The organism is Streptomyces sp. PsTaAH-124 (genome assembly GCF_000373685.1).
GTDB classification, from domain to species: Bacteria; Actinomycetota; Actinomycetes; order Streptomycetales; family Streptomycetaceae; genus Streptomyces; species Streptomyces andamanensis.
Genome location: NZ_KB892209.1, coordinates 1 through 114019, shown reverse-complemented (window position 1 = coordinate 114019; position 114019 = coordinate 1). Strand labels below are relative to the sequence as shown.

Genomic DNA, 114019 nt, shown 5'->3' with positions numbered 1-114019 from the left:
GGGTGTCCCACTCCGGTGCCGGGGGTTCCGGCGAACCAGGAATCGTACGGCTGTGAGCTGGTCACCAGATGGAAATGGCCCGGTGTGAGCCGCTGTGTCCCTCCCGGACCGGCCGAGGCCACGGTTCCGTGGCCGGCCGTCAGCATCGTCAGGTGGTAGAGCTCGTCGTCGCACCGGCGGATCATCCGCTCGGTCCGCCTGACCCGGATCGAGGGGAACGCCGTCCGCAGGACGGCCACGGGGCCGAGCCGCGCCTGCCGCACGGTCGCGCTGAAGGTGGTGACATGGTCACTGGTCATCTCGGCGGCCCGGGTCCGCCCCATCACCTCCCGCCAGTGCTCGAAGCACTCGACCCCGTCCAGGACGTCGCTCCCGGCCGTCTCGGGTGTCACCGGCATCTCGTTCTCCCATCGCCTCGCCCCTGCTCCCGGCGGCCGCGAGGAAAGAAGTAGTTCACAGGTGAACAAGCGTATCGGCTCGAATCCGCGGGTCCCGTGGCGCGAGAGGTGGCCGTATCGGCTCCGGTGTGGACGCGATGGCAACAAGAGTCGACTCTGTGTCAACTCGGCGGAGCGGCTCCTTGGCATGCTTCCCCGTGCGGCCGCCGGTCCCGTACGGCTCGGGCCGTCGGGGGTCCACCTGTACGGGGGACAGGTGGACCCCCGGCCGGAATCGCGGTGAACGGCCCCGTACCGGCCGGACGGCGCACTCCCGGCTGCGGGCCCTCCCGGGCCGTGTCAGGGTGTCGTCGGCGGCGACGCGGCGACAGGGAAGGGACGGCCGGGCATGGGTGACCTCTTTCTCGTCCGGCACGGGGAGACCGAGTGGTCGCGCTCCGGGCGGCACACCGGCCGTACGGACGTCCCGCTCACCGAGCACGGGCGGGAGGAGGCGCGGCGGCTGGTGCCGCTGATCCGGTCGCACCGCATCGGTGCCGCGTTCGTCAGCCCGCTCCAGCGGGCCCGGGAGACGGCCGAGCTGATCGGGGTGCCGGACGCCCGCGTCGACGCGGACCTGCGGGAGTGGGACTACGGGGGCTACGAAGGGGTGACGACGCCCGAGATCCAGCGGACCCGGCCCGGCTGGTTCCTGTTCACGGACGGGGTCGCGCCGGGGCCGCCGGAACACCCCGGCGAGACGGTGGAGCAGGTCGGCGAGCGCGCCGACCGGATGCTGGCCAAGGTGGACGCCGCGTTCGCGAACACCGAGGGCGTCGTGCTGCTCGTCGCGCACGGGCACTTCCTGCGGGTGCTGACGGCCCGGCGGCTGGGTCTGCCCCCGGCGTCGGGCGCGCTGTTCCAGCTCGCCACCGGCACGGTGTGCCGGCTGGGCACCGAGCACGACCGGCCGGTGGTCGCGGGCTGGAACATCCGGCCGCCCGCACCGGCCGGATCATCGCACTGACGGTCCGTTCGGAAGGCCACGGCGCGTTGTCAGACCCGGGCCGTAGCCTTCTGAACGGGCCGGGGACTCCTTCCCGGCCCGCTCGTCCATGCCGGGGCCCCGGGGAGGGAGCACGCCGTGACACGACCGCCGACCGCCGCGCAGCGCCGGGTCGTCGACGCCGCCGATCCGGTGACCGGGCGGCTGCGGGGCACCGAGGCGCAGCTCGCGGCCCTGGTGGCCCGCGGGCTGGCCTTCCGGCACCCGCGCCCGCCGCACGACCATTTCCTGACCCCGGCGGGCCACCGGATACGCGAGGCGGGGCCCGCACCGGCGGTCCCCGCTCCCCCACCGGCGGCCCCCGGTCCCCCGGCGGACGTCCCGCCGTCCGCCGGTGTGTTCGCCGCCCGGGTCGGCGGCGAGGAGGACCAGGAAGCGGCGGGGGCGGCGGAGGTGTACGACGGGGCCGCGCGGGCGCGTGAGGTGCACAGCGCCTGGCAGGGGCTGCTGGAGCTGCGCCGGATGACCAACCCGGACGGCGCGGCGGAGCGGCCGTGCGGCTGGGAGCGCGCGCATCTGGTGCGGGCCGCCGCGCTGGCCCTGGAGGCGGCCGGGCTCCGTCCGGCGGGGGCGGCGGCGGACGGCTACCGGGTGCGGGCGACCCCGCAGCCCGAGGCGGTCGCGGTGTACGCGCCGGACGCGGAATTGCTGGCGGCCTGCGCGGCGGCGCTGGAACGGGCGGGCTGGCAGCCCGGCGTGTGCACGGAGCCGCGGACCCGGGTGCGCTACCTGCTGGCCTCCCCGCGCCGGGCGTGAGGGGCGTGCCAGGATCGGGGCGGTCGGAGGAGGACAGACGTCACAGGCGTGACGTACGAGAAGGGGATGCAGTGAGCAAGCCGTTTTCCGTCCCGGTGACCGTCCGGGGATACGAGACCGATGTGCAGGGACACCTCAACCAGGCCGTGTACCTCAACTACGCGGAGCACGCCCGCTGGTCGCTGCTCCAGGCGGCCGGCATCAGCCAGAGCGACCTGATCGCCACGGGCGTGGGACCGGTGGCGCTGGAGACGACCATCGGCTTCCGGCGGGAGCTGCTCGCCGGTGACGAGGCCGTGGTGAGCTGTGTGTTCGAGTGGGGCGAGGGCAAGACGTTCCGGATACACCAGACCGTCCGCAAGGCCGACGGCACGGTGGCCGCGGAGATCACCGCGGTCGGCGGGCTGCTGGACCTGACGGCACGCAGACTGGTGGCCGCTCCCCGGGACCGGTTCCGGGACCTCGCGAAGGATCCGGCGCTGCTGGGCCTGTGAGCCCGTCGCGCGGCGCCGCGCCGTGGGGGTGCGGCACCGGGCGGTGCCGTACCCCCGCGGGCGGGTGCGGTCAGTGCGTGGGGGCCGGCTGGGCGGCCTCCGCGATCTCCGTGCCGCTCTCCATCGGATGGGTGACGTCCTCCGCGTCCTGGCCCTTGCCGATGTGGTTGAAGAGCAGGTTCAGCGCGACGGCCACGACGCAGCCGGTGGAGATGCCCGAGTCCAGGACGATCCGGGCGGTCTCGGGGAAGGCGTGGTAGAACTCCGGCGCGGTGATCGGGATGATGCCGGCGGCGAGCGAGACGGCGACGATCAGGACGTTGTTGTCCTTGTCCAGGCCCGCCCTGACCAGCGTCTGGATACCGCTGGCGGCCACCGAGCCGAACAGCACCACGCCCGCGCCGCCCAGCACCGGCCGCGGTACGACGGCGATGAGGGAGGCGGCGGCCGGGCACAGGCCCATCAGCACCAGGAAGCCGCCGCCCGCGGCGACCACGTAGCGGCTGCGGATGCGGGTCATCGCGACCAGGCCGATGTTCTGGGCGAAGGCGCTGCACATGAAGCCGTTGAACAGGGGGCTGAGGGCCGAGCCGAGGGTGTCGGCGCGCAGGCCCGCCGCGATGGTCCGCTCGTCCGCCGGGCGTTCGACGATCTCGCCGAGGGCGAGCATGTCGGCGGTGGACTCGGTCATGCAGACCACCATGACGACGCACATCGACAGGATCGCGGCGACCTGGAACTGCGGGGCGCCGAAGTGGAAGGGCGTCGGGAAGCCGACCACGTCGGCGTCGGCGACCGGGCCGAAGTCCGTGGCGCCGAAGGGGATGGCGACCAGGGTGCCCAGGACCAGGCCGATCAGGACGGCGATCTGCTTGACGAAGCCGCGGGTGAAGCGGCGCAGCAGCAGGACCAGCAGGAGGGTGATGCCGGCCAGGGTCAGATTGGTGACCGAGCCGTAGTCGTGCGCGGCCGGGTTCGGGCCCTGGGCCCAGCCGAAGGCGACCGGCAGCAGGGAGACACCGATGAGGGTGATCACGCTGCCGGTGACGACCGGCGGGAAGAAGCGGATGGCCTTGCAGAACAGCGGGGCGCAGAGGAAGCCGAGGAGTCCGGCGACGATGACCGCGCCGAAGATGACGGGCAGCGCGTCGGACTTGTCCTTGGTGGAGGCGACGATCGCGGTCATCGGGGCGACACCGGCGAAGGTGACGCCGTTGACGAAGGGCAGCCGGGCGCCGATCTTCCAGATGCCGAGCGTCTGGAGGAAGGTGGCGAGGCCCGCGGTGAACAGGCACGCGCCGGTGAGGAAGGTGAGGTCACGGGCGCTCAGGCCGATGGCCGCGCCGACGATCAGGGGCGGGGCGACGACCCCCGCGTACATGGCGGCCACGTGCTGGAGGCCGCTGGTCGCCATCTTCAGGGCGGGGAGCTTCTCGTCGACGGGGTGGACGGGGGACTTGGCTGGCGCGGCCGGCGCGTCGGCGGTCGGTGCGGGCACGGCGGTTCCTCCGGTCGGTTGTCACGTCGGCTTTGACGTGGGTATCAAGGAGGTGATGCGTGGGCGTGGGGGGCCTCCCGCACGAGCGGGACCGGGAGCTCACGAGCGGGACCGAGAGCTGGGGAGGGAGCGGCCGGCGGACGGGCCGCTCCGGGTGACGGTGACCGTCCCGGGGCGCGCGTGTGCACGTGCGCCCCGGGGGCGGCCGCCGCGGACCCCGCTCGGGTCCGCGGCCACCGGCCGGGAGCCGTCCCTCCTGGCCGGAGTTCTTCGTCCGGCGGGTCCGCTTCGTGGTGTGCGGCCGGCCGGGGTCGGGTCAGTGCTGTGCGGCGATCCGCGCCAGGCGGCGGGCCTCTTCGCGGGTGGCGTGCGCGATGGCGTCCTCGTCGGCGTGCAGCAGGCGGCCGTTCTCGACGATCTGCCGGCCGTTGACGAAGGAGGCGGTGACCGGGGCGGCGGCGCCGAAGACCAGGGCGGTCACGGGGTCCGCGATGGAGGCGTGGGCCAGGGTGTCCAGCTTCCACAGCACGAGGTCGGCGAGCTTGCCGGCCTCCAGGGAGCCGGTCTGCGCGGCCCGGCCCAGCACCTGGGCGCCGCCGTAGGTGCCCAGGCGCAGCGCCTGCCGGGCGTTCAGGGCCGCCTCGCGGTGCGCGCCGAGACGGTTGATCAGCAGGGCGTTGCGCAGCTCGGTGTGGAGTTCGCCGGACTCGTTGGAGGCGGTGCCGTCGACGCCGAGGCCGACCGGGACGCCCGCGGCGAGCATGTCGGGGACCCGGGCGATGCCGGCCGCGAGGCGGGCGTTGGAGGACGGGCAGTGCGCCACACCGGTCTTCGTGCGGCCGAAGGCGGCGATGTCGGAGTCGGTCATGTGGACGCAGTGCGCCATCCACACGTCCTCGCCGAGCCAGCCCGTCGACTCGAAGTAGTCGGTGGGGCCCATGCCGAACAGCTCGTGGCAGAACTTCTCCTCCTCCACGGTCTCCGAGCCGTGGGTGTGCAGGCGCACGCCGAGCCGCCGGGCGAGTTCGGCGCCCTGGCGCATCAGTTCGGTGGAGACGGAGAAGGGCGAGCAGGGGGCGACGGCCACCTGGGTCATGGCGTCGAAGGAGGCGTCGTGGTGCTTCTTGACGGTCTCCTCGGTGGCGGCGAGGGCGCCCTCCAGCGTCTCCACGGCGAAGTCGGGCGGCAGGCCGCCGTCCTTCTCGCTGCGGTCCATCGAACCGCGGGCCAGCGTGAACCGGACGCCCATCTCGGAGGCGGCCCGGATGATCGCGCCGGACAGGTCGCCGGAGCCCTGCGGGAAGACGTAGTGGTGGTCCATGGCGGTGGTGACGCCGCCGCGGGCCATCATGGCGAGCGACCCCTGCGCCGCCGCGTACACCATCTCCTCGTCGATGCGGGCCCAGGTGGGGTAGAGCGCGACGAGCCAGTTGAACAGGTTGTGGTCGGTGGCCAGGCCCCGGGTGATCCACTGGTAGAAGTGGTGGTGGGTGTTGACCAGGCCGGGGGTGACGAGGTGGCCGCCGGCGTCGATGCGCCGCGCCACGTCCGTCAGGCCCGCGGGGGCCGGTCCGGCGCCGACGGACTCGATCCTGTTCCCGGCGATGACGAGGTGTCCGGAGGCGTACTCGGTGTCGTTCGCGTCGACGGTCGCGATGGCGGCGTTCTCGATGACGATGCGCGGGGCTGCCGATGGTGCCATGGCGCTTTCCTTGTCTTTCAGTGGCGGCCCGTGGGCGGGGATGGCCCACGGGGAGGGCACGGCAGGACCCTAGGAGGATTTGAGTGCCGGGGCCGTGCGGCTCCGGGTGCCGAGATGGTGGAAGAAGAGGTTGAGCAGGACGGCGACGAGTGCGCCGGCGCTGATCCCGGAGCCCAGGACGGTCTGCGCCCAGGCCGGGAACTCGGCGTAGAAGGTGGGCGCGGCCAGCGGGATGATGCCGGCGCCCAGGGCGACGGCGACCAGGATGATGTTGGAGCTGTCGTCGAGTCCGGCCTCGGAGAGCGTACGGATGCCGCTGACCGCGATGGAGCCGAACAGGACGATGCCCGCGCCGCCCAGCACCGGCATGGGCACCAGGGACACCACCGCGCCGAGCACGGGGAAGGCGCCGAGGACGAGCAGGGCGGCGCCGGCGGTGGCGACGACGTAGCGGCTGCGCACCCGGGTCAGCGAGACGACGCCGACGTTCTGGGCGAAGGCCGAGGTGGGGAAGCCGCCGAAGACGGGGCCGAGCAGGGTGGCGATGCCGTCGGTGCGCAGTCCGCGGGTGATGGTGCGGGCGTCGGCGCGGCGGTCGCAGATCTCGCCGAGGGCGAGCATCCCGGCGCTGGACTCGGTCATCAGCACCAGCATCACGATGCACAGGGAGAGGATCGCGGCGGGCTCGAAGACGGGGGCGCCGAAGGCGAAGGGGGTGGGCAGCGCGGCGACGGGTGCGGAGCGGATGCCGCTGAAGTCGGCCATCCCGAAGGGCATGGCGGCCAGCGTGCCGATCAACAGGCCGAAGAGCAGGGCGACTTGCTTGACGAAGCCGCGGCCGAAGCGCTGGATCAGCAGGATGACGACCAGGGTGAAGGCGGCCAGCGCGAGGTTCCTCATGGCGCCGAAGTCGGCGGCGGTCTTGTCGCCGCCCTGGGCCCAGCCGACCGGTACGGGCATCAGGGTGACCCCGATGAGGGTGATCACCACACCGGTGACGAGCGGCGGGAAGTAGCGCAGCAGGCGTCCGAAGAACGGTCCGACGGCCAGGCAGAAGACACCGGCGACCATCACCGCGCCGTAGATGGCGGGGAGTTGGCGGCCCGGGGAGTTGGTCTCGGCGATCGCGAGGATGGGGGCGATGCCCGCGGAGGAGGCGGCGTTGACGAAGGGCAGGCGGTTGCCGACGAGGCCCTTGACGCCGATGGTCTGGAGAATGGTGGCCACACCGGCGATGAGCAGGGAGGCGGCGATCAGCCGGGTGCGGGCCGCGATGTCGAGCCCGCAGGCCTGGCCGATGATGAGCGGAGGAGTGACAACGCCCGCGTACATCGCGGCGATGTGCTGGAGCGCGGCGGGGACGAGCCGCGAGGGGTGGAGCTTCTCGTCCACCGGGTGCACGGACGTGACGGCGTCCTCGGTGTGCACCGGCGGGGTGGAACAGGAGCCTTTCGCCGGCTCCGTTGCAGGCTGTGCCATGGTGTTCCCTCCGGTGTGGCGTGCCGCCGGCCCGGTGGGGCCGGGCCGGCGGCGCGCGTCCCGCGTCAGAGGTTGGTCATGTCGACCGGGATGAGTTGCTCGGCTCCGTCGCGCAGGATGGTGGCCTCGATCAGGCCGTAGGGGCGGTCGGCGGCGTAGTACACGGCGCCGTCCTTGGCCTCGTTGTCGATCCCGAACGGCGAGAGGTCCGAACGGAAGTGGTGCTTGTTGGGCATCGAGAAGCGGATCTCGTCGACCTCGTCACGGGAGTTCAGCACCCGTACGCCCATCTCGAACAGGGTCTGCTGGAGGGAGTACGAGTAGGTCTCGGCGAACGCCTGGAGGGCGTGCTTGCGCACCCCGCCGTAGGAGCGGTCCCAGTCCGGGGCGTGCGAGTCGACGCCGTCCCAGTTGTGCCGCCACCAGGTGGCGACGGTGGTGGCGAGGATGCGGTCGTGGTCCTCGGGCAGGGTGGTGTACTTGTCCTTCAGGAAGCCGAAGAACTCGGAGTTGGTCGAGTTCAGGACGGTGAGGTCCTTGAACCCGGAGAGCACCTGGATGCCGTGGCCGTCGTAGGTGATCTGCGCGACGCGGGTCTCCTGGCCCTTGCGGACGAAGGAGTGGGCGATCTCGTCGGCGCCGACGAAGCGGGCGCCGCCCTTGGAGGTCTCGATCCGCTCCCAGGAGTACTCCTCGATGCGGATGCGGGCCCGGTGGATGGGCTCGTTGTCGTCCACGAAGTGGCGGGCGAGCTTGACGCCGAGGTCCTCGGCGCTCTGGATCCCGTGCTCCTTGGCGAAGGCGAACACCGTGTTCTTGGTGGTGTCGGTCGGCAGGACGTTCGCGTTGGAACCGCTGCGGTGGACCTCCTCCATGTCGCCGGAGAGGGCGACGGAGACGTTCAGGTCCTTGATGTGGTGCGTGTCGCCGTCCCGCGTGATCTTGACGACGCGGTTCTCTGCCTTGCCGTACTGGTTCTGTCCCAGGACGAAACGGGTCATGTGTCGGTCAGCTCCCTCGGTAAACGGAGTAGCCGAACGGGTTGAGCAGCAGCGGAACGTGGTAGTGCTCCCCGGGCACCACCGCGAAGGCGATGGTCACCTCGGGGAAGAACACCGGCCGGCCGTTCTCGCTGTCCCGGAGCGCGGGGGCGTCCTGCTGGGCCGCGGCTTGTTTCTTGGCGAAGTACGTCTCGGTGTCGAAGCCGAGCCGCACGTGTGTGGTCCCCTCCGGCAGGGCCGGCAGGTCCTTGCACCGCCCGTCCGCGTCGGTCGCGGAACCGCCGAGCGTCTGCCAGTCGGCGTCCCGGCCCGAGCGGGCGGAGAGCTGGACGGCGACGCCCCCGGCGGGGCGGCCGACGCTGGTGTCCAGGATGTGGGTGGACACGGAGGCGGTGGTCTCGGTGCTCATGGTTTCCTCTTCGGGCGTCTTCGAGCAGGTGCTCAGGCGTCTTCGAGCAGGCGCGCGAGCCGGATGCGGTTGATCTTCCCCAGCTCGGTGCGGACGATCTCCCGTTCCTGCTCCGGCGCGTTGCCGATCCGCTCCTTCACCGCGTCCCGCATCTGCTCACCGGTCCGGCCGGTGGCGCAGATGAGGAACACATGGCCGAACTTCTCCTGGTAGGCCAGGTTCAGTTCGAGCATCTCCTCCTTGAGGGCCTCGGAGGCGCCGGCCATACCGCTCTGTTCGCGGGCCGAGGTCGGGTCGCCGGGCTTGGGGCGGCCGATCGGCGGATGGCCGGACATGGCCTGTGCGAGGTCCGCCGCCGTCAGCTCGGCCATGGCGGCGTCACTGGCGGTGTACAGGTCCTCGGCACTGGCGTGGGGGCGGGCGGCGAGCAGCCGCTCGGCCCATGCCGTGGAGGCGCACGCCTCCAGGAGCGCGGCACGGGCCGCGGCATCCGGGAGAGTGTTGAAGCGGGCGAGGCCCGACGGCGTGGAAGTCGTAGTCACGGGAGCCTCCGTGGCCGCGAACGGCCTGTGTGCTGAACGGGCTGCGGATAGCTAACGCTCTCCGAAACACTGCGTCAACAGTTTGTTGAAAATTCCGCGCAAAGCCCGGAGCGGCTCCCCTGCACTCCTCCCGGTCGGGGCGGCTCAGCCCTCCTTGTCCCGGTTGAGGTAGTTGTAGACGGTGAAGCGGCTGACCCCGAGCGCGCTCGCCACGGTCTCCACCCCGTGCCGCACGGAGAAGGCGCCGCGCGCCTCCAGGACCCGTACGACCTCCTGCTTGGACCTGCGGTCCAGGTCGGCGAGCGGCATGCCCTCGCGGCGCTCCATGGCGGCCAGGATGTGGTCGAGGGAGTCGGCCAGCTGGGGCAGGCGCACACCGACGGCGTCCACCCCCTCCCAGGCGAGCACGACGTCGTCGGGTCCGGCCTGCTCCGGCGGGAGCAGCTCGCCGCCGATCGCGTCGATCAGCGGTTTCACGGCCGCGATGAACGGCTCCTGCCCGGTCACCTATCGCCCTCCCCGATCACGTTGACCTGGAGCGAGATCCGGGTGGCGCCCGCCGCCAGGCTCCTGCGCAGCAGGGTGTCCACGGCGCTCAGCACGGCGTCGGCGCCGCCTTCCGCGGTGTTGCCGAAAGGGCCGACGTCCACGGCGTCCAGCGCGGCGCCCTCCACGACCTCGCGGGCCACCACCGCGTGCGCGGGGGCCTGGTCCAGGTCGAAGGGTTCGGTCGTGAACTCCACTCTCAATCGCACGCGCTCAACCTAACGCGCAAGGCCGGTTTCCGGGCGGGTCCGGGCGATCCGGGGACCGTCCGCCGCCGGCGCCCTCTTGACAAGCCGCGACACCCGACGGCAGTCTTCCATTAAGCAGAAACGAACTTCCGTCATACGGAATAACGACACGGAAGGGAGCGCGGCCCCGATGGGATTCGCAGACCAGCGCTTCAACGTCAACCTGTCGATCCTCTTCACGGAACTCCCGCTCCTGGAGCGCCCCGCGGCCGCCGCCGCGGCCGGCTTCACCGCGGTCGAGCTGTGGTGGCCCTGGATCGACACCCCCACCCCCGAGCAGTCCGAGCTGGACGCCCTCAGGAAGGCGATCGAGGACGCGGGCGTCCGGCTCACCGGCCTGAACTTCTACGCGGGCAGGCTCCCCGGCCCCGACCGCGGCGCCCTGTCGGTGCCCGGCGAGGAGTCGGAGCGGTTCCGCGCCAACATCGACGTGGCCGTGGAATTCGCCCGCTCGCTCGGCTGCACGGCGCTCAACGCGCTGTACGGCAACCGGGTCGAGGGCGTGGACCCGGCCGAGCAGGACGCGCTCGCCCTGGAGAACCTGGTCCTGGCGGCCCGCGCCGCCGACCGGATCGGCGCGATCGTCCTGATCGAGGCGCTGAACAAGCCCGAGTCGCCGCTGTGCCCGCTGGTGAGCGCGCCCGCCGCCGTCGAGGTCGTGGACCGGGTGAACGCCGCGACCGGCCTGGGCAACGCCCGCTTCCTGATGGATCTGTACCACCTGTCGATGAACGGCGAGGACCTGCCCGCGGTGATCGACCGGTACGCCGCGAAGACCGGGCATGTGCAGATCGCCGACAACCCCGGGCGCGGCGCCCCCGGCACCGGTTCGCTGCCCCTGGAGGACCTGCTCGACCGGCTCGCCAAGGCCGGATACGACGGGTGGGTCGGCCTGGAGTACAAGCCCGGCGACCGGCCGAGCGCCGAGGCCTTCGACTGGCTGCCCGCCGGCGCCCGCGCGGCCCGCTGACCCTCCACAACACCAGAGCTTTTCAGAGAGGCACCCCCGTCATGAGCACTCTTCCCAAGGTTTCCTGGATCGGCCTCGGCATCATGGGCTCCCCCATGTCCGAGAACCTGATCAAGGCGGGCTACCAGGTCACCGGCTTCACCCTGGAGCAGGAGAAGCTGGATCGGCTGACCGCCGCCGGCGGCACCGCGGCCGGTTCGATCGCCGAGGCGGTCGCGGACGCCGACGTGATCATCACGATGGTGCCCGCCTCCCCGCAGGTCGAGGCCATCGCCTACGGCCCGGACGGCATCCTGGAGAACGCGCGCTCCGGCGCGCTCCTGATCGACATGTCCTCGATCACCCCGCAGACCTCGATCGACCTGGCGAAGGCCGCGCAGGACAAGGGCATCCGCGTGCTGGACGCCCCCGTCTCCGGCGGCGAGGCGGGCGCGATCGAGGCGGTGCTGTCCATCATGGTCGGCGGCGGTCAGGCCGACTTCGACGAGGCCAAGCCGCTCTTCGACGCCCTGGGCCGGACCATCGTGCTGTGCGGTCCGCACGGCTCGGGCCAGACCGTGAAGGCGGCCAACCAGCTGATCGTCGCGGTGAACATCCAGGCGTGCGCCGAGGCCGTGGTCTTCCTGGAGAAGTCCGGCGTGGACCTCGCGGCGGCCCTGGACGTGCTGAACGGCGGCCTGGCCGGCTCCACCGTGCTGACCCGCAAGAAGGACAACTTCCTCGACCGGGACTTCAAGCCGGGCTTCCGCATCGACCTGCACCACAAGGACATGGGCATCGTCACCGACGCCGCCCGCAGCGTCGGTGCCGCCCTGCCGGTCGGCGCCGTGGTCGCCCAGCTGGTCGCCTCGCTGCGCGCCCAGGGCGACGGCGGCCTGGACCACTCGGCCCTGCTGCGGGCCGTGGAGCGCCTGTCCGGCGCCCGGGTCTGACCGGCGCCCCCGCAGGCCGGTCCCACAGCTCCGGGGGGCGCCGCCGCCGACATCTGTCCTGTCGCGCCCAGGCGGCGGCGTCCACCGGTCAGCCTCCGGCAGCAGCCCCGCGGGCGGGAATTCAACAAACTGTTGACGTCCCGAACGCCCAAATCTAGGCTCCACGAAGCGGAAACAAGTTTCCGCTGCCCCTCGCATGGAAGGTCCACGATGTCGCAGCGCGTGCTCACGACCGAGTCCGGCGCCCCGGTCGCCGACAACCAGAACTCCGCCTCCGCCGGCATCGGCGGCCCGCTCCTCCTCCAGGACCAGCACCTTCTGGAGAAGCTGGCGCGCTTCAACCGCGAGCGCATCCCGGAGCGCGTGGTGCACGCCCGCGGCTCGGGCGCCTACGGCCACTTCGAGGTGACCGACGACGTCACCGGGTTCACCCACGCCGCCTTCCTGGACACGATCGGCAAGCGCACCGAGGTGTTCGCGCGCTTCTCCACGGTGGCCGACAGCCTCGGCGGCGCGGACGCGGTGCGCGACCCGCGCGGCTTCGCGCTGAAGTTCTACACCGAGGAGGGCAACTACGACCTCGTCGGCAACAACACCCCGGTGTTCTTCATCAAGGACCCGATCAAGTTCCCCGACTTCATCCACTCGCAGAAGCGCGACCCGTTCACCGGCCGCCAGGAGCCGGACAACGTCTGGGACTTCTGGGCGCACGCCCCCGAGGCCACACACCAGGTGACCTGGCTGATGGGCGACCGCGGCATCCCGGCGTCGTACCGCCACATGAACGGCTACGGCTCGCACACCTACCAGTGGACGAACGCCGAGGGCGAGGCGTTCTTCGTCAAGTACCACTTCAAGACGGACCAGGGCATCCGCAGCCTGACCGCCGAGCAGGCCCAGGAACTCGCCGGCAAGGACGGCAGCTCCCACCAGACCGACCTGCTCCAGGCCATCGAGCGCGGGGTGCACCCGTCCTGGACGCTGTACGTCCAGCTCATGCCCGCGGCCCAGGCGGACGGCTACCGCTTCAACCCGTTCGACCTGACCAAGGTGTGGCCGCACCGGGACTACCCGCTCCAGCGGGTGGGCCGCCTGGTCCTGGACCGCAACCCGGACAACGTGTTCGCCGAGGTCGAGCAGGCCGCGTTCTCCCCGAACAACTTCGTGCCCGGCATCGGCCCGTCCCCGGACAAGATGCTCCAGGGCCGGCTGTTCGCCTACGCCGACGCGCACCGCTACCGCCTGGGCGTCAACCACACCCAGCTCGCGGTGAACGCTCCCAGGGCCGTGCCCGGCGGCGCCGCCAACTACGGCCGGGACGGTCTGATGGCGGCCAACTCCCAGGGCCGGCACGCCAAGAACTACGAGCCGAACTCCTACGACGGCCCGGTGGAGACCGGCCGGCCGCTCGCGGCGCCGCTGGCCGTCAGCGGCCACACCGGCACCCACGAGGCACCGGCGCACACCAAGGACGACGACTTCGTGCAGGCGGGCGAGCTGTACCGGCTGATGTCCGAGGCCGAGAAGGAGCGCCTGGTCGCGAACATCGCGGGCGGTCTCTCGCAGGTCTCCCGCCAGGACGTCGTCGAGAAGAACCTCGCGCACTTCCACGCCGCCGACCCCGAGTACGGCAAGCGCGTGGAGGCGGCGGTCCGCGCCCTGCGCGAGGACTGACCCACCAGCCGCGTCCGGCCGCCCGACGGGGAGGTCGGGAGCCGGACGCGTACGCCCCGCGCGGGCGCCGGGCGACCCGGATGAGGGGTGGCCGCCCGGCGCCCCGCGGTCAGGGCGAGGACCGCGGCGGAATCCCCGTGGCCCGGCTTCCAGCGAAGCCGGGGACCCACGGGAGATGCGAGCCAGTGCGGTGGTGAAGGCACCGGACCCGTCTTCTCGACCAGAGGGAAGCGCTTCCGGAGCCGTCGCGCCCGCCGCGGTCCCAGCCCCTCCCCCCTCCCCTTCTTTTCTTTCTCTTCTCTCTCCTGTTTCTCCTGCCCCATATGTTCCGCCCCGCGCCCGCGCGAGGCGGTCCCGACTCCGTCCGGCGGCGCGAATGTCCTGTCGCGCCCAGTCTCGCGCCGCCGGGCGGGTTCCACCGCCGGAGAGCTCGCCGGGCCGGGCGGTTGCCGGATGCGGACGGTCCCGCATCCGGCGCCGCCCGGCCCGGCGTCGTCCGTCCCGGGTTCCCGGGGTGCGGACCGGGGTCCCGGGGTGCGGACCGGCCCGTCCGGCGGGAGCCTGGGGGCATGGCACACCCCACGCAGCATCCGCACATCGTGGTGCACTCCCCCGCGCTGGACGGCTCCCGCCGGGTCACCGAGGACGACGTGACCCTCGGGCTCGCCTCCCACCTGGACGACGTCATCGAGATCCTCCGGCTGGCGGACCTGGACCGCATCGAGGTCGAGGAGAGCGACCTCATCGAGTGGCAGGGCGGCGGCCCCGACGACTGGCCCGGCATGGCAGAGCACCCGGAGGACTGACCCGGCGCGTACGGCAGGGGGCGTAGGCCGACTACGTCATGCTCAAATCAAGCTCTGAACCGGTCCCGGACAGGCTTCGGGCACCCCCCGACCGGGGCACTCACTCAGGAGACGGGGCCCGCCGACACGGGGGCGGCGGGCCCCCGATCCCGTTGTCCGGCGCCCGATTTCACGGTGAACGTGTGGACAACGTATGTTGATCGAGCAGGGTGATCTCCGATTCGTCTCCATAGTGTGACTAATATGCACGCGTCGTAGCACGGATCAGAAATGACCGGCCGTCAGGCCGGCCCTCGTCAAGGAGCATCGCCCTGCGCACGCGCGCGTCACGGCGGACGAGCTCGAAGTCCCTCTCCCTGCGGACCGCTCTGCTCATCCTCGCCTTCGTCCCAGGTGTCGCCCTGGCCGCCCTCTGGGCGGTCACCAGCGGCCAGACCTTCTTCGACTTCCAGCGCCAGGCGGCCCAGGGACGGCTGGCGGAGAAAGCCGGCCAACCCTCCAACGCCGTGTACTACAACCTCCAGGAGGAGCGGCGGCTCAGCGCCGAGCGGCTGGCCGGACAGACCGGCGCCGCCGAGGCGCTCACCCGGCAACGGCACTCGACCGACGGCGCGGTGGCGACCTTCCTGTCGCTCTCCGACGACTCGGCCGTGGGCGACGCCCCCGCCGAGGTGCGGGACGCCGTCGCCGACGCCCGGCAGGCGATCGGGAAGCTGTCCGCGCAGCGGTCCCTCGTCGACGACGGCGACGCCGACCAGCAGGAGGCGGTGTACCGCTACTACACGGACCTGATCTCCGTGGACCTCAAGCTGTTCACGGCGCTGAGCCATGTCGACAACGGCCGGATCACCACCGCCTCGCAGCCGCTCGTCGACCTCTTCTGGACCAAGGAGATGGTCTCCCGCTCCGACGCACTGCTGGCCCGCGGCTGGAGCCGGGGCAGGCTGAGCGCCAAGGACTACCAGCAGGTGCAACAGGCCGTCCTGGACCAGTCGTTCCTCCAGAACGCGAAGCTCACCCCCTATCTGCCCGCCGACCTGGTGGCGGTCTGGCAGAAGATGACCTCCGGGGCCGCCTGGCAGAGCAAGACCCGCGTCGAGCAGACCCTGCTGCACCCCGCGGCGCCCGACGCGTCGGGGAACGTCCGCCTGCCCGCCGACCGGCAGAAGCCCTGGCGGCTCGCGATGGACGCCCTCAAGCCCCAGCTCGAAGGGGTCATCGAGGAGCGCACCGACCAGGTCGTCGCCGAGGGCAAGGACAGCGTGCTCTCCCTGCTGCGCCGCCTGGTGCTGACCTCGCTGATCGGCCTGGCCGCCGTGGTCGCGGTCATCCTCACCACCTGGCGCCTGACCCGCAGCCTGCGGCTGCGCATCCGCCGCCTCCAGGAACAGGCCGAGGCGCTGGAGAAGGCGCTCCCCGAGGTCGTGGAACGGCTGGGCCGGGGCGAGGAGATCGACGTCGAGACCGAGGCACGGGCCATCCGGCCGCAGGCCGAGGACGGCGCGGCCGACGAGCTGACCCGGCTCGGGCAGGCGCTCAACCTCGCGCGCACCAGCGCCCTCCAGGCCGCGGTCAACCAGGCCGACCAGCACCGGGGCTTCGAGCGGCTGCTCCAGCGCATCGCCCGCCGCACCCAGCAGCTCATCGGGCAGCAGCTGAAGAAGCTGGACGAGATGGAGCGCCGGCACGAGGACTCCGAGGTGCTGGACGGCCTCTTCGACCTGGACCACCTCACCGCCCGGCTGCGGCGCTACGAGGAGAACCTCGTCATCCTCTCCGGCGGTACGCCGCACCGGCGCTGGCGCAAGCCGGTCGCCCTGCTCGACGTGATGCGCTCGGCCCAGGGCGAGGTGCAGGACTACCAGCGGGTCGTCCTCGATCTCGACGGCAGCCCGTGGCTGGCGGCCCGCGCGGTGGGACCCGTCTCGCACGTGCTGGCGGAACTGATCGAGAACGCCCTCGCCTTCTCCCGTCCGCCGAGCCCCGTCGAGGTACGGGCGGCGACGGTCAGCCGCGGCCTCGCCATCGAGGTCGAGGACCGCGGCCTGGGCATGGACGAGGAGCAACTGGCCGAGGCCAACGCCCTGATGCTCCGGCCGCCCCGGCTCGACATCCTGGCCCACGCCGAGGACATCCGGCTCGGCCTGCACGTGGTCGCCCGGCTCGCGGCGCAGTACGGCCTCGGCGTGGAGTTCCGCGCCTCCGCCTACGGCGGCACCCGCGTCGTCGTCCTGGTCCCGGGCGAGCTGACCGTCGCCGAACCGGCGCCGCGCGGCCCGGTGGGCGTACCCGCCTCGGAGCCGGTGCCCGCGGCGACGGCGACGGCGACGGCCGGACCCCAGGACCCGCTGCCCTCGCGGCGCCAGGGCCACGCCCTGGCCGCCGTCACCCCGCTCGTCCCGCACACCGCGGCGGCGCCCGCACCGGGCGAGCCGGCCGAGCCGCCGTACGCCGCTCCCGGCCGGAACGACGACGCCTACGCCGGTGCCGGTACCGCCCACGGCCGGGACGACGTCCACACCGGTCCGGGCGGGGAAGCCCCGTACCCCGGCGCGGAGCAGCCCTCCACCGGGCCCTCCGACCTCTTCACCCCGCCTGACGCGCCCTTCCCCGGCGCCCCGGACCACGCGCGGCACGAGATCCCGGCCCCGCTCCCGGCACCGCTCCCGGCACCGGACGGCGGTCACGTCGGTTACGGGCAGGCGGCGCACCTGCCCGCGGGCGGGTACGGCGACCCGGGCGCGTACGGCGACACGCATGCCTACGGCGCTCCGGGTGGGTACGGCGACCAGAGCCGGTACGCCGACCCGGCTCCGTACCCGCAGGGAGCGAACCCGTACCCCGTGCCGGGGCAGCCAGCGCACACCACGCCGCCCGCGCCGCCCGAGGAGCCGGGATACCCGGTGCGGTACGTGACGCCGCTGCCCTCCCACACGGGCACCAGCGCGCCGCTGCCGCCGCTCCCCGGTGCCGAGCCGCCGCTGCCGCGCCGCGTGCGGCAGGCCAGCCTGGTCGACGAACTCCGGCTGGACCCCGGCGCCCAGAACGACGCGGCACAGCCGCCGCGCTGGCAGGACGACCCGATGCTCCGGCCCGTACCGCGCCGTGCCGGAGCCACGATCGGCGCCTTCCAGCGCCGCTCGCGCGCGGCGCGGGCGAACGCCGAGCCGCCGGCCCCCGCGCCCGGCACGCCCGGCCACCCCACGAGAGATGAGGACGGATCATGACACGTACCACCGCAACCCACCAGGACCTCGACTGGCTGCTCGACGGCCTGGTCGACTCGGTCGCCGAGACCAGGAACGCGGTCCTGCTCTCCGACGACGGCCTGGTCGTCAGCCACTCGCGGAGCATCGGCCGGTCGGACGCGGAGCGGCTGGCCGCCATCTGCACCGGCCAGCAGAGCCTGGCCCGCGGCGTCGGCCAGCTCTTCCGCGGCGGTGCGGTGCACCAGGTGATCGTCGAACTGTCCGACCTGTGGCTGTTCATCATCTCGGCCGGACAGGGCACGCACCTGGCGGTGGTCGCCTCCCAGGACGTCGACGCCGAGGTGATGTCCCTGGCCATGCACAACCTCGTCCAGCAGGTCGGGCAGAAGCTGGGGACGGCGGTCCGCGGGGAGTTCGACGCCTTCGGGACCGGACCGCGCCCGTGAACACGCACTGGGAGCACGAGGACACGGGGGACGACGCCGAGGAGAGCATGGTGCGCCCCTACACCATCACCCGCGGCCGGACCGCTCCCGAACGCGACGACCTGACCCTGATCACGGTGCTCACCACGCTGGACGAACCCCTCGACGCACGGGGCGCCCCGCTGCGTCCGGGCAGGCTCCAGCCGGAGCACCGGCTCATCCTGGCCCGCTGCCGCCGCCCCGTCGCCGTGGCGGAGGTCGCCGCCGGGCTCGACCTGCCCGTGTCGGTGACCAAGATCCTGGTGGGCGATCTGATCAGCCAGGGCCTGCTGGGCGCCCGCGCACCGATCTCGGTGGCGTGGGCGGCGGGCGGCGCAGACCGGCGGCTGCTGGCCGCCGTCCGTGACGGACTTCGGAGACTGTAGAACACCATGAGCAACAGACAGGCGGACCCCGCCGCCGTCAAGATCCTTGTCGCCGGCGGGTTCGGCGTCGGCAAGACCACCCTGGTGGGCGCGGTCAGCGAGGTCACTCCGCTGCGCACCGAGGAGTACATGACGCAGGCCAGCGTCGGCGTCGACGACCTCGCGGGCATCCGCGAGAAGGAGACGACGACCGTCGCCCTGGACTTCGGGCGCATCACGATCAGCGACGAGGTGGTCGTCTACCTCTTCGGCACCCCGGGCCAGGAACGCTTCTGGTTCATGTGGAACGACCTCGTCAACGGCGCCCTCGGCGGTGTCGTCATCGCGGACACCCGGCGCCTGGAGACCAGCTTCGCCTCGATCGACTTCTTCGAGAGCCGGGGCATCCCGTTCGTGGTCGCCATCAACTGCTTCCACGGCCACAACACCCGTACGGCCGAGGAGATCAGGACGGCGCTCGACCTCGATCCGCAGGTCCCGCTGCTGATCGGCGACGTCAGGCAGCGCGAGTTCGCCAAGGAGACGCTGCTCGCGCTGGTCGACCACCTGATGAGCCTGCCGGTCCCGGCCGGCTGAACCGCCCCTCCCGTACCTTCTGTTCCCCCTTCCTTCTCCTTTCTTCTCTTCTTTCTTCTCTTTTCTTCTCTCTTCCTCGTTCTGGAGACACCCGAGATGACGACACCCCTGCACGTACTGATCCACGGTGGTGGCATCGGCGGACTCACTCTGGCCACGGCGCTGGCCCGGCGCGGTCACACCGTGGAGGTGGTCGAGGCCCGGCACGAACTGGACGCACTCGGGGTCGGCATCATCCAGCCGTCCAACGCGCTGCACGCCATGGACGAGATCGGGGTGCTCGACGACTGCCTGCGGGCCGGCTTCGAGTGGGAGGTGCTCACCATCGCCGACCCGACGGGCGCCACCCTGGCCGAGATACCGCAGCCGCGCATGGGCGACACCCCGTCCAACAACGGCATCCCGCGCCCGGCGCTGGCCCGGGTGCTCGGCGCCGCGGCGACGGCGGCCGGGGCCACGATCCGCTTCTCGGCCACCATCACCGAACTCACCGATGACGGCGCGGGCGTGGACGTCACCCTCTCGGACGGCTCGTCGGGCCGCTGGGACCTGGTGGTCGGCTTCGACGGCATCGGCTCGCCGCTGCGCTCCCGGCTCTACGGCGACCGGTACACCCCGCAGTACACCGGGTTCGCCAACTGGCGCGTGACCGTGCCGCGGCTGCCCGAGGTGCGGGGTGTGGTGATGGGGGTCGCCGGGCAGGAGGCGAAGGCGCTGCTCACCCCGATCACGGACGAACTGATGTACCTGGGCGCGGTGTTCGCCGAGGCCGAGGACTTCCGGCCGGACCCGGAGCGCGCCCTGGAGCAGTTGCGGGAGCGGCTGGCCGCCTTCTCGGGCCCCGTGGCCCAGGCGCTCGCCTCGGTCACCGACCCCGCCGGTGTGGTCTACTCCCGCATCTCCCAGGTGACGGTCGAGGATCCGTGGCACGTGGGCCGCGTCGTGCTGGCCGGTGACGCGGCGCACGCGAGCACCCCGCACCTGGCCCAGGGCGCGGCCATGGCGGTCGAGGACGCGGTGGTGCTGGCCCACGCGCTGGACGCGCAGGCCGATGTGCCCGGCGCGCTCAAGGCATGGGAGGAGCGGCGCCGGCCCCGGGCCATGTGGGTGCAGGCGCTCTCGCGCGCGGTGCTCAAGCAGGAGATGGGCGGCGCGACGACGCCCGAGGAGGACGAGCTGCTGGAGGTGGGCATCCCGGGCGCCGCGCACGTCCTGGTCAAGCCCTACTGACCGCCCGGCCGGGTACGGCCGACGGCCCGCCGCCCCGCACGGGGGCGGCGGGCCGTCGCCGTCTCACGGACCCTTCGGCACCGCCCGGACGTCGCCCGGCTCGACGGCCGTGCTCAGACCTTCAGCGGCTCGACGCCGTGCTCAGACCTTCAGCGGCTTGAGGGCCGTGGGCGCGTGCTGCGGCTCGGTGGCCAGTTCCTCGAACTCCACGACGTTGCTGATGTCGTTGGTGCCCGACATGGAGATGTTGGTGACGCGCTCCAGGATCGCCTCGACGACGACCGGCACCCGGTGCTCGGCGGCGAGCTTCTTGGCCTCCTCGAAGGCGGCGCCCAGTTCGTTCGGGTCGGTGACCCGGATCGCCTTGCAGCCCAGGCCCTCGGCGACCCGGACGTGGTCGACGCCGTAGACGCCCAGCTCGGGCGCGTTGATGTTCTCGAACTCCAGCTTGACCTGGAAGTCGATGTCGAACGCCCGCTGCGCCTGCCGGATCAGGCCCAGGTAGGAGTTGTTCACCAGGACGTGGATGTAGGGGATCCTGTGCTGCGCGCCCACGGCCAGTTCCTCCAGCATGAACTGGAAGTCGTAGTCGCCGGAGAGGGCCACGACCGGGGACTCCGGGTCGGCCTTGGCGACGCCGAGGGCGGCCGGGACGGTCCAGCCGAGCGGTCCGGCCTGACCGCAGTTGATCCAGTGCCGCGGCCGGTAGACGTGCAGCATCTGGGCACCGGCGATCTGGGAGAGGCCGATGGTGGAGACGTAGCGCGTCTCCGGGCCGAAGGCCTTGTTCATCTCCTCGTAGACGCGCTGCGGCTTGATCGGGATGTCGTCGAAGTGCGTACGGCGCTGGAGGGTGGCCTTGCGCTCCTGCGCGGCGGCGGCCCAGGCGGAGCGGTCGGGCAGCTTCCCGGCCGCCTTCAGCTCCCGGGCCACCTCGACGAACAGCTTCAGCGCGGCCTTGGCGTCGGAGGCGATGCCGTAGTCCGGGGCGAAGATCTTGCCGATCTGGGTCGGTTCGACGTCGACGTGGACGAAGGTGCGCCCGGCGGTGTAGACGTCGAGCTTGCCGGTGTGGCGGTTGGCCCAGCGGTTGCCGATGCCGAGGACGAAGTCGGACTCCAGGAAGGTCGCGTTGCCGTAGCGGTGCGAGGTCTGGAGGCCGACCATACCGGCGTTCAGCTCGTGGTCGTCGGGGAGGATGCCCCAGCCCATCAGGGTCGGCACGACCGGGGTGCCGGTCAGCTCGGCGAACTCGACCAGGAGGTCGGTGGCGTCGGCGTTGATGATTCCGCCGCCGGCCACGATCAGCGGCCGCTCGGCGGCGGTCAGCATGCCGATCGCCTTCTCGATCTGGGCGCGGCTGGCGGCCGGCTTGTAGACGGGCAGCGGCTCGTAGGTGTCCGGGTCGAACTCGATCTCGGTGAGCTGGACGTCGATCGGCAGGTCGATGAGGACCGGGCCGGGGCGGCCGGAGCGCATCAGGTGGAAGGCCTGCTGGAAGACGCCGGGGACCTGGGCGGCCTCCAGGACGGTGACGGCCATCTTGGTCACCGGCTTGGCGATGGAGGCGATGTCGACGGCCTGGAAGTCCTCCTTGTGGATCACGGCGGTCGGGGCCTGGCCCGTGATGCACAGGATCGGGATGGAGTCACCGATGGCCGAGTAGAGGCCGGTGATCATGTCGGTGCCGGCCGGTCCCGAGGTGCCGATGCAGACGCCGATGTTGCCCGGGTGGGTGCGGGTGTAGCCCTCGGCCATGTGCGAGGCGCCCTCCACATGGCGGGCGAGGGTGTGGCCGATGCCTCCGGAGGCCTTGAGCGCCGCGTAGAAGGGGTTGATCGCCGCGCCCGGCACACCGAACGCGTCCGTGACGCCCTCGCGCTTGAGGATCTCAACTGCCGCGCGGGCAGCGGTCATTCGAGCCATCGAGTACTCCTGCTTCGGCTGTCTTCTGCTGTCTCGGCTGCCGGATTCGCACTCCGTCGCGCCCCGCGGTGAGCTTCTTCCGTACTTCCGTATAGCGGAAAGTAGTTTCTACGATCTGGAAGCAATGTAAGCGGGCGCCCGAGGGGCGTCAAGGGAGGAGGCGGCGGACCGGCCGCGGCAGGGCAGGCGTGAGCGCCCGCCGGGCGGCTGCCCGGCGGGACGCGGAAGGAGACTCAGGGGAAGGGGCGGAGGGCCGGAGAGGGGCGGGCGGGAGGTGAGCGAAGGGCACAGGGCAGGGCGGTGCGGTGTATGCGGGGCAGGCCGGGGCAACGGTCGCCACGCGCCCGGCCTGCCCGCTCTCCCGCCCCCACACGGCGGGATCCACGGTCGGGCCCGGAGGGTTCCGGGTGTCAGGAAACTTTCCTAACAGAAGAGGGATACTGAAACCGGACCCGCCCCGTCAAGGGATACGACCGGATGCCCGCGGGATCCGCCGGGACCGTTGACAGGCGCGCGCCACAGGGCGTACCTATTCCGTCGGCGGCCTGGCGCGGACGTTCCGAACCCGACGCGCTCACCCGTCCGCACCCGTGCGGACAGCGGTGCCCCGGCCGTCCGCGGTCCCATGCCGCTTTCCTTGCCTGTTGCTGCACGCGCACGTCCCGCGACGCACCCCCACACCGCGCCGCACCGGACCCCGGCCTGCCGCAAGTCGCCCAGGCGCTGCTCACCTCTGTTGTCCGGGGGCCCCTCGCCCCTCCTCAAGGAGATCAGCATGACGCCTACCCCACCCCTGAGGCCGCCCGTGCGCCCCGGCCGCCGTGCCCGGCGCACCGCCGTCGCGGCCGGCACGAGCATGGCGCTGGCCCTGCTCGGCCTGACCGCCGCCGCCGGCGCCCCCGCCGCGCAGGCCGAACCGTCCGCAGCGTCCGCCGCCGTGCCCGCGACGTTCACCGCGAGCGGTGTCCCCAAGCTCGACCACGTCGTGGTGGTCATGGAGGAGAACAAGTTCTACGAGGACGTGATCGGCAGCTCCCAGGCGCCGTACATCAACTCCCTCGCCAAGCAGGGGGCTTCGTTCTCCGACTTCCACGGCGTCGTCCACCCCAGCCAGGGCAACTACGTGGCGCTCTTCTCGGGTTCCACGCACGGCATCAAGGACGACGACTGCCCGCACGACTACTCCTCCGACAACCTCGGCAACCAACTCCTCACCCACGGCAAGACGTTCGTGGGCTACTCCGAGGACCTGCCGTCCGACGGGTCGAAGGACTGCGGTGACGACGGCGACAGCGGCTACGCGCGCAAGCACAACGGCTGGGTCGACTTCAAGAACGTCCCGGCCTCCTCCAACCTGCGCATGAGCCGCTTCCCCTCGGACTACAGCAAGCTGCCCGACGTCTCGTTCGTGACGCCGAACCTCACCGACGACATGCACGACGGCACCGTGCGCGAGGGCGACGACTGGCTGCGCAAGAACCTGGACGGGTACGTCCAGTGGGCCAAGACGCACAACAGCGCGCTGGTGCTGACCTGGGACGAGGACGACAGCGACGACGACGTCAACCACATCCCGACGCTGGTGGTCGGCGCCCACGTCAAGCAGGGCTACAAGGGCAAGAGCCGCGGCGACCTCTACTCGCTGCTGCGCACCCTGGAGGACATGCACGGGCTGCCCGCGCTGGGCGAGGCGGCCTCGCGTCAGCCGCTCACCGACCTCTGGGACGACGGCGGCAGCACCCCGCCCGGCTCCTCGGACGACCTGGCGCTGAACCGGCCCACCAAGACCTCCTCCACCGAGAGCACCTCCTACTCCGGCGCCAAGGCGGTGGACGGCGACCCGGCCACCCGCTGGGCCAGCAAGGAGGGTTCGGACCCGCAGTGGATCCAGGTCGACCTGGGCGCGGACACCGACATCAACCGGGTGAAGCTCACCTGGGAGGACGCCTACGCCAAGGCGTACACGGTGCAGACCTCGAAGGACGGCTCCTCCTGGTCGACGGTGTACTCCACGACCAGCGGCGACGGCGGCACCGACGACCTCACGGTCAGCGGGAAGGGCCGGTACGTGCGCGTGAACGGCACCAAGCGCGGTACGTCGTACGGGTATTCGCTGTACGGCTTCGAGGTGTACGGCAAGGCGGGCTCCGCCACCACGCCGCCGGTGGAGTCCGGGGCCGACCTGACCGACCCGGCCAAGAAGGAGATCGCGATGGAGCTGGTCTCCAGCGCGGAGAACTCCTCCCTGGACTGGAAGGCCCAGTACACCTACATCGAGGACATCGACGACGGCCGCGGCTACACCGGGGGCATCGTCGGCTTCTGCTCGGGCACCGGCGACATGCTCGACCTGGTCGAGCACTACACCGACCTGAAGCCGGACAACGCCCTGGCGAAGTACCTGCCCGCGCTGCGCAAGGTCAACGGCAGCGACTCGCACTCCGGTCTGGGCTCGGCGTTCGTCTCGGCCTGGCACACCGCGGCCAAGGACGCCGTGTTCCGGCAGGCGCAGGACGACGAGCGCGACCGGGTCTACTTCGACCCGGCCGTCCAGCAGGCCAAGGCCGACGGGCTCCAGGCGCTGGGGCAGTTCGCGTACTACGACGCGATCGTGATGCACGGTCCCGGCGACGACGCCACCAGCTTCGGCGGCATCCGGGCGACCGCGCTGCGGCACGCCAAGCCGCCGTCCCAGGGCGGTGACGAGACGGCGTACCTGAACGCGTTCCTGGACGCGCGGGTGGCCGCGATGAAGACCGAGGAGGCGCACAGCGACACCAGCAGGGTCGACACCGAGCAGCGTGTCTTCCTCAAGGCCGGCAACCTCCGGCTGAACCCGCCGCTGAAGTGGAAGGTCTACGGCGACCCGTACGAGATCGACGGCTGACCCGACCGCACGCCCCGGGCCCGCCGGCCGCCGCGCCGGCGGGCCCCTGTCCGGGCGACACCCCCCACGACGGGACAGGCACGAGAGGACACGTCAGCCATGTACATCTCATCGAGCCGGGCGACCGCGACCCCCCGGTCCCCCGGAACCGGCACCGAAACCGACCCGGCCACCACCACCGCCACCGGCGCCGCAGGTCCGGAAGGACCGGCCGGTCCTGCCGGTCCGGGAGCACCGGCGGAACCGGGTGCCCCGCCGAAGGCCACGGCCCGGACCCGTGCCACCGCCCGGGTCTCCCCCAATGTGCTCGCGCTCGGCTCGGTCAGCCTGGTCACCGACATCTCCTCCGAGATGATCACCGCGGTGCTGCCCATGTACGTCATCTTCACCCTGGGCCTCAGCCCCCTCCAGTTCGGCGCGCTCAACGGCATGTACGTCGGGGTGACCGCGCTGGTGCGGGTGGCCGGCGGGCACGCGGCCGACCGCTGGCAGCGCCGCAAACTGGTCGCGGGCGGCGGCTACGCGCTCTCCGCGGTGTGCAAACTGGGCCTGCTGGCGGCGGGTTCCTCGGTGCCGGTGCTCGGTGCCGTGATCGCCGCCGACCGCACCGGCAAGGGGCTGCGCACCGGGCCGCGCGACGCGCTGATCTCGCTGAGCAGCACCCCGCAGACCCTGGGCCGCTCCTTCGGCGTGCACCGGGCGCTGGACACCGTGGGTGCCTTCCTCGGTCCGCTGGTGGCCTTCGCGCTGCTGCTGGCCACGCCCGGTCGCTACGACACCGTGTTCGTGGTGAGCTTCGGCATCGCCGCGCTCGGTGTGCTGATGCTGGTCCTGCTGGTCCGCGAGCGGCGCACCCCGGCACCGGCCGGAGGGCCCGCCGAACGGGCGGGCCTGCGCGATGTGCTGGCCCTGCTGCGCCACCGCGCCTATCTGCGGGTGGGCCTGGCCGCGGTGCTCCTGTCCGCGGTGGTCATCGGCGACTCGTTCGTCTATCTGCTCCTCCAGGAGCGGCTGGGCGTGCCCGAGCAGTACTTCCCGCTGCTGCCGCTCGGCACGGCGGGCGGCTATCTGCTGCTCGCCGTGCCGATGGGGCGGCTGGCCGACCGGGTGGGACGGCTGCGGGTGTTCGCGGCCGGCCATGGCGCGCTGCTGGCGGGCTGTCTGCTGCTGTTCCTGCCGTGGGGCGGGATCGCGCCGATCGTCGCGGTGCTGGCCCTGCACGGCGTGTTCTACGCCTCGACGGACGGGGTGCTGATGGCCGCGGTCGGCCCGATGGTGCCGGAGCGGCTGCGCGCGGGCGGCCTGTCCCTGATCCAGACCGCCCAGTCGGTGGCCGCGCTGGCCGCCTCGGTGCTGTTCGGGGCCTGCTGGTCGCTGTGGGGGCTGCGCACCGCGCTGGCCGCCGCGCTGGTCGCGCTGGCCGTGGCGAGCGCGCTCGCGGTGTGGATCCTGCCCTGGCGCACCGAGCGGCGAGGTCTCGACGGAACGGCCGGGACGGACAGCGCGGACAGCGCGGCCGGGAACGCCGAGGACACCGGCACGGGCACCGGTACCGAGGCCGTGGCCGGAGCCGTGGCCGGGGACCGGGAGAACAGCGAGGGGAACGCCGAGTGAGCGGCAGGGCAAGGCTGTTGGCGGTCGTCGCGGCCGTCCTGCTGGTGGTGGGCGCCAGCACCGGATATGTGTGGCACGTACGCGGCGGCACGAAGGCGGACACCGGGAGCGGGACGGTCCGGCTGGACGCGCGGGGGCGGATCCTGTTCCGCGACACCGCCCCGGGGTCCGGGTTCGGCAAGGTGGCGACCGTACCGCTGGACCGGCCCGGTGCCGCCCGCACGGTCGGCGGCACCCGCTGCGACCGGGTCTACGCGGCCCGGGGCACCGGGGTGTGCCTCCAGCGCACCGGCCCGGTGCCGGGCACCTATGTCACGGTGCTGGACCGCGAGCTGAACCGGGTCCGCCGGGTGCGCACCGAGGGCTTCCCCAACCGGGCCCGGGTCTCCGGGGACGGCCGGATGCTGTCGTGGACGATGTTCGTGCGCGGCGACTCCTATCTGCGCGACGACTTCTCCACCCGCACCGGCATCCTGGACACCCGGACCGGCAAGCTGACCGGGAACATCGAGCGGATCCCGCTCACCCTGGACGGCCGCCCCTACGAGGCCGCCGACGTCAACTACTGGGGCGTGACGTTCGCGTCCGACGACAACACCTTCTACGCCACGGTACGCACCGCGGGCCGCACCTATCTGGTCCGCGGCGACTACCGCGCGTGGACGGCCCGCACCCTGCGGCAGAACGCCGAGTGCCCGTCGCTGTCGCCGGACGGGACGCGTCTGGTGTTCAAGAAGCGGGTCGGCGCGGGCGGGCGGCCGTGGCGGCTGTACTCGCTGGACCTGGCCACCATGCGGGAGACACCGCTGGCCGAGGCGCGCAGCGTGGACGACCAGGCGGCCTGGCTGGACGGGCACACGGTGATGTACGGGCTGCCCCGCCACGGCGGCGGCTGGGACGTGTGGTCCGTCCCGGCCGACGGGAGCGGGGCGCCGCGGCTGCTCATCCGTGACGCGAGTTCTCCGGCGGTGCTGCCGCGATGACGGCGCCGGTCGCGGTGGTGGTGGCGGCACCGCCGTGGCCGGCGCGCAGTTCGACCTTGCGCACCTTGCCGGACACCGTCATCGGGAAGGAGTCCAGGACACTCAGCCGGCTGGGCACCTTGTAGTGCGCGAGCCGGCCCCGGCAGAAGGACCGCACCTCCTCCAGGGTCGGCGGGTCGGCCGCGTCGAGCGGGATCACACAGGCGAGGACCTCCTCGCCGTACTCCTCGTGCGGTACGCCGACGACCTGGACGTCGCGGATCTTGGGGTGGCCGTACAGGAACTCCTCGATCTCGCGCGGGTAGATGTTCTCGCCGCCGCGGATGATCATGTCCTTGATGCGGCCGACGATCTCCACATAGCCGTCCTCGCGCATCACGGCGAGATCGCCGGTGTGCATCCAGCGGCCGGGGTCGACGACCTCGTCGGTGCGCACCGGGTCCTCCCAGTAGCCGAGCATCACGCTGTAGCCGCGCGTGCACAGTTCGCCCGCCGTGCCGCGCGGCACGGTGGCCCCGGACGGGTCGACGACCTTGACCTCCAGGTGCGGCAGCACCCGGCCGACGGTGGCGGTGCGGTGTTCGAGGTCGTCGTCGGCGCGGGTCTGGAGGGAAACCGGGGAGGTCTCGGTCATGCCGTAGCAGATGGACACCTCGGCCATGTGCATCTCGGCGACCACGCGCTTCATCACCTCCACCGGGCAGGGGGAGCCCGCCATGATGCCGGTGCGCAGGGTGGACAGGTCGAAGGAGGCGAAGCCGGGGAGGTTCAGCTCGGCGATGAACATGGTCGGGACGCCGTAGAGCGAGGTGCAGCGCTCGCGCTGGACCGCCTCCAGGGTGGCCTCGGCGTCGAAGGACGGGGCGGGGACGACGATGCACGCGCCGTGCGAGGTGGCCGCCAGGTTGCCCATCACCATGCCGAAGCAGTGGTAGAAGGGCACCGGGACGCAGATCCGGTCCTGCTCGGTGTAGTCGACCAGCTCCCCCACGAAATAACCGTTGTTGAGGATGTTGTGGTGGGAGAGGGTGGCGCCCTTGGGGAAGCCGGTGGTGCCCGAGGTGTACTGGATGTTGATGGGGTCGTCGCAGGACAACTCCTCGGCGCGCTCCTGGAGTTCCTCCGTGTGCTCGGGCGTACCGCGGGCGATCAGCTCGTCCCAGGTGGGGTCGCCGATGTAGACGGTCCGGGTCAGCCGGGGGCAGGCGCCGCGCACTTCCTCGACCATCGCCCGGTAGTCGCTGCTCTTGTACCGCAGCGAGGCGAAGAGCAGGGAGATGCCCGCCTGCTTCAGGACGTACTCGACCTCGTGGGTGCGGTAGGCCGGGTTGATGTTGACCATGACGGCGCCGACCCGGGCGGTGGCGTACTGGACGAGCATCCACTCGGCGCAGTTGACGGCCCAGATGCCCACCCGGTCGCCCTTGGCGACGCCGGTGGCCAGCAGCGCGAGCGCCAGCCGGTCGACGTCGGCGGCGAACTCGGCGTAGGTCCAGCGCCGCCCGGAGGGGACGTCGACCAGGGCCTCCCTCCCGGGCCAGGCGGCGACGGCCCGGTCCAGGTTCTCGCCGATGGTGTCGCCGAGCAGGGCCGTGCCGCCGGTCCCGTGGCTGTACGACAGTGCGGAAGTCACCGGAAGTCCTCCTCGCGGTACTCGTGGTCGGAGCCCTCGGCCGTGGCCTCGCGCAGCTCGATCCGGCGGATCTTGCCGGAGACCGTCTTGGGCAGGTCCCCGAACTCCAGGCGGCGCAGCCGCTTGTAGGGGGCGAGGACCTTGCGGGAGTGCTCGAAGAGCACCTTGGCGGTGTCCGGGCCCGGCTCCCAGCCCCCGGCCAGCACCACGTACGCCTTGGGCACGGCCAGGCGCACCGCGTCGGGGGCGGGCACCACGGCCGCCTCCGCCACCGCCTCGTGCTCCAGCAGGGCGCTCTCCAGCTCGAACGGGCTGATCTTGTAGTCGGACGCCTTGAACACGTCGTCGGAGCGGCCGATGTAGGTCAGATAGCCGTCCGCGTCGCGGGAGGCGACGTCCCCGGTGCGGTAGTAGCCGCCGGCCATGGACGCGGCGGTGAGGTCGGCGTCGCCGTGGTAGCCGGCCATCAGGCCGACCGGGCGGGCGGACAGGTCGAGCGCGATCTCGCCCTCGGCGGCGCCCGGTGCCCCGGAGACCGGGTCGAGCAGTTCGACGCGGAAGCCGGGGCTGGGCCGTCCCATGGAGCCCGTCTTCAGCACCTGGCCGGGGCTGTTGGAGACCTGCACGGCCGTCTCGGTCTGCCCGAACCCGTCCCGGACGGTGACGCCCCAGGCCCGCCTGACCTGCTCGATGACCTCCGGGTTGAGCGGTTCACCGGCCGCGGCGACCTCGCGCGGCGGGGTGGCGAGACGGCCCAGGTCGGCCTGGATCAGCATGCGCCACACGGTCGGCGGGGCGCAGAAGGTGGTGACGCCGACGCGGTCCATCTCGGACATCAGCCGGCCCGCGTCGAAGCGCGTGTAGTTGTGGATGAAGACGGTCGCCTCGGCGTTCCACGGCGCGAACAGGTTGGACCAGGCGTGCTTGGCCCAGCCGGGCGAGGAGATGTTCAGATGCACGTCGCCGGGTTTCAGGCCGATCCAGTACATGGTCGCCAGATGCCCGATCGGGTACGAGGTGTGGGTGTGCTCGACCAGCTTGGGGCGGGCGGTGGTGCCCGAGGTGAAGTAGAGCATCAGCGGGTCGTCGGCGAGGGTCGGGCCGTCCGGCAGGAAACCGGCCGGTGACGTGTACGCGTCCTCGTACGGCTCCCAGCCCTCCTCGGGCAGCCCGCCGACCGCGATCCGGGTGTAGGCGCCGGGCACCTCGGCGAACTTGGCGGTGTCCTCGGCGCGCGCGATCACATGCCGGACCCGGCCGCGCTCGACGCGGTCGCGCAGGTCGGCGGGGCCGAGCAGCGGGGTGGCCGGGATGACGACCGCGCGCAGCTTCATCGCGGCGAGCGCGGTCTCCCACAGCTCGGCCTGGTTGCCCAGCATCACCAGGATCCGGTCCTCGGCGCCCACGCCCCGCGCGCGCAGCCGGTTCGCGACCCGGTCGGAGCGCTCGGACAGCTCGGCGAAGGAGAGCCGGACCTCGGTGCCGTCCTCCTCGGCGATGTGCAGGGCGGTGCGGTCGTTGCCCTCGGCGATGACGTCGAACCAGTCCAGCGCCCAGTTGAACTGCTGGGGCCGGGGCCACTCGAAACCGGCGCAGGCCGTGGTGTAGTCCTCTCGGTGCGCCAGCAGGAAGTCCCGTGCCCCGCGGAAGGTCTCCGTCGCCGTCGTCATCTGTCCTCCATGTGCGGTCCAGCATCCGGACCATTGCCGTGCGGCTCGGCTCCATCGTGTAATCCGTGATGCAGGTCTCACTACCCCCGAACGGGGGTGTGGTGGGCGCGGGACCGTGACGAAGGGGCGAGCGGGTGACGGCGGACGGGTCCGGGGCGGCGGAGATCCGGGGTGCGCTGGTACGGCTGCGGCATGCGACGGGCCTTCCGGTCGCCTTCGGCGGCCTGGTCGAGCCGGGTCGGCCACGGGTGCGCATCAGCGAGCTGACGGGGACCTCGACGCTCGCGCTGAGCGCGCTCGCGGTGGTCTCGGGCAACGGTCTCGGCGGGCGGGCGGTGGCGCTGGCCCGCCCGTGCGCGGTGACGGACTACTCGCTGTCCCGGCAGATCAGCCACGAGTACGACGGGCCGGTGGCCACCGAGGGCCTGCGGTCGATCCTGGCGGTGCCGGTGGTGGTACGGCGCCGGGTGCGGGGCGTGCTGTACGGCGCCCTGCGCACGGCCCACCCGCTGGGCGACCGCACGCTGAGCGCGGCGGTGGCGGCGGCCCGGGACGTGGAACAGGCGCTGGTGGTGCGCGAGGAGGCGCAGGGGCTGCTGGCCGCCGCCGCGCCGGAGCCGGGGGCCGGGTCCGGGACCGGGGAGAGCGGGGCCGTCTGGGAGCAGGTCCGCGAGGCCCACGCGGCGCTGCGCGCGCTGGCCCCGCGGATCGGCGACCCCGCCCTGCGCGCCGAACTGCTGGCGGCGTGCGGGCTGCTGACCGTGGCGGAGGAGCCGGGGTCCCGGGTGCGGCTGGCGCCCCGGGAGGTCGACGTGCTCGCCTGTGTCGCCGCCGGTGCGACCAACGCGGGCGCCGCCGCCCGGCTGGGCCTGGGCGCCGAGACGGTGAAGGGCTATCTCCGCTCGGCCATGCGCAAACTGGGCGCGCACACCCGTGGCGAGGCGGTCGCCGCGGCCCGCCGGGCGGGGGTGCTGCCGTAGCCCGGGGGCGCCGCCACGGGCGCGGAGCCGTGCCCCGCGGGCGCCGCGGCGGGCGGGGAGCGGTGACCCGTGAGCGCCGCGGCGGGCGGAAATGCGCGGCACCGGGAGTACCGTCGGCCAGATGGTCGCGGTACGGTCGGGGGACCGTGCGGAGGGCGAGCGTATTCCCTCGGCACGGCCCCGAATTACGCCGTGCCGCCGCCGCTGTTATTTCCCTCACCACCCCGGGAGTCCGGAATTCACCGGCTCGATGCCTAGAATTTGGCCCGGACACGACACGAGGGGAGCGGTGACCGTGCGACGGGACTCCAGGGATCCTGCGGGCTGCCGCTCCGACCTGGTCATCGGCCGGGCCGAACCGTCCGCCGCCGCCCGTGAGCAGCTCGGACGCGGCGGGAGTGTGCTGCTGCACGGACCGGCCGGAATAGGAAAGTCGACGGTGCTGCGGGCATTGGCGGCGGAATACTCGGCGGCGGCCCGCACCGTTCTGCGCTGCTCCGCCACCGAGTCCGAATCCCATCTGCCGTTCCTGGCCCTCGCCGATCTCTTTGGTCTGGTCCTTCCGGAGGTGGCCGGGGAACTGCCCGCGGCCCAGCGCACCGCACTGGAGTCGGCGCTCACCGGACGCGGCGAGTCCACCCTCCAGCGCGACGGGCTCGCGCTGCGCCTGGCGGTGCTCTCCACCCTGCGCGCGCTCGCCGCGCGCGGCCCGGTCCTGATCGTCGCCGACGACCTCCAGTGGCTGGACCCGGCCAGCGCGGAACTCCTCGGGTTCGCCGCCCGCCGGCTGGGCGGCACCCCCGTACGCATGCTGTGCGCGGTGCGCACCGAGGACCAGGACTACGCCCGCCAGCTGCGCGCCTGCCCGCCCGACACCCTCTCCGTGCGGCTGGGCCCGCTCTCCCGTGCCCAGGTCTCCGCGCTGCTCGACCACCGCGGCTACACCGGGCTGCCCCGCTCCACGGTCCGCGAGATCCACCGCACCAGCGGCGGCAACCCGCTGTTCGCGCTGGAGCTGGGCCGGGCGCTCGCCGAGAGCCCCGCCTCGCCCCGGCCCGGCGAACCGCTGCCGGTGCCGACCTCGCTGCGCGCCCTGGTGCTCAGCCGGCTGGAGATGCTGTCCGAGGAGGCCCGCCGCACCCTTCTGGTGGCCAGCGCGGGCGCCCGGCCCACCCCGGCGCTGCTGCACGCGGCCGGCCGGGAGAACGCCGAGGCCGAGTGCGCCCAGGCCGCCGGGCTCGGGCTGCTGGCCACCGAACCGGAGGGCCCCGCCGTCCGGTTCGCGCATCCGCTGATCTCCGCCGCGCTGTACGCCGAGGCGCCCGCCCGGGAGCGGCGGGCCGTGCACGCGGCGCTGTCCACCGCGGCCTCCGACCCGATCGAACGCGCCCGCCATCTGGCCCTGGCCACCACCGGCACCGACCCGGACGTGGCCGCCCGGCTGGCCGAGGCCGCCGCGCTGGCCCGCGACCGCGGCGCCCCCTCGGTGGCCGCCTCGCTCGGGCTGCTCGCCGCCCGGCACACCCCAGCCGACGGTGAACCGGGCCCCGACGAAAGGCGGTTGGGGGCCGCCGAGGACGCCATCACGGCCGGTGAGGTGGACCTCGCCCGGGACATCGCCCGGGAGGTGCTGACCCGGGCCGCCGTGCCCGCCCAGCGGGTGCGGGCCTGGATGGTGGTGGTCGAGGCCGCCGGGCAGGCCCTCGGGGACGTGGACGCGGTCTTCCCGCAGGCGCTCGCCGACGCCGGTGACGACCCCGGGCTGCTCGCCCAGGTCCACTACCAGCTCGCCTGGCGGGCCCTGGTCGTCGAGGGCGACTTCGCCGAAGCCCGCCAGGAGGCCGCGCACGCCGCCGAACTGGCCGCGCGCGGCCGGGACCGACGCACCGAGCTGATGGCGCTGGCCTTCCAGGCGTCCACCGAGACCCTGATGGGCCATCCCGACGCCGCGGAGACCATCGCCCGCGCCACCCAGGAGCCCCAGGACCCCTACGTGGCCTGCCACCACAACGGCGTCGGCTCGGCCCGCTACCGCTGGCTGCTGATGAGCGACCGGCTCACCGAGGCGCGGGCCACCATCACCGCGCTGCTCGGCGAGGTGCGGCGGCGCGGCATGGTGGAGAGCGAGGTGCACTACCTGCGGCTGCTCGCCGAGACCGAACTGCGCGCCGGGCACTGCGGGCGCGCCCTCGACCTGGCCCGCGAGAGCCTGCGGCTGGCCCGGGACACCGGGATCGGCGAGGGCGCCTCCGCCATGCTGGCCTGCTTCGCCGAGGCGTCCGGCGGGGACACCGAACGGGCGCTGGGCCTGGCCCGGGACGCGGTCAGGCTCGCCGAGGAGGACGGCGACCAGATGTACCTCTCGCGCGCGCTGGCGGCCCTCGGCTACGCCCAGTTCGTCGCGGGCGACGCGCGGGCGTGCGCGGCGACGCTGCGCCGGGTGCGGGAGCTGGAGCAGGGTCTCGGCATCACCGATCCGGCCCGGGGCCGCTGGCACGGCGACCTGGCGGAGGCGCTGGTGCTGGCCGGCGAACCGGCCGCGGCCCAGCAGGTCATCGACACGGCCCGCGCCCACGCGCTGCGGCTGGGCCGCGAGAGCGTGCTCGCCGTGCTGGACCGGGCGGAGGCGCTGGTCCGCGCGGCCCACGGCGAGACCGAGGCGGCCGTGGCCCGGCTGACGTCCGCGCAGGACCGGCTGGCCAAGCTGGGCAACGGTCTGGAGGAGGCGCGGGCCGCCTTCGCGCTCGCCGGGCTGCACACCGTCCCGCGCGCGCCCGGTGCCGCCCGCGCGCCGGGCGCCGCGGCCCCGGGCCCCGCCGCGTACGACGAGGCGGCGCGCCTGTTCCGGCGCTGCCGGGCCCGGCCGTGGCTGCGCCGGGTGGACGCCGCCGCCTTGGCCCGTCCGGCCCGGCCGGAGCCCGAGGCGGTGCCGCCGGTGCTGGACGGACTGGCCTCGATGGAGCGTCAGGTCGCCTCCCTCGTCATGGAGGGCGCGACCAACCGGGAGATCGCCGGGCGGCTGTTCATCAGCGTCAAGACGGTGGAGGCGACCCTGACCCGGGTCTACCGCAAGCTCGGCATCCGTTCGCGCGTCGACATCGTCCGTTTGGCGGCAGGCCGGCGCGCGAAGTGAGCACGGCCCGGGTTGACTGACCGGGTGGAACACAGTGCGGACGGCCGCGGTCACCAGTGCGGGACGGACCGCCCGGACGCGCCCGGCGCGCGCGGGCACCGGCACCGCGTCGGTCCGCGGGGCGGGGCCACCGAGGGTTTTCCCTGTGCGGGCGGGCTAGGGGGTTCCCTCATTGGGGCCGTGCGGGACGGGCCCTAGCGTGAAGGACGTGCCGCTCGCCCGGATCCACGGGAGTCCGGACCGGGTCCCTCGGCCCGCCCGGTCCCCCGCACCTGTGCGACCCCCCACCGGCCAGCCCACGAGGAGACGCATGTTCGGCCTCACCCGCGTCCGACCCAGGCGACTGGGACGCGCCGCCGCCGCGCTGTCGGCCGGTGCCGCCACCGCGCTGCTCACCGCGCCCGGAGCGGCCGCCGCCGTACCGGAGTCCGTCGTCGGCGGCACACCGACCACGACCTCGGCGTACCCCTTCGTCATGCAGGTCACGGACGCGTCCGGCAAGCAGTTCTGCGGGGGCACGCTGGTGGCGGCCAGGAAGGTGGTCACCGCGGCGCACTGCGTGGCCGGGGAGAGCGCGGGCGGGGTGCGGGTGGTCGGGGGCCGCACGAACCTGCACGGCAGCGACGGCAGGGTCGGCAAGGTCAGCGGCATCTGGGTCGACCCGGACTTCACGGACGCCGCGAGCGGTTCCGACGTGGCCGTGCTGACGCTGGCGGCGGCGATGCCGTACACCCCGGCGCCGTACGTCTCGGCCGCGGACACCTCGGTGTACGCGCCCGGCAGCACCGGACGGGTGCTGGGCTGGGGCACCACCGCCGAAGGCGGCGGCGCCTCCGAACAGTTGCGGACGGCGACCGTCCCGGTGATGTCCGACACCGGGTGCGCGGACGCCTACGGCTCCGACTTCGTCGCGAGCGACATGGTTTGCGCCGGGTACGACTCCGGCGGCACAGACACCTGCCAGGGCGACAGCGGCGGTCCCCTGCTAGTCGGGGGCGTCCTGGCAGGGATCACTTCATGGGGCGACGGCTGCGCCCAGGCGGGCCGGCCGGGTGTCTACACCCGGCTGGCCACGTTCTCGGACCTGGTCACCGCGCAGCTCGGCTCCTGAGGTCTCCCGGGACTGATCCCCCGGGGTGCGACCAGGGGGCGCTGCGGGCCTCCACGAGCGGCCCGCAGCGCCCCCTCTCCAACACCCGGCGCCCCGGCTGCGGCACGGTCGTGCAGCCGCTCGCCGTCCGGGCGGCGGTGTTCATACCGCCCGGCCCGTCCAGCCGGTTCAGCCCGTCCAGCCCGTCCAGCGCCGGACGGTGATCTCGACGACCGGGCCGTCCGGCGGGCGGGCCGCGTACTGCGGGTAGGTGTGCCGCAGGAGTTCCAGCGCGCGCCGACGTGGAGCCGACGTACCGTCAGGGCTGTCCGGCGGCAGGATCCGGGCGTGGCCGTCGGCGCGGGCCCACCACAGGCGGGTCCAGTCCTCGTCGTAGGCGTCGGCGAGCAGGCAGACGGCCGGGTGGGCGGCGATGTTGCGCAGGCGCCGCAGGGCGGTGGTGGTCTTCGGCTTGTGGTCGACCGCCGTCACGATCGTGTCGCCCCGCACGGCGAACACCACCGGCACCAGGTGCGGGCGGCCGGCCGGGTCCACCGTGGCCAGGTGCGCCACCCGCGCGGCCGCGAACCGCCGCCGGGCCTCCCGCGCGTCCAGACGTGGCACGTCGGGGCCTCCTTCACCGCCGGGTGAGCGCGTCCCGCCTCCGGGTACCCCCTCGGAGCCGTACGGGGCGGACAATGAGGTCCGGACGCCGAGATGAGGGCGACGAAGGGAGACGCATGCCGGGGCTCGCGGTTCCGTTGTGGGACGTGGCCAATGGACAGGGGCTGCGCCAGCTCGCCGAGCTGGGGCTCGCGCTGCTGCTGTCGAGCCTGATCGGCTGGGAGCGGGAGGCGCACCAGAAGAGCGCGGGGCTGCGTACCCACACCCTGGTCGGGGTCGCCAGCGCGCTGATGATGGAGGTGTCGCAGCACGGCTTCACCAATGTGCTGGGCCTGGACCACGTGTCCTTCGACCCGTCCCGGGTGGCGGCCCAGATCGTCTCCGGCATCGGCTTCATCGGCGGCGGGCTGATCTTCGTACGGCGGGACGCGGTGCGCGGGCTGACGACCGCCGCCACCATCTGGCTGACCTGTGCCGTGGGCATGGCCTGCGGGGGCGGTCTGCCGGTCCTGGCGCTGGCCACGACGGTGCTGCACTTCCTGGTGGTGCGCGGCTATCCCCGGCTCTCCGGCCGGCTCACCCGCCGCGGTGTGCCGGGCACGGTCGAGGTGCGGCTGACGTATCTGACGGGCCGGGCGCTGCTGCCGCGGCTGATGGAGCGGTGCACCGGCCGGGGCTTTCGCATCCTGGAGTTCAAGGCCGACCGGCTGCCCGGCCGCACCGACGCCGCCGCCCGGGTCCTGCTGCGCCTGGAGGGCACCGCCGACACCGGGCTGCTGGCGTCCGAGCTGTTCCAGGAGGACGGCGTCGTCGACGTGGAACTGGACCTCGGGGCGGAGGACGAGCAGGACGCCTAGCCTCCGGCTCCCCCGGCTCACTCGCTCCCCGGCTCCCCTGGCCGGGCTGTCGCCCGCGCGGGCCGGACGGGGCCGAGGCGCCGACCGCGCTGCCGGGGGTGCGCAAGAGGGGTCCGCGGCGGGTCCGTCACGGTTAGCCGCAGGACGGTACGGGCACCCGGAACAGGACGCGGCAGGCAGCTCGGTCCCCGTAGGAGCAACAGTGTCGACATACCGACTTCCCGATCACGAGCAGCGGATCCTGGACGAGATAGAACGCGCTCTGAGCCGTGACCGCAGACTGGCCCGGCGGCTGAGCGCCACGCACCGGCGCCGGGGCCCCGACCCGGCCCGGGTGGCGGCCTACGCGCCGCGGCCCGTGACCGTGATCGCGCTGCTCGCGGTGGCCGTGGCCCTCCTCGCGGCCGGGGTCGCCACCGGTGAGCCGGGGGTGATCTGGGCGTTCGCCGCGGTGTGGCCGGCCGCGCTGTTCGCGGCCCTGCGCCTGTGGTGCCATCGGGCACGGATCCGCTGAGGGGTGCCGCGCCGGGCACGTCCGGCCGGACGGCGTCAGAGGGCGGTGGTCCCCGCCCCGGCCGTCAGCAGGCGCAGCGCCTCGTGGGACGGGCTGCCGGGCTCCGCGGTGAGCACCATCAGACGCTGGCCCGAGTCGTCCGGGCTGTTCCAGGTGTCGCAGTCGAGCGTGAGGTCCCCGGCCACGGCGTGCCGGTACTGCTTGGTGCCGTGGCTGGAGGTGGTGACGCGGCGTTCGGTCCACCAGGTGCGGAAGTCGGGGTCCGCGGCGGAGAGTTCGGCCACGAGCCGCCCGAGGCCGGGGTCGTCGGGGTCGGCCGCGCCGCCCATGCGCAGGGCGGCGACGGCGTCGCGCGCGTCGTGCCGCCAGTCGCGGTGCAGTGCGCGCACCACCGGGTCGGTGAACATCAGGCGCACATAGTTGCGCCGGTCCCCCGGTATCTCCGCGAAGTCGGTGTAGAGGGCCACCGCCGCCGCGTTCCAGGCCAGGACGTCCAGCCGCCTGCCCAGGATGATCGCCGGGGCACCGGGGAGCTGGGCGAGCAGGCGCCGCAGCGCGGGCCGTACGCGCTGGGCGGGGCGCCGCCGGTCCGGGCGCGCGTCGGTCTTGCCCGCCAGCCGGTACAGATACGTCTCCTGGTCCTCGTCCAGGCGCAGCGCGCGGGCCAGGACGGCGAGCACGGACGCCGAGGCGGGGACCCGGCCCTGTTCCAGCCGGGTGTAGTAGTCGACGCTGATCGCGGCGATCCGCGCGACCTCCTCGCGGCGCAGCCCGGCGACCTTGCGGCGGGACTCGGCCGGGGGCAGCCCGAACGCGTCCGGTGCCAGTGCTGCCCGGCGGGCCTTGAGGAAGGCCCCGAGTTCGCGGGGGTCGGCTGCCGTGTTCATGGCTCCATTGTCACCCGGCGCGGGCAGTGCCCGGCCGCCCGCCCCGGCGGCACGGTCAGCCGGCGGGCGAGGCAACCGGCCAGGTGTCGGCTGGCTCAGGGCAATCCGGTGACGTGACGGCACACACCACCCCACCCCATCGACGCCCGGTCATGCGTACGGCGCTCAGCTATTCGACCCCGCTATACACTGCGTCTATAGCGCCTCTGTAAAGTCCCCGGCATGCCTTCCTTGACCAAGAAGACCAGCACGAACGGGAGAACCGCGCAATCGGGGACGAGGTTCCGCGCGATCGCCGCCCTGGCCGCCGCGGCCGGCCTGACCCTGGCGCTGAGCGGCTGCACCACCGTGGACGCCACCAGTCCGAGCACGGCCAGGACCCAGGCGGCGGCCGGCGCGCCGGGCCGGTTCGGCACCGTGGACTGCCGTCAGGCCAAGTGCATCGCCCTGACCTTCGACGCGGGCCCCAGCGAGAACTCCGCGCGGCTGCTCGACATCCTGAAGGAGAAGAAGGTGCCCGCCACCTTCTTCCTGCTCGGGGCGCGGCACATCGACACGTACCCGGAACTGGTCAAGCGGATGGCGGCCGAGGGCCACGAGGTGGCCAGCCACACCTGGGACCACAAGATCCTCACCGAGATATCCGAGGCCCAGATACGCGACGAGCTGAAGCGGCCCAACGACGCGATCGAGCGCCTCATCGGGCACAAGCCCACCCTGATGCGCCCGCCGCAGGGCCGGACCAACGACACCGTGCAGCGGATCTCCAAGGAGATGGGCATGTCGGAGGTCCTGTGGAGCGTGACCGCCAAGGACTACACGACGACCGACTCCGAGCTGATCAAGAAGCGGGTGCTGGACCAGTCGTCCCGTGACGGGATCATCCTGCTGCACGACATCTACAAGGGGACGGTGCCCGCCGTCCCCGGCATCATCGACGCGCTCAAGGAGCGCGGGTACGTGTTCGTCACCGTGCCCCAGCTCCTGGCCCCGGGCAAGCCGGTGCCGGGCAAGGTCTACCGGCCCTGACCGTCCGCCTCCGGGTTCGGGGACGCGTCGCGCGCCGGGCCCGGGGCCGCGTCGCGGGGGCCGAGCACGCGCAGGAACCGCAGCCCCGGCCGGCCGGTGATGCTCACCTCGCCCGTCACGGCGAAGCCGTTGCGGGCGAGCACGGCCCTGGACGCCGGATTGTCCAGCGTGGTGACCGCGGTGAGCTGCCGCAGCCCGTACGCGGCGGCGGCCAGTCGGCACACCTCCCGTACGGCGGCCGTCGCGACACCCCGGCCCGCGGCCCGCTCGCCGACGCGGTACCCCAGTTCGGCGCTTCCGTCGGCGACGTCGACGAGGTTCACCCGGCCGAGGATCGTGCCCTCGGTGTCCAGGACCAGATGGAAGTGGCAGGCACCGGCGTCCTGTTCGGCGAGCCGGGCCCGGTGCACCTCGGCGAACCCGGCGAAGTACGCGTCCCCGCGGTCCGAGATCGTGCGGGTGAACCACTGCCGGTTCTCCCGCTCGAAGGCGAGCAGCGCGTCGGCGTGGCCGGGGCGCAGCCGCTCCAGTGTCAGCATGGGCGCAGCATACGGCCGCCCGGGTGGCCCGGCCGCGGACAGGTGGCCGCGGGGCCACGGCTGTCTACGATCGTCTGGTGGTCACCTTCTGCCTGGAACGCACGCCGCCGCTGTCCCCGGGCGAGACCTGGCGGCGGCTCACCGAGTGGCCGCGGCACGGCGGCGCGGTCCCGCTGACCCGCGTCACCGTGCTCACCCCGGCGCCCACCGGTGCGGGCACCCGCTTCGTGGCCCGGACCGGCCTCGGCCCGCTGGGCTTCGACGACCCCATGGAGGTCACCCTCTGGCGCCCGCCCGCCGGTGGTGAGCCGGGCCTGTGCCGACTGGAGAAACGGGGCCGGGTGATCCTCGGCCGGGCCGAGATCGAGGTACGGCAGGACCCCGGCGGCCGTACGCGCGTGCGCTGGCGGGAGGAGCTGCGGGTGCGGTTCCTGCCCGCCCTCTTCGATCCGCTGCTGGACCGTGCGGCGCGGGCGGTGTTCGGCCGGGCGGTGGACGGGCTGCTGCGCCGCCCCTGAACGCGCCTGCCGTCCGGGGCCTACGGCCGCCCGTCCACCGTCTCCCCCCGCTCCGGCAGCGGCGCCCACGGTCCGCGGGCGGCGGTCGCCAGGAGCAGCCGCTCGCGGGGCGGTTCGGGGCCGACGGGGCGCCAGAGGAGGTCGGTGTCGGTGGCGGCACCGGCGCGGGTGCGCAGCGCGACCACGTCGTCGTGGCCGAGCAGCGCGTGCCGGAACAGACCGTGGCTGCCGGTGTCCTCGACGAGGAGGCCGGGGTGCCAGCCGTGCCGCGCGAGCCGCTCGCGGACGGCCGAGGCGTAGCCGGGGGCCCGCCGCCCGGGAAACCACAGCAGCCGCTGCCCCGCCAGATCGTCCCAGGTCAGCTCGGTGTGTCCGGCCAGCGGATGGCGGTGGCCCAGCAGCACGCCGAGGGGCTCGTCGGCGAGGGTGCGCAGTTCGAGGCCCGCCGTGTCGTCCACCGGTGCGCGCAGGATGCCGTAGGCCAGGGCTCCGGTGCGCAGCAGTTCGCCCTGGCGGGCGGAGTCGGCCTGTTCGTGGACCAGCCGCAGCGGCCGGGCACCGGTCAGGATCCGCTCGGCGCGGCGCAGCACCTCCCCCGGTACGCCCCGGCACAGGCCGAGCGCCGCGGTCACCGGGACGGCGCGGGCCGCGGCGACCGAGGAGCCCAGCGCGTCCAGCGCCCGGCGGACCCCGGTCAGCAGCAGCCGGCCCGCCTCGGTGAGCTCCATGCCCCGGGGCAGCCGCCGGAACAGCGGTGCGCCCACGCGCCGTTCGAGCTGCTTGATCTGCTGGCTCAGGCTGGGCTGGGCGATCCGCAGCCGCCGCGCGGCCTCCGTGACGGTGCCCGCCTCGGCGACGGCGGCGAAGTACCGCAGCGGGCGCAGCTCCAGTTCGGGGATCTCCTCCGGCGGACCCATAGGTTCCAGCCTATAGGTGCCTCGGTGACCGGTCCTGGTGCGGGGCGGCCCGGGTGCCCTTGAGTGGAGCCATGTACGTCATCGTGTTCCGATACCAGGCCCCGCTGGAGACCGTCGACTCCCTCAAGGAGGCGCACTACACCCACCCCGAGGGGGTGTTCGCACAGGGCCTGGCCCAGATCGCCGGGCCGCTGGAGCCGCGCCGGGGCGGGGTGGTCCTGGCCGAGGGCCCGCGCGCGGCGGTCGAGGCCGCCGTCGCCGCGGACCCGTTCGTCACCAGCGGCGCGGCCACCGCGGAGATCCTCTGCTTCCGGCCGACGTGGCGGCGCGACGGTTCCTCCTGACCGGATCGCGGGCGCGCACCGGGGGGCGCCCGCGATCCGCCGGTATCCGGCCAGATTTCTGACCGGAACCGGTACGGGGAAGTGGTGTAAGAGTCCGGGCTTCCGCCACTCTCGCGCGCGGAAGAGAGGTATGCCGCCGCGCCCCGCGGGAGCGGTCGCCGGACGCCACCGGATCGGCCCCGTTCCTCCTCCGGCCCGGTGTGCTGCACTGGTCTCATGACTCAGGTCCAGGAGCGCCGCAAGCGCGCACCGCAATTCGAACTCCGCTGCGGCGGGCTGCATGTGACCGTCCAGCGGTTCCCGCCGTGGCTGCTCACGCTGCTGACGGCGGCGACCGGTTCCGGCATCGCCTGGGTGGCCCATCGCTGAGGTCCCGCCGCGGGACGCGTGCGCGCCCCCTGGCCCGGCGGGGCCGCCCGGCCTAGGCGACCGAGCCGATGCGGGCCGGCGGCCGGGTCGCCGGGTCGTGGTGGATGGGGGTGTGCGCGCCGGTCAGCGAGACGCCGCTGCCGCCGCGGCGCCCGGCCACGATCTCGGCGGCGATGGACAGGGCGGTCTCCTCGGGGGTGCGGGCGCCCAGGTCCAGGCCGATGGGCGACCGGAGGCGGGCGAGTTCCAGTTCGCTCACGCCGACCTCGCGCAGGCGCGCGTTGCGGTCCAGGTGGGTGCGCCGGGAGCCCATGGCGCCGACGTAGGCGACCGGCAGCCGCAGGGCGAGTTCCAGCAGGGGTACGTCGAACTTGGCGTCGTGGGTGAGGACGCACAGCACGGTACGGCCGTCGACCTGGGTGTCCGCCAGGTAGCGGTGGGGCCACTCGACGACGATCTCGTCGGCCTCCGGGAAGCGGGCGCGGGTGGCGAAGACGGGGCGGGCGTCGCAGACGGTGACGCGGTAGCCGAGGAAGCGGCCGATCCGCACCAGCGCGGACGCGAAGTCGATCGCGCCGAAGACGATCATGCGGGGCGGCGGTACGGAGGACTCGACGAGGAGGGTGAGCGGGGAGCCGCAGCGCGATCCCCGCTCGCCGATCTCCACGGTGCCGGTGCGCCCGGCGTCGAGCAGGGCGGCGGTCTCTGCGGCCGCCGTGCGGTCCAGCTCGGGGTGGCCGCCGAAGCCGCCCTCGTGGGTGCCGTCCGGATGCACCAGCAGGGCGCGGCCCATCAGTTCGGCCGGTCCGGACACGATCCGGGCCAGGGCCGCCGCCCGGCCGCGGGCGGCGGCGGTCAGCGCGGCGGCGAGCACCGGACGGACCGGGTCGCCGGCCCGTACCGGTGTGACCAGGATGTCGATGACTCCGCCGCAGGTCAGGCCGACGGCGAAGGCGTCCTCGTCGCTGTAGCCGAACCGCTCCAGGACGCTCTCGCCGTCCTGGAGGGCCTGTCGGCACAGCTCGTAGACCGCGCCCTCCACACAGCCGCCGGAGACCGAGCCGATCGCGGTGCCTTCGGCGTCCACCGCGAGGGCGGCGCCGGGCTGGCGCGGGGCGCTGCCGCCGACGGCCACCACGGTGGCGACGGCGAAGTCACGGCCCTGCTCGACCCACCGGTCCAACTCCTCGGCGATGTCCAGCATCTGTCGTTCTCCTTACAGCGATCGGGTGGAGGGCGCGGGGCTCGGTCAGTGGACGCCGAGCCAGCCCTCGATCGGGTTGAGGGCGAAGTACACGAGGAAGACCGCCGTCAGGACCCACATGAAGGCCCCGATCTCCCGGGCCTTGCCCTGGGCGACCTTGATGACCGTGTACGAGACCACACCGGCGGCGACGCCGGGCGTGATGGAGTACGTGAACGGCATGATGACCACGGTCAGGAAGACCGGGATCGCGGTGGCGCGGTCGCCCCAGTCGACGTGCCGGGCGTTCATCATCATCATCGCGCCGATGACGACGAGGGCGGCGGAGGCGACCTCGGAGGGGACGATCGCGGTGATCGGGGTGAAGAAGAGGCAGGCCGCGAAGAAGAGGCCGGTGATCACCGAGGAGAAGCCCGTGCGGGCGCCCTCCCCCACGCCGGTGGCGGACTCGACGAAGACGGACTGTCCCGAGCCGCCCGCGACACCGCCGACCACGCCGCCGGCGCCGTCGATGAACAGCGCCTTGGACAGGCCGGGCATCCGGCCCTTGTCGTCGGCGAGGTTCGCCTCGGTACCGACGCCGATGATGGTGGCCATCGCGTCGAAGAAGCCGGCCAGGACCAGCGTGAAGACGATCACGGTGACCGTCATGACGCCGACGTCGCCCCAGCCGCTGAAGGACACGTGCCCGAAGAGCGAGAAGTCGGGCATGGACACCGGGCTGCCGTGGAGTTCGGGGGCGCCGTTCACCCACTGCTTGGCGTCGATGACGCCGGTCGCGTTCAGGACCGCCGCCACGGCGGTGCCGCCCACGATGCCGATGAGGATGGCGCCGGGGATGTTGCGGGCCTGGAGCGCGAAGATCAGCAGCAGGGTGGCGGCGAAGAGCAGCACCGGCCAGCCGGACAGCTCACCCCCGGGTCCGAGGACGACGGGGCCGCCGCCGGGCGACGGGTTGCGGCCGACGAAGCCGGCCTTCACCAGGCCGATGAAGGCGATGAACAGGCCGATGCCCATGGTGATGCCGTGTTTGAGCGGCAGCGGGATCGCGTTCATGATCATCTCGCGCAGGCCGGTGACGACCAGCAGCATGATGACCACGCCGTAGGCCACGCACATGCCCATGGCCTGCGGCCAGGTCATGTTCGGCGCCACCTGGGTGGAGATCACCCCGGACACCGAGAGCCCGGCGGCCAGGGCGAGCGGCACCTTGCCGACGAAGCCCATGAGCAGCGTGGTGAACGCCGCGCCGAGCGCCGTCGCGGTGATCAGGGCCTTCTGGCCCAGGGTGTCTCCGGCGACGTCCTTGCCGGAGAGGATGACAGGGTTGAGCAGCAGGATGTACGCCATCGCCATGAAGGTGGTGACGCCGCCGCGCACTTCACGCGCGATCGTGGAACCCCGCCGGGTGATGTGGAAGTACCGGTCGAGCCAGGACCGCCCTGCCGGGACGCGGCTGCCCGCGCCCGCGTCTTCGGCGGCGGTCCTCGGCTCCACAGACTGCTGGGTCATGGGGCCAACTCCCAAGGTTCATAGGTGCACCCGTGAAAGCCCTTCCTGGGCACGGGATTTGGGAATGGACGGCCCGGGGGACGGCCCGAGACGAACTGGTGCTGGTACTTCAAGGGCCGCGAGCGGAGCGGAACTCGAAGGGTGTGCGGGGGGAGTGCTCCGGGCGGCGCGGAAGTGTGACGTTCCGGTGCGCCGCCCGGAGGGTCTGCCGGTTCTCCGGTCCGGGCCGGCCGGAACCCGTGGGCCCGGCCGATCCCGTGCTGGAGTCCTACGCCCGGCCGGTCAGGTGCTCCGGACGGACGGGGGTGCGGGGGAGTTCGAGACCGGTCGCGTTCCGGATCGCCGCGAGGACGGCCGGGGTGGACGACAGGGTGGGGGCCTCGCCGATGCCGCGCAGCCCGTACGGGGCGTGCTCGTCGGCGAGTTCGAGCACATCGACCGGGATGGTCGGCGTGTCGAGGATGGTGGGGAGCAGATAGTCCGTGAAGGAGGGGTTGCGGACCTTCGCCGTCTTCGGGTCGACGATGATCTCCTCCATGATGGCGATGCCCAGGCCCTGGGTGGTGCCGCCCTGGATCTGCCCGATGACGGAGAGCGGGTTGAGCGCCTTGCCGACATCCTGTGCGCAGGCCAGTTCGACGACCTTGACCAGGCCGAGTTCGGTGTCGACCTCGACGACGGCGCGGTGCGCGGCGAAGGAGTACTGCACATGGCCGTTGCCCTGGCCGGTGCGCAGGTCGAAGGCTTCGGTGGGCCGGTGGCGCCACTCCGCCTCGATCTCCACGGCCTCGTCCTCCAGGACGTCGGCCAGACCGGCGAGGACCTCGCCGCCGTCGGTCACCACCTTGCCGCCCTCCAGCAGGAGTTCGGCGGTGGCCCAGGCGGGGTGGTAGGAGCCGAACTTGCGCCGGCCGATCTCCAGGACCCGTTCGCGCACCAGCTCGCAGGAGTTCTTGACGGCGCCGCCGGTGACGTACGTCTGCCGGGAGGCCGAGGTGGAGCCCGCCGAGCCGACCTGGGTGTCGGCCGGGTGGATGGTGACCTGGGTGACGCCCAGCTCGGTGCGGGCGATCTGGGCGTGCACGGTGACGCCGCCCTGGCCGACCTCCGCCATGGCCGTGTGCACGGTGGCGACGGCCTCGCCGCCCACCACCTCCATGCGCACCTTGGCCGTGGAGTAGTCGTCGAAGCCCTCGGAGAAGCCGACGTTCTTGATGCCGACCGCGTAGCCGACACCGCGGACGACGCCCTCGCCGTGCGTGGTGTTGGACAGTCCGCCGGGCAGCTGGCGCACGTCGGCGCCCTCGCTGGACTCCCACTGCCGCTCGGGCGGCAGCGGCATCGCCTTGACGCGGCGCAGGAGTTCGGCGACCGGGGCCGGGGAGTCGACCGGCTGCCCGGTCGGCATGAGCGTCCCCTGCTCCATGGCGTTGAGCCGGCGGAACTCCACCCGGTCCATGCCCACCTTGTCGGCGAGCTTGTCCATCTGCGCCTCGTAGGCGAAGCACGCCTGGACCGCGCCGAAGCCGCGCATGGCGCCGCAGGGCGGGTTGTTGGAATAGAGGGCGATGGCCTCGATGTCCACGTCGTCGATGACGTACGGTCCCGCCGCCAGCGAGGAGGCATTGCCGACGACCGCCGGGGAGGCGGAGGCGTAGGCGCCGCCGTCCAGCACGATCCGGCACTTCATGTGGGTGAGCTTGCCGTCCTTGGTGGCGCCGTGCTCGTAGTGCAGCCGGGCCGGGTGGCGGTGGACGTGCCCGAAGAAGGACTCGAACCGGTTGTAGACGATCTTGACGGGCTTGCCGGTGCGCAGCGCCAGCAGGCAGGCGTGGATCTGCATCGACAGGTCCTCGCGCCCGCCGAAGGCGCCGCCGACACCGGCCAGGGTCATGCGGACCTTGTCCTCGGGCAGGCCGAGGACGGGCGCGATCTGGCGCAGGTCGGAGTGGAGCCACTGGGTGGCGACGTAGAGGTGGACGCCGCCGTCCTCCTCGGGCACCGCGAGCCCGGACTCCGGGCCGAGGAACGCCTGGTCCTGCATGCCGAAGTAGTAGTCGCCCTCGACGATGAAGTCGGCCTTCTTCGCGGCCTCGTCGGCGTCGCCGCGCACGATCGGCTGGCGGTGCACGATGTTGGGGTGCGGGACGTGGCCGATGTGGTGGTCGTCGCGCATCTCGTGGATGAGGACGGCGTCCGGCGCGGTCGCGGAGGCCTCGTCGGTGATGACGGGCAGCTCCTTGTACTCCACCTTGATCTTGGCGGCGGCGCGCCGCGCGGTCTCGGGGTGGTCGGCGGCCACGATGGCGACCGGCTCGCCGTGGTGGCGCACCTTGCCGTGGGCGAGCACCGGGGTGTCCTGGATCTCCAGGCCGTAGTGCTTCATCTCGGCGGGCAGGTCGTCGTAGGTCAGCACGGCGTACACGCCGGACAGGGCGAGCGCCTCGGAGATGTCGATGGAGACGATCTCGGCGTGCGCGACGGTGGAGCGCAGGATCTGGCCCCAGAGCATGTCCTCGTGCCACATGTCGGACGAGTACGCGAACTCGCCGGTGACCTTGAGGATGCCGTCGGGCCGGAGCGTGGACTCGCCGACACCGCCCTTGGTGCGGTAGCCCTGGGTGAGTGTGGTGGGAGCACCGTTGGCCGTGGTCATGTCAGACCCCCTCGGACTGGCGGGCGGCCGCCAGGCGCACCGCGTCCATGATCTTCTCGTAGCCCGTGCAGCGGCACAGGTTGCCCGACAGCGCCTCGCGGATGTCCGCGTCGGTCGGGTTGGCGTTGCGTTCGAGCATCTCGTCGGCGGCGACCAGCAGGCCCGGCGTGCAGAAGCCGCACTGGACGGCGCCCGCGTCGATGAACGCCTGCTGCACCGGGGACAGTTCGGTGCCCTCGCCGGTCTGCGAGTCGGTGCCCTGGGCGCGCCAGCCCTTGGCCTCGTCCAGCGAGGTGCCGCAGGCGCCGCTCGCGCAGCCGGCGCCCTCGGCGCGCTGCCGGGCGAAGTCGGCCAGGCCCTCGACGGTCACGACCTCGCGGCCCTGCACCTGTCCGGCCGCGACCAGGCAGGAGCAGACCGGCACGCCGTCCAGGCGCACCGTGCACGAGCCGCACTCGCCCTGCTCGCAGGCGTTCTTGGAGCCGGGCAGGCCCAGGCGCTCGCGCAGCACGTAGAGCAGGGACTCGCCCTCCCAGACGTCGTCGGCCTCCTGCGGGCGTCCGTTGACGGTGAAGTTGACGCGCATCACGCAGCTCCCTCGGTGGCGCGGCGGGTGCCGCGGTACGACTCCCAGGTCCAGGTGAGTGTCCGGCGGGCCATCACGCCGACCGCGTGGCGGCGGTAGCTCGCGGTGCCCCGGACGTCGTCGATCGGGTTGCAGGCGGCGGAGCACAGCTCGGCGAACTGCTTGGCCACCGACGGCGTGATGATCTTCCCGTTGTCCCAGAAGCCGCCCTCCTCCAGGGCAGCGGCCAGGAACTCCTCGGCGGCGGCGGCGCGCACCGGGGTGGGGGCGGCCGAGCCGATGCCGGTGCGGACGGTGCGGGTCTCGGGGTGCAGGGCGATGCCGAAGGCGCAGACCGCGATGACCATGGCGTTGCGGGTGCCGACCTTGGAGTACTGCTGCGGGCCGTCCGCCTTCTTGATGTGCACGGCGCGGATCAGCTCGTCCGGCGCGAGGGCGTTGCGCTTGACGCCGGTGTAGAACTCGTCGATCGGGATACGGCGGGTGCCGCGCACCGACTCGGCCTCGACCTCGGCGCCCGCGGCGAGCAGGGCGGGGTGGGCGTCACCGGCGGGAGAGGCCGTGCCGAGGTTGCCGCCGACGCCGCCGCGGTTGCGGATCTGCGGGGAGGCCACCGTGTGCGAGGCGAGCGCCAGGCCGGGCAGCTCGGCACGGAGAGCGTCCATGATGCTGGTGTAGGGCACCGAGGCGCCCAGCCGCACGCTGTCCTCGCCGACCTCCCACTCGTAGAGGTCTCCGATGCGGTTGAGGTCGAGGAGGTACTCGGGCCGGCGGTGGTCGAAGTTGATCTCGACCATCACGTCGGTGCCGCCCGCGATCGGTACAGCGGTGGGGTGCTCGGCCTTCGCGGCGAGCGCCTCCTCCCAGCTGGCGGGGCGAAGGAAGTCCATGACCGGCTCTCTTCTTCGTCTCGGAAGGTCGTACAGATTGAGCCAATCCGTGTGCGGCGGGCCAGGCTCGTTCATGTGCTGTTCACGTGGAGTGGAGTCAGTACACAACCGAGTACTCCGGCGGGGTCAGTCACCGAAACCATGAAGGGTTTGGCTGGCCGCGGGATGCATCTTGTAGATTCGTATGAACGAAGGCCGTCACCCGCATCTTCGTTTCCCCCGGGAAACAGAGGTCACGGCCCGGCGGGGCCCCACCAGCGGCCCAGTCGCCGGCCAGCCATCGGGCGGACCCCGCGCCCACAAGATCCATCATAGATTTCGAGACAAGAGAACGGCGGCGACGAGACATGCGGCTGCGCGCACTGCTGGACACCGACGCGCTGGGCCTGAAACTGCTCGGCGGCGAGGAGGAGCTGGACCGCACCGTCCGCGGTGTGATGACCACCGACCTGCGCGACCCGAGCCGCTACCTCGCCGGCGGCGAGCTGGTGCTGACGGGCCTGGCCTGGCGCCGGGACGCCGCCGACGCCGAGCCGTTCGTCCGCACGCTGGTGCAGGCCCAGGTCGCCGCGCTGGCCGCGGGCGAGGCCGAGCTGGGCGAGGTGCCCGAGGACCTGGTGCTGGCCTGCGCCCGGCACCGGCTGCCGCTGTTCGCGGTGCACGAGTCGGTGGCGTTCGCGACGATCACCGAGCACGTGGTGCGGCAGGTCTCCGGCGAGCGGGCGGGCGACCTCGCGGCCGTGGTGGACCGGCACCGCCGGATGATGACCGCGGGACCGGCGGGCGGCGGCCCGGACGTGGTCCTGGACCTGCTCGGCTCCGACCTGGACCTGCGGGCCTGGCTGCTCTCCCCCGCCGGACGGCTGATCGCCGGGCCCAGGCTGGGCGGGCCCGCGCTGCCCCCGCAGACCTGCCGGACGCTGGCCGCCGAGCAGCTGGCGGCCGCCCGCACCGGACGGCGCGGACCGCACCGGGTCACGCTGGAGGGCACGACGTACTCGCTGTTCCCGATCCGCGGCGGCGGGCGCTCCCCGCAGGCCGGGCGGGACGTGCGCGAGACGGTGCTGTCGGACTGGCTGCTGGCCGTCGAGGCGGACGCCGGTGACTGGGCCGAGGAGCGGCTCGACCTGCTCCAGGGCGTCACCCAGCTGATCGCGGTCGAGCGGGACCGGCGGGACGCGGCGCGCACGGTGCGCAGACGGCTCGCGCAGGAGGTGCTTGAGCTGGTGCAGAGCGGCGCGCCGCCCGCCGAGATCGCGGCGCGGCTGCGGGTGGCCGCGCCGGTGCTGCTGCCCGGCCTCGGCTCGGCCCCGCACTGGCAGGTGGTGGTGGCCCGCGTCGAGTGGGACGGCCGCGGCGAGGAGAGCGGCCCCATCGCCCAGTCGCTGCTGGAGGAGATCCTGGTCGACCCGCACAGCACCGGCCCCGAGCCGTCCGACCGGATAGCCGTCGCGCACAGCGGCGGCGAGGCCATCGCCCTGGTGCCGCTCCCGGCCGTCCCCGCCGAGCAGGAGGGCCCGGGGGCCGGGATCCTCGCCGACGCGCTGCTGCGCTCCGTACGGGACCCACTGGCCGCCGGTCTGGACGACGACGGGCGGCTCACCCTCGGCGTCAGCGCGGCCGTGCACTCCGCCGAAGGGCTGCGCGGCGCCCTGGAGGAGGCCCGGCACGCCCGCCGGGTCGCGGCGGCCCGCCCCGGCCGGGTCTGCGCGGCCGGGCACCAGGAGCTGGCCTCGCACGTGCTGCTGCTGCCGTTCGTCCCGGACGACGTGCGCCGCGCCTTCACCGCGCGGCTGCTGGACCCGCTGCGCGACTACGACCGCAGGCACCGCGCGGAGCTGATCCCGACCCTGGAGGCGTTCCTCGACTGCGACGGCTCCTGGACGCGCTGCGCGACCCGGCTCCACCTGCACGTCAACACGCTGCGCTACCGGGTGGGGAGGATCGAGCAGTTGACGGGTCGTGACCTGTCGCGCCTGGAGGACAAGCTGGACTTCTTCCTGGCCCTGCGCATGAGCTGAGGCCGGCGCGCGGGCGGCCGTCGGCGGCGCGTACCGGCCACCGTCCCACGACTTTGTGAAATCCTTCACCCGCCCCCTTGGCCGGGCCGCCGGATCCATGCTGAGATGCGGCCACCACTCAAGGCTCGAAGGCGTGCTCGGGGAGGGCAACGTGGCGCATACCGCCATGTCTGGTAACGGAACGACCGCTGGTGACGATCCACTCCAGACCGCGGTATGGCGGCTGCGCTCACGCGCGTGCTGGGCCGACGCGGCCGCGCTGCTGCCGGTGGGCACCGCCGCCGCCGCGCTCCAGCGCACCGTGCTGCTGGTGGAGCGCTGCCTGTACACCGAGGCGGGCTGGGAGGAGGCCGAGGACGCGCTGCGCACCGCGGAGGCGCTGGCCCACTCCGACGAGGAGCGCGGCGCCGCCGCTTGTGAACGCGGGTACTTGGCCTACTCCGCGACGCTGCACGGCGTGCGGGACCGGGCCGACGAGGCGCGCTCGGCGCTCGGCCGGGCCGCCGCGCTGATCGAGCCGGGCGGGGCGGGGCGGGCGCTGCTGGACTTCCGGCGCGGGCTGATCGCGGAGAACCTGACCCGCTCCGCGCAGGCCGCGCGCGCCGCCTACCGGCGCGCCCACGCGGGCGCCACCGCCCGTCCCGACCCGCTGCTGCTCTCCTTCACCTGGCGCCATCTGGCCGGACTCGCCCTGCGCGAGGGCGAGTTGGCCGAGGCCCGGCACGGGTTCGCCGAGTCCCTGCGGATCCGCGAGGAACTGGGCTACCTGGTCGGCACCGCCCCCGCCCTGGTCTCCCTGGCCGACACCGAGGAGGAACCCGAGGCGTCCCGGCTGCGCGAGGAGGCCCGCCGGCTGTTCCGCCTGCTGGGCGGCGTGCCCACCTGGCTGTCCCGGCAGCTCGCCCCGCCACCGGGCGCGGCCACGGCCTGATTCCCGGGGTCACGGCCCTGGTCCCCGGGGGCCGCGGCCTGATCCGGCGGGCGCGGGCCCGTCCGGCGGGCGCGGGCCGCCCGGCCAGCGCCGGTCGGCGCGGGTCCGCGCCGGTCAGCCCGGAGCGGCGAAGTGGGCGTCCACCAGGGCGCGCACCGTGGCGCTGTCGCGGGCGATCAGGGCGTCCAGCAGGGCGCCGTGCTCGGCGGCGTCGGCGATCAGGCCGGCGCGGGCGGTGCGCGCGCGGGCGCCGGGCGGCGGCCACTGGGCCCGCCGGTGCAGGTCGGCGGCGACACGGACGAGCTGGTCGTTGCCGGACAGGGCCAGTACCGCGCCGTGGAAGGCGCGGTCGGCCTCGGCGTAGGCGGCCGGGCCGCCCGAGGACGCGGCCCGGACGGTGGCCTCGGCCAGCGGGCGCAGCCCGGCCCAGCGCCCGGCGGGCACGGTGCCGGCCAGCCGGAGCAGCACGGGCACCTCGACCAGGGCCCGCACCTCGGCCAGCTCGGCGGCCTCGCGTGCGTCGCGCTCCACGACACGGAAGCCGCGGTTGGGCACGACCTCGACGGCGCCCTCCAGTGTGAGCTGCTGCATCGCCTCGCGCACCGGGGTCGCCGACACCCCGAGCCGTTCGCCGAGCGCGGGCGCCGAGTACAGCCCGCCGGGGCGCAGCTCCCCCGTCACCAGGGCCGTGCGCAGCGCGTCGAGGACCTGCCCGCGCACGGAGGCACGCCGCACCTCCCGGGGCGCCGGTACGGCCGGTGCCGCCGGTGCCGTGCGCGAGATCCCCGCCCCGGCGGGGGCCGGTATGCCCTGTTCCACGGTCTCCTCCGGGTCCGCTCGTCCGTCCCGCCCTGACATGAGGCCATTTGACGCCATTCAGGGCGACGAGTTGTCACTCGTCCGTCAAGGCACCTTAGGCGCAAGGGGCCGAGGGTTCACATTCCGGAGAAGTTGAGTAAGGTAAGGCTTACCTCTCACCCAGCAGCCCTTCGAACGCTGATCGGCGGTCCCGCATGCCTGCGCACCCTTCGGCCGTGGCGGACGCCTACGCCCGCCTCACCGAGGCCCTGCCCCACTTCACGGTCGTGGAGACCGGACCGGCGGGCGAGGCCCCGGCCGGGGGCGCCTGGGTGTCGGCCGCGGCCCTCGCGGCGGGCGGCGACGCCCTGGACGCGTATCTGGCCTGGGACGACGCACAGGTCCTGCGGGACTACGGCGCCCCGGCCCGCCCGGACGTGGTGGCGAGCTTCGGACTGCACCGGTACGCCTGGCCGGCCTGCCTGCTGTTCACCATCCCGTGGTTCCTGCACCGCCGCGTGCCGTACCTGCCCCCGGAGCGCGTCTGGTACGACCGCACCGCCGGCCGCATGGCCGTACGCCCCGGCTCCTTCGCCTGCCTGCCGGACGACCCGGCGGCAGCCCTGCCCGGCGCCCGCGTGGTGCCCGACGAGGACGCCCTGCGGGCCGAGGTGCGGGCGGCCGTCGCCGAGCACCTGGAACCGGTGTTCGCCGGATTCGGGCCGCGCACGCGGCGGCGCGGCCGGGCCATGTGGGGCATGGCGACCGACGAGGTCGTCGAGGGCCTGCACTACGTCGCCCAGTTGCTCGGCGAGCAGGAGCGGGCCCGGCGGGAGCTGGAGCTGCTGCTGCCCGGCACCACCCGCCCCTTCGTCGGCTCGACGGCCTTCCGCGAGCCGGCCGCCCCCGGCGACACGGCCTCGCCCGCCCGGGACCGGGTCAGCTGCTGCATGTTCTACACCGTGCGCCCCGAGGAGATCTGCGCCGGCTGCCCGCGCACCTGCGGCACGGCCCGGACCCCCGAACTCGCCGCCACCGCGGCCGCTTGAGCCTTCTGACGTGCCGTCAGGCGGTACGGAGCACCACCCCGCGTCCCGTAAGATCATCCGCGAACAGGGCACCTTTGCGGGCACCGCGGTCACGGGAGATTCACGATTTCCCCACCCGGCACGGGAACTTTCCGCGGAACCATCCGTACGGGTAGTCTTATTCGAACTCAACTCCCGCCCCTCATGCGGCAGTTCGAGCAGAACGCCGTCCTCGGGCAGCCCCTTGCACCCCCTTGGCGGTCTCTTGCCCCGAAACCCCCTGAGGGCCGGTGGGATTGGGACACTATGGCGGGCGTTACGCCCTATCCCCATGCAAGGGACCCCAGATGAGACTGACCGACATATCGCTGAACTGGCTGCTTCCGGGCGCCGTACTGCTCCTGGGCGTGCTGGCGGCGGTGGCGGTGCTCGCGCGCGGCAAGCGGTCCGAAGGGAAGACGAACACGGACGACTCGTGGGAGCGCAGCGAGGAGCGCCGCAGGCGCAAGGAGGCCGTCTACGGCACCGCCTCCTACGTCCTGCTGTTCTGCTGCGCGGCCGTCGCCGCGGCCCTCTCCTTCCACGGCCTGGTCGGCTTCGGCGAGCAGAACCTCGGCCTGACCGAAGGCTGGCAGTACCTGGTGCCGTTCGGCCTGGACGGCGCCGCGATGTTCTGCTCCGTGCTCGCGGTGCGCGAGGCCAGCCACGGTGACGCGGCGCTCGGCTCCCGGCTGCTGGTGTGGCTCTTCGCCGCTGCCGCCGCCTGGTTCAACTGGGTGCACGCGCCCCGGGGCGTCGACCACGCGGGCGCGCCCCAGTTCTTCGCCGGCATGTCGCTGTCCGCGGCGGTCCTCTTCGACCGCGCGCTGAAGCAGACCCGCCGGGCCGCCCTGCGCGAGCAGGGGCTGGTCCCGCGGCCGCTGCCGCAGATCCGTATCGTCCGCTGGCTGCGGGCCCCCCGGGAGACCTACCGCGCCTGGTCGCTGATGCTCCTGGAGAACGTGCGCAGCCTGGACGAGGCGGTCGAGGAGGTCCGCGAGGACGCCCGGCAGAAGGAGGAGAACCGGCGGCTGCGGCGCGAGCACGACCGGGTGGAGCGCGCCCAGCTCAAGGCGATCAGCCGGGGCCACCGCGGCTTTCCCGGCCGGGGCGGCCGGCAGGGCGAGGCACAGGCCCTGGAGCGCGGCTCCTCCCAGGCCGTCACGGAGCCTGCCATAGCGGCGGAACCGCTTCCGGTGCGCGCCCGGCCCTCGCTCCAGCCCGTCCGCAAGGGCGGTGACGCCATCACCGTCGACCTCACCGCGGAGGACGACACACAGGCGCTGCCGCGTCTGGACTCGCTGGAGCGCAAGCTCAAGGACCTTGAGCAGCAGTTCGGCTGACGGGTCGTACGGTCGCTGACGGGCCGTGGAGGAAGGGGGCGCGGACCACGGGGTCCGGGCCCCCTCCCCGTTGTCGGGGTCGTCGGCGTGGTCGGGGTCGTCGGTGCCCGCGCCGCGCCGCCGTCCGGCTCCCGGCGCCCGGCTCCCGTCTCCCGGCGCCCGTCCCGGGTCAGGCGGCCCGCGCGCCCAGCTCGAACCAGACGGACTTGCCGACCTCGTGCGGGCACACGCCCCAGTCGTCCGCGAGGGACTCGACCAGCACCAGCCCCCTGCCGTTGGTGTCCTCGGCGGCGACCGGCACCCGTGGCCGCGGTCCCCGGGCCACGAAGTCCCGTACCTCCACGCGCAGTCCGTCCGGGGACACGGTGGCCGTCAGGATCGCGTCGTCGTCGGTGTGCACCAGCGCGTTGGTCACCAGTTCGCTGGTGAGCAGCTCGGCGACCTCCGACCGCTCCGGCGGCCCCCAGCGGTGCAGCAGCTCGCGCAGCGCCCGTCTGGCCTCGGGCACCGCCCGCAGATCCGCCCGGCCCAGCCGTCGTCTCAGCTGCGACGCCGCCGCCCGGTCGACCGCACGGTCCGCCTCTCCGAATCCCTCGTCCCCCGCCGTCCTCACCGGGGAGGCCCCCGCCGTCATGGGCCCGCCCCCTCGTGCCTGACTCGTCATCTCCCCCGCCCGCGTGCCGATGTCGGTTCCCCTCCAGCTCGAACACGTTCACGGGAATCCATGCCCCGTGAGGTTCGGGCCAGTCATGTCGAATCGTCAACGACCGTGTGTTCGGCCATGTCCGGGCACTCCGGACACCGTCCCCCAGGGGTGTTCCGGACCGCCCTGCCATGGACCCGGGGCACGGCAGGTGCCCCGCCGGACGCACCCGGGATGCCCGGCCGCCCGGCCCGTGGTTCCCGGGCCGGGCCGCCACCGCTCGCGCCCGGCCGTTTCCGGCCACGCGCGGGCCCGTACGGGCACTTATGGTCGCTCAGGTGTACGACAGCCGGGCGGCCCCATCGCGGCCGGAACTTGGCCGGAGTACGACGCTCTCCACGGGCGCTCTCAGGGCCGCGGCACGTTGCGCAGGTTCGACCGGGCCATCTGGAGCATCCGCCCGACCCCGCCGTCGAGCACGATCTTGGACGCCGACAGGGCGAAGCCGGACACCATCTCGGCGCTGATCTTCGGCGGGATGGACAGGGCATTGGGGTCGGTGACGACATCCACCAGCGCGGGACCCTTGTGCTTGAACGCGTCCTTCAGGGCGCCCGCCAGCTCTTTGGGCTTCTCCACCCGGACACCGTGCGCGCCGCAGGCACGGGCCACGGCGGCGAAGTCCGGGTTCTTGTTGGTGGTGCCGTACGAGGGCAGGCCCGCGACCAGCATCTCCAGCTCCACCATGCCGAGCGAGGAGTTGTTGAACAGCACCACCTTCACCGGCAGGTCGTACTGGACCAGGGTCAGGAAGTCGCCCATCAGCATCGCGAAGCCGCCGTCCCCGGACAGCGAGACCACCTGCCGGTTCCGGTCGGTGAACTGGGCGCCGATCGCCATCGGCAGCGCGTTCGCCATGGACCCGTGCGAGAAGGAGCCGATGATCCGGCGGCGCCCGTTGGGCGAGAGATAGCGGGCGCCCCACACGTTGCACATGCCGGTGTCGATGGTGAACACGGCGTCGTCGGCGGCGAGGTCGTCCAGTACCGCGGCCACGTACTCGGGATGGATCGGGACGTGCTTGTCGACCTTGCGCGTGTACGCCTTGACGACCCCCTCCAGCGCGTCCGTGTGCTTCTTGAGCATCCGGTCGAGGAACCGCCGGTTCGTCTTCTCCCGCACCCGGGGGATCAGACAGCGCAGCGTCTCCTTCACATCGCCCCACACGGCCAGGTCGAGCTTGGAGCGCCGGCCGAGCACCTCGGGCCGCACGTCGACCTGCGCGATCTGCACGTCGTCGGGCAGGAACGCGTTGTACGGGAAGTCCGTGCCGAGCAGGATCAGCAGGTCGCACTCGTGGGTGGCCTCGTAGGCGGCGCCGTAGCCGAGCAGCCCGCTCATCCCGACGTCGTACGGATTGTCGTACTGGATCCACTCCTTGCCGCGCAGCGCGTGCCCCACCGGTGACTTGACCTTCCCGGCGAACTCCATCACCTCGGCGTGCGCGCCCGCCGTGCCGCTGCCGCAGAACAGGGTGACCTTGTCGGCCGCGTCGATCATCCGGACCAGCCGGTCGATCTCCGCGTCGCCGGGCCGGACGGTGGGCCGCGAGGTCACGATGGCGGTCTCGGCGGCCTTCTCGGGCGCCGGCTCGGCCGCGATGTCGCCGGGCAGCGTGACGACGCTGACCCCGCTGCGGCCCACCGCGTGCTGGATGGCGGTGTCCAGCAGCCGGGGCATCTGCTTGGCGCTGGAGATCAGCTCGCTGTAGTGGCTGCACTCCTGGAACAGCCGGTCGGGATGCGTCTCCTGGAAGTAGCCGAGGCCGATCTCGCTGGAGGGGATGTGCGAGGCGAGGGCGAGCACCGGGGCCATGGAGCGGTGGGCGTCGTACAGGCCGTTGATGAGGTGCAGGTTGCCGGGGCCGCAGGAACCGGCGCAGGCCGTCAGCTTCCCGGTGATCTGCGCCTCGGCACCGGCCGCGAACGCGGCGGTCTCCTCGTGGCGTACATGGATCCAGTCGATGGCGGAGTTGCGCCGGACCGCGTCGACGACCGGGTTGAGACTGTCCCCGACGACGCCGTACAGGCGTTTGACACCGGCACGGACGAGGATGTCGACGAACTGCTCTGCGACGTTCTGCTTGGCCATGCTCCCGGTACCCTTCGGTCTCCGGCCGACTGCCGCCGACCACTGCGGACTCCTGGGTCCATGAATTCACAGCCCCGCCGCTCACGCCTCCCAGATGGCGGCCGCGCTGCGGTCGTCCGCGTAGCCCTTGACCCGCACCTGGGCGTCCGCGAGGAACGCGGCGAGACCCGGCACGGCGGGACCGGCCCACCGCCGGGCGAGATACGCGCCCGCCTCCGCCTCGCCGCGCAGCGGCTCGGCCAGGCCGCCGGTGCACATCAGGAGGGTGTCACCCGGCCGGGCTACCCAGGCGTGGAAGCGGAAGGGCTCCGCGTGGGGCGGCCGGGACTCCTCGGCGTGCGCGGACCGCGGGTCCTGCGGGGCCGGGACGCCGAGGTCCGGGGTGAACGGGCCGCCGGGCGGGGCGCTCTGCCCGGACGCCTCCGAGGGCACGGACGGCTCGGGCGGCGCGGACGGCTGCGACGGGTGCGGGGGCTGCGGCCGCCGGTGCGGGCCCGGCTGTCCGGACGGGTCCGGTTCGTCGGTGACACCGGGTTCGATGTCCTGCCAGGCGCCGTCCCGCAGCCGGAAGAGGCCTCCCTCGCCCACCCCGAAGAAGACCCGTGTCCGGCAGTGCGGATCGGCGGGCAGCAGCAGACAGCGCAGCGTGGCCGTGTACTCCTCCGGGGCCAGGCCCTGCTCCACCGCTCCGGCGCGGAGTCTGCCCAGGCTGCGGTCGGTGAGCCGCTGGAGACCGGACTTCAGCTCACCGCGCCGGGCCGCCCGGATGTCCTCGGCCAGCCGGACGTGACTGCGGCCGACCGCCCGCGCGATCCACCGGCACACCTCGGCCGCCGCGCGGTGCGCGCCCGGTCTCGCGCGCACGCCGGTGGCCATCGCGACGAGGATCAGCGCCTGCTCGCCCGCGCCGAAGCGCGCGGTGAGCAGCGCGTCCCGGCGCGGCTCGCCCCGGTAGCGCGGCGAGTCGCCGCGGACCGAGACGGCGCGCAGCGTGCAGGCGCCGTACCGGGCGCCGTCCACCACCGTGTCCGGGACCAGGTCGTCGAGCGCGTCGGGGTCGGCGGCCGGGAGCGCGGTGGGCTCGGCGTCGTAGGTCGGCGGCCCGGACCCCACATGGGCGACGACGACCGGGCCGGGGCCCGGCGGCCCGGCGGGGGCGGCGGGACCTGCGGGTGGGGGCGGGGACGCGGCCTGTGGGGCCTCCCAGGGGGCCCGCTGCCACCAGGAGGCCGGGCCGGGCTCCTGGGCGGCCGGGCCGGGCTCCGGTCCGGCGGGTGCCGCGGCGGGGCGCGGGGCCGCCGCCGGGGATCCGGTGACGGCGCCACCGCCGGATGCCGTCAGGCGCATGGTCGGCGGACCGTCCGCGAGCAGGTCCAGGTACAGGTCTGATTCCGGGTCCGGGTCCGGGCCTGATTCCGGTTCCGGGTCCGGAACCGGGTCTGGCTCCGGGTTTGGTTCCGGATCTGACTCCAGGTCCAGGTCCGGGCCCGCGGCCCGGTCCAGCGCCCCGGACGCCGAGGCGAAACGGTCGTCCAGGGAATCGGCCGCGGCCGTGGGACCCGTGTCCGCGGTGGAGTCGTCGTACAACTGCCGCCACCAGTCGTCCTCATGACCGGTGGGCCTTCCCCCCTGCTGGCTCATGCCCCCGATTGTTCACCGCGCGGGCCGGGGGAAAACGGGGCATCGGGAAAATCCGGCCCCGGCGGACGGCCGGAACGGCCTGCCGGGCTACGTACCGAACTCATGTATGGAAACTGCCGCCGGGCGGTCCCACCCCCCACGGGAGAACCGCCCGGCGACGTCTGGTGGACCCGGATCCGGGTCGGGTTCCGGACGGCCGGAACCCGGCCGTCCAAGAGGTCCGCGGCCGCCGGTCGCGACGGCCGGACCGAGCCGTACGCGAGCCGCGCGCCGGTGTGCGCGCTGAGGCGTGCGCCGGAGTGACCGACCGTGTCCCCGCAGGCCACCCGCGTGGGCCACCCCGGCGAGGCCGGCTGACGAGCCGCCGTCACCGGCTCCTCGGTGGTGCCACCTTGTCAGGATGACCGGGGCTACGGCGATGATGTCGGGCGGCGGGTTTGCGCCGTGGCTGTTTCCCGCCACCGCGGCACGCCGCCGGTCGACGGCGGATGACCGGCGACAGGACCCGAAGAGCCTGAAGAGGAGGAACCGCAGCTGATGCTGGCAGCGATAGGGCTGGACGAGAGGCACGAGTCGGCGTACCGGGCGCTGGTGGCCGTGGGCGCCGCCGATGTGCCCGACCTCGCCCGGCGGCTGATGCTCGGCGAGCACGACACCGAGCGTGCCCTGCGCCGTCTGGAGCGGCACGGGCTCGCGGCCCAGTCCTCGGCCCGGCCGGGCCGCTGGGTCGCCGCCCCGCCCGGGGTGGCGCTCGGCGCCCTGCTCACCCAGCAGCGGCACGAGCTGGAGAAGGCGGAGCTGGCCGCCGCGCTGCTCGCCGAGGAGTACCGCGCGGCGGCGGCCGAGCCGTCGGTGCACGATCTGATCGAGGTGGTCACCGGCGCCTCCGCGGTCGCCCAGCGCTTCCTCCAGCTGCAACTGGGCGCGGCCGACGAGGTGTGCGCCCTGGTCACCGGCAATCCGATGGTCGTCTCCGGGATGGAGAACGACGCCGAGGAGCAGGCGGCGGGCCGCGGTGTGCGCTACCGGGTGGTGGTCGAGCGCGCGGTGCTCGACCTGCCGCACGGCATCACGGAGCTGACCGCCGCGCTGGGCCGCGACGAACGGGTGCGGGTCGTCGACGAGGTGCCGACCAAACTGGTCGTCGCGGACCGGGCGCTGGCCATGGTGCCGCTCACCTCCCGGATGGCGGAGCCCGCCGCGCTCGTCGTGCACTCCAGCGGTCTGCTGGAGCTGCTGTCGGGGCTGTTCGAGTCGGTGTGGCGGGGCGCGCTGCCGCTGCGCCTCGGCGCGTCCGGTGTCGTCGAGCAGGGCCCGCACGCCCCGGACGCCACCGACCTCCAGGTGCTGTCCCTGCTCCTGGCGGGGCTGACGGACGCGAGCGTCGCCAAACAGCTCGACCTGGGTCTGCGGACGGTGCAGCGGCGGGTGAAGCGGCTGATGGAGCTGACCGGCGTGAGCACCCGGCTGCAACTGGGCTGGCACGCCTACGAACGCGGCTGGGTGGCCCGGGAGCCGCACGACATGTGACCCGGCGGCGGACGGCCCGTACGGCGGGCGGACCGACCGGGCCACCCGCCGTACACCGTGCGCACCGGGGAGGCCGCGGTGCACCGGCCGCCGCCGGGGTGCTTGGCTGCTGCCATGACCGAATTCACCGAGGCGGAGCGCGCCTATCTGAGGACCCAGCGGCTGGGGCGGCTGGCCACCGTCGATCCGCGGGGCCAGCCGCAGGCCAACCCCGTCGGCTTCTTCCCGCAGGACGACGGCACCATCCTGATCGGCGGCCAGGCGATGGGCCGGACGAAGAAGTGGCGCAATCTGCGGCAGAACCCCAAGGTCGCCCTGGTCGTCGACGACATCGTCAGCCTCGACCCCTGGCAGGTGCGCGGCGTGGACATCCGCGGCGAGGCCGAACTCCTCACCGGCCCGCACACCCTGGGGCCGCGGTTCAGCGAGGAGGTGATCCGTGTCCATCCGCGGTGGATCCACAGCTGGGGGCTGGACGACGGCCGGGACGGCTGACCCCGGGGCCCGGCCCGCGGCGGCGGTACGCCCTACGGCAGCGGTACGCCCTCCAGCGCGAGCAGCCGCACCTTGCGGTCCAGTCCGCCGGCGTACCCGGTGAGCGTGCCGTCGGCGCCGATCACCCGGTGGCAGGGGCGCACCACGAGCAGCGGATTGGCGCCGATGGCGCCGCCGACGGCGCGCACGGCCGCCCGGGAGGCCCCGATCCGCGCGGCGATCTCGCCGTACGTCGTGGTCGTGCCGTACGGGACGGCGTCCAGCGCGGCCCACACCCGCTCCCGGAACGCGGTGCCCTCGCTGCGCCGCGGCAGGGCGAACTCCCTGAGCTCACCGGCGAAGTAGGCCCGCAGCTGCTCCTCGGCCGCCCGGAACGGACCGGCGTCGTGCCGCCACCCGTCCCGCACGGTGCGTCCGCCCTTCTGGCCGGGCACGGACAGGGAGGTGAGGACGCCGTCCGCGTCGGCGGTCAGGAGCAGTTGTCCGAGCGGGCTGTCGCAGCGCGTCCAGTAGGTCGCTCCCGCCTCGGCGAGGGGGGCGCCGGGGGTCTCGATGACGATCTCCGTGGTGGTCACGGTGGTCATGGTGTCTCCAAGTCGTCTGCCACCCGCAGGTGGAGCAGTGCGTACGAGCGCCAGGGGCGCCAGTGGTCGGGGGCCGGTGCGCCGGGCGGGGCCACGTCGGGGTCGCCGAGGGCGCGGGTGCGGACGGCGGCGGCCGTGGCGGCGTCCAGGCCGGGCACGGCGAGCAGCGCCCGGTGCGCCTCGTCCCGGTCGGCGCCGGGATCCAGCCGCACCGCGCCGTCGGCGAGGGCGGCGGCCAGCGCGCCGAGGGTGCCCCCGGGCTCGGCGCCCGCGAGCACGGCGGGTTCGGGGAACAGATGGGTCAGCGTGCCGCAGGGCGCGTCGAGCGCCTTGCCGTAGCGCCGCACCAGTTCCCCGGCCGCCTCCGGTCCCGTCAGTGCCCGCAGCGCCGTCTCGTCGGGGTCGGCGGAACCCGGCGACCGCAGTCCCGGCCTGGCCGCGACCAGCGGGGCCAGCCGGGGGTCGGCGCCGAGCCGTTCGTCGACGGCGTACGGATCGGCGTCGAGGTCGAACAGCCGCCGCAGCCGCTGCACGGCCGTCGTCAGGTCGCGCGGGTCGGTCAGATGCAGCCGGGCCTCCAGCCAGCCGCCCGGGTGGGCGCCCGAGGCGGTGCGCGGTCCGCCGCGGCGCTCGTCGACGGCGACGATCCCGGTGCCGTGGGGCAGCCGCAGGGTCCGCCGGTACGTTCGCCCGCCCGCCCGGCCGCTCATCTCCTCGACGCCGGGCACGGCCTCGCGGCTCAGCAGGTCGAAGACGGGTTCGGCCTGGTAGGGGCCGCGGTGGGCGAGCCGCAGCGGTATCCCGGCGGTCGGCGCGGCCGCCCGCCGGTGCCTGGTGCGGGGCGCGGCGGCCCGCAGCTCGCTCGGGGTCGCGGCGTAGACCTCCCGGATCGTGTCGTTGAACTGCCGCACGCTGGCGAACCCGGCCGCGAAAGCGATCTCGGTCACCGGCAGACCGGTGGTCTGGAGCAGCACGCGCGCGGTGTGCGCGCGCTGCGCGCGGGCGAGGGCGACCGGCCCGGCGCCCACCTCGGCGGTGAGCTGGCGCTGCACCTGCCGTGCGCTGTAGCCGAGCCGGGCGGCGAGCCCGCCCACGCCCTCGCGGTCGATCACGCCGTCGCCGATCAGCCGCATGGCCCGGCCGACCACGTCGGCCCGTACATTCCACGCGGCCGAGCCGGGCACCGCGTCCGGCCGGCACCGCCGGCAGGCGCGGAAGCCCGCGCCCTGGGCGGCGGCGGCCGTGGCGTAGTAGCGCACATTGCGCTGTTTCGGGGTCACGGCCGGGCAGCTGGGACGGCAGTAGATCCCGGTCGTCTCGACGGCGAAGAAGAACTCTCCGTCGAACCGGCCGTCCCGGCTGCGGACCGCCTCGTACCTGGTGTCCTCGTCCATCACACCGTCCAGTGTCCGCCCCCGGGCCGCCCTCGGCTGGCGGGAATCGGACACGGGCTTCGCGGCCGCTGACGGAACCCTGCCGTGGCCCCGCTATCCCCAGCGCCCGCGCTTGGCCTCCATGGCGGCCCGGCCCTCCGCCCCCTTGCGCTTCCAGTCGCGGCGGATCTCCGCCCGCAGCCGCGCGTCGGTCTTGGCGACGATCCGCTGGTTCTCGCGCATCAGCTTGCGGTAGCTCTCCAGCCGCCGCTGGGGCAGTTCCCCCGAGTCGATGGCGGCCAGCACCGCGCAGCCCGGCTCGCCGAGATGGGCGCAGTCCTGGAACCGGCACCCCCCGGCCAGCTCCTCGATCTCGGCGAAGACCTGTCCGACACCGCTCTCGGCGTCCCACAGGCCGACCCCGCGCAGCCCCGGCGTGTCGATCAGTACGCCGCCGCCGGGCAGGGCGAGCAGATTGCGGGTGGTCGTGGTGTGCCGGCCCTTGCCGTCGACGTCCCGGGCGGCCTGCACCTCCATCACCTCCTCGCCCAGCAGCGCGTTGGCGAGGGTCGACTTGCCCGCCCCGGACTGCCCCAGCAGCACGGACGTGCCCCCGCTGACGGCGGCGAGGAGCGCGTCGAGCCCGTCCCCCGCCATCGAGCTGACCGCCAGCACCGGCACACCGGGCGCCGCCGTCTCGACGTCCTGGACGAGGTACGACAGCGCCACCGGGTCGGGCACCAGGTCCGCCTTGGTCAGCACGACCAGCGGCTGCGCGCCCGACTCCCAGGCCAGCGCGAGGAACCGCTCGATCCGGCCGAGGTCCACCTCGACGGCCAGTGACACGGCGACGATCGCGTGGTCCACGTTGGCGGCGAGGATCTGCCCCTCGGACCGCTTGGAGGAGGTGGAGCGCAGGAACGCGGTCCGGCGCGGCAGGTACGCACGGACGTAGCGCGGACTGCCGCCGGGTTCGACGGCGACCCAGTCACCGGTGCACACGACCCGCATCGGATCGTGCGGCGTCACGAACGCGGTGTCCGCGCGCAGCACACCGCCCGCGGTGACCACGTCGCACTGCCCGCGGTCGACCCGCACCACCCGCCCGGCGAGCAGCCCCTGCTCACCGTACGGGCCGAACTCCGCCGCCCAGCCCTCGTCCCAGCCGTAGCGGACGAGCGCCGCCTCTCCCGCGGAGGAAGAAGACGCGGAGGAAGAAGACGCGGAGGAAGAACTGGCGGAAGAAGAAGCAGAAGAATGGAGAGACAAGGGGAACCCTTCACAGGGCGGCCCCGGCCTCGCGCGGATGCGCGCGAGGAGAAAGGTCAGCCGGAGACCGCGGAGATGCAGTGGATGCTCTGGTGGTTGCGGGCAGCGCCCATCACGGAGACAGCCATGGGTCACACCTCCTGGTATCGGTCCGGTCGACAGGGGCGGCAGCCGATGGCCACCGCCCGTTGCGTCCCTCACCCTAGGGACTCGTTCCTCCCCCGCGCCACGGGATTTCCCTCAGCCGACGGCCAGCAGGACCACCAGCCCGATGAACGCGGCGAACGTGCCCGCGATGGCCCACAGCACCCAACTGGCCAGCCGCGACGGGGTCGCGGCTCCTCCTTCGGTCTCCCGCGACGGCAGCCCCGCTCGCGTACCGGCGGGGCTGTCACGCTGGAGCACATCGCCCAGGACCTGCTGCCACAGAGCGGGCGGCAGGTCGGGCACCGGATGGCGCCCCGGCTTGAGGAACGCACCGCTGAGCCAGTTGCCCAAGGCGATCCCCTGGGCGTGGTCCATGATGTGCAGCAGCTGCCGCAGATCCTGGAAGTAGCGCACGTCCCTGGCCCACGGGGCGACGGCCCAGTGGAACACCGCCACCGCCCGCTCGGTCATCTCCACCAGGGAGATCTCCTCGGCCCCCGGACCCTGCGGCCGGAAGTACAGGTTCTTGTGCAGCGCCTCCACGCACAGGTGGTGGTGCATCTCCTCGCGGCGCTTCTGCCAGCGCTCGGGCTCGCCCAGCTCGGTCAGCAGGAGTCCCAGGGAACTCTGCGGAAGCTCCTCGGAGCGCAGTTCGTCCAGCAGGAACTCGTCGGGCTGCTCCTTCAGGGCCGACGCCAGGGTGTTGCGCCACTGATCATCATCGGGCCGGCGGTCGCGCAGCACCTGGCTGAGGTAGGAGGCCCCCGGAGCGGCGGGGACGCCCGCTCCGCCCGGCGCCGGGCCGTCCCCCGGCACGGGCGGCCGGGTGACGGCGGATCCCGGTGCGGGTGCGGGTGCGGGGCCCGGAGGGTACGTCGGGTGGTACGAGGCCGGGGGGTGGGCCTCAAGGTGTCCGGCTGCCGTCTGTCCCGGCGGACGGGTGGGAAGCGGGGGTGACGGGGGCGACGACGGCGGCGGCGGTGCGGATCCCGGGTGCCCGGCGGGACCGGAACCCGTCGGTCCTGGCCTTGCCGGTCCGGACCCGGCCGGACCGGGCCCGGCCGGACCGGGCCCGGCTTGCCCCGGCAGTGCCGCGGGCGCGCGCCCACCGACCCAGCCGGTACGGCCGAACCGGTCCGGCTCGGCAGCAGGACCGGCCGGGGCGGTCGGGGTGGCCGGGGGGACCGGGGGGACCGGGGCGGGCCGGTCGGCCTCGCCGATCGCGCCGTCTCGGGGAACCCGTCCGGTCCCGCCGCTCCTGTCGCCCCTGCCGTCCCTCTCGTCCCTGCCGTCCCTCTCGTCTCTGTCGTCCCGGGCGTTCCCCTCGGTCCGGGCGTCCCGTTCGCGTGGGTCGAGCCGTGCGGGAGGGACGGACCGGTCGGAGCGCTCCGGGCGCTCCGGGCGTTCGAAGCCTTCGGGCCATTCGGCCGGGCGGGGCCGGGCGGTCTCCTCGGGGCGTTCGCCGCCGAGGAGGCCGGACCGGGGCGCGGGGCGGGGGGCCACGGGCCGGGAGTCCAGGATGTCCCGGAGGTGGGCTCTGCGGCGGGGCCAGTCCAGAGAGCGCCCGTCGGGGAGGTCGTCGACCAGGTGGGGGACGCCCGGGGGGCCGTCCGGGTGGGCGAGGAGGTACTTGACCAGTTGGGCGGCGGCCTCGTGGCCGAAGTGGAGGTCCTCCGGCCTGCGGCCCATGACCCGGGCCAGCGGGCCCGAGCCGCCGGTGTCGGTCTCCCAGCGCGGTACGGCGGTCAGCCGCAGCGGGTGGGTGTCCGCGGTGTCGTACGTGGCGAACGTCCACTCGTGGCCGAGCCAGGAGCCGAAGAGCAGGAACAGGCCGAGGTAGACCAGCGGCACGGCGGCCCGGTCCGGCCAGGCGATGGGCGTGCGCTCCTCCAGGAGCAGCGAGACCCGCTGGGTGGGATCGCGCAGCAGCTCCGCCGTGATCTGGGTGAGCGCGTGTCGGACCTCGGGCAGCCCGCCCAGCATGTCGGGCAGCCGGGCGATGGCCAGGTCGTTGAGTTCGGCGGCGTCGACCACTGACTTGTGTCCCGAGGCCCGCTCGGCCTGTTCCCGGGTGCTCCAGCCGCCGTGGGCGAGGCCCAGGCACTGGCGGGTCTTGAGGGTGCCGGGCGGACCGACCAGGACATGGCTGACCGTGCTGGGCCGGCCGCCCGGGTCGGTGGTGGGCCAGCGCTGGACGAGCATGACGTGCCCGTCGCTGGACACGGTGCGCACGACGCTCGGGCGGGCCGCCGCGCCGGACATCCACAGCAGCGGGCCCAGTTCACGGCCCAGCTCGGCGGCCCGCTCGGGCGAGCAGGAACGGGCGACGGCGTTCATGCCGGTGCCCTGCCGTCCATGATTGCCGTCCCAGCGGAAGACGACCTGGTGCACCGGGTCCCGGTCCTGGAAGTCGCTCACTGATCGTCCCCTCCGGCCGGTCCTCCGGCTCCCGCGGATCGTGCTCTTCGCCGCTGCCCGGGTACGGTCTCGAACCCGGGTGTCTCCCCCACCGCGAGCGCCTCCGCGCCCCCGGGCACCTCGATCAGCCCGTGCATCGCCAGCAGCGCGAGCAGCGGTTCCAGCACCCGCCGGGGTCCGGTGCCCGCCGGGTAGCGGCCGCGGTCCTCCTGGCCGCCGGTGGCGGAGGCGATGTGCAGGGTGCAGCGGCGCATCGTGTCGAAGGGCCGCAGCCACGCCTGGCCCGCGTACCGGCGCAGCAGGCTGTGCACGTCCCGGCTCTCCGCGCGGACCAGCGCGGGGTCCAGGGCGGTGGCGGGCGGGCGGGTCAGCCAGCGGTCGACGGGCGGCTGGAACCGCAGCAGGTCGGCCTTGCCGAGCACCATGGCGGCCGGGACGTCGAGGTACGGGCCGTTCTTCGGCAGCCGGTCCAGGACGGTGCCGAAGGCGAGGTCGCCGTCGCGGTTCACCTCCACCCCCCAGCGCTGCCTGGCGTGGTCCAGCGTGGGCAGCGGCAGCGCCAGTGCCGGGTCCACGACGAAGACCAGGGCGTCGACGCCGAGCAGGAACCGCAGGGCCGAGTCGGTCCGCACCAGGTCCTCGCCGCCGAGGTCGAAGAAGGCGACGGGACGCACCTGGCCGCGGGCGTCGGTGATCAGCAGGGACTCCACGAAGCGGGCGAAGTCGTCCAGGCCGAGGGCTGCGGTGTGGTCCAGGACGTTGCCGTTGCGCAGCGGCTGCACGCGTTCGCGGACGAAGCGGGCGTGCTGTTCCGGGTTGACCGACTGCCAGGTCAGGCCGAACGGCTCCAGGCCGCCGTCGGTGATCGCGGCGATCATCTGGGTGAGCAGATGGCTCTTGCCGGTCGAGGACTGCCCGACCATCGCGACGGTCAGCGGCCGGCCGTTCATCAGGTACGGGACCGGGATGACGTGTTCGGGGAAGTCCTGGTCGGCCGTGCACTTCTGGACCGCGCCGCGCATGACGTCGTCGCGCACGACCGGGTTGGTGATGCCGGAGACGTCCAGCGGCTTGCGGTACTGCATCTTGTTGTCGGCCACGAACAGCTTGGTCAGGTCGAGCTGGATGGTCTGGAGGCAGTAGGGGCACAGGACTTCGCCGGTGCCGCGCCCGGCGTCCGGGCCGCTGTCCTCCTGGGGGCGGGCGAGCGGGGCCTGCCGCTTGAGGCGCAGCGCCTCCTCGAACGCCTCCCGGTGCGGGCGTGTCTCGTCGGCGGGCACGAGGAGCCGGAGGCGGTCGACCTCTCCCGGCCGCAGCACGTCGAGCACCTGCGCGGGTGTCGGCCGGCCGCCCGCACGCGGGGCGAAGGCAGCGCGGAACGTGCGGTCGAGCACCCGGTGCTCGCCGAGGTCGGCGGGCGGCCCCTCGGCCGGTCCGTCCCGTCCGGTCACCAGCCGGTAGAGCAGCTGTGCCGCGCTCCACACCGCGTCCCGCGAGTCCACGGTGCCCTCGCCGAGGCGCTGTTCGGGCGAGGCGTACGGTGCCACGCCCCACGGGGCCCGCTGCCGTCCCGCCCGTTCGACCGCGTCCAGGCCCCAGAGCTGGAGTTCGCGGCTGTTCCACAGGACCGTCTCCGGAGAGATCCCGCGCGGCACCAGGCCCTGCCCGTCCAGCAGGACCAGGGCCCTCATCAGGGCCCTGGTGAAGTCCTGCTGTTCGCTCGCGGGGATCACCTGGGTCAGCGCCACGCGTTTCCCGCGCGGCGGGGCGTACAGCAGGAAGGGCTCCGCCGTGTCCAGTTCGTACCCGACGACCTGGGGGAACAGCGATTCGCAGCCGGTGCCGGCGAACGCGCGGTGCAGGTGCAGCGCGGTGCCGGTCTCGTTCTCCAGCAGGGTGCGGGTGGCCGGGTTGGCGGCGCCGGGGGCGGCCAGGCGCACCTGGACGCACCGCTCCGCCTTGTCGTCCAGGATGCAGTTGCGGATCAGCGGGGGCAGCAGCCGGTCCCGGCGGGCCTCGGGGCCGAAGCGGGCGGGAGTGCTGCGGCGCCGCCCCTCGGGGGTGGTGAACGCGAGCTTCACGGGCGGCGGCCCGCCCTGTCCCGCTCCGGTGGGGCGCGTGGTGCTCGTCACCGGCGGTCCTCTCCTTCGTACCCGTGCCCGTCGGTGCCGTACCCGCCGGTCCCGTACTCGCCGCCGTACCCGCCGGTGCCGTACTGGCCGCCGTCGTGCTCGTACGACGGCCGCGTCGCGTACGGCGACCCCGCCTCGTACGACGGCCCTGTCCCGTACGGTTCGGGCGTGCCGTGCTGGGAGCGGACGCTGTCCACCACGTCCGCCCGCAGCGGGGTCAGCCGGACCAGGCCGGCGTACCGTCCCGACGACGTCCACAGCACGTTCACGGGCTGGCCGGAGCCGTCCGCCTCCCAGGCCCGCTCGATCTCGGTGCGCACCGCCCGCGGCGCGAACCTGATCCACACCCCCGCCCCCGGGTCCCGGTTGAGCAGGGCGCCCTGCTCGGGCGAGGACAGCTGGACCACGGCCTGCCGGTCCGGCTCCGCGCCGACCAGCCGCGCGGGCCGGTACGGGTCGGTGCCGAGCAGCCCGGCCGAACCGGGGCGGGCCCGGCGCGGCGCGGCGAACGGCGGCGCGGCCAGGACGCCGTTGCGGCCGAGGTGGTACCGGGCCGCGGACAGCAGCAGCCGGACCCGTTCCTCGGTGCGGCCGACGGCGGAGGTGCCGCCCTGGTCGTGCGTGACCGAGCCCCAGTAGGGGGCCAGCGCCTCCAGGGCGGCGTCCGTCAGGTCCCCGGCCAGGGTGGTGACCAGGTCAGGGCCGCCCTCGCCGTTCTCCCGGTCCAGCCAGCGCGGTGCCGCCTCGGTGTCCTGCGCGGCTCTCGCCTCCCCGGCCCGGCCGTCCGCCGGGCCCGCGTCCCCTGAGCCGTCCGCCGCCGGTTCCCCCTCGGGGCCGTCGAAGGGGTCGCTCCCGGCGGCGTACATGCGCGTCCAGTCGGCTTCCTCGTCGTCGTACCCGCCGGTGTCCTTCAGGGTGGAGGGCTCGTCGATCCAGCCGTCCTCGGCGGCCACGTCGCCGGTGGTGCGCGTGGCGCCGCCGTCCGGGGCGCGCCGCTCGTCGGGCCGTGCCTCGGCCTCGGTCTCGGCGGCGGCGGCCGTCGCCCGCAGCACCCCGGCCACGGACCGGGCCGCGTCCGCGCAGTACAGGCGCTCCTCGACGGCCCAGTGCTCACGGACCGCCTCCGCCAGCAGCGCGTCGAGGCTGTCCAGGGAGCGCCGCAGTACGGCGGTCACCCGGCCGGGGCCCCAGGCGTCGGCCGCCGCCCGCCACAGCCTGCGCGCCGTCTCCGCCGAGAGGGCGAGCCCCAGCAGCAGCCCGATGGTGCCCAGCCAGACCGGCGGCTCGGTCGCGTACGCCGCGCCCGCGGCGGCCACCGCGCCGCCGAGCGCCGCGACCCGGGGCGCCACGGCCCAGCGGCCACGGCGGCCCGAGCCCCGCAGCCGGGACGTGCCGAGTGCCGCCACGGCGGCGAACAGCGCCGGTACGGCCAGCGCCAGCGGGAGGAACGGCCAGCACCACAGGGCGCCGAGCACCCCGGCCCCGGCGGCGGCGAGACCGGCCAGGGGCGGTACGGGGATGGCCGCGGCGGCCCCGGACGGGTCGCCGGGGGGCCGCCCAGGCGGCTGCGGGAGGGCGGCGAGCTTCGGCAGCAGCGCCGAACCCGGCAGCGGCTCCACGCGTCCGGCCAGGCCGGTGAAGCGCTGCGCCACCGCGCGCAGGGAGAAGCCCTGCTCCAGCAGTCTGACCGCGAAGTCCTTCAGGCCCGCGCCGATGGCCTGGCGCGCCTGGTCGGCCTGTTCGGCGGCGCCCCGCGCGGCCGGCACCCGCAGGCCGAGGGCGGCGAACCGGGCGGTGGAGTCGGCGGTGGACCGCGCCGACCCGCCGCCGCTGCGCAGGGCCGTGTCCACCAGCTCGCGGTACTCGCCGAGGGCCTGACGCGCCTGTTCGACGTCGGCCTCGAAGGAGGCGCGGCGCGCGGGCCGCAGCAGTCCGGGTACGCTCCCCAGCCCGGCCAGGGCCTCCTCGGCGTGGTCGAGGGCGTCCGCGCAGGCGCGGTGCGCCTCGTCCGCGACCCCGCCGCGGGTCCGGTGCGGCTGGTCCCGGCCGCCCCGGGCCGTGACCAGGTCGCGCAGCACCACGGGCAGGTCGACGCCGGAGGAGGCGGCCGCCATGACGTCCGTGGGCAGTTCGGTGTCCTCGCCCGCGAACCGGGTGAGCGCGGCGCGCCAGGCCCGGTCGCGCACCTCCGGCGGCAGGTCCTGCTCCAGCAGCCGTACGCCGGGTGCGGCGGCGGCCTCGGGCAGCGAGTGGATCCTCTCCAGCACCTCGTCGTAGAGGTCCGGCACCGAGAGCACGTCCACCAGGACCGCGAGGGCCTCCGGGTCGTCCGGCGCGGGGTGTTCCAGCGCGGTGCGGGCGGAGCGCAGGTCGCCGGCCCAGAGCAGGCCGGTGTTCGGGGAGCGCAGCGCGGCCGGCCGGCGCAGCCGGCGGTCGGGCTGGAACGCCTCGTCGTCACGGGCGTACGAGCCCGGGGCGCTGCCCACCAGCAGCACCAGCAGGCTGACCTCGCCCACGGCCGGATAGCCGACGAGCAGCTTGTACTGCTTCTGGTGGTCGATGAGTCCGGCCGGGGTGTCGACCACCAGGAATCTGGGGCTGTCGGGTTCCGGCCGTCCGGCCCGGCCCAGCTGCCGGGCGACCCGGGCCCGCAGCGCCGCCGCGTTGTCCAGTTCGGCGGCCCCGGCGCGCAGGTCCAGGTGGATGATCTCGCACGGGTCCTCGGGGACGCCGGAGGTGCCAGGAGTGCTCACTGGGCGTCACCGTCCCAGGGGTTGGGGCGGTCGCGGTCGCGGGCCCGGTCCCCGTCGTCGGCGTACGCCCCCGGGTCGGCGGGTTCGTCCCACGGCGCCCGGCGGAGACGGACGTCCGCGTCTCCGGGATCGTCGCGATCCCCCGCGTCCCGGTCCCGGCGGCGGTCGTCCGTGCGGTACTCGTCAGCGCGGTACTCGTCCGCACGGCGGTCGTCCGTGCGGTACCCGCCCTCGGGGCGGTCGTCGGTACGCCGTTCGTCCTCGGCGGGGCGGCGGGTACCGGTCTCGGGTTTGCCGAAGGAGAGGCGGTCGCCGCTCCGGTCGCGGTCGCCGTTCTCGGGCGGGTCGTACTCTCCGCGGCGCCGTTCGTCCTCGTTGCCGCGCCGTTCGTACGCGTCGTGCGTGCCGTACGCACCGTGCGTGCTGTGGGCGCGGTCGCGGTCGTCCAGGCGCCTCTCGCTCCGTTCGCCCCGTTCACCGCGGTCGCCCCGTTCACCGCGGTCGTCCCGCTCGTCGCGGCGCCGGTCGGAGGCGTACCGGTCACTCTCGTACCGGTCGCCCTCGTACCGGTCCTCGCGGACCGGCGCCGGGTCACGGTGTGCGGCGCGGGGGCCGCCGCCGTCGCGGCCCGCGGTGCCGTAGTCGTCGGTCGGTTCGGCCCACACGTCCCGGGTGTCCCGGGCTCCCCAGGTGTCCCGGACGGCTTCCTCGCGCTCGGCGCGCCGGGTGACGGGTGCCGTGCCGAAGTCGTCGTCCTCGGGCACCGCGCGGCGCGGCGCGGGGAGGGCGTCGCGGTCCTGGCGGGACCGGGCGGGCAGCCCGCCGCGTACGTGCTCCAGCAGGGTGCGCAGGGTCGGCTGGACGGCGCGCTGGTCGCCGAACTCCTTGTCCAGGGCGGCCGGAAGGGTCTCCGCCCAGAACTCCCAGAGCGGCCGCACCCAGCCCTCGACGCGTTCGCCGCCGCGCTCACGGCGGTCCGCCAGCAGTTCGAGCTGGCGCGGGGCGATCTTCTCGACCAGTTCGACGAAGAGGGGGTGGGGTTCGCTGCCCGTGCGGGCCAGGCCGAGCGGCTGGGCGCCCATCAGCTCACGGCAGTAGTCCTCCACGGTCGACTCGTCGTCCAGGACGGTCCAGCGCTCGTAGGAGCGCAGCAGTTCCGCCCAGCTCGACACGCCGCCGGGGAAGTCGCCGAGGCGCAGCCGGACGCCGGGCACGTCCGGGGCCTTCTCGGGGAACAGCCGCAGCCTGACCCGCTGCGGCGAGGCCGGTTCCCCCTCCAGCACGTCGACCTGGCCGTTCCACAGGCAGCACAGCAGCCGGTGCAGGATGGTGCGCCGGTCCTCCTCGGCGCTGACCATCCAGGTGTCGCGGAAGCCGAGCCGCTGGCGCCACCGCAGGACGTCCTGCGCCTGCTCGTTCTCCTTGGCGCGGGCCCACTGGCGCAGCACCTTGCGGGCCTCGGGCACCTGGGTGAGGCTCATCTCGCTGCGGAAGAGCACGACGGTGACGGAGTCGCTCTCCACGCCCCGGTACTCCACGGAGTTCTTGGCGTCCGAGGGCAGCCGCAGCGTCTTGCCGAGGAACTCCTGCACCTCGTCCACGGCCGTCACCCGGGGGTGGGTGACCAGGACCCGCAGCGGTCCGGTGCCCTCCGGGGCGAAGCCCACCGGCAGCAGCCCGGCCAGCTTGCGGCCGAACATGTCGAGCGCGTCCTTGCTGACCTGGTCGCGGGCGTCGGTGTCGCCCGCCGCCGCGGCCAGCAGGGTGCCCATGGCCGGGAGCAGCGGACGTTCCTCCAGATGGGTGCCGCTCTCGGCGAACAGCCGGGTGACACGGCCCTCCAGCTGGCTCTTGATCCGGGCCACGGCGCCCTCCGGGTCGCGGCGGCTGACGGTGTGCACCTGGCGCCAGGTGTCGCCGTCGATCAGCTTGAGCAGCAGCGTGGAGACGTGGTCCTGATCGCGCAGTCCCTCGCGGCGCAGCAGCCGGTCGACCACGTCGTCGTAGAAGTGGTTGAGATTGCGCTGCGGCGGCAGCAGGTAGGAGATGCCGGTGCGGTCGTCGTAGAGTTCGCGGCCCTTCTGCTGGGCCGCCTTGGGCTCCTGGTCGCTGTGCCGCCGGAAGGCCCGGACCAGGCGGTCGAGGTCGACGCCCGCCACGTCGGCCTGCGGCTGCCAGTGCTGCTGCTGGTCGCGCCAGGCCTCGTGCCAGATGGAGCGGCAGCGCCACTGGTACCAGGTGTTCTGCTCCTGGAGGGCGGCCTGTACGTCGTCGTCGCCCCAGCGCGCGGGCGCGAGCCCGCCCAACTGGCCCTTGATGCGCGGGATCTTGGGCGGCTGCTCGGTGACGCCCGGCGGGCGCTGCGGGGCGCGGGCGCGGTTGTCCAGCATGCCGAGGAAGCCGAGCCGGGTGATCTGCTCGTCGCTGTCGGGCACGCCCCTGACGACGCGTTCGACGAGGAACGGGTCGGCGCTCTGGAGGAGTTTGTCGATGGCGGGGCGCGGGGAGAAGCGGTCGGCCATCACGGCGGCCTGCCGGCCGGCCTCGGCGCGCAGGTCGGACAGCAGGGCCTGCATGTCGGCGACGCGCTGGCCGAGGGCCTGTTCTATGTTCCGGCCGCCGCGGGGCAGCGGTTCGGGCTCGGGCACGGGCAACTGCCGTCGTTCCCACAGCTCTTCGAGGTGGGAGTCCGCGAACAGCCGGCGGATCATCGGGGCGGCGCCCTCGCGCAGTTCGACGCGCGGGCGTTCCACCAGGTGGGTGACGGCCTCGCGCAGCATGCGTCCGGCCACGAGGTCGGCGAGCTGGTCCATGGGGGCGGTCATGGCGGCGACCAGGCTGGTGGACACGCCCCGCCTGCCGATGCCGGTGGGTGAGACGGAACTGCGGGCCACGCCGCGGTTGATGAAGCTGGCGGCGAAGGTCTGGTAGTCGTCGTCGGTGGCCATCTTGCGGCCCTGGGTGCCGCGGCCGTCGCCCAGTTCGGTGCCGATCAGCGACATCACCAGGGAGACGATGGAGCGGCGCAGGTCGTCGGCGCGGATCCCGGCGGTGGGGCTGAAGAGGAACGCGGTGGGCAGGATGCCGGTGCGCAGCCGGATCGGTGTGGTGCCCGGGTAGCGGATGCCGAACTTGGCCTCGTGGTCGAGGTCGCCGATCTCGGCGCGTTCGCTCGGCGCGTTCTGCTGGTCCACCAGGCGGAACAGGTCGACCAGGGCGCGGGCGGCGTTGAGTTCGGCCTCGCGGCCGCCGCCGGTGGCGGCGGAGAACGAGGACGGCATCACCACGAGCGGGTAGATCTTCACGCCGTCGAAGCGGCGCAGTTGGAAGGCGTAGTTGATGAGGTGGAGGTAGTCGAGGAAGATCCCGGCGCCGGTGCCGCCGGCCACCGAGAAGGCGACGAAGACGTCGCAGCCGTTGACCTTGCCGCCGCCCAGTTCGCTGAGGTCGCCCGCCGCCTTGGCCATGGCGTCGATCGCCTGGAGCAGCGGTTCCAGGACCGGGGCGAGGCTGTGGCGCAGGGTGGCGAAGAGGGCGGCGCGGCCCACGGTGGGCAGTTGGCCGGCGCCGTTGTGCAGCGGGGTGACCTCGGGTTCGCCGATGATCGGCGGGAGCCAGCCGGCCACCTCCTCGCGCAGGCTGGCCCGGAGCATCTTGGTCACCTCGGGCGAGCTGTCGAAGTTGGGCAGCAGGTTGTGGGTGGCCCGTGAGGTGCGGGAGTAGGCGGCGCGCAGCGACGGGTCGACGTTGAACTGCGGCAGCCGCTGGAGGTCCGTCTCGCTGTAGTCGGCGTACACGAACTGGAGGCAGTCGGGCAGTTGGAAGGGGGCGTGGCCGCTGAGCCGGCTGAGCGCCATGCCGTCGGGGCCGCACAGTTCGACGCGGAGCCAGCGTTCCAGTTCGGCGCCGACCAGTCCTCCGGTGCCGCCCAGGCCGACGAAGAGCATCGGCTGGAAGATCTTCATGGTTTCCTCCCCGCTCGCGGCCGGGCCGGCCGCGGTTCGTGCTCGGTGCGTTCGTGGATGGCGTGCGGCGCGGCGGCCGCGATGTCCGCCGCGCGCGGGCCGGTCACAGGTAGTCCTCGTAGGCGCCGCCGCCGCCGCTGCCGCCGTCGGGGGCGGGGACGGTGGCGGACCGGGTCGCTCTGCCGCCCGAGGGGGTGTCCTCGGCCAGTTCCAGGTGGAGCAGGTCGGTGAGCGCGACGCGGCCCCCGGCCCGCAGCGGGGTCCGGCCGCCCTGGGTGCGCAGGACCGCTCCGCCCTCGGGGTTGCGCCGGACGGCGTACGGGCCGTGGGCGCGCTTCTCCAGGCGGGGGCTGCGGTGCGCCTCGGCGACGGCGAACTCGTACCACTGCTTCTTGTTGCCGTGCCCGGCCTTGTGCTCGCTCAGCACGTCGCCGTCCTCGGAGACCAGGCGCAGCCTGAGGCCGTACGGGTCGCGGCGGCGGCGGCGCAGTCCGATCCAGGCGGCGACGAGGGCGGCGGCCACCACGAGGGCGACGGCCGCGCCGACGAACCCCCACCAGTACCGGTCCCAGATGCCGGGTTCGGGGGTCACCCGCAGGGTCAGCGGGGACGCCACGAGGGCGCGGTCGCCGTCGGTGGTGTCGGTGACCCGGACGGTGGCGGCGAGGCTCAGTCCGTCGCCGAGGCGGTTGCCGAAGACGCTCGCCGGGGCCACCTCGACGCTGACCTCGCGGGTGCCGGACTCGCCGGGCTTGAGGGTGAGCTGCGCGGGGCTGAGGGTGAGCAGCCCGGTGCGGACGTCGGCGGTGGTCAGGCGCAGGGTGTGCGCGGTGGAGGTGGTGTTGTGGACGGCGAGGGTGCCGGTGACGGTGGCGCCGGGGTGGGTGTCGGCGGCGGGCAGGTCGAGCGCGGCGGTGACGGGCGGTGTGCCCGGCGCCACGTCGACGCCCAGGTCGCGGGTGTCGGCCTTGAGCCCGGAGGCGGTGAGGGTGGCGCTCACCTTCAGGGTCCCGCGGGCGGCGGCGGGTATCCGCACGGTGCCGGTGAAGTCGCCGTCGCCCGCGGTGCGGTCGGGTGCGGTGCCGTCGTCGGCCAGGCGCAGCGGCAGCGCGGTGATACCGGTTCCGGTCAGTTCACCGGCCACGCGCAGACCGGCGTAGTCGCGCGGGTCCTTGATCTCGTAGCCCTCGCGGGTCTGGAGGCGCATGGTGACGGTGACCTTGTCGCCGGTCTGCGGCGAGGGCGGGTCGGCGGTGAGGGCGCCGCGCAGTTCGCCCTGCCACAGCACGCTGACGGCGACGGGCAGGGAGCGGTGCCCCTCGGGTGCCTCGGCCTTGACCTTCCAGGTGCCGGGCAGCGGGTCGACGATCTTGAGGGCCTCCACCGTCCCGGAGCCGCCGGCGAGTTCGAAGGCGGAGTTCTCGTAGGTGCCGTGGGTGGGCACCTTGTGGCCCCGCGGGTCGAAGTAGGTGATCTCGACGGCCGGGTCGCCCTTGTCGACGACGATGCTGCCCACGGTCGCCAGCGGCGAGATGCCGATCTCCAGCGTGGCGGGCGGGCGTTTGCTGGGGCCCTGTTCGTGGCGCAGGCAGTGGGCGGCGGCGAAGATCTCCTCCAGGGTGGCGCCGATGTCCTTGGCGCCGGACACCTTGTGTGCCTTGGGCGCGGCGGAGGGCAGGGCGACGCAGCCCTTCTGGTAGCCGCCGGCGGCCATCCGGTCGAGCTGCTGCCTGTCCGGGTCGGGTCCGAAGCCGAGCGGCCAGACCTGCACGCCGTGGGCGGCTGCGTTCGCCAGTTCCTGCTTGAGCTGGCGCTCGCCCTCGGCGGTGCGGTGGGCGGGGTCGCCGTAGGCGGGGCTGCCGGTGACGTCCAGCTTCCCGTCGGTGAGCAGGAACAGCACGCGGGGCTGGGCCGGGTCGGTGCCGTCGGTGAGGTCGTGCACGCCCTGGCGTATCGCGCTCGGGAAGTCGGTGCCGGTGCCCTCGTCCTTCTTGCGTGCGCGCAGCTTGCCCACGCAGGCGTCGATGCTCTCGCGGCCCGCCGCGTCCAGGCCGGTGCGCGGGCAGACCGGGTCCACGGCGCGCTGGTCGGCGGACTCGGCGGCGGCGAACCCGTAGACCGTGACGTGCGAGTCGGAGGAGACGTCACCGAGCGCGATGCGCGCGGCGGCGGCCTTCTCGGCCTTCAGGTCGTCGGCGGCGAGGCTGGCCGACTCGTCCACGGCCACGGCGTAGTTGACGGCCGGGAACGCCGGGACGGCGTCCGCCGCCGGCACCGGGTCCCGGCCGGCAGGTGCCAGCAGCGACATGAGCACCGCGGTGCCGCCCAGCACCGAGACCGCGGCGCGGCGCACCCGGCTCCCGCCTGTCTGCCGTCTTCCCGTGACTCTTCCCACGGCGTCCCCTGTTTCGTCGTTCGTGTCTGTCTTCGGTGCGGGTGCGGGCCCCGCCGCGCGCGTCAGCGCGAGGCGAGGCCCCAGACCAGTGCCAGGGCCGAGGAGGGGGCGAGCGCGCCCACTCCCCAGCGGATGGCCCGGTACTTGGCGGACAGGATCGAGCTGACGTCCACCGCCTGGACGAGCAGCCACCGGGTGGGGTCGCGGCCGGCCTCGGCGACCCGGGCGGACAGTCCCGCGAGGTCGCGGGGTGCCACCAGGTCGCCGAAGTACGTCACCCCGTCCCCGCCGCGTACGGTGCCGGTGCGCGGCAGCAGCGCGCCGACCAGCGCGCCGACCGCGACGGCCCAGAACACCCCGGCGAGCACGAGCCACACGTCGGCGGGGCCGTGCCAGCCGGGCGTGCCGTGCCAGCCGACCAGGAACGCGGGCAGGGCCAGCGTCCCGGACAGCAGGACGGCGGCTTTCGAGTCGGCCCGTCCGATGTCCTCGCGGACCGTGCCGAGCAGCCGCTCGGCGATGCGCTCCTCCGCCCGGTCGTGGCTGTGCCGACCCCCGTTCGGCACGGGCACGACCGGGTCGGAGGAGGTTCGGGGGCCCCCGTCGGCGGTCACCGGTCCTCGTCCGCCCAGGACCAGCCGTCGTCCCGGGGGCGGCGCGGTGCGCGGTCCGGGTCGTCCTCGTAGGGGTCGTAGGGGTCGTACGGCTCGGGCCGGTGGACCCGCGGGGGCGGGTCCTCGTCGAAGCCGTCGGCCGGGCGCCGGTCCGTGCGGCCGGGCCGGGCGCCTTCGCGGTCGCCCTCGCGATCGGATCCGCGGTCGGATCCGCGGTCGGGTCCGGGCTCGTCCCACGGCGACCGGTCGCGCGGCGGCCTGCGACGGGGCGGGTCGTCCGAGGCCCAGTCCGGGGTGAACGGCCGCTCGCCGCCCGGCTCCAGCGAGCGCGGCTGACGGCGGGCGGGCACCGCGCCGATGGGGCCCTGGAGGGGGCGTCCGCGGCCCTGGTTGAGCAGGTTGAGGACCTGGGTCTCCACGTCGGCGGCGTGCAGTTCGCCCGCCATGGCCATGGAGTACAGCCGGTCCAGGCGGTCCTTCTCGTCCTGCCTGCCCTCCTGGCGGATCTTCTCCAGGAAGTCCTTGGCGCCGTCCGGGTCGGCGGCCAGCATGTAGGTGAGCTGTTCCATGTCGCCGCCGCGCAGCATCCGCCGGAACTCCTCCTGGCGCACCCGGGTCACCTCGGCGTCGGCGTACACCTCGCGCTTCTTCTGCGCGTACGTGATGGCCTCGTCGTCCACCCCGAGCCGGACGTAGAGCCGTACCCGCAGCCCGAGTTCGGAGCCCAGGTCGCTCCAGCGGCCGCCGACGCACTCCTGGGTCACGACCCGGTTGGCCTGGTCGGCCTCGGTGACCTGGTAGCCGAGGGTGACCTCGCGCAACCGTTCCAGCACCGGCGCGGTGAGCCGTTTGGCGACATCGGTCACCACGTTCACGGCGACCAGATGCGGGTCGGTGGCCTCCCACTCGATGTCCACCTCGGCCTTGAAGAAGCTGGTCCCGCCGGCCGCCGGCAGCTCCAGGCCGAGGGGGCTCACGAACGTGCCCTGGGCGATCTCGCACACCGTGTACGGCCGGGCCAGGGCGCGCTTGCCGACGTGCTGGATCCCGGCGACGGTGATCACGCTGTAGCCGCCGTTGCGGTAGAAGACCACGGAGGCCCGCTGCGCGCTGACCGGCGGATACCCGCCCGTCGGCGCGTACTCCCGCAGGAACGGACCCGCGGGCGGGCCCTCGTCCCCGGCGGCCCGCTTCTCGTCGTCAGCCATGCCTCTCCTCCTCGCGCGTCCTCTCCCGGCGGGTCCGCTCCGGGCGGGTCCCCTCCCCGCGCGGCGCCGGAGGGCGCGGGCGCGGGGGCGGGGTCACGGCGAGCCACCACAGGTCGCGCGCGCGTGCGTCGGGGAGCGGCTTCTCCGGGTCGTTCATCATGCGGCGCAGCAGCCAGTCGAGACGCCGCCGGTCGTACTCGTCGGCGGCCAGCGCGGGCAGCAGCGCCGCCAGCCCCGGCCGGGTCCACTCGGTGCCGTCCTTGCGCACCGCCGACCGCAGCAGGGCCTCCAGCGCGTCCGTGGCCACCTCCTGGGAGCGCGCGGTGTTCTGCGCCGTCCACATCAGGTCGGCCATGGGCTCGACGAGTTCGGGCCGGTCGGCGGCGAGGACGAGCGGCAGCGGCCAGTCGCCGCGGCCGGCGGGCCGCGCGTCGGGGGCGTCCGTCAGCAACTCGTCGACCGTGGTCAGGGCGAGCAGGACGGTGGTGGCGAGGCCGAGGTCCTGGTACGGCTCACGCTTGTGGTGGGTCCACTCGGCCATGCGGGCGAGCACCTGGGCCGCGTCCGGCAGCGTCAGCAGCCGCACGACGTTGAAGCTCGCGACCGCGAGCTGGTCGCCGTCGCCGTGGATGCCGATGCGGGCCAGGGCGTCCAGGGTCTCGTCGGTGCTCTCGGCGGCGTTGCCGTAGCCGAGGGCCATCGCGGCACTCCAGCGCAGCGTCTTGGTGCCGTGCCTGCTCCAGTCGCCGACGATCCGGTGCACGGCCTTGCGGTGCGAGTCGTGCCGGGCGGCCTGGTCGAGCGTGGTGGCCGCGAAGATCCGGCGCAGCGGGGTGGGTGCCTCGGCGAGCGGGCGGACCAGTTCGGTGTAGCCGTGGTCGAAGTCCCGTACGCACAGCTCGCCGGCGGCGACGGCGGCGCGCATCCACACCTGGGGGCGCGGGTCGTCGGCGAGCTGGCGCAGCCAGCGCACCACCGGGCCGCGGGCCGGGAAGTGCCGGTCCCACAGTTCGGTGAGGACCGCCGCGGGCAGCGCGGAGCCCCGGTACCAGATCAGCCGGGCGGGTACGTCGACTCCGGCGACCTCGACCCGGCCGCCGTGCACCGCGGCCCGGGACAGCGCGACGTCGGCGTCCGGGTCGTCGCAGAACAGCGGGCGGGCCGGGGTGTTGTCCGGGTCGCACTGCACGGACAGTTCCCAGGTCAGCAGGTGGGCGGCGGCGGCCACGGCGCTGTGCGGGGCGCCGCCGAGGACGGCGAGGGCGATCCGGAAGGCCACCGGGTGGAACAGCTCGGCGGTGCCCGGCCGCCCCGCCTTCCCGTCCGTCCCGGCCGCCGGTGCGGGCGCGGTGAGCGCACGGTCCACCCCGGCGAACCATTCCTGCGCCTGGGCGGCGGCCAGGCTGCGGCAGCCGGACAGCAGGTCCTCGCGGGTGACGTCGCCGAGCACGTGCCCGGCCAGCAGCGAGGCGAGCAGTTCGGTCTCGGCGGGGCGCAGGTCGTCCAGGCCGAGGGCGTCCTTGACGTCGGCGCGGCCGTACAACTCCTCTGCGCGGGTGAGCAGTTCGGCGGGGTCCGGGCCGTCGGCGCCCGGCGCGGCGGCGTGGTGCTCCAGCCGCTCGCGCAGCCGGGTGCGCAGGAGTTCCGCGGTGGGCGCGGGCGGGCAGAGCATGCCGTACCGGCCGGCGAGCAGCGGTCCGGCGGCCGAGCCGACCGCGACGACGACCACCGCGAAGGCTTCCCGGCGGTCCAGGGCGGCGGCCAGTTCGTCGAGGTCCATCTCGGCCGGGAGCGGGGCGCCGGGCCGGGCGAGGGAGACCTCCAGCAGGTAGCCGCGGCCGTCCGCGTCCTCGTCGGCGCGTGACTCGCCCAGGGAGGCGGCCAGTTTGTGCAGCCCGCCGTCGTCCGGGTCGACGCGGCGCACCCGGTGGCCGTTGTCGGTCTGCGCCGCGGTGGCGGCGGGCGCGTCGGTGGTGACCTCGTCGAGCAGGGAGAGCGCGGTGCTGGTGCGGCCGGTGCCGGGAGCGGCGCCGAGCACCAGCAGGCGGCGGGCCCGGAGTGCGGTGCGCAACTGGACGTAGCCGTCGGGCTCCACGTGGATCCGGCGCAGCCTGCGCAGTTCCTCGTCGGGTACGGGACCGCTGCGCATGCCCGCCCCGACGCGGCGGCTGTCCAGCATCAGGTTGACGTCGCCGATGAGGGCGCTGTGGAAGTAGGAGCGGTCGAAGCTGGTGAAGTCGCGTCCCACGTCGAACAGTTGCTGGACGGCGCGGCGGGCGCGGGCGGCGGCGGCGAGGTCGGTGGGGGCGTCCTCGCTCTCCTCCTCGGCGAGCGGGTCGCGGGTGAGTTCCTTGAACCGCCCGGCGGCGCGTTCGCGTTCGCGTTCGCGCTCCTCCCGCTCCTCCTGCTCCTTGTCCTTGCCGTCCTTGCCGTCCTTGCTCCTGCTGTCCTTGCTCTTGTCCTTGTCAGCGTCCTTGTCGCCGTCCTCGGCGGCGTCCTTGCCGGGGGCGTCCTGCTCGGCGGCCGGGCGCCGGCCCGCGCCGGATCCGCCGTCGTCGCGGGACCGTTCGCGCCTGCCGTGCCGCTCGTCGCCCTTCGGGGAGCGGCCCTCGTCCGGCTTCTCCCGGCGTTCACGGCGCTCCGGCGCGTCCTGGGCCGGGCCGTCCGCCTGCGGTTCGTCGCTCACTCGGCTCAGCCCCTCCCCCGGTCGGCGTCGCGGTCGGTGACGCGGCCGATGTGCACGCGGTCGTGGTAGACGTTGCCGCGGTGCTCGGACATGTCGCCCTGGACGGTGTACTGCGTCCGGGGCGCCTCGGAGGGTGATGCCTCCGACGGGACGTCATCAACCGTCTGTGCGGCATCCGTTCGCTCGTTCCGGGGCGCCGGAGCCTCGGCGGGCGGGGCGGCGGCCGGGTCGGCGGGGAGCTGCGGGGCGGGTCTGCCGGGCAGGTGGAACCAGGCGGTGACCTCGCCCTCCTTGAGGCCGAGCCGGGCGGCGGTGTGGCGCTCGGGTTCGATGAACTTGCCGCCGCTGCTGACCACGTCCTCGTACAGGGACGAGGAGGTCACCAGGACCAGGTCGGCGCCCTCGGCGTCCAGCAGCCGCCGGGCGGGCGCGGAGTCGGCGAGCCGGCAGGCGAGGTCGACCGCGCGTCCGCTGATGCCCCGCTCGTCGTGGCGGACCGGGCCGACGTGCATGCCGATCCGCAGCCCCAGCGGGACGCGCAGCCCGCGGTTCTCGTCCCGCAGCTTCTCGTGCACCTCGACGAGCCACAGGCCGAGCATGCGGCTGGCCGCGATCCGGCCCTGCACCGCCACCAGGACGCCGTCGCCGCGGTCCTCCAGGTGCAGAGCGTCCCGGGCGATCGCGGCGTGGGTGAACGCCGTCTCCAGCACCCGGTAGATGCGGGCGCGCATCCGCTGCTTGTCGACGTCGTCGTACTGACCGGAGCGTCTGGCGTCGACACTGATCACCAACTCGTAGTGTTCCTCGGTGAGTCCGGTGGCGTCGTGGTTCACCCGTGTCCCCCTGCGGTGTTCTGTGCGCTTGCCGAAGAAGAGGTGGCGGTCCTCCCGTCCCTCCGAAGCCTCCTCCTGGGGGCGGGGGGACGTCTGTAGCCGTTTACACACGGCGGGGATCTACTCCTGGTGGCCGTCCGCGAGGAGCGCGAGCAGCCCGGGGTCGAGGATCTCCACCATCCGGTTGCCGGTGCGCACGACGTTCTGGGTGCGCAGCAGGCGCAGGGCCTTGGCGACGGCCTCGCGGGTGGCGCCGACCGTGGCGGCCAGTTCGTCCTGGGCGAGGTGGACGACGGGTCCGGCCGGGCGGGTGCGGTGCGCGGGGCCCGCCCGGGAGGCGGGGGCGTAGGGGCCCGAGGGCGCGGCCGAGGAGAGTTCGGTGAGCCGGCTGGCGAGGCGTTGCAGCACGGTGAGGGAGGCGAGCGCGGACCGTTCCTGGTCGGCGCTGCGGAGCCGGAAGGTGAGCTGGCGTATGACCAGACCGCTGACGCGGGGCTGGAGGGCGAGGAAGCGGCGGAAGGCGTCCCCGGGTATGACCTGGGCCTCGACCGGTCCGAGCGCGCGTACGGTGGCGCTGCGCGGATGGGGGTCCAGGGCGGCCATCTCGCCGAGGAGTTCGCCGGGGCCGCGCAGTCCGAGGATGAGCCGGGTGGCGCCGCGGTCGGTGGAGACGGAGACGGTCACCCAGCCGGATATCATGATCATCACATGGGTGGACCGGTCGCCCTCGGTCAGGAGACGGCCGTCGGCCGGGTAGCTCCGGCGGCTGCCGAGCGCCATCACACTCTCGCGTTCCGGGGGCGTCAGGGCGTGCGCGAATGCCAGCTCATCGCCGAGCAGCCCCATGCCACGCCCCCCGCCGCAGTCCGGATGCCTGTGCCTCGTTGGCGATGATGGTGACAGAGAGTCGATTCAGGACGAGTGAATTACGCCACATTGGCATACCGGTCGGTAACAGCGGACTCGGCAGGTAGATCGCTTCCGGGGCCCCGCGCCCCCGGGCACCCCGGCCCTGCTCTCCCGCTCCCGGCCGGGGAGGCGGCCCGCTCTCGCGCGGACGACGGTGAGGTCAGCACCGGCGCGACGGCTCCCGGCGGCGCGGTCGTCGCGAACCGGCCGATGAGCCGCCTTTGGCGAAAACTCAGGTTTTCCCGTCGCGGAAGCGGTGACGACGCCGTGGCGAGCGCGTGAGAGTACGGTGACGCACCGGCCACCGGACGCGTTCCGCTTGCGGCGCCGGGGGCACTGCCCGGGGCACCGCCGGGGCCACGGCCCGACCGCGTCGCCCGGGCTCGTGGCCGGGGACCGAGGGCCGGGGACCGAGGGCCGGGGACCGAGGGCCGGGGACCGAGCCCGGCCCGGGGACGGGGAGGAGAGCGGGCGGGGCACTGCCCGAGCGGTTCAGGCCGGGACGCGAAAGGCGGCTGTCCACCGGCGTGGTGGACAGCCGCCGTCATTTCACATCGACGAGTCGCACGGAAAAGGCCCGATTAACCGCCGGTGCGCCTGCGCCTTTCGAAAGGTGACGCGTGAATGCACGACGGGCGCGCGTCAACCGACGTTCAAGGCGCCGGACGTCAGGCGAGGTGGCGCTTCCACATGTTCACATCGCCGTTTCCCGCGTCGGCGCAGTAGTACTTGATCGACCCGTCAGGGTTGCGTCCTTCCTCGGCGTTGGACCGGGCTGCGTCACTCCTACAGATTCCCCACGGGTCACCGAGCGCCGACCAGTACTGGACGACGAAGGTGTTGACGTATTCGCCGGAGCCCTGCGGGGTGGCGGCCGACGCGGCGGCACTCCCCGCGCCGACCGCCAGCGTCGCCGTCGCCGCAGCGGCGACAAGAGTCGTCGCGCATGCCCGCTTCATCCGCACTGAAATCATTTCACCCTCGCAACTTCAAAAAAGGAAAGTTCTCCTGCCGACTCATTTTCAGGCGGGGTGGATAACACGGTCAAGGCGAACGAGAATGGGCGGCTCGGGGTTCGGTGACAACTCTCACCGCATCATGAATGGTGGGAAGGTTTGAGATGCGAATTGCTTCGGTATGTCAGGGCTTCGGAGACATCTCCTTGATGTCGCTCGCGGCCGTGCCGCGTTCGGGGTCCGATGCCGCGGTGCGGCGGACGCGACCAGCAGGCCCAGGGGACCTGGTCAGTCCTGCCGGGGCGTGATCCGGCGGCCGGTCAGCCGCTCCGGGCGGATCCTGATCCACAGGTCGCGGGGGCCGCCCGCCCAGGGCGTGGAGCGGGCCCGCTCCTCCAGGCGGCGGACCGCGTCCGGGTCGGTGACCGCCTCGCCCCGGCCGACGGCGAGCACGCTCCACCCCCGGCTCATCGCGTCGTCGATGTGGTCGACCTCGAAGGCCGCCTCGGCGCCCGCCGCCTCGGCGGGGGCGGAGCCGGGGGCGGTGCGGAAGACCAGGTCGCCGTCCACCACGTCGTAGTTGACCGGGAAGACGGCCGGGCCCCGGGACGTGGCCAGCGCGAGCCGGCCCACACCGTGCGTGGACAGCAGCTCGCGGCACTCCTCGGGGCCGAGGTCGCGCAGCTCGGGCCGCAGCAGGGCGTACCCCTGGCCGGGCGGGAGGTCCTGGTCGCCGCCGCGCAGCGCGTCGAGCGTGGTGCCCAGCACGTCGGCCAGGCGCAGCAGCGTCGCCGGGTTGGGGTCGGAGGGGTACTCCTCCAGGTAGGCGAGGTACTGCGGGGACATCCGCGCCCGGTCGGCCGTCTCCTCGACGCTGAGCCCGCACCGCTCCCGGGCGGCCGTCAGCCGGCGCCCGATGTCCCCGGGGCGCCCCGGACGCGCGTCGGCGGGCGGGGCCTCGAAGGAGCCGTGCGCGGAGCGGGACGCCGGGGCGTCGTCCGGCGCGGACAGGTGGTCGATGTGCGCGTCGGGGCCGGGGAACACCAGCGTCACCTCGCCCGTGTCGGACCAGCGCACGTCGTAGGGCGGCGTGCCGTCCGCGTGGTGCAGGGCGACGATCTCCCCGTCGCGCCGGGTGGCACCGGTGGCCGGGCTCTCCACGACGAGCCGGTCGCCTGGCTGAGCGTGCATGGCCGCGCCCTCCCTCGTCAGGGGTCGGTCCGCTCTCCAGGATCGCCCGCGCTCCCCTCCGGCGCCAACGGACCGCTCAGCCCGTCGCGCAGTCCTGGCCGTCGAGCGTGAAGTCGTACGGCGCGGAGTTGCCGCCGTGCCGGGAGCCGAGGAAGCCGAAGGTGACGGTGGAGCCCGCCGCGACGGAGGCGTTGTACCGCGCGGCGGTGACGGTGACCCGGGAGCCGCTCTGGCCGGCCGTGGCGTCCCACATGCGGGTGACGCGCTGGCCGTCGCCGAAGGTCCAGGCGAGCCGCCAGGTGTCCAGCGGGCGGCCGGTGGTGATGGTGACGGCGGCCTCGAAGCCGTCGGTCCACTGGTCGACGACGTGGTAGCCGACCCGGCAGGCCGCCGGGCCGGGCCCGGTCGGTCCGGGCGTACCGGCGACGGCCGAGGGGGTGCCCTGGGGCTCGGGGCCGGGGTCGTCCCCCGCGGGCGCGGGCGCCGCGGCGCCGGTGGCGGAACCGCCGGGGCCGGACGCGGACGCCGAGGAGGCCGGGGCCAGGCCGCCGGGGGCCTGGTCCGCCGTGTGGTCGGCGGGCGGCGGGGTGATGGCGGCGGCCGTCCGGCGGCCCGTACCGCCGTGCGCGGCGTCGCTCGCCGCGCCGTCGAACGGCATCAGCGACACCGTCAGGGCCACCGCCGACAGCGCCACGGCGGCGGCCAGCAGCCCGCCGCGCACCAGGCGTGCCCGCACCGCCCCCGGCTGCCCCGGGTCACCGTCCGCCGCGCTGGGCGCGGGCCTGCGCGCGCCGAGGCGTACGTCGGCGGCCCGGCGGCGGCGCTCCAGATAGGCGAGGCCGCCCCAGCCGATCACACCCCCGGCGAGGGCGACGGGCAGGGCGCCCGCGCGCGGCTGGAGGCAGGCGGCGGCCTCCGCGCAGCGGGCGCAGGTGGCGAGGTGGCGGGAGAGGTCCTCGGGGACCCTGAGGGGCGCGGCGGAGCGGGTGACCGCGTCCAGCAGCCGGGCGTAGCCACGGCACTCGCTGTCCAGCGGCGCGTCGAGGTGGGCGCGTCGGCAGCGGTCCCGGAACCGGGCGCGCACCTGCTCCAGTTCCTCCGACACCCCGGCCGGGTCGAGTCCGAGCCGCCGTGCCACCACGACCAGGGGCAGTGCCTCCACCTCGGCCAGCCACAGCAGCGCCGCGTCCGCCTCCTGGAGGTCGCGCAGCCCGCGCAGCGCCAGCGGGCGGTGCCGGGGCGGGCCCGGATAGCGGGCGGCCTGCGGGGAGTTGAGCCACAGCCGCAGGTCGTTGTCGAGCCGGTCGCCGAGCCCGGCACGCTCCCAGGCGGCCGCGGTGGTGCGCACCGCGGTCAGCATCAGCGGTACGGCGGGCAGCCGGGGCGTACGGCGGCCGCGTAACGCCCCGGCGTCGGCGGCGCGCACCTCGCGCAGGCCGAGCGCGAAGGACTCGGTGGCCAGCTCCCCGGCCGCCGCGGAACCGGAGGTGCACAGGCCGGCGTAGGAGAGCACCGCGTCCCAGCACTCGGCCGGCAGCGCGGCCTCGGCGGTGTCCTGGGGGCTCGGCTGGTCGGGCATGGGGCTCCTGCGTCCACGGGCGGGAATCGACCGGCCCCGGTCCTGGGCCCTGACGGCGGGCGGTTCGCGGGGATGCGCGAGCTTTTCACGTCCGCGGCACGGCTGACAAGGCGCGTGTCCGCCCGCCGTGGCGCACGGGCGCCCGTGCGGGCGCCCGCCCGCACGTCAGCCGCTCCGTGCCGCCTCGCGGGGCGCCCGCCGCGTGTCACCCTCCTGTGTGTCTCCCGTACGCACGGGGGTCCCCCCGGCGCGTGGGTGTCCGCCGGACGCGGACCCCGGGGCGCGCCCCCTCCGGTACGTCCGCCGCGCGGGCTCCGGACGCGCCGTCAGGCCCCGGCCCCGCTGGGCTCCGCCGTGTCCTGCCCGGTGCTCTCCGGCTCGTCGTCGCGCGCGGGCAGGCTGTCCATGAAGGAGCTGACGGAGAAGACCGCACGGCCGGGTCCGGGCGGGCCGTAGCCGGGGGGCGAGGAGAGGCCGAAGTCGTCCATGGTGGCGCGGTAGGCCTCCAGCAGCCGGATGTGGTACTCCAGCGGCGCGCCCTGCGGGTTGGCCTTGCCGAGCGGGGTGGTTGGCTCGGGGCACCAGGTGGTGAAGCGGGGCGTGATGCCGTGGGACATGAAGAAGCGCAGGCCCTCGGTGGTGGACGCGATGGCCTCGTCGACGGTGGTGAAGCCGAAGGGCTCGGCCATCTCCACGCCCGCCACGAAGTTGGGGATGACGTTGCGCGCGCCGAAGATGTCGGCGGAGTCGAGGATCCGCTTGTGCCACTCGTCGCGGCCGACGTAGCGCTCCTTGCCGGGGCAGTACATCTTGAACAGATACTCGTCCCACACCTCGAAGTTGGGGTGGTAGATCTGCACGCCGTAGTCCTTGAACCGCTGCACGTCGTCCCGGGGCAGCGCCTGGGCGACGACCTTGCCGATCCAGCGGCCGGGGAAGCGCTCCTCGATGGCCTTGGCGTAGTGGCCGTAGAAGTCGGCCTCGTCGCGCCCGGCGACGGTCTTGGTGATGGCGCCGCCGGTGAGGGTGTAGGCGGTGGACGCCTTCTGGGTGTCGTACCGGTCGATGATCTCCAGCGCCTCCAGGACCTCCTCCACGTCCTTGACGCCGGTGTAGGGCCGGCCGGCCGCCTTGTGCTGGCGCCAGTTGTGGTTGATGTCGCAGTACTGGCACTCCTCCTTGGCGCCGAAGTACTGGCAGACCCGGAAGACGGTGAGGTAGATCAGGTAGCCCCACTGGATGGTGGGCGCCACCTCCATCACGGACTTCCCGTTGGAGAGGGTGTGCCGGTAGTACTCCGGCATGGGCGGCACACCGACGTCGGCGATCCGCTTCCCGTCGAGGTAGAGCCCGAGCAGACCCTCCCCGTCGGCGGCCACCCGGTAGGGCGAGGCGGGATTCACCCGTACGGAGACGACGGTACGCCGCAGACCGTACGGGCCGCCGGTGAGGATGATCTCCTCGGGCGGGCGGCGCAGCGCGGCCTCGCCCAGCTCGGGCAGGGTGCCGTGGTCGAAGGAGAAGATGAAGTACGACTTCGGTTTCACCTCCCCGCTCTCGTTGTCGCTGAGCGCGGAGGGGTCGAAGGCCACACCGCCCCGCAGCAGGTCCTCCTTGAAGACCGCTTCGCGCGGCACGTGCGGGAAGCGCTCCATCAGATCCTCGACCAGCGCGGTACGGCTGCCCATCCCGACTCTCCTCCCAGCTCCGACGTACGACTCCTCACGGTATGCCCCCGCGTGCGGGCGGGCGGTGCCGGGGCCCCCGACGGCGCACGGCGCGCTCCGTCCGGCACCTCGCCGGGCAGCTCGCCCGGTACTCTGCCCGCCAATTAGTATGCTCGGTTGACAAATATGGCGGGAGGGGCGGGGACGATGACCGGGACCGTGACCAACTGGGCGGGCAACATCACCTACAGCACTGGGCGGGTGCACCGCCCCGGGTCGGTCGACGCCCTGCGGGCGCTGGTCGCCGGGAGCGCGAAGGTGCGCGCCCTGGGCAGCGGGCACTCCTTCAACACGATCGCCGACCCGGGCACCGGCGGCGTACTCCTCTCACTGGCGGCGCTGCCGCCCGAGGTGGAGGTGGACACCGCGGCCCGCACGGTCCGGGTCGGCGGCGGGGTGCGCTACGCGGAGCTGGCCCGCCGGGTCCACCGGCACGGTCTCGCGCTGGCCAACATGGCGTCGCTGCCGCACATCTCCGTGGCCGGGTCGGTGGCGACCGGCACCCATGGCTCCGGCGTGGCCAACGGACCGCTGGCCACCGCCGTCCGCGAGGTGGAACTCGTCACGGCGGACGGCTGCACGGTACGGATCGGGCGGGGCGACGCCCGCTTCGGCGGGGCCGTCACCTCCCTGGGGGCGCTCGGCGTCGTCACCGCACTGGTCCTCGACCTGGAGCCGGCCTACGCCGTGGAGCAGCATGTGTTCACCGAACTCCCGCTGGAGGGGCTGGACTTCGAGGCGGTGGCCGGTGCCGCGTACAGCGTCAGCCTGTTCACCGACTGGCGGGACGCGGGGTTCCGGCAGGTGTGGCTCAAGCGGCGCACCGACCAGCCCCCGGCGGACTTCCCGTGGGCGGCGCCCGCGCAGGCCGCGCTGCACCCGGTGCCGGGGATGCCGGCGGACAACTGCACGACGCAGCACGGCGTGCCGGGCCCCTGGCACGAGCGGCTGCCGCACTTCCGGGCGGAGTTCACCCCGAGCAGCGGCGCCGAACTCCAGTCGGAGTACCTGCTGCCGCGCGCCGACGCCCTGGCGGCCCTGCACGCCGTCGACGCCGTCCGGGCAGCGGTCGCGCCGGTGCTCCGGACCTGCGAGGTGCGCACCGTCGCCGCCGACGGGCAGTGGCTGAGCCCGAGCCACGGGCGGGACACGGTGGCGCTGCACTTCACCTGGGTCGAGGACACCGCGGCGGTGCTCCCGGCCGTGCGGCGCGTGGAGGCAGCGCTGGAGCCGTTCGGCCCGCGGCCGCACTGGGGCAAGGTGTTCGCCCTGCCGGCCGCCGCGCTGCGCGGGCGCTATCCGCGGCTGGCGGACTTCCGGGCGCTGGCCCGCGAGCTGGATCCCGCCGGGAAGTTCACCAACGCCTTCGTCCGCGACCTGCTCACCGGCTGAGACGCGGGGCCGCCCCTTGATTCCTGGTACCCCAAGGCTGCATCCTAGGAGCTCTAGGCAACAGAGTCGCTGGGACAGCCCGAGGGGACGGATCCGTATGGCCCGAGCCGGACTCACCGCCGACCGCGTCGTCGCGGCGGCGGCCGAACTCGCCGACGAGGCCGGGCTCGACGGCGTCAGCCTGTCCGCGCTGGCCCGGCGCTTCGGCGTCAAGGACGCGAGTCTGTACTCGCACGTGAAGAACCTCCAGGACCTCCGCACCCGGCTGGCCCTGCTGGCCGGCGGCGAGATGATCGAGGCGATCGCCGCGGCCGTGGCGGGCCGGGCCGGCAAGGACGCGCTGGCCGCGTTCGCCGGTGCCTACCGGGAGTACGCGCACCGGCACCCCGGCCGGTACGCGGCCACCCGGCTGCGGATCGACCCGGCGCTCGTCACCGATCTCTCCGCCATGCGGCGCACCGCCGAGATCACCTACGGGATGCTGCGCGCCTACGGCCTGGAGGAACCCGACCTCACCGACGCGGTCCGCCTGCTGCGCAGCACCTTCGACGGCTTCTGCGCGCTGGAGGCCGCCGGCGGCTTCAACGCGGCCCGGGACGTGGACGCGTCCTGGGACAAGGCCGTCGACGCGCTGCACACCGCCCTCACCCACTGGCCCAGGGAGCATCCGCGACATGACTGACACCGGCGGCACCGGCGCGCACCACGACGTCCGGGGCAGCGGCCCCGTCCTGCTCGTCCTGCCCGGCGGGGCGGGGCACCCGATGGGGCTCGACGCGCTGACGGCCCGCCTCGCCCGGCGCTTCACCGTCGTCACCCACGACCCGCTCGGCCTCGCCCACGGCCGCCTCGGGCTGCCCGTCGCCGACCAACGGCCCGGGGACTGGAGCGGGAGCGCGCTGCGGGTGCTGGACGAGGTGTCGCCCGGCGGCGAGCCCGCGTACGTCTTCGGCACGAGCGCGGGCGGTGTCGCGGCCCTCGATCTGTGGGCCCGGCACCCGGAGCGGCTGCGGCACGTCGTCGCGCACGAGCCGCCCTGCGTGGCGGCACTGCCGGACGGGGCGGCGCTGCGGGCCCGCTTCCGCGAGGTCCGCGCCGTCCACCGCACGGCCGGTCCGGCGGCCGCCGCGTCCCTGCTGACCGCCGTCCTGGAGGAACGCGCCCCCGGCCCCGGGTCCGAGCCCGGCCCGGCGCCCGCCGCCGACCCCCGGCCGCTGACCCGCGAGGAGGAACTCGCCTCCCCCATGGCGCTCTTCCTGGCCCATGTCCTGGTGCCCTTCACGGCCCACGGCCTTCCCGTACCGGCACCCGGCGCGGGCGCGCACCTCACCCTGGCCGCCGGGGAGACCTCCCGCGGCCTGCTGCTGCACCGCACCGCGACGGCCCTCGCCGACCGCCTGGGCGCGGACCTCGCCGAGTTCCCCGGCGGCCATCTCGGCGCGCTCGAACACCCGGAGGACTTCGCGGACCGGCTCACCGCCGTCCTCGACCGGGCCCCGGCCCGCCCGGAGACCGGACGCGGCTGAGACACCGCACGCGCACCCCTGTCCGCCCCTCCGGGGACGACCATGGACAATACGTCCATGCGCATCCGAGCCGTACGCCCCGCCGAACTGCCCCTGCTCCAGGACATCGAGAGGGCCGCGGGGCTGTGCTTCGCGGACATCGGCATGCCGGAGATCGCGGCCGACGAGCCGCCCGCGCTCGACGAGCTGGCCCGCCACCAGGAGGCCGGTCTCGCCTGGGTGGCGACCGACGAGGCAGACGCCCCGGTCGCCTATCTGATCGCCGACCGCGTGGACGGCGCCCTGCACGTCGAACAGGTCTCGGTCCACCCGGCGCACGCCCGCCGCGGCATCGGCCGGTCGCTGCTGGACCACCTGGCGGACCGGGCCAGGGCCGAGGGCGCGACCGCCCTCACCCTCACCACCTTCGCCGAGGTGCCGTGGAACGCCCCCTACTACGCGCGCTGCGGCTTCGCACCCCTGGCCGACAGCGCCCTCACCCCCGGGCTGCGCGAGATCCGCGCCCACGAGGCCGCCCTCGGCCTGGACCGGTGGCCGCGGCTCTGCATGCGCCGCACTCTGTGACCCCGGCCGGCCGCCCTGCCGGGGCGCTCAGTCGAGACAGAACTCGTTGCCCTCGATGTCCCGCATCAGGATGCACGACTCCTCGTACTCGTCGGCGAGCAGCACACGGTCACGGGTCGCGCCCAGCGCCACGAGCCGCTCGCACTCGGCCTCCAGCGCGGCCAGCCGCTCCTCCCCCACCAGCCCTGTGCCGACGCGCACATCGAGGTGCACCCGGTTCTTGACGGCCTTGCCCTCGGGGACCCGCTGGAAGTACAGCCGCGGACCCACGCCCGAGGGGTCACCGCAGACGAACCCCGCGCCCTGCCGCTCGGGCGGCAGCGACCGCCCGTACGCGTCCCAGCTCCCGAACCCCTCCGGCGGCGGTGGCACGACGTACCCCAGCACCTCGCACCAGAACCGCGCCACCCGCTCGGGCTCCGCGCAGTCGAACGTGATCTGAACCTTCTTGACCGAGGACATCGGCGCACCCTAGCAGGGGAGTTCGGGCAGTTCCGGAAGTTTTCCCGGCCCTACTCCAGCATGCGTTCCGCGTCGTCCGGGACCCAGGAAAAGGGCACGTCGGGCCAGCGCGCGGCACACGGATCTCCCCGTTCCCCTCCGGGGCGACGGCCTCGGGGCACAGGTCGCACTCGTGCACACCCAGACAGACGTTCATCCACTGGATCTCCCGCACCGCCTTCAGCTTGTCCACGAAGGTCGCCGGGGCCGGACCCGTCGGGTACGGCTTTCCGGCCTCCAGCCAGCCGATGTCCAGGCGGGCGTACGCCGGCCGGTACCAGAGCGCGTAGAAGCCCGACTCCCTGTCCGTGAAGGCGTCGTGGTCCAGGTAGGCGTACGCGCTGAGGTCCTCGCAGAACACCCCGGTGCTCAGCCCGCCGTCTCGGCGGCGGAGCGCTCCACGCAGAACTCGTTGCCCTCGGGGTCGGTGAGGACGGCCCAGCCCCGGCCGTCCGGGCGGCGGCGGTCGTCGGTCAGGGTGGCGCCGAGGGCGAGGAGGCGTTCGATCTCCTGGTCGCGGGTGCGGTCCTGGGGCTGGAGGTCGAGGTGGACGCGGTTCTTGGCCCGCTTGGGGTCGGGCACGCGGACGAACAGCAGGCCCGCGCCCTCGATCAGCGCCTCCGGGTCGCCCGGGTGGTCGTCGTCGTGCAGCGGCAGGTCCAGCACCTGGGACCAGAAACGGGCCAGGGTGTAGGGGTCGGAGCAGTCGACGGTCACATGGCGGATCCTGGAAGTCATGCGGGACATCGTGTCAGCCGCCCGGAAGCCGGTGAAACGGGTTTTCGGCGCGGCCCGAACACGTCAGGAGCAGATCGTGCCGCGCGCCGGGGGCGTGCCGTCGGGAGGTGCGGGGCGACGGCCCCGGTCGCGCGGTCGTCGTAGCCGTGGGTCCCGGCGATCCGGGCGGCGGGACGGTCGGGGCAGCGCTCGGTTAGCGTCGTGGCATGACACGTGGCACGGGCGGCGCGGCCCCGGACGGTCCCGCCGGGACTCTCGCCGAGGCCCTGGCCGCCGGGACGCTGGTGCTCGACGGCGGGATGTCCAACCAGCTGGAGGCGGCCGGGCACGACCTCGGGGACGAGCTGTGGTCGGCCCGGCTGCTGGCCGAGCGGCCCGAGGCGGTCACCGAGGCGCACCTCGCCTATCTGGAGGCGGGCGCGGACGTGCTGATCACCGCCACCTACCAGGCCACCTTCGAGGGGCTGGCGCGGCGCGGGTTCGGCCGGGAGCGGGCCGCCGCGCTCATGGCGTCCGGGGTCGCTCTGGCGCGGGACGCGGTGGCGCGGGCGCGGGCGCGCGGGGCGGCGCGCCCGCTCTGGGTGGCCGCGTCGGCGGGTCCCTACGGGGCGATGCTCGCGGACGGTTCGGAGTACCGGGGGCGCTACGGGCTGACCGTCGCCGAGCTGGAGCGCTTCCACCGGCCCCGGCTGGAGGTGCTGGCCGCCGCCCGGCCCGACGTGCTCGCCCTGGAGACGGTCCCGGACACCGACGAGGCGGTGGCCCTGCTGCGGGCCCTGCGGGGCCTCGGGGTGCCGGCCTGGCTGTCGTACACGGTGGACGGCTCCCGCACCCGGGCCGGGCAGCCGCTGGAGGAGGCGTTCGGGGCGGTCGCCGACGCGGACGAGGTGATCGCGATCGGGGTGAACTGCTGTGCGCCCGAGGACGTGGCGGACGCCGTCGCGGTGGCCGCGCGGGTCACCGGCAAGCCGGTGGTGGCCTATCCGAACAGCGGGGAGAGCTGGGACGCCACGGCCCGGACCTGGACCGGGCGCTCCACCTTCGCCCCGGCCCTGGTCCACGGCTGGCGTGCCTCGGGCGCACGCCTGATCGGCGGCTGCTGCCGGGTCGGCCCGCCGGTGATCGGCCGGATCGCCCGCACGCTCGGGGCCGGGTGAGCCGCCCTCCCCCGCCCCGAAGGGCCGCGGTTCACGTTCCCCGGACACCGCCCGAGCGGCGCAGGCGCCGTATCACCGCGCGGAGTTCGGCGGTGCGGGCCGGTGCGCCCTCGGGGGCGGCAGGCGGGGTGGGGAGCGCGGGAAGGGGGTCGGGGACCGAGTCGGCGGGCGGCGCGGTCCACAGGGCCAGTTCGGCGTCCCGGGGTCCGTACGCGGTGTGCGGGGGGCCGTCGCCGAAGACCCGGACCGGGTGGTCGTCGCCCCAGGCCGCCCAGCCGGGGTCTCCGTCGGTGGCGAAGCGGACCCAGGCCGCGTGCATGGCGTCGGCCAGTTCCTGCGGGGCGCCCTCGCCCGCGAGCCGGCGCGCGTCGGGGACGTCGCCGGTGTCGAAGACGAAGCCCAGGTCCAGGGCGTGGCAGGCGCCGAGGCCGGGCAGCCGGGAGGGCCAGGCGAACTCGTACAGGTGGGCGGCGCCCGGCCGGGCCTCGGCCAGCCGGTGCAGCGGGCGGCGCAGCATGTGGTCGGTGACCAACTGGCCGACGATCTCGGCGGCGCCCGCGCGGGGCCGCAGCGAGCGGTAACCGCGCACCACCTCGTGCCCGCAGTGGCAGCGGGCCATGGCACCGGCCAGGGCGACCGCGCCGAGCCGGTCGACGCGCTCGACGAGGCCGCCCGGCACCAGCCACAGCCGGTACTCGTCGCGGGTCCAGCCCATGAGCAGGTCGGCGTCGCGGGCCGCCTCCCCCTCGATCAGCGCCTCCAGCGGGTCGCGCGGGACGAGGTCGCCGTCGACGACGATGCCGAAGGCGGGGCCGCCGAGGACCGGGCTGCTGAGCCTGCCCGTCTCGGCCTGGGTGCGCAGCAGCAGCTCGCGGTCGACGGCGGCGAACGCCTCGGCGGTGGCGGGCACCTTCAGCCGGGCCGCCATCCGCCGCACCATGCGCCGCACCTTGTCCCGGTCGGACGCCTCCGGCGCACCGCTCTGGAGCACGGCCCGCCGGAACAGTCCCTGGGCCTGCGGGGCGGCGATCAGGGCGCCGACGCTGATGGCGCCCGCCGACTGGCCGCACAGGGTGATCCGGCCGGGGTCGCCGCCGAAGGCGCCGATCGCCTCGTGCACCCAGCGCAGCGCGGCGAGCTGATCGCGCAGCCCGGCGTTGGCGGGGGCGTCCGGGAACAGTCCGTAGCCCTCCACACCCAGTCGGTAGTTGACGGAGACGAGGACGACCCCGTCACGGGCGAAGGAGTGGCCCTCGTAGACGGGCACGGCCGAGGAGCCCCGGGTCAGCGCTCCGCCGTGCAGCCACACCAGCACGGGCAGCCGGGCGCCGGGGTCCGGGTCGGGCGTCCACACGTTGAGGTTGAGGCAGTCGTCGCCGGGGACGGCCGGATCGGACAGGTACGGGGCGAAGGCGTCCGAGTACGGGGGCTTGGGCGCGGTCGGGCCGTAGGCGTGCGCGTCGCGGATCCCGTCCCAGGGCGCGGGCGGCTCGGGCGGCCGGAACCTCCGGGGGCCGAAGGGGGGCGCCGCGTACGGGATGCCCCGGAAGGCCGCGACGCCGTGTTCGTACCGTCCGCGTACCGCTCCATACGGCGTTGCCACCACGGGAGCCGTCCGGTCCGCCGCCATGTGACCACCAGCCCTTCAGCGCGTGCGCACCCGCTCGTGCGCGGGCGTCAGCGCTCGCGCACCGGTACCTCAAGAGCACCACGGCGGTGCGCGGTATTCCGCCGCTCGGGCCCGGAACGGGGCTGTCCGGAGTACGGCAGCCTGCTCCGTGCCGCTCGCGCGGCGCCCCATCGCCACCGGAGCCGACGCCGGGGCCGACGCCGGAGCCGGCGCGGGGTCACCGCCCCAGCCCCCCACCCGGGGCGCCACCGGGCCGCCACCGGGGCCGCCCCGCACGGCGGCGCCCGGTGCGGTCCGTGTCGCTGTCGCTCAGTCGCCGTCCTCCTCCCCGTCGCGTCCCACGCCCATGAGGGCCTCGATGGCGTCGACGGCGCTGCCGTCGTGGTCGCTGCCCGCGGTGCCGTGGCCGGTCTGGAGGTTGGCTGTGCGGTCGACCTCCAGGATGGAGTCGGAGTGCGAGTTGTCGAGGACGGTGATGAGGCTGCCTGCCGCCGCGGCGGGGGCCGCACCCGCCACCAGCGCCAGGGCCAGGGCGGTCGCGGTGCGCAGCCGGGGCGGGCGCGCGCTCACACGCCCACTCCTTCTTCCGCGCCCGCCTGCGCGCCCACCGCCGGTGCGCCCACGCCCGCTCGCGCGCCCGCGCCCACGGGCCGCCGGTGCGCCAGGTTGCGCTCCAGCAGGCTGGTCGCGGCCTGTACGCCCACGCCGCCGGCCGCGTCCACCTCGGGCAACCGGCCGTCGGTGCGGCGCAGTTCGGCGAGCGCGGAGTCCATCGCCTGGTGGGCGGCGAACAGGCACGGGGTGCTGTAGATCGCGACGTCCACGCCCAGCCCGGACAGCTCGCCCAGCGACAGACGCGGCGACTTCCCGCCGCCGATCTGGTTGAACAGCAGCGGCTTGTCGCCGACCACGGCGCGCACCCGGCGGATCCAGTCGACGCTGCGGATCCCGTCGACCAGGATGACGTCCGCCTCGGTCGCGGCCAGTGCCTCGGCCCGCAGCAGGATGTCGGCCTCGTCGGTGGCGTCGGTGCGTGCCACCACGACCAGGTCCTGCCGGGTGGCCAGCACCTTCTCCAGCTTGGCGAGGTACTCGTCGAGCGGCAGCACCTGCTTGCCGTCGGCGTGTCCGCAGCGGCGGGGCCGCTTCTGGTCCTCCAGGATCACCCCGGACGCCCCGATGCGCTCCAGCCCCTCCACCACGTGGCAGGCGACCTCCGCGTCGACGTAGCCGTCGTCGATGTCCACCAGCAGGTGGTGGGCGGGAAAGGCGCCCCGCAGCCGCTGGACGAACGCCACCATGTCCGGCCAGGCGATGAACCCGATGTCCGGCAGGCCGTAGTAGGAGGCGGCGAAGCCGAATCCGGAGACGAACATGCCGTCGTAGTGCTCGGCGGCGATCGACGCCGAGTACATGTCGTACACACCGATCAGCGGGGTGGTACCCGGCCCGGCGATCTGCGCGCGCAGCTTCTTGCCGTAGGTCAACGTGACTCCTCTGATGGGGGGTCGGGCGCGGGGCGCGCCCACAGGACGGCCGGATTCCGGTGGCCGCACGGCAGCCGGTCCTTTGCCTGAACAAAAGGATCCCTAGACCATGCCGAGAGCGGTACTTGAGATGCCCTTTACTCACTCGGACGGGCGTACGCCTTCACCGGAGAAACGTCACTGACCGGCGTGTCGCGGAGCCGGGTTGATGGGCGCGGGGGCCGTTGGGGGGCGACGGCCCTGCGGGAGTGTCCGATTCGTTCAAGACCGGGAGCCGGGGCCGTGCCTACCGTGACGGCATGACTCCACGATTCGCCGTGGTCGGTCTGGTCGCCTCGGACCTGGCCGCCTCGCTCGCCTTCTACCGCCGCCTCGGACTCGTCTTCCCCGAGGGCGCCGAACAACAGCCGCACGTCGAGGCCGCGTTGCCCGGCGGGCTCACCCTCGCGCTGGACACCGAGGACACCGTCCGCTCCTTCCATCCGCACTGGCGCCCGCCGACCGGAGGCGGCCGGTGCGCGCTCGCCTTCCACTGCGGCACACCCGCCGAGGTGGACACGGTCCACGCGGACCTGGTCGGCGCCGGGTATCACAGCGAGCTGAAGCCGTGGGACGCGTTCTGGGGAATGCGGTACGCGGTCGTGCACGACCCGGACGGCAACGGCGTCGACCTGTTCGCGCCCTTGCCCGCACCCACCGCGTAGCGCTCGCGTCCCCCGCGCGGCGCTACTCGCGCCCGCCCAGGAGTTCGCTCAGCGGCATCCCGGCCAACTCCCTGACGTCCCGGGCCAGATGCGCCTGGTCGGCGAAGCCCGCGCGCAGGGCCGTCTGCGCGAACGGGACTCCGGTCCGGGCCAGCGCGAGGGCGCGCCGCAACCGCAGCACCCTGGCCAGTGTCTTGGGCCCGTAGCCGAAGGCGGCCAGGGAGCGGCGGTGCAACCAGCGGGCGCCCACGCCGAGTTCGTCGGCGGCGGTGGCGACCGGGCGGCCCGCGTCCAGGGCCGCGACCAGGCGGCGCAGCCGCGGATCCGGCGGCCCGGTGTGCTCCGCGCGTTCCAGGGCCGCCGCCTCCAGTACGGCGGCCGGGTCCGCCGCCGCCTCCAGGCGGGCGCGCAGCCGCCGCACCTCGGCGGCGGGCCACAGCTCGGCCAGGTCGGTCCGCCGGTCGCGCAGTTCGTGCGCGGGCACCCCGAGCCAGCCGGGCGCGGTGCCGGGGAAGAACCGCAGTCCGGTCCAGTGCGCGGGCGGGCCGCCGGGGGCGTACGCCCGGGTGTCGGGCCCGGCGACGAGCAGCCGGCCCTCGCTCCACAGCAGGTCCATGCAGCCGTCGGGCAGGACGAGCCCCGCCCCGGCGCCGGGCCCGCCGGGTGTCTTCGTCCACAGCACCGCGCCGGGCAGCCGCGCGGGCCGCTCGGCGTACCCGCCCGGCGCACGGTCGGCGCGCGCGGGCGCGGGGGCCTTACGCGCCCCGCGCGCCGCCTTCGCCGGGGCCACCGGGCCCGCCGAATCCGCCGGACGGGCGCCGTACACCCTTCTCACCCGCCCGCGCGCGCCGTCCGCGCCCGGTGTTCCTGCGGGCTGACGCCGTAGGAGCGTTTGAACGCCGTGGAGAGCGCGAAGGCGCTGCCGTAGCCGACCCGGCGGGCGACGGCGGCGATGGTGTCGTCGGAGTCGCGCAGCCGGTCGGCGGCCAGCGCCAGCCGCCAGTTCGTCAGGTACGCCATCGGCGGCTCCCCGACCAGCGCGGTGAAGCGGCGGGCCAGCGCCGCCCGGGACACCCCGGCCTTCGCGGCGAGCGCGGCGACCGTCCAGGGATGCGCCGGGTCGTCCTGGACGAGCCGCAGCACCGGGCCGACGACCGGGTCGGCGAGCGCCCCGTACCAGGCGGGCGCCGCAGCGTCGGGCCGGGCGAACCAGGTCCGCAGCGCGGCGATGACCAGCAGGTCGAGGAGCCGGTCGAGGACGACCTCCTGGCCGGGCTCGTCGCGCACGATCTCGTCGGCGAGCACCGGGGTGAGCGGGCATGTCCACATGTCCGAGGCCAGGGTCAGCAGCGGAGGCAGCGCGTCCAGCAGCCGGCCGTTGATCTCGCCCTTCATGAGGTAGGTGCCGATCAGCACCACCGTGCCGCCGTCGAGGCGGTCGCCCCAGGTGCGTACGCCGAGGTCCATGGAGCCGTTCAGCGAGCGGCCGTCGGGGTAGGCGCACTCGCCGCCGGGCAGGATCAGCGCCTGCGGGGCGGTGCCGGGGTCGTCGGCGCAGGTGTAGGCGCCGGGGCCGCGCGCGATGGCCAGGTCGCCGGGGCCCAGCCGCACCCGCTCGCCGGTGTCCGGCATGATCCAGGCGTGGCCGCGGATCATCAGCATCACCGTGAGCGGGGCCTCGTCCTCGACGCGTACGGCCCACGGCGGGTCGAGGCAGGCGCGGATCATGAAGGCGCCGCGCGCGCGGGGGCCCTCCAGGAGGCCGGCGAGTGCGTCCATGGGGACAGCGTAGACGCGCGCTTATGCGGGTGAGCGGTTCGGCGATGGATCCCGTGCGGGGCACGGCAGTTGACTGCTCCCATGACACAGAACACGCAGGGCACCCAGGGCAGCGACGGCGCGGACGGCACGGACGGCGTGCAGGGCACGGAGGACGCGGTCCGTACCGCGGGCACGGACGGCGCGCGGGCGACGACGGTGGTGGTCACCGGCGCGTCCGGCCGTACGGGGAGCCGGGTCGCCGCGGCGGCCGCGGCGGCGGGGCTGACGGTGCGGGCGGCGTGCCGGGCGCAGGGTTTCGACTGGCACGACGGGACGACCTGGGCGCCGGTGCTGCGCGGCGCGGACGCCGCGTATCTGATGTACCCGTCGGACATCGGCGCGCCGGACGCGGCCGAGCGGGTGGGGAGCCTGGCCCGCGAGGCGGTCGCGCTCGGGGTGGAGCGGCTGGTGCTGCTGTCGGCGCGGGGCGAGGAGCAGGCCCTGCCCGCCGAGGAGGCGCTGCGCGCGTCGGGCGCCCGGTGGACGGTGGTGCGGGCCGCGTGGTTCGCGCAGAACCTCAGCGAGGGCCCGCTCCTCGCGGAGCTGCGGGAGAGCGGGGAGCTGGTGTTCCCGGCCGGTGACGTGCGCGAGCCGTTCGTCGACGTACGGGACATCGCGGACGTCGTCGTGGCGGCGCTGACCTCGGGTGACCGCTGGGCCGGGCGGATCGTCGAGGTGTCCGGGCCGCGGCTGCTGACGTTCGGCGAGGCGGTCGCGGAGGTCGCCGCCGCCGCCGGGCGCGAGCTGGTGTACCGGCCGGTGCCGGCGCGGGCCTACGGGGAGGCGCTGGCCGGGTTCGGGGTGCCCGCCGAGGAGGTGGAGTTCCTGGTCGGTCTGTTCGAGACGCTGCTGGACGGGCGCAACGCGCACCTGTCGGACGGGGTGCGGCAGGTGCTGGGCCGCGAGCCGCGCGACTTCGCCGACTTCGCCCGGGAGGCGGCGGCCGCCGGGGTGTGGAAGCTGCCCTGACCGTGCCCCGGGAGGGTCACTTGTCGGGGTGGGCGCCGTCGCGCTCGTCCTTGTGCGGGCCGCGCTCCTGGACGCCGCGGGCGTGGGCGCGCAGGCGCGCGGTCACGTCCTCCGGGGGCAGGAAGCGCGACCAGCGCTCCGGGAACTCGGAGGGCATGTCGGCGTCGTCGGTCTCGTCCATGTCGTCCATGTCGTCCGGGTCGTCCGGGTCGCCGAGGGATGCGCGGTACGCCTCGCGGGCGGCGGCGGCGCGTGCGACGTACTCGGTGATCTGCGCCTCGCGCACCCGCTCGTTGGCGGCGCGGGCCGCGGCGGTCGCGGCGGCCGGCCAGACCCGGTCGATGGCGGCGTTGACCGCGGCCCCGACGAGGACGGCGAACGCGGACACACCGATCCACAGCAGCACGGCGACCGGCGCGGCCAGCGATCCGTAGATGGTGGGGCCCTCGACGGTGCTGGTCAGGTAGATGCGCAGCAGGAAGCTGCACACCACCCACATGGCCAGGGCGACCAGCGCGCCGGGCACGTCCTCGATCCACGGGGAGCGCACGGGGACGGACACGTGGTAGAGCGTGGTGAGGAAGGCGACCGACAGGACGATGACCACCGGCCAGTACAGGACCTGCACGACGGTCGTCGACCACGGCACGATCCGTACCACCGCGTCCGGTCCGGCCACCATCAGCGGCAGCGCGACCGACCCGATGAGCAGGGCGACGACGAAGAGCAGGAAGGCCATCAGCCGGGTCCTGACGATGCCGCGCACACCGTCCAGGCCGTACATCACGGTGATCGTGTCGATGAAGACGTTGACCGCGCGGGAGCCCGACCACAGCGCGAACACGAACCCGATGGAGATCACGTCCGGGCGGCCGCCCTGCATCACGTCCCGCAGGATCGGCTGGGTGATCTCCTTGACGCCCTGGTCGGACAGGACGGTGCGGGAGGCGTCCATGATGTTGCGCTCCAGGCTGGCGATGGTGTGCGCGCCGGTCCAGGAGTCGACGTAGAAGAGCAGGGCGATCAGGCTGAGCAGCAGGGGCGGCACGGAGAGCAGGGTGAAGAACGCGGCCTCGGCGGCGAGGCCGAGGATGCGGTACTCCATGCACGAGTTGACGGTGTCCTTGAGCAGCAGCCAGGCGGTCCTGCGCTTGGAGACGTTCCGGTAGAGGGCGCGGGCCCGGTGGAAACGGCCGGTCGGCCTGTCGGGGGTGTCACTGGCTGGCTGCACGACCCAAAGGTATCCCTGTCCTGGCCCGTCCCCCTCATCCACGGGCGCCGCTCCGCGATCTCCGGCGGTCCGCGTCGCCCCGGCGGCGGGACGGCGCGGCGCCCCGCCGGGCCCGGTGTCCGTCCGGGGCCGCCGATGTGGTGACGGCGGTCGCGGCGCGGGTAGGTTCCGTGCCATGGCAGCCAGCACTCATTCCGTGACCAACCAGGTGCCGCCGCTGGTCGGCTACGACCTCTTCGCCGCCGACCGGGCCCTGTCCGAGGCGGTCGGGCGGCATGTCGCCCCCGGTCTGCTCGACGAGGTGCGCACCGAACTGTCGGCGCTCGGCCGGGCCGCGGGCTCGGCCCAGGTCCAGGAGTGGGGCGCGCAGGCGAACGAGAACCCGCCCCGGCTGCGCACCCACGACCGCTACGGGCGGCGGATCGACGAGGTGGACTTCCACCCGGCCTGGCACCGGCTGCTCGGCAAGGGCGTCTCGGCCGGTCTGACGGCCGCCTGGACCCGGCCCGCCGGGCAGGTGCGGCGGGCGGCGGCCTTCCTGGTGTGGACCCAGGCCGAGGCGGGCAACTGCTGCCCGCTGTCGATGACCCACGCGGCGGTGCCCGCGCTGCGCGCCGACCCGGCGCTGGCCGCCGAGTGGGAGCCGCGGCTGACGTCCATGGTGTACGACCGCGGGCTGCGGCCGGCCGCGCGGAAGGCCGGCGCCCTGTTCGGGATGGCCATGACGGAGAAGCAGGGCGGCAGCGATGTACGCGCCGGCACGACCGAGGCCCGGCCGCTGGCCGAGGACGGCACCTACGAGCTGCGCGGGCACAAGTGGTTCTGCTCGGCGCCGATGTCGGACGGCTTCCTGGTCCTCGCGCAGGCTCCCGGCGGGCTGACCTGCTTCCTCGTGCCCCGGGTGCTGGCGGACGGCACGCGCAACGTGTTCCTGCTCCAGCGGCTGAAGGACAAGCTGGGCAACCGGTCCAACGCCTCCGCCGAGGTCGAGTTCGACGGGACCTGGGCGCGCCGGGTCGGCGAGGAGGGGCGCGGGGTGTCCGTCATCATCGAGATGGTGGCGGCGACCCGGCTGGACTGCGCGCTCGGCTCGGCGGGGCTGATGCGGCAGGCGGTGGCGCAGGCGGTGCACCACTGCACGTACCGGGAGGCGTTCGGCGGACCGCTCGCCGGCCGGCCGCTGATGCGCAACGTACTGGCCGACCTGGCGCTGGAGTCGGAGGCGGCGACCGCGCTGGCCCTGCGGCTCGCGGCGGCCCGGGACGACGACGGCGAGCAGGAGCGGGCGCTGCTGCGGATCGCGGTGCCGGTGGCCAAGTACTGGGTGACCAAGCGGTGCGCGCCGGTCGTGGTGGAGGCCGCGGAGTGCCTGGGCGGCAACGGGTACGTCGAGGAGTCCGGACTGCCCAGGCTGGTGCGGGAGTCGCCGCTGAACTCGGTCTGGGAGGGCGCGGGCAATGTGCAGGCGCTGGATGTGCTGCGGGCGCTGCGGCGCGAGCCGCGGGCGTTCGACGCCTATCTGCGCGAGGTGGGTCTGGCGCGCGGCGCCGACCACCGGCTCGACGCCGCCGTCAAGGACCTGCTCACCGAACTGGCCGACCTGGACGGCATCGAGGCGCGCGCCCGCCGGGTGGTGGAGCGGATGGCGCTGGTCCTCCAGGGCGCGCTGCTCGTCCGGTACGCACCGCCCGAGGTCGCCGACGTGTTCTGCGCCTCCCGCCTCGGCGGCGACCACGGCACGGCGCTGGGCACCCTCCCGCACACGCTGGACCTGGCCGCGCTGGTGGAACGCGCCCGCCCGGCGGTCTGAGCGCGGCGGGCCACGGAGCGGCGCGGAGGGTGCGGCGGGGCGCGGGGAGGGCGGCGGGCGGCCGGCGGCCGGAGCACCGGCGGCCGGGTGCGCAGGGATGGTGGCCGGGAGCGGGTCCGCGCCACGCCGAACTCCTGTGCCTCCTCCTCCGCTTCCGTCTCCGCTTCCGCCTCCACCTCCTCGCGTACCAACTCGCGTACCTCCTCGCGGTGCACCGGTCCGGGCGCGGCGCGGTGGACCCGGCCGCCGAGGTGTCCGGTGGTCCGGCACGCAGAGTGACCGTCCGGACCGGGATGTCGCGGGTGCGGCGCTGTCCGGGCGCGCCGCTCGAACACCGGCCCGACCGGGGCCGGGAGGACGCCGAGGCGCGTGTGCCGCACCCCGGCGACCCGCGCGATCTGCTGCCGCACCCGGCCGCTCCCCCGGTACGCCGGGGCCGGGCGGCGTCCGCCGCGCTCTGAAGAGGGCGGCGCGGCAAGGGATCCACGGGTGCGGGCACGGCATCTCGGGGCCGATTGCCGGGTCTTCGCCCTACGGCGCGCCGGACTGCCGTAGCATCACTGTGGGTCGCCCCATCCGCTCCTCGCTCAACGCTGGGAACCCGCGGCGCAGTTGGCCCGCCCGGTCGGCAGGCGTCCCGGAGGCGAACCGAGCCCTGGACAAGGGGGGTTGGATGAAGCAACGCGGGCGACACCGCCGGCGCAGGCAGGGCAGGGCGCTGCGTGCCGTGCTGGCCGGCGCCGGACTGGCCCTGACCGCCGCCGCCACGCTGATCAGCGCCTCGCAGGCCACGGTCACCGACGATCCCGGCGCACTCAGACCGCTCACGTCGGCCGCCGAACTGGGCGGGCTGCGGCTGACCGAACAGCCCGTCCCGGCCCGGTCGCTGGACCGGCTCGCCGCGGCGATGGGCCGGCCGGTCGACGCCGGAGCGGTGCTCGGCGACCCGGACCGCACCCTGCGCGACGCCGACGACTGCACGGGCACGGAGCGCAGGGCGCTGCCCGTCGAGCCGTCGGCCACCCGCGCGTACTGCTGGGACGCCAAGGACACCGAAGACGCCGAAGGCACCGAAAACGCCGACACCCGGGAGTGGCGGCCGCAGTCGGTGGCCACGTCCGGGGACACGGACGGCGGCAGCCGGTGGGGCGCGCACCAGGTGATCCTGTCCGGCTGGACGCACCGCGGCGACGACGCGGACTCCCGCCGTATGGCCAGGGTGGCGTTCGTCGACGCCGACGACCCGGCCCGCCTCACCTACACCTGGGCGCTGCTCGCCGTGCCCGTGGACGGCGGACGCGACTACCGCGCGCTCGCCTCCCGTGTGTCGGGCATGGTCCGCTACCGGGACAAGCTGCTGGTCACCGCCTCCGGCGACGGACAGCAGGCGCTGTACGTCTACGACCTGCGCCGCATCCAGCGCGCCACCGTCACCGAGGACGCCGTCGGCAAGGTGCCGGGCGGCTGGTCCGCGCACGGCTACCGCTGGGTGCTCCCGGCGGTCGCCAGCTACCGTCCGGCCGAGGGCACCTGCGGCCGGACGGCGGGAGCGGGCGGTACGGCCGGTGCGGCCGACACGTCCCGTGCCTCCCGCGCATCCGGCGGGGACGGCGTCGCCCCGGCCTGCCCGAGCAGCCTCTCCCTGGACAGCAGTTCCGCACCGGACAGCCTGGTCGCGGGCGAGACGACCCGCACGGACGGCGACCGGCGCACCCGGCTGTGGCGCTACTCCTTCAGCGCGGACCCGGCCCGCTCCGGACTGCTGGCCGCCGACTCCACCGGGACGGTCCGGGCACAGGAGGCGTACGAGACGGACGCGCCGGGCGTGCGCGGGGTGCTGGCGCACCGCACGGGCCCGGCCGGCCACACCGACTGGTACCTGGGCCGGACGGCCGGGAAGCGGGGCGGACACGGCACGCTGTGGCGGCAGGACACCCAGGGCGCCGAGGCGACCGAGTGCGGCACCTCGGACGACACGCACCGCTGCTGGGGCGACGGCGTCGGCTCCCTGTCCTACGCTCCGGCGACCGGCGAACTGTGGTCGGTGTCCGGGCGGACCCTGTTCGCGGTGCCGCTGTCCGCACTCGAACACGAGCTGCACTAGAACCACCGGGGCGGCCCGGCCCGCGATCGACAGGAGCCCCGGCCGGATGATTCCCTGGCCGGCATGACGAACATCGCCGTGACCACCTGGTCCCTGGAGCAGACCGCGCCGACCGACCTGCTCCCGGCCAGCGCGCCCGAGGGGGACGTCCGGATCGTCCGCGCCGAGGTGCCCTCCCCCGAGTTCAACCGCTTCCTGTACGCGTCGGTGGGCGGCGACATCCGCTGGACGGACCGGCTCGGCTGGACGTACGCGCGGTGGCGGGAGTACCTGGAGCGTCCGGCGGTCGAGACCTGGGTGGCGTACGACCGGGGCACACCGGCGGGCTACATCGAGCTGGAGGCGCAGGACGACGGGGTCGTGGAGATCGTGTACTTCGGGCTGATCCCCGCCTTCCGGGGCCGCCGGATCGGCGGGCACCTGCTGTCGTACGGCACCGCCCGCGCCTGGGACCTGGCGGACCGCTGGCCGGGACTGGCGCCGACCAAGCGGGTGTGGGTGCACACGTGCAGCGAGGACGGCGAGCACGCGATGGACAACTACCAGCGGCGCGGGTTCGTCCTGTTCGACACCAAGGTCGAGGAGGAGCCGGCGCTCACCGCTCCGGGCCCCTGGCCTGGCGCGTTCCCGGCCTGAGGGCCACCCGCCCACGGCCCGTTCCCGGGCCGGACAACCGCTTTCCCCACCGCGGCTCCACTGTGACCGACGACACCCTTGTCCACACTCCGGGACAAGGGTGTCCACACTTTGGATAAAGGTGGACTGTGTCCAGATCGCCATGCCACGCTGCCGTCATGTCTGGAACTGGAACCGCCTTGGTGAGCCGACGGCACGTCGACCACGGCCGCATGTCCAGCGCCATCTGTCCGGCGAGCTGACTCGCCCGCAGTGGCCTGGGGCCACGGGCACAGCACCACCGGATCTTCAGCCTCCTCCCTCCCGAGCGCAATGACGCGCCTGCCTGCCTGACTGCCCATGCGCCCGCATCCGCGCAGGTCAGAGCCGCATCTTCCGCTGTCCCGAAGGACGTATCACCATGGCCGCCGCCGCTTCACAGAACTCCGTCGCGCCCCGCCGCAAGGTGAGCCGCCACCGTGGCGAGGGCCAGTGGGCCGCGGGGCACCTGACCCCGCTCAACGGCAACGAGCAGCTCAAGAAGGACGACGACGGTCTCAATGTGCGGACACGCATTGAGACGATCTACTCCAAGCGCGGATTCCACGCCATCGACCCCAACGACCTGCGGGGGCGCTTCCGTTGGTGGGGGCTGTACACCCAGCGCCGTCCTGGGATCGACGGCGGGCGCACCGGCCTCCTGGAGCCCGAGGAGCTGGAGGACGAGTACTTCATGATGCGCGTCCGCATCACGGGCGGACGGCTCACCACCGAGCAGCTGCGGGCCATCGGCGAGGTCGCCGAGACCTACGCGCGGGGCACCGCGGACATCACCGACCGGCAGAACATCCAGTTCCACTGGGTGCGCATCGAGGACGTGCCCGCCATCTGGGAGCGCCTGGAGGCGGTCGGGCTGTCCACCACCGAGGCGTGCGGCGACTGCCCGCGCGGCATGCTCGGCTCCCCGGTCGCGGGCGTCGCCGAGGACGAGATCATCGACGGCACGGCGGCCCTGGACGAGATCGTCCGCCGCTACATCGGCGACCCGCGCTTCTCCAACCTGCCGCGCAAGTTCAAGACGGCCGTCTCCGGCTCGCCGCTCCTCGACGTGGCGCACGAGATCAACGACATCTCCTTCGTCGGCGTGGTCCACCCCGAGCACGGCCCCGGCTTCGACCTGTGGGTCGGCGGCGGACTGTCCACCAACCCCCGGTTCGGGGTGCGGCTGGGCGCCTGGGTGCCCGAGGCCGAGGTGCCCGACGTCTGGGAGGGCGTCACCTCGATCTTCCGCGACTACGGCTACCGGCGGCTGCGCAACCGGGCCCGGCTGAAGTTCCTGATCGCCGACTGGGGCGCGGAGAAGTTCCGCCAGGTGCTGGAGGACGAGTACCTGGGGCGCAAGCTGATCGACGGGCCCGCGCCCGGGATGCCCGCCCGGCAGTGGCGCGACCACATCGGCGTGCACCGCCAGAAGGACGGCCGCTTCTACGTCGGTTTCGCCCCGCGCGTGGGCCGGATGGACGGCTCGCTGCTCACCAAGGTCGCCGCGCTGGCCGAGGAGCACGGCTCCGGGCGGGTCTCCACCACCGTCGAGCAGAAGATGATCGTCCTGGATGTGCCGCAGGACCGGGTCGACTCGCTGGTCGACGGTCTTGAGGCGCTGGACCTGCGGGTCAGCCCCTCCCCCTTCCGCCGCGGCACCATGGCCTGCACGGGCATCGAGTTCTGCAAGCTCGCCATCGTGGAGACCAAGGAGCGCGGCAGCGACCTCATCGACGAACTGGAGCGCCGGCTGCCCGACTTCGAGGAGCCGGTCACCATCAACCTCAACGGCTGCCCGAACGCCTGCGCGCGTATCCAGACCGCGGACATCGGTCTCAAGGGGCAGTTGGTCACCGACGCCGAGGGCAACCAGGTCGGCGGCTACCAGGTGCACCTGGGCGGCGCGCTCGGTCTCGAACCGTCCTTCGGCCGCAAGGTCCGCGGGCTGAAGGTGACCTCCGCCGAACTGCCCGACTACATCGAGCGGGTCCTCAAGCGCTTCCAGGCGGAGCGCGCGGACGGCGAGCGCTTCGCGGCCTGGGCGGCACGGGCCTCGGAAGAGGCCCTGTCGTGAGCGAGCGGGCCGCGCCCTTCTACTGCCCCTACTGCGGCGAGGAGGACCTGCGTCCCGGAGAGCAGGGCCACGGCGCCTGGGAATGCGGGGCGTGCAACCGGGCCTTCCAGCTGAAGTTCCTCGGGCTGCTGGCCCGGGGCTTCACGGGGAGTGCCGACGACGGAGGGGGCGAGCGCACATGACGGCCGTTCAGGAAGAGTGCACGGACGAGGAGTTGAAGGCGCTGGCCGAGCGGGCGGGCCGCGAGCTGGAGGACGCCTCCGCGCCGGAGATCCTCCGGTGGGCCGCCGACACCTTCGGCGAGCGGTTCTGCGTGACCTCCTCCATGGAGGACGCGGTCGTCGCCCACCTCGCCTCCCGGGCCATGCCCGGCGTGGACGTGGTGTTCCTCGACACCGGCTACCACTTCCCGGAGACCATCGGCACCCGCGACGCGGTCGAGGCCGTGATGGACGTCCGTGTCATCACCCTCACCCCGCGCCAGTCGGTCGCCGAGCAGGACGCCGAGTACGGTCCGAGGCTGCACGACCGCGACCCCGACCTGTGCTGCGCGCTGCGCAAGGTGGGTCCGCTCCAGGAGGGCCTGGCGGGCTACCGGGCGTGGGCGACCGGGCTGCGCCGCGACGAGTCCCCGACCCGGGCGCACACCCCCGTGGTCGGCTGGGACGAGAAGCGGCGCAAGGTCAAGATCTCCCCGATCGCCCGCTGGACCCAGGACGACGTGGACGCCTACGTCACCGAACACGGCGTGCTCACCAACCCCCTGCTGATGGACGGCTACGGCTCCGTCGGCTGCGCGCCCTGCACCCGCAGGCTGCTGGCGGGCGAGGACGCGCGCGCCGGCCGCTGGGCGGGCCGCGCCAAGACCGAGTGCGGACTGCACGGCTGACCATGACCGAGATACAGGAGACACACGTGACGACCGGAGCCACCGTCTGGCTCACGGGTCTGCCGAGCGCCGGCAAGACCACCATCGCGCACGAGCTGGCCACCCGGCTCCGCGAGGAGGGCCACCGCGTCGAGGTCCTCGACGGCGACGAGATCCGCGAGTTCCTCTCCGCGGGCCTCGGCTTCGACCGCGCGGACCGGCACACCAACGTGCAGCGCATCGGCTTCGTCGCCGAACTGCTCGCCCGCAACGGCGTCCTCGCGCTGGTCCCGGTGATCGCGCCGTACACGGAGAGCCGGGACGCGGTGCGCGCACGGCACGTGAAGACCGGCACGGCCTATGTCGAGGTCCATGTGGCGACCCCGGTCGAGGTGTGCTCCGTACGCGATGTGAAGGGCCTGTACGCCAAGCAGGCGGCGGGCGAGCTGACCGGTCTGACCGGCGTCGACGACCCCTACGAGGAGCCGGCGGCGCCCGATCTGCGGATCGAGTCGCAGCACCAGAGCGTGCAGGAGTCCGCGGCATCGGTGTACGCGCTGCTCAGTGAAAGGGGACTGGCATGACGACGACCGCCACCGAGACCGAGGAGGGCACGGCCGGGCCGTACGCCCTCTCGCATCTGGATGCGCTGGAGTCGGAGGCGGTGCACATCTTCCGTGAGGTGGCGGGGGAGTTCGAGAATCCGGTGATCCTGTTCTCCGGGGGCAAGGACTCGATCCTGATGCTGCATCTGGCGTTGAAGGCGTTCGCTCCCGCGCCGGTGCCGTTCGCGCTGCTGCATGTGGACACCGGGCACAACTTCCCCGAGGTGCTGGCCTACCGGGACCGCACGGTGGAGCGGTACGGGCTGCGGCTGCATGTGGCGTCGGTGCAGGAGTACATCGACCGGGGGGTGCTGCGTGAGCGGGCGGACGGGACGCGCAATCCGTTGCAGACGCTGCCGCTGACGGAGAGGATCCGCACGGAGCGGTTCGACGCGGTGTTCGGCGGGGGGCGCCGCGACGAGGAGAAGGCGCGGGCCAAGGAGCGGGTGTTCTCGCTGCGCGACGAGTTCTCCCAGTGGGACCCGCGCCGCCAGCGCCCCGAGCTGTGGAACCTCTACAACGGACGCCACGCACCCGGCGAGCACGTGCGGGTGTTCCCGCTGTCGAACTGGACCGAGCTGGACGTGTGGCAGTACATCGCCCGCGAGGACATCGACCTGCCCGCCATCTACTACGCCCATGAACGCGAGGTGTTCCGGCGCGACGGCATGTGGCTGACCCCGGGCGCCTGGGGCGGCCCCCGCGAGGGCGAACAGGTGGAGAAGCGGCAGGTCCGCTACCGCACCGTCGGCGACATGTCCTGCACCGGCGCCGTCGACTCCGACGCCGCCACCATCGAGAAGGTCATCACCGAGATCGCCGCCTCCCGCCTCACCGAACGCGGCGCCACCCGCGCCGACGACAAACTCTCCGAAGCCGCGATGGAAGACCGCAAACGCGAGGGGTACTTCTAGAGATGACCACCGTGACACCCGAACACCTCGCGGCCACCACCCTGCTGCGCTTCGCCACCGCCGGATCCGTCGACGACGGCAAGTCCACCCTCGTCGGCCGCCTCCTGCACGACTCCAAGTCCGTCCTGAGCGACCAGCTCGAAGCCGTCGAACGCGCCTCCGCCGGCCGCGGCCAGGACGG

At 74.0% G+C, this 114019-nt stretch carries 96 protein-coding genes and 1 pseudogene (1 of these 97 cut by a window edge); 47 read left to right on the top strand and 50 right to left on the bottom strand.

The window, feature by feature from the left end; translation table 11 throughout:
* A protein-coding gene (locus tag B086_RS0137695; protein WP_018571619.1) for an AraC family transcriptional regulator crosses the window boundary here: on the bottom strand, positions 1–398 show its start. The gene continues 601 nt to the left of window position 1, outside the view; only the first 398 of its 999 coding nucleotides appear in the window; the start codon lies at positions 396–398; its stop codon lies off the left edge, out of view.
* A 388-nt stretch (positions 399–786) separates the two neighbouring features.
* Here B086_RS0137695 and B086_RS0137690 point away from each other — a divergent pair, with 388 nt between their 5' ends.
* The 3 genes from B086_RS0137690 (at position 787) to B086_RS0137680 (ending at position 2693) form a co-directional block, all read left to right on the top strand.
* Positions 787–1404 (top strand): histidine phosphatase family protein, encoded by a 618-nt coding sequence (locus B086_RS0137690; RefSeq protein WP_018571618.1) that lies wholly within the window; start codon positions 787–789, stop codon positions 1402–1404.
* Positions 1405–1521: 117 nt separating this feature from the next.
* On the top strand, positions 1522–2199 hold the full coding sequence (locus B086_RS0137685; protein WP_018571617.1) for a hypothetical protein: 678 nt from the start codon (positions 1522–1524) through the stop codon (positions 2197–2199).
* 71 nt (positions 2200–2270) lie between these two features.
* On the top strand, positions 2271–2693 hold the full coding sequence (locus tag B086_RS0137680) for an acyl-CoA thioesterase (RefSeq protein WP_026253190.1): 423 nt from the start codon (positions 2271–2273) through the stop codon (positions 2691–2693).
* A 70-nt stretch (positions 2694–2763) separates the two neighbouring features.
* On the opposite strand, the gene B086_RS0137670 is transcribed toward B086_RS0137680, so the two are convergent.
* From B086_RS0137670 to B086_RS0137630, 8 genes are all read right to left on the bottom strand, one after another.
* Complete coding sequence (locus B086_RS0137670; protein WP_051116000.1) at positions 2764–4107, bottom strand: nucleobase:cation symporter-2 family protein; 1344 nt, start codon at positions 4105–4107, stop codon at positions 2764–2766.
* A 400-nt stretch (positions 4108–4507) separates the two neighbouring features.
* A complete protein-coding gene (locus tag B086_RS0137660) occupies positions 4508–5893 on the bottom strand; it encodes an 8-oxoguanine deaminase (RefSeq protein WP_018571613.1) in 1386 nt (461 codons plus the stop codon).
* Between the two features lie 69 nt (positions 5894–5962).
* Positions 5963–7372 (bottom strand): nucleobase:cation symporter-2 family protein, encoded by a 1410-nt coding sequence (locus B086_RS0137655; RefSeq protein WP_026253189.1) that lies wholly within the window; start codon positions 7370–7372, stop codon positions 5963–5965.
* Between the two features lie 65 nt (positions 7373–7437).
* Complete coding sequence (gene pucL, locus B086_RS0137650) at positions 7438–8373, bottom strand: factor-independent urate hydroxylase (RefSeq protein ID WP_018571611.1); 936 nt, start codon at positions 8371–8373, stop codon at positions 7438–7440.
* 7 nt (positions 8374–8380) lie between these two features.
* Positions 8381–8782 carry a hydroxyisourate hydrolase gene (uraH, locus tag B086_RS0137645; RefSeq protein WP_018571610.1) on the bottom strand — a complete coding sequence of 134 codons (402 nt, stop codon included), beginning with the start codon at positions 8780–8782 and terminating at the stop codon, positions 8381–8383.
* Positions 8783–8814: 32 nt separating this feature from the next.
* Complete coding sequence (gene uraD / locus B086_RS0137640) at positions 8815–9324, bottom strand: 2-oxo-4-hydroxy-4-carboxy-5-ureidoimidazoline decarboxylase (protein WP_018571609.1); 510 nt, start codon at positions 9322–9324, stop codon at positions 8815–8817.
* Between the two features lie 144 nt (positions 9325–9468).
* Positions 9469–9831 (bottom strand): helix-turn-helix domain-containing protein, encoded by a 363-nt coding sequence (locus B086_RS0137635; protein ID WP_018571608.1) that lies wholly within the window; start codon positions 9829–9831, stop codon positions 9469–9471.
* Positions 9828–10079 (bottom strand): hypothetical protein, encoded by a 252-nt coding sequence (locus B086_RS0137630; RefSeq protein ID WP_037874618.1) that lies wholly within the window; start codon positions 10077–10079, stop codon positions 9828–9830. The genes B086_RS0137635 and B086_RS0137630 overlap by 4 nt, the downstream gene beginning before the upstream one ends.
* A gap of 169 nt (positions 10080–10248) precedes the next feature.
* On the opposite strand from B086_RS0137630, the gene B086_RS0137625 reads away from it, so the two are divergent.
* The 9 genes from B086_RS0137625 (at position 10249) to B086_RS0137580 (ending at position 20365) form a co-directional block, all read left to right on the top strand.
* Entirely contained in the window at positions 10249–11088 is an 840-nt protein-coding gene (locus B086_RS0137625; protein WP_018571606.1) for a TIM barrel protein, read from the top strand.
* Positions 11089–11129: 41 nt separating this feature from the next.
* The gene (locus B086_RS0137620) at positions 11130–12020 is read left to right on the top strand and encodes a 2-hydroxy-3-oxopropionate reductase (RefSeq protein WP_018571605.1); all 891 of its coding nucleotides are present in this window, start codon (positions 11130–11132) and stop codon (positions 12018–12020) included.
* 210 nt (positions 12021–12230) lie between these two features.
* Positions 12231–13694: a catalase gene (locus B086_RS0137615; RefSeq protein WP_018571604.1), complete on the top strand. Its 1464-nt coding sequence runs from the start codon at positions 12231–12233 to the stop codon at positions 13692–13694.
* Positions 13695–14263: 569 nt separating this feature from the next.
* Positions 14264–14500: a hypothetical protein gene (locus B086_RS0137610; RefSeq protein ID WP_018571603.1), complete on the top strand. Its 237-nt coding sequence runs from the start codon at positions 14264–14266 to the stop codon at positions 14498–14500.
* Between the two features lie 506 nt (positions 14501–15006).
* Entirely contained in the window at positions 15007–17727 is a 2721-nt protein-coding gene (locus B086_RS46035) for a nitrate- and nitrite sensing domain-containing protein (protein ID WP_018571601.1), read from the top strand.
* Positions 17724–18155: a roadblock/LC7 domain-containing protein gene (locus B086_RS0137595; protein ID WP_018571600.1), complete on the top strand. Its 432-nt coding sequence runs from the start codon at positions 17724–17726 to the stop codon at positions 18153–18155. Before B086_RS46035 ends, B086_RS0137595 begins: the two co-directional genes overlap by 4 nt.
* A gap of 47 nt (positions 18156–18202) precedes the next feature.
* Entirely contained in the window at positions 18203–18559 is a 357-nt protein-coding gene (locus tag B086_RS0137590; RefSeq protein WP_037874664.1) for a DUF742 domain-containing protein, read from the top strand.
* 6 nt (positions 18560–18565) lie between these two features.
* A complete protein-coding gene (locus tag B086_RS0137585; RefSeq protein ID WP_018571598.1) occupies positions 18566–19135 on the top strand; it encodes a GTP-binding protein in 570 nt (189 codons plus the stop codon).
* 96 nt (positions 19136–19231) lie between these two features.
* Positions 19232–20365, top strand: a complete 1134-nt coding sequence (locus tag B086_RS0137580) for an FAD-dependent monooxygenase (protein ID WP_018571597.1) — start codon at positions 19232–19234, stop codon at positions 20363–20365.
* A 141-nt stretch (positions 20366–20506) separates the two neighbouring features.
* On the opposite strand, the gene gcl is transcribed toward B086_RS0137580, so the two are convergent.
* Entirely contained in the window at positions 20507–22291 is a 1785-nt protein-coding gene (gene gcl / locus B086_RS0137575) for a glyoxylate carboligase (RefSeq protein ID WP_037874615.1), read from the bottom strand.
* 625 nt (positions 22292–22916) lie between these two features.
* On the opposite strand from gcl, the pseudogene B086_RS45840 reads away from it, so the two are divergent.
* The 4 genes and pseudogenes from B086_RS45840 to B086_RS0137560 form a co-directional block, all read left to right on the top strand.
* Positions 22917–23957: pseudogene (locus tag B086_RS45840) on the top strand (alkaline phosphatase family protein); the annotation flags it as partial.
* Entirely contained in the window at positions 23955–25178 is a 1224-nt protein-coding gene (locus B086_RS46315) for a chitosanase (RefSeq protein ID WP_078531334.1), read from the top strand. The pseudogene B086_RS45840 and the gene B086_RS46315, both read left to right, overlap by 3 nt.
* A gap of 99 nt (positions 25179–25277) precedes the next feature.
* Positions 25278–26792: an MFS transporter gene (locus tag B086_RS41660; RefSeq protein WP_018571594.1), complete on the top strand. Its 1515-nt coding sequence runs from the start codon at positions 25278–25280 to the stop codon at positions 26790–26792.
* Positions 26789–27775, top strand: a complete 987-nt coding sequence (locus B086_RS0137560) for a TolB family protein (RefSeq protein ID WP_026253188.1) — start codon at positions 26789–26791, stop codon at positions 27773–27775. The genes B086_RS41660 and B086_RS0137560 overlap by 4 nt, the downstream gene beginning before the upstream one ends.
* Here B086_RS0137560 and B086_RS0137555 read toward each other — a convergent pair.
* The gene (locus B086_RS0137555) at positions 27735–29408 is read right to left on the bottom strand and encodes an AMP-binding protein (RefSeq protein ID WP_018571592.1); all 1674 of its coding nucleotides are present in this window, start codon (positions 29406–29408) and stop codon (positions 27735–27737) included. The genes B086_RS0137560 and B086_RS0137555 overlap by 41 nt on opposite strands.
* On the bottom strand, positions 29405–31078 hold the full coding sequence (locus tag B086_RS0137550) for an AMP-binding protein (protein WP_018571591.1): 1674 nt from the start codon (positions 31076–31078) through the stop codon (positions 29405–29407). The genes B086_RS0137555 and B086_RS0137550 overlap by 4 nt, the downstream gene beginning before the upstream one ends.
* 134 nt (positions 31079–31212) lie before the next feature.
* Between B086_RS0137550 and B086_RS0137545 the strand changes: the two genes are divergently transcribed.
* The 3 genes from B086_RS0137545 (at position 31213) to B086_RS0137535 (ending at position 36302) form a co-directional block, all read left to right on the top strand.
* Complete coding sequence (locus B086_RS0137545) at positions 31213–32058, top strand: helix-turn-helix transcriptional regulator (RefSeq protein WP_018571590.1); 846 nt, start codon at positions 31213–31215, stop codon at positions 32056–32058.
* A 289-nt stretch (positions 32059–32347) separates the two neighbouring features.
* Positions 32348–35191: an ATP-binding protein gene (locus B086_RS0137540; RefSeq protein ID WP_018571589.1), complete on the top strand. Its 2844-nt coding sequence runs from the start codon at positions 32348–32350 to the stop codon at positions 35189–35191.
* 310 nt (positions 35192–35501) lie between these two features.
* Positions 35502–36302 (top strand): S1 family peptidase, encoded by an 801-nt coding sequence (locus B086_RS0137535; protein WP_018571588.1) that lies wholly within the window; start codon positions 35502–35504, stop codon positions 36300–36302.
* Between the two features lie 168 nt (positions 36303–36470).
* Here the strand turns inward: B086_RS0137535 and B086_RS0137530 are convergent, their stop codons facing one another.
* A complete protein-coding gene (locus B086_RS0137530) occupies positions 36471–36905 on the bottom strand; it encodes a TIGR03668 family PPOX class F420-dependent oxidoreductase (RefSeq protein ID WP_018571587.1) in 435 nt (144 codons plus the stop codon).
* Positions 36906–37021: 116 nt separating this feature from the next.
* On the opposite strand from B086_RS0137530, the gene B086_RS0137525 reads away from it, so the two are divergent.
* Entirely contained in the window at positions 37022–37762 is a 741-nt protein-coding gene (locus tag B086_RS0137525) for an MgtC/SapB family protein (RefSeq protein ID WP_018571586.1), read from the top strand.
* A 202-nt stretch (positions 37763–37964) separates the two neighbouring features.
* Positions 37965–38276 (top strand): DUF3040 domain-containing protein, encoded by a 312-nt coding sequence (locus B086_RS0137520; RefSeq protein WP_018571585.1) that lies wholly within the window; start codon positions 37965–37967, stop codon positions 38274–38276.
* A gap of 35 nt (positions 38277–38311) precedes the next feature.
* Here the strand turns inward: B086_RS0137520 and B086_RS0137515 are convergent, their stop codons facing one another.
* Positions 38312–39163, bottom strand: coding sequence for a helix-turn-helix domain-containing protein (locus B086_RS0137515; RefSeq protein WP_018571584.1), 852 nt, complete (start codon positions 39161–39163; stop codon positions 38312–38314).
* Between the two features lie 222 nt (positions 39164–39385).
* On the opposite strand from B086_RS0137515, the gene B086_RS0137510 reads away from it, so the two are divergent.
* Positions 39386–40192 carry a polysaccharide deacetylase family protein gene (locus B086_RS0137510; RefSeq protein ID WP_026253187.1) on the top strand — a complete coding sequence of 269 codons (807 nt, stop codon included), beginning with the start codon at positions 39386–39388 and terminating at the stop codon, positions 40190–40192.
* On the opposite strand, the gene B086_RS41655 is transcribed toward B086_RS0137510, so the two are convergent.
* Entirely contained in the window at positions 40180–40731 is a 552-nt protein-coding gene (locus tag B086_RS41655) for a GNAT family N-acetyltransferase (RefSeq protein WP_018571582.1), read from the bottom strand. The genes B086_RS0137510 and B086_RS41655 overlap by 13 nt on opposite strands.
* Positions 40732–40808: 77 nt before the next feature.
* Here B086_RS41655 and B086_RS0137500 point away from each other — a divergent pair, with 77 nt between their 5' ends.
* A complete protein-coding gene (locus B086_RS0137500) occupies positions 40809–41249 on the top strand; it encodes an SRPBCC family protein (RefSeq protein WP_018571581.1) in 441 nt (146 codons plus the stop codon).
* A gap of 20 nt (positions 41250–41269) precedes the next feature.
* Here the strand turns inward: B086_RS0137500 and B086_RS41650 are convergent, their stop codons facing one another.
* Positions 41270–42166, bottom strand: coding sequence for a LysR family transcriptional regulator (locus tag B086_RS41650; RefSeq protein ID WP_018571580.1), 897 nt, complete (start codon positions 42164–42166; stop codon positions 41270–41272).
* A 71-nt stretch (positions 42167–42237) separates the two neighbouring features.
* Between B086_RS41650 and B086_RS0137490 the strand changes: the two genes are divergently transcribed.
* On the top strand, positions 42238–42510 hold the full coding sequence (locus B086_RS0137490; RefSeq protein WP_018571579.1) for a YciI family protein: 273 nt from the start codon (positions 42238–42240) through the stop codon (positions 42508–42510).
* Positions 42511–42726: 216 nt separating this feature from the next.
* Complete coding sequence (locus B086_RS44880) at positions 42727–42879, top strand: hypothetical protein (RefSeq protein WP_018571578.1); 153 nt, start codon at positions 42727–42729, stop codon at positions 42877–42879.
* A gap of 52 nt (positions 42880–42931) precedes the next feature.
* On the opposite strand, the gene B086_RS0137480 is transcribed toward B086_RS44880, so the two are convergent.
* The 5 genes from B086_RS0137480 to B086_RS0137460 all read right to left on the bottom strand — a co-directional run bounded on the left by B086_RS0137480 (position 42932) and on the right by B086_RS0137460 (position 49727).
* Complete coding sequence (locus B086_RS0137480; RefSeq protein ID WP_018571577.1) at positions 42932–44083, bottom strand: XdhC family protein; 1152 nt, start codon at positions 44081–44083, stop codon at positions 42932–42934.
* A gap of 45 nt (positions 44084–44128) precedes the next feature.
* Complete coding sequence (locus B086_RS0137475; RefSeq protein WP_018571576.1) at positions 44129–45595, bottom strand: NCS2 family permease; 1467 nt, start codon at positions 45593–45595, stop codon at positions 44129–44131.
* Positions 45596–45863: 268 nt separating this feature from the next.
* Positions 45864–48251 (bottom strand): xanthine dehydrogenase family protein molybdopterin-binding subunit, encoded by a 2388-nt coding sequence (locus tag B086_RS0137470; protein WP_018571575.1) that lies wholly within the window; start codon positions 48249–48251, stop codon positions 45864–45866.
* A 1-nt stretch (position 48252) separates the two neighbouring features.
* Positions 48253–48837, bottom strand: a complete 585-nt coding sequence (locus B086_RS0137465) for a (2Fe-2S)-binding protein (RefSeq protein WP_018571574.1) — start codon at positions 48835–48837, stop codon at positions 48253–48255.
* Positions 48837–49727: an FAD binding domain-containing protein gene (locus B086_RS0137460; RefSeq protein WP_018571573.1), complete on the bottom strand. Its 891-nt coding sequence runs from the start codon at positions 49725–49727 to the stop codon at positions 48837–48839. The genes B086_RS0137465 and B086_RS0137460 overlap by 1 nt, the downstream gene beginning before the upstream one ends.
* A 347-nt stretch (positions 49728–50074) precedes the next feature.
* On the opposite strand from B086_RS0137460, the gene B086_RS0137455 reads away from it, so the two are divergent.
* Both B086_RS0137455 and B086_RS0137450 read left to right on the top strand, forming a co-directional pair.
* Positions 50075–51748 carry a PucR family transcriptional regulator gene (locus tag B086_RS0137455; RefSeq protein WP_018571572.1) on the top strand — a complete coding sequence of 558 codons (1674 nt, stop codon included), beginning with the start codon at positions 50075–50077 and terminating at the stop codon, positions 51746–51748.
* A 166-nt stretch (positions 51749–51914) separates the two neighbouring features.
* Entirely contained in the window at positions 51915–52679 is a 765-nt protein-coding gene (locus B086_RS0137450; protein ID WP_037874612.1) for a hypothetical protein, read from the top strand.
* 114 nt (positions 52680–52793) lie between these two features.
* Here B086_RS0137450 and B086_RS0137445 read toward each other — a convergent pair whose 3' ends face one another.
* A complete protein-coding gene (locus B086_RS0137445) occupies positions 52794–53498 on the bottom strand; it encodes an FCD domain-containing protein (protein WP_018571570.1) in 705 nt (234 codons plus the stop codon).
* A gap of 194 nt (positions 53499–53692) precedes the next feature.
* Between B086_RS0137445 and B086_RS0137440 the strand changes: the two genes are divergently transcribed.
* Together B086_RS0137440 and B086_RS0137435 are read left to right on the top strand one after the other, a co-directional pair.
* A complete protein-coding gene (locus tag B086_RS0137440) occupies positions 53693–54526 on the top strand; it encodes a (2Fe-2S)-binding protein (protein WP_026253185.1) in 834 nt (277 codons plus the stop codon).
* A 326-nt stretch (positions 54527–54852) separates the two neighbouring features.
* Positions 54853–55887, top strand: coding sequence for a DUF2637 domain-containing protein (locus B086_RS0137435; protein WP_018571568.1), 1035 nt, complete (start codon positions 54853–54855; stop codon positions 55885–55887).
* A 169-nt stretch (positions 55888–56056) separates the two neighbouring features.
* Here B086_RS0137435 and B086_RS0137430 read toward each other — a convergent pair whose 3' ends face one another.
* From B086_RS0137430 to B086_RS0137420, 3 genes are all read right to left on the bottom strand, one after another.
* Positions 56057–56521, bottom strand: coding sequence for an ATP-binding protein (locus B086_RS0137430; RefSeq protein ID WP_018571567.1), 465 nt, complete (start codon positions 56519–56521; stop codon positions 56057–56059).
* 417 nt (positions 56522–56938) lie between these two features.
* Entirely contained in the window at positions 56939–58681 is a 1743-nt protein-coding gene (locus tag B086_RS0137425; RefSeq protein WP_018571566.1) for a pyruvate dehydrogenase, read from the bottom strand.
* Between the two features lie 81 nt (positions 58682–58762).
* On the bottom strand, positions 58763–60322 hold the full coding sequence (locus B086_RS0137420; RefSeq protein WP_026253184.1) for a protein phosphatase 2C domain-containing protein: 1560 nt from the start codon (positions 60320–60322) through the stop codon (positions 58763–58765).
* Between the two features lie 537 nt (positions 60323–60859).
* On the opposite strand from B086_RS0137420, the gene B086_RS0137415 reads away from it, so the two are divergent.
* On the top strand, positions 60860–61852 hold the full coding sequence (locus tag B086_RS0137415; protein WP_018571564.1) for a helix-turn-helix transcriptional regulator: 993 nt from the start codon (positions 60860–60862) through the stop codon (positions 61850–61852).
* A 114-nt stretch (positions 61853–61966) separates the two neighbouring features.
* Complete coding sequence (locus B086_RS0137410; RefSeq protein WP_018571563.1) at positions 61967–62347, top strand: PPOX class F420-dependent oxidoreductase; 381 nt, start codon at positions 61967–61969, stop codon at positions 62345–62347.
* 32 nt (positions 62348–62379) lie between these two features.
* Here B086_RS0137410 and B086_RS0137405 read toward each other — a convergent pair whose 3' ends face one another.
* From B086_RS0137405 to B086_RS0137325, 17 genes are all read right to left on the bottom strand, one after another.
* Positions 62380–62931: a methylated-DNA--[protein]-cysteine S-methyltransferase gene (locus B086_RS0137405; RefSeq protein ID WP_018571562.1), complete on the bottom strand. Its 552-nt coding sequence runs from the start codon at positions 62929–62931 to the stop codon at positions 62380–62382.
* Positions 62928–64325 (bottom strand): bifunctional transcriptional activator/DNA repair enzyme AdaA, encoded by a 1398-nt coding sequence (locus tag B086_RS0137400; RefSeq protein WP_018571561.1) that lies wholly within the window; start codon positions 64323–64325, stop codon positions 62928–62930. Before B086_RS0137400 ends, B086_RS0137405 begins: the two co-directional genes overlap by 4 nt.
* A 93-nt stretch (positions 64326–64418) precedes the next feature.
* Positions 64419–65573, bottom strand: a complete 1155-nt coding sequence (rsgA, locus tag B086_RS0137395; protein ID WP_026253182.1) for a ribosome small subunit-dependent GTPase A — start codon at positions 65571–65573, stop codon at positions 64419–64421.
* 240 nt (positions 65574–65813) lie between these two features.
* Positions 65814–68138 carry a hypothetical protein gene (locus B086_RS0137390; RefSeq protein WP_026253181.1) on the bottom strand — a complete coding sequence of 775 codons (2325 nt, stop codon included), beginning with the start codon at positions 68136–68138 and terminating at the stop codon, positions 65814–65816.
* Positions 68135–70270 carry a hypothetical protein gene (locus B086_RS41645; protein ID WP_051115988.1) on the bottom strand — a complete coding sequence of 712 codons (2136 nt, stop codon included), beginning with the start codon at positions 70268–70270 and terminating at the stop codon, positions 68135–68137. The genes B086_RS0137390 and B086_RS41645 overlap by 4 nt, the downstream gene beginning before the upstream one ends.
* Positions 70267–73023, bottom strand: a complete 2757-nt coding sequence (locus tag B086_RS41640) for a hypothetical protein (RefSeq protein WP_051115987.1) — start codon at positions 73021–73023, stop codon at positions 70267–70269. The genes B086_RS41645 and B086_RS41640 overlap by 4 nt, the downstream gene beginning before the upstream one ends.
* Positions 73020–76988 (bottom strand): tubulin-like doman-containing protein, encoded by a 3969-nt coding sequence (locus B086_RS0137375; RefSeq protein WP_018571559.1) that lies wholly within the window; start codon positions 76986–76988, stop codon positions 73020–73022. Before B086_RS0137375 ends, B086_RS41640 begins: the two co-directional genes overlap by 4 nt.
* Positions 76989–77091: 103 nt before the next feature.
* Positions 77092–79341: a vWA domain-containing protein gene (locus tag B086_RS0137370; protein WP_018571558.1), complete on the bottom strand. Its 2250-nt coding sequence runs from the start codon at positions 79339–79341 to the stop codon at positions 77092–77094.
* 104 nt (positions 79342–79445) lie between these two features.
* Positions 79446–79949, bottom strand: a complete 504-nt coding sequence (locus tag B086_RS0137365) for a Pycsar system effector family protein (RefSeq protein WP_234029438.1) — start codon at positions 79947–79949, stop codon at positions 79446–79448.
* Between the two features lie 44 nt (positions 79950–79993).
* On the bottom strand, positions 79994–81205 hold the full coding sequence (locus B086_RS41635) for a hypothetical protein (RefSeq protein ID WP_018571556.1): 1212 nt from the start codon (positions 81203–81205) through the stop codon (positions 79994–79996).
* Positions 81198–83891: a hypothetical protein gene (locus B086_RS0137355; protein WP_018571555.1), complete on the bottom strand. Its 2694-nt coding sequence runs from the start codon at positions 83889–83891 to the stop codon at positions 81198–81200. Before B086_RS0137355 ends, B086_RS41635 begins: the two co-directional genes overlap by 8 nt.
* 5 nt (positions 83892–83896) lie before the next feature.
* On the bottom strand, positions 83897–84724 hold the full coding sequence (locus B086_RS0137350) for a hypothetical protein (protein WP_037874609.1): 828 nt from the start codon (positions 84722–84724) through the stop codon (positions 83897–83899).
* A 120-nt stretch (positions 84725–84844) separates the two neighbouring features.
* On the bottom strand, positions 84845–85570 hold the full coding sequence (locus B086_RS0137345; protein ID WP_018571554.1) for a Crp/Fnr family transcriptional regulator: 726 nt from the start codon (positions 85568–85570) through the stop codon (positions 84845–84847).
* A gap of 731 nt (positions 85571–86301) precedes the next feature.
* Complete coding sequence (locus B086_RS0137340; protein WP_158690454.1) at positions 86302–86592, bottom strand: hypothetical protein; 291 nt, start codon at positions 86590–86592, stop codon at positions 86302–86304.
* Between the two features lie 285 nt (positions 86593–86877).
* Entirely contained in the window at positions 86878–87780 is a 903-nt protein-coding gene (locus B086_RS0137335) for a pyridoxamine 5'-phosphate oxidase family protein (protein WP_018571552.1), read from the bottom strand.
* A gap of 76 nt (positions 87781–87856) precedes the next feature.
* Positions 87857–89359: a cellulose-binding domain-containing protein gene (locus tag B086_RS0137330; RefSeq protein ID WP_018571551.1), complete on the bottom strand. Its 1503-nt coding sequence runs from the start codon at positions 89357–89359 to the stop codon at positions 87857–87859.
* A gap of 326 nt (positions 89360–89685) precedes the next feature.
* On the bottom strand, positions 89686–91047 hold the full coding sequence (locus B086_RS0137325) for a radical SAM protein (protein WP_018571550.1): 1362 nt from the start codon (positions 91045–91047) through the stop codon (positions 89686–89688).
* A 186-nt stretch (positions 91048–91233) separates the two neighbouring features.
* Between B086_RS0137325 and B086_RS0137320 the strand changes: the two genes are divergently transcribed.
* From B086_RS0137320 to B086_RS0137305, 4 genes are all read left to right on the top strand, one after another.
* Entirely contained in the window at positions 91234–92478 is a 1245-nt protein-coding gene (locus B086_RS0137320) for an FAD-binding protein (RefSeq protein WP_018571549.1), read from the top strand.
* A gap of 97 nt (positions 92479–92575) precedes the next feature.
* On the top strand, positions 92576–93160 hold the full coding sequence (locus B086_RS0137315; protein ID WP_018571548.1) for a TetR/AcrR family transcriptional regulator: 585 nt from the start codon (positions 92576–92578) through the stop codon (positions 93158–93160).
* Positions 93153–94004 carry an alpha/beta fold hydrolase gene (locus B086_RS0137310; RefSeq protein ID WP_018571547.1) on the top strand — a complete coding sequence of 284 codons (852 nt, stop codon included), beginning with the start codon at positions 93153–93155 and terminating at the stop codon, positions 94002–94004. The genes B086_RS0137315 and B086_RS0137310 overlap by 8 nt, the downstream gene beginning before the upstream one ends.
* Positions 94005–94061: 57 nt before the next feature.
* Positions 94062–94568: a GNAT family N-acetyltransferase gene (locus tag B086_RS0137305; protein ID WP_018571546.1), complete on the top strand. Its 507-nt coding sequence runs from the start codon at positions 94062–94064 to the stop codon at positions 94566–94568.
* Between the two features lie 27 nt (positions 94569–94595).
* Here the strand turns inward: B086_RS0137305 and B086_RS0137300 are convergent, their stop codons facing one another.
* Positions 94596–95030 carry a VOC family protein gene (locus tag B086_RS0137300; RefSeq protein WP_018571545.1) on the bottom strand — a complete coding sequence of 145 codons (435 nt, stop codon included), beginning with the start codon at positions 95028–95030 and terminating at the stop codon, positions 94596–94598.
* 408 nt (positions 95031–95438) lie between these two features.
* On the bottom strand, positions 95439–95807 hold the full coding sequence (locus B086_RS44875) for a VOC family protein (RefSeq protein ID WP_026253179.1): 369 nt from the start codon (positions 95805–95807) through the stop codon (positions 95439–95441).
* A gap of 206 nt (positions 95808–96013) precedes the next feature.
* On the opposite strand from B086_RS44875, the gene mmuM reads away from it, so the two are divergent.
* A complete protein-coding gene (mmuM, locus tag B086_RS0137290; RefSeq protein WP_018571543.1) occupies positions 96014–96964 on the top strand; it encodes a homocysteine S-methyltransferase in 951 nt (316 codons plus the stop codon).
* Between the two features lie 31 nt (positions 96965–96995).
* On the opposite strand, the gene B086_RS0137285 is transcribed toward mmuM, so the two are convergent.
* The 3 genes from B086_RS0137285 to B086_RS0137275 form a co-directional block, all read right to left on the bottom strand.
* Positions 96996–98594, bottom strand: a complete 1599-nt coding sequence (locus tag B086_RS0137285; protein WP_018571542.1) for a carboxylesterase/lipase family protein — start codon at positions 98592–98594, stop codon at positions 96996–96998.
* A 309-nt stretch (positions 98595–98903) separates the two neighbouring features.
* The gene (locus tag B086_RS0137280) at positions 98904–99164 is read right to left on the bottom strand and encodes a hypothetical protein (protein WP_018571541.1); all 261 of its coding nucleotides are present in this window, start codon (positions 99162–99164) and stop codon (positions 98904–98906) included.
* Positions 99161–100081 carry an isocitrate lyase/PEP mutase family protein gene (locus B086_RS0137275; protein WP_018571540.1) on the bottom strand — a complete coding sequence of 307 codons (921 nt, stop codon included), beginning with the start codon at positions 100079–100081 and terminating at the stop codon, positions 99161–99163. The genes B086_RS0137280 and B086_RS0137275 overlap by 4 nt, the downstream gene beginning before the upstream one ends.
* Before the next feature lie 299 nt (positions 100082–100380).
* Between B086_RS0137275 and B086_RS0137270 the strand changes: the two genes are divergently transcribed.
* Positions 100381–100785: a VOC family protein gene (locus tag B086_RS0137270; protein WP_026253178.1), complete on the top strand. Its 405-nt coding sequence runs from the start codon at positions 100381–100383 to the stop codon at positions 100783–100785.
* Between the two features lie 22 nt (positions 100786–100807).
* Here the strand turns inward: B086_RS0137270 and B086_RS0137265 are convergent, their stop codons facing one another.
* Positions 100808–101479, bottom strand: a complete 672-nt coding sequence (locus tag B086_RS0137265) for a helix-turn-helix domain-containing protein (RefSeq protein WP_037874644.1) — start codon at positions 101477–101479, stop codon at positions 100808–100810.
* A 137-nt stretch (positions 101480–101616) separates the two neighbouring features.
* A complete protein-coding gene (locus B086_RS0137260; RefSeq protein WP_018571537.1) occupies positions 101617–102564 on the bottom strand; it encodes an AraC family transcriptional regulator in 948 nt (315 codons plus the stop codon).
* A gap of 81 nt (positions 102565–102645) precedes the next feature.
* On the opposite strand from B086_RS0137260, the gene B086_RS0137255 reads away from it, so the two are divergent.
* Positions 102646–103575 (top strand): hypothetical protein, encoded by a 930-nt coding sequence (locus tag B086_RS0137255; protein WP_018571536.1) that lies wholly within the window; start codon positions 102646–102648, stop codon positions 103573–103575.
* A gap of 16 nt (positions 103576–103591) precedes the next feature.
* Here B086_RS0137255 and B086_RS0137250 read toward each other — a convergent pair whose 3' ends face one another.
* Positions 103592–104806 (bottom strand): YihY/virulence factor BrkB family protein, encoded by a 1215-nt coding sequence (locus B086_RS0137250; protein ID WP_018571535.1) that lies wholly within the window; start codon positions 104804–104806, stop codon positions 103592–103594.
* 175 nt (positions 104807–104981) lie between these two features.
* On the opposite strand from B086_RS0137250, the gene B086_RS0137245 reads away from it, so the two are divergent.
* The 9 genes from B086_RS0137245 to cysD all read left to right on the top strand — a co-directional run bounded on the left by B086_RS0137245 (position 104982) and on the right by cysD (position 113838).
* Positions 104982–106616 carry an acyl-CoA dehydrogenase family protein gene (locus tag B086_RS0137245; RefSeq protein WP_026253177.1) on the top strand — a complete coding sequence of 545 codons (1635 nt, stop codon included), beginning with the start codon at positions 104982–104984 and terminating at the stop codon, positions 106614–106616.
* 209 nt (positions 106617–106825) lie between these two features.
* Entirely contained in the window at positions 106826–107077 is a 252-nt protein-coding gene (locus B086_RS44870; RefSeq protein ID WP_158690453.1) for a hypothetical protein, read from the top strand.
* A gap of 212 nt (positions 107078–107289) precedes the next feature.
* Positions 107290–108720 (top strand): hypothetical protein, encoded by a 1431-nt coding sequence (locus tag B086_RS0137235; protein WP_018571532.1) that lies wholly within the window; start codon positions 107290–107292, stop codon positions 108718–108720.
* Between the two features lie 63 nt (positions 108721–108783).
* Positions 108784–109356 (top strand): GNAT family N-acetyltransferase, encoded by a 573-nt coding sequence (locus B086_RS0137230; protein WP_018571531.1) that lies wholly within the window; start codon positions 108784–108786, stop codon positions 109354–109356.
* Positions 109357–109756: 400 nt separating this feature from the next.
* A complete protein-coding gene (locus B086_RS0137225; RefSeq protein WP_018571530.1) occupies positions 109757–111451 on the top strand; it encodes a nitrite/sulfite reductase in 1695 nt (564 codons plus the stop codon).
* A complete protein-coding gene (locus B086_RS0137220) occupies positions 111448–111633 on the top strand; it encodes a hypothetical protein (RefSeq protein ID WP_018571529.1) in 186 nt (61 codons plus the stop codon). Before B086_RS0137225 ends, B086_RS0137220 begins: the two co-directional genes overlap by 4 nt.
* On the top strand, positions 111630–112340 hold the full coding sequence (locus tag B086_RS0137215) for a phosphoadenylyl-sulfate reductase (RefSeq protein WP_018571528.1): 711 nt from the start codon (positions 111630–111632) through the stop codon (positions 112338–112340). The genes B086_RS0137220 and B086_RS0137215 overlap by 4 nt, the downstream gene beginning before the upstream one ends.
* 26 nt (positions 112341–112366) lie before the next feature.
* Positions 112367–112903: an adenylyl-sulfate kinase gene (gene cysC / locus B086_RS0137210; protein ID WP_026253176.1), complete on the top strand. Its 537-nt coding sequence runs from the start codon at positions 112367–112369 to the stop codon at positions 112901–112903.
* Complete coding sequence (gene cysD / locus B086_RS0137205; protein WP_018571526.1) at positions 112900–113838, top strand: sulfate adenylyltransferase subunit CysD; 939 nt, start codon at positions 112900–112902, stop codon at positions 113836–113838. The genes cysC and cysD overlap by 4 nt, the downstream gene beginning before the upstream one ends.
* Positions 113839–114019: the final 181 nt, after the last annotated feature.

Excerpts from the sequence above, each read along its gene's own strand:
- B086_RS0137690 (WP_018571618.1), top strand. The coding sequence starts at position 787 with ATGGGTGACCTCTTTCTCGTCCGGCACGGGGAGACCGAGTGGTCGCGC.
- B086_RS0137670 (WP_051116000.1), bottom strand. The coding sequence starts at position 4,107 with ATGGCGACCAGCGGCCTCCAGCACGTGGCCGCCATGTACGCGGGGGTC.
- B086_RS0137660 (WP_018571613.1), bottom strand. The coding sequence starts at position 5,893 with ATGGCACCATCGGCAGCCCCGCGCATCGTCATCGAGAACGCCGCCATC.
- B086_RS0137655 (WP_026253189.1), bottom strand. The coding sequence starts at position 7,372 with ATGGCACAGCCTGCAACGGAGCCGGCGAAAGGCTCCTGTTCCACCCCG.
- pucL (WP_018571611.1), bottom strand. The coding sequence starts at position 8,373 with ATGACCCGTTTCGTCCTGGGACAGAACCAGTACGGCAAGGCAGAGAAC.
- uraH (WP_018571610.1), bottom strand. The coding sequence starts at position 8,782 with ATGAGCACCGAGACCACCGCCTCCGTGTCCACCCACATCCTGGACACC.
- B086_RS0137625 (WP_018571606.1), top strand. The coding sequence starts at position 10,249 with ATGGGATTCGCAGACCAGCGCTTCAACGTCAACCTGTCGATCCTCTTC.
- B086_RS0137620 (WP_018571605.1), top strand. The coding sequence starts at position 11,130 with ATGAGCACTCTTCCCAAGGTTTCCTGGATCGGCCTCGGCATCATGGGC.
- B086_RS0137615 (WP_018571604.1), top strand. The coding sequence starts at position 12,231 with ATGTCGCAGCGCGTGCTCACGACCGAGTCCGGCGCCCCGGTCGCCGAC.
- B086_RS0137610 (WP_018571603.1), top strand. The coding sequence starts at position 14,264 with ATGGCACACCCCACGCAGCATCCGCACATCGTGGTGCACTCCCCCGCG.
- B086_RS0137595 (WP_018571600.1), top strand. The coding sequence starts at position 17,724 with ATGACACGTACCACCGCAACCCACCAGGACCTCGACTGGCTGCTCGAC.
- B086_RS0137590 (WP_037874664.1), top strand. The coding sequence starts at position 18,203 with ATGGTGCGCCCCTACACCATCACCCGCGGCCGGACCGCTCCCGAACGC.
- B086_RS0137585 (WP_018571598.1), top strand. The coding sequence starts at position 18,566 with ATGAGCAACAGACAGGCGGACCCCGCCGCCGTCAAGATCCTTGTCGCC.
- B086_RS0137580 (WP_018571597.1), top strand. The coding sequence starts at position 19,232 with ATGACGACACCCCTGCACGTACTGATCCACGGTGGTGGCATCGGCGGA.
- gcl (WP_037874615.1), bottom strand. The coding sequence starts at position 22,291 with ATGGCTCGAATGACCGCTGCCCGCGCGGCAGTTGAGATCCTCAAGCGC.
- B086_RS46315 (WP_078531334.1), top strand. The coding sequence starts at position 23,955 with ATGCACGGGCTGCCCGCGCTGGGCGAGGCGGCCTCGCGTCAGCCGCTC.
- B086_RS41660 (WP_018571594.1), top strand. The coding sequence starts at position 25,278 with ATGTACATCTCATCGAGCCGGGCGACCGCGACCCCCCGGTCCCCCGGA.
- B086_RS0137550 (WP_018571591.1), bottom strand. The coding sequence starts at position 31,078 with ATGACGACGGCGACGGAGACCTTCCGCGGGGCACGGGACTTCCTGCTG.
- B086_RS0137535 (WP_018571588.1), top strand. The coding sequence starts at position 35,502 with ATGTTCGGCCTCACCCGCGTCCGACCCAGGCGACTGGGACGCGCCGCC.
- B086_RS0137525 (WP_018571586.1), top strand. The coding sequence starts at position 37,022 with ATGCCGGGGCTCGCGGTTCCGTTGTGGGACGTGGCCAATGGACAGGGG.
- B086_RS0137515 (WP_018571584.1), bottom strand. The coding sequence starts at position 39,163 with ATGAACACGGCAGCCGACCCCCGCGAACTCGGGGCCTTCCTCAAGGCC.
- B086_RS0137510 (WP_026253187.1), top strand. The coding sequence starts at position 39,386 with ATGCCTTCCTTGACCAAGAAGACCAGCACGAACGGGAGAACCGCGCAA.
- B086_RS41655 (WP_018571582.1), bottom strand. The coding sequence starts at position 40,731 with ATGCTGACACTGGAGCGGCTGCGCCCCGGCCACGCCGACGCGCTGCTC.
- B086_RS41650 (WP_018571580.1), bottom strand. The coding sequence starts at position 42,166 with ATGGGTCCGCCGGAGGAGATCCCCGAACTGGAGCTGCGCCCGCTGCGG.
- B086_RS0137490 (WP_018571579.1), top strand. The coding sequence starts at position 42,238 with ATGTACGTCATCGTGTTCCGATACCAGGCCCCGCTGGAGACCGTCGAC.
- B086_RS44880 (WP_018571578.1), top strand. The coding sequence starts at position 42,727 with ATGACTCAGGTCCAGGAGCGCCGCAAGCGCGCACCGCAATTCGAACTC.
- B086_RS0137480 (WP_018571577.1), bottom strand. The coding sequence starts at position 44,083 with ATGCTGGACATCGCCGAGGAGTTGGACCGGTGGGTCGAGCAGGGCCGT.
- B086_RS0137475 (WP_018571576.1), bottom strand. The coding sequence starts at position 45,595 with ATGACCCAGCAGTCTGTGGAGCCGAGGACCGCCGCCGAAGACGCGGGC.
- B086_RS0137470 (WP_018571575.1), bottom strand. The coding sequence starts at position 48,251 with ATGACCACGGCCAACGGTGCTCCCACCACACTCACCCAGGGCTACCGC.
- B086_RS0137465 (WP_018571574.1), bottom strand. The coding sequence starts at position 48,837 with ATGCGCGTCAACTTCACCGTCAACGGACGCCCGCAGGAGGCCGACGAC.
- B086_RS0137460 (WP_018571573.1), bottom strand. The coding sequence starts at position 49,727 with ATGGACTTCCTTCGCCCCGCCAGCTGGGAGGAGGCGCTCGCCGCGAAG.
- B086_RS0137455 (WP_018571572.1), top strand. The coding sequence starts at position 50,075 with ATGCGGCTGCGCGCACTGCTGGACACCGACGCGCTGGGCCTGAAACTG.
- B086_RS0137450 (WP_037874612.1), top strand. The coding sequence starts at position 51,915 with ATGTCTGGTAACGGAACGACCGCTGGTGACGATCCACTCCAGACCGCG.
- B086_RS0137440 (WP_026253185.1), top strand. The coding sequence starts at position 53,693 with ATGCCTGCGCACCCTTCGGCCGTGGCGGACGCCTACGCCCGCCTCACC.
- B086_RS0137435 (WP_018571568.1), top strand. The coding sequence starts at position 54,853 with ATGAGACTGACCGACATATCGCTGAACTGGCTGCTTCCGGGCGCCGTA.
- B086_RS0137430 (WP_018571567.1), bottom strand. The coding sequence starts at position 56,521 with ATGACGGCGGGGGCCTCCCCGGTGAGGACGGCGGGGGACGAGGGATTC.
- B086_RS0137425 (WP_018571566.1), bottom strand. The coding sequence starts at position 58,681 with ATGGCCAAGCAGAACGTCGCAGAGCAGTTCGTCGACATCCTCGTCCGT.
- B086_RS0137420 (WP_026253184.1), bottom strand. The coding sequence starts at position 60,322 with ATGAGCCAGCAGGGGGGAAGGCCCACCGGTCATGAGGACGACTGGTGG.
- B086_RS0137415 (WP_018571564.1), top strand. The coding sequence starts at position 60,860 with ATGCTGGCAGCGATAGGGCTGGACGAGAGGCACGAGTCGGCGTACCGG.
- B086_RS0137410 (WP_018571563.1), top strand. The coding sequence starts at position 61,967 with ATGACCGAATTCACCGAGGCGGAGCGCGCCTATCTGAGGACCCAGCGG.
- B086_RS0137405 (WP_018571562.1), bottom strand. The coding sequence starts at position 62,931 with ATGACCACCGTGACCACCACGGAGATCGTCATCGAGACCCCCGGCGCC.
- B086_RS0137400 (WP_018571561.1), bottom strand. The coding sequence starts at position 64,325 with ATGGACGAGGACACCAGGTACGAGGCGGTCCGCAGCCGGGACGGCCGG.
- B086_RS0137375 (WP_018571559.1), bottom strand. The coding sequence starts at position 76,988 with ATGAAGATCTTCCAGCCGATGCTCTTCGTCGGCCTGGGCGGCACCGGA.
- B086_RS41635 (WP_018571556.1), bottom strand. The coding sequence starts at position 81,205 with ATGGCTGACGACGAGAAGCGGGCCGCCGGGGACGAGGGCCCGCCCGCG.
- B086_RS0137345 (WP_018571554.1), bottom strand. The coding sequence starts at position 85,570 with ATGGGGCTGCTCGGCGATGAGCTGGCATTCGCGCACGCCCTGACGCCC.
- B086_RS0137340 (WP_158690454.1), bottom strand. The coding sequence starts at position 86,592 with ATGAAGCGGGCATGCGCGACGACTCTTGTCGCCGCTGCGGCGACGGCG.
- B086_RS0137335 (WP_018571552.1), bottom strand. The coding sequence starts at position 87,780 with ATGCACGCTCAGCCAGGCGACCGGCTCGTCGTGGAGAGCCCGGCCACC.
- B086_RS0137330 (WP_018571551.1), bottom strand. The coding sequence starts at position 89,359 with ATGCCCGACCAGCCGAGCCCCCAGGACACCGCCGAGGCCGCGCTGCCG.
- B086_RS0137325 (WP_018571550.1), bottom strand. The coding sequence starts at position 91,047 with ATGGGCAGCCGTACCGCGCTGGTCGAGGATCTGATGGAGCGCTTCCCG.
- B086_RS0137320 (WP_018571549.1), top strand. The coding sequence starts at position 91,234 with ATGACCGGGACCGTGACCAACTGGGCGGGCAACATCACCTACAGCACT.
- B086_RS0137315 (WP_018571548.1), top strand. The coding sequence starts at position 92,576 with ATGGCCCGAGCCGGACTCACCGCCGACCGCGTCGTCGCGGCGGCGGCC.
- B086_RS0137310 (WP_018571547.1), top strand. The coding sequence starts at position 93,153 with ATGACTGACACCGGCGGCACCGGCGCGCACCACGACGTCCGGGGCAGC.
- B086_RS0137305 (WP_018571546.1), top strand. The coding sequence starts at position 94,062 with ATGCGCATCCGAGCCGTACGCCCCGCCGAACTGCCCCTGCTCCAGGAC.
- B086_RS0137300 (WP_018571545.1), bottom strand. The coding sequence starts at position 95,030 with ATGTCCTCGGTCAAGAAGGTTCAGATCACGTTCGACTGCGCGGAGCCC.
- B086_RS44875 (WP_026253179.1), bottom strand. The coding sequence starts at position 95,807 with ATGACTTCCAGGATCCGCCATGTGACCGTCGACTGCTCCGACCCCTAC.
- mmuM (WP_018571543.1), top strand. The coding sequence starts at position 96,014 with ATGACACGTGGCACGGGCGGCGCGGCCCCGGACGGTCCCGCCGGGACT.
- B086_RS0137285 (WP_018571542.1), bottom strand. The coding sequence starts at position 98,594 with ATGGCGGCGGACCGGACGGCTCCCGTGGTGGCAACGCCGTATGGAGCG.
- B086_RS0137270 (WP_026253178.1), top strand. The coding sequence starts at position 100,381 with ATGACTCCACGATTCGCCGTGGTCGGTCTGGTCGCCTCGGACCTGGCC.
- B086_RS0137260 (WP_018571537.1), bottom strand. The coding sequence starts at position 102,564 with ATGGACGCACTCGCCGGCCTCCTGGAGGGCCCCCGCGCGCGCGGCGCC.
- B086_RS0137255 (WP_018571536.1), top strand. The coding sequence starts at position 102,646 with ATGACACAGAACACGCAGGGCACCCAGGGCAGCGACGGCGCGGACGGC.
- B086_RS0137245 (WP_026253177.1), top strand. The coding sequence starts at position 104,982 with ATGGCAGCCAGCACTCATTCCGTGACCAACCAGGTGCCGCCGCTGGTC.
- B086_RS0137235 (WP_018571532.1), top strand. The coding sequence starts at position 107,290 with ATGAAGCAACGCGGGCGACACCGCCGGCGCAGGCAGGGCAGGGCGCTG.
- B086_RS0137230 (WP_018571531.1), top strand. The coding sequence starts at position 108,784 with ATGACGAACATCGCCGTGACCACCTGGTCCCTGGAGCAGACCGCGCCG.
- B086_RS0137225 (WP_018571530.1), top strand. The coding sequence starts at position 109,757 with ATGGCCGCCGCCGCTTCACAGAACTCCGTCGCGCCCCGCCGCAAGGTG.
- B086_RS0137215 (WP_018571528.1), top strand. The coding sequence starts at position 111,630 with ATGACGGCCGTTCAGGAAGAGTGCACGGACGAGGAGTTGAAGGCGCTG.
- cysD (WP_018571526.1), top strand. The coding sequence starts at position 112,900 with ATGACGACGACCGCCACCGAGACCGAGGAGGGCACGGCCGGGCCGTAC.